General features: G+C 71.2%; 81 protein-coding genes, 3 pseudogenes and 1 riboswitch (1 of these 85 only partly in view). Of the genes and pseudogenes, 42 read left to right on the top strand and 42 right to left on the bottom strand.

Going from position 1 to position 98976, the window contains the following annotated elements; all coding sequences use genetic code 11:
- Positions 1 to 352: pseudogene (locus AC4IJH_RS07730) on the bottom strand (phage tail sheath family protein); the annotation flags it as partial.
- Between AC4IJH_RS07730 and AC4IJH_RS07725 the strand changes: the two are divergent.
- Positions 234 to 476 (top strand): hypothetical protein, encoded by a 243-nt coding sequence (locus AC4IJH_RS07725; protein WP_490850800.1) that lies wholly within the window; start codon positions 234 to 236, stop codon positions 474 to 476. The pseudogene AC4IJH_RS07730 and the gene AC4IJH_RS07725 sit on opposite strands and share 119 nt — an antisense overlap.
- Here AC4IJH_RS07725 and AC4IJH_RS07720 read toward each other — a convergent pair.
- The 3 genes from AC4IJH_RS07720 to AC4IJH_RS07710 all read right to left on the bottom strand — a co-directional run bounded on the left by AC4IJH_RS07720 (position 464) and on the right by AC4IJH_RS07710 (position 3880).
- Positions 464 to 1114, bottom strand: a complete 651-nt coding sequence (locus AC4IJH_RS07720) for an eCIS core domain-containing protein (RefSeq protein ID WP_490850789.1) — start codon at positions 1112 to 1114, stop codon at positions 464 to 466. The genes AC4IJH_RS07725 and AC4IJH_RS07720 overlap by 13 nt on opposite strands.
- Positions 1115 to 1253: 139 nt before the next feature.
- The gene (locus AC4IJH_RS07715; protein ID WP_490850788.1) at positions 1254 to 2360 is read right to left on the bottom strand and encodes a hypothetical protein; all 1107 of its coding nucleotides are present in this window, start codon (positions 2358 to 2360) and stop codon (positions 1254 to 1256) included.
- A 122-nt stretch (positions 2361 to 2482) separates the two neighbouring features.
- A complete protein-coding gene (locus AC4IJH_RS07710) occupies positions 2483 to 3880 on the bottom strand; it encodes a hypothetical protein (protein ID WP_490850787.1) in 1398 nt (465 codons plus the stop codon).
- A 203-nt stretch (positions 3881 to 4083) separates the two neighbouring features.
- On the opposite strand from AC4IJH_RS07710, the gene AC4IJH_RS07705 reads away from it, so the two are divergent.
- Together AC4IJH_RS07705 and AC4IJH_RS07700 are read left to right on the top strand one after the other, a co-directional pair.
- Positions 4084 to 7347, top strand: a complete 3264-nt coding sequence (locus AC4IJH_RS07705; protein ID WP_490850786.1) for an AfsR/SARP family transcriptional regulator — start codon at positions 4084 to 4086, stop codon at positions 7345 to 7347.
- A 249-nt stretch (positions 7348 to 7596) separates the two neighbouring features.
- The gene (locus AC4IJH_RS07700) at positions 7597 to 8991 is read left to right on the top strand and encodes an RICIN domain-containing protein (RefSeq protein ID WP_490850799.1); all 1395 of its coding nucleotides are present in this window, start codon (positions 7597 to 7599) and stop codon (positions 8989 to 8991) included.
- A 9-nt stretch (positions 8992 to 9000) separates the two neighbouring features.
- Here AC4IJH_RS07700 and AC4IJH_RS07695 read toward each other — a convergent pair.
- From AC4IJH_RS07695 to AC4IJH_RS07650, 10 genes and pseudogenes are all read right to left on the bottom strand, one after another.
- A pseudogene (locus AC4IJH_RS07695) lies at positions 9001 to 10451 on the bottom strand (NF041680 family putative transposase).
- On the bottom strand, positions 10448 to 10948 hold the full coding sequence (locus AC4IJH_RS07690) for a GNAT family N-acetyltransferase (protein ID WP_490850798.1): 501 nt from the start codon (positions 10946 to 10948) through the stop codon (positions 10448 to 10450). Before AC4IJH_RS07690 ends, AC4IJH_RS07695 begins: the two are co-directional and overlap by 4 nt.
- 216 nt (positions 10949 to 11164) lie before the next feature.
- Complete coding sequence (locus AC4IJH_RS07685) at positions 11165 to 13294, bottom strand: AAA family ATPase (RefSeq protein ID WP_490850785.1); 2130 nt, start codon at positions 13292 to 13294, stop codon at positions 11165 to 11167.
- Positions 13291 to 13932 carry a Pvc16 family protein gene (locus AC4IJH_RS07680; RefSeq protein WP_490850784.1) on the bottom strand — a complete coding sequence of 214 codons (642 nt, stop codon included), beginning with the start codon at positions 13930 to 13932 and terminating at the stop codon, positions 13291 to 13293. Before AC4IJH_RS07680 ends, AC4IJH_RS07685 begins: the two co-directional genes overlap by 4 nt.
- Before the next feature lie 46 nt (positions 13933 to 13978).
- Positions 13979 to 14668 carry a response regulator transcription factor gene (locus tag AC4IJH_RS07675; protein WP_490850783.1) on the bottom strand — a complete coding sequence of 230 codons (690 nt, stop codon included), beginning with the start codon at positions 14666 to 14668 and terminating at the stop codon, positions 13979 to 13981.
- A gap of 371 nt (positions 14669 to 15039) precedes the next feature.
- Positions 15040 to 16755, bottom strand: a complete 1716-nt coding sequence (metG, locus tag AC4IJH_RS07670) for a methionine--tRNA ligase (RefSeq protein ID WP_490850782.1) — start codon at positions 16753 to 16755, stop codon at positions 15040 to 15042.
- Between the two features lie 183 nt (positions 16756 to 16938).
- Positions 16939 to 17613: a sortase domain-containing protein gene (locus tag AC4IJH_RS07665; protein ID WP_490850781.1), complete on the bottom strand. Its 675-nt coding sequence runs from the start codon at positions 17611 to 17613 to the stop codon at positions 16939 to 16941.
- A complete protein-coding gene (locus AC4IJH_RS07660) occupies positions 17600 to 18634 on the bottom strand; it encodes a hypothetical protein (protein WP_490850780.1) in 1035 nt (344 codons plus the stop codon). The genes AC4IJH_RS07665 and AC4IJH_RS07660 overlap by 14 nt, the downstream gene beginning before the upstream one ends.
- 107 nt (positions 18635 to 18741) lie before the next feature.
- Positions 18742 to 20385 (bottom strand): hypothetical protein, encoded by a 1644-nt coding sequence (locus AC4IJH_RS07655; protein ID WP_490850779.1) that lies wholly within the window; start codon positions 20383 to 20385, stop codon positions 18742 to 18744.
- Positions 20386 to 20500: 115 nt separating this feature from the next.
- A complete protein-coding gene (locus tag AC4IJH_RS07650; RefSeq protein WP_490850778.1) occupies positions 20501 to 21601 on the bottom strand; it encodes a hypothetical protein in 1101 nt (366 codons plus the stop codon).
- A gap of 504 nt (positions 21602 to 22105) precedes the next feature.
- Between AC4IJH_RS07650 and AC4IJH_RS07645 the strand changes: the two genes are divergently transcribed.
- From AC4IJH_RS07645 to AC4IJH_RS07635, 3 genes are all read left to right on the top strand, one after another.
- Complete coding sequence (locus AC4IJH_RS07645) at positions 22106 to 23932, top strand: sigma-70 family RNA polymerase sigma factor (RefSeq protein ID WP_490850777.1); 1827 nt, start codon at positions 22106 to 22108, stop codon at positions 23930 to 23932.
- Between the two features lie 65 nt (positions 23933 to 23997).
- Complete coding sequence (locus tag AC4IJH_RS07640) at positions 23998 to 24813, top strand: helix-turn-helix domain-containing protein (protein WP_490850776.1); 816 nt, start codon at positions 23998 to 24000, stop codon at positions 24811 to 24813.
- On the top strand, positions 24810 to 25055 hold the full coding sequence (locus tag AC4IJH_RS07635) for a DUF397 domain-containing protein (RefSeq protein WP_490850775.1): 246 nt from the start codon (positions 24810 to 24812) through the stop codon (positions 25053 to 25055). Before AC4IJH_RS07640 ends, AC4IJH_RS07635 begins: the two co-directional genes overlap by 4 nt.
- On the opposite strand, the gene AC4IJH_RS07630 is transcribed toward AC4IJH_RS07635, so the two are convergent.
- Positions 25056 to 25715, bottom strand: coding sequence for a TetR/AcrR family transcriptional regulator C-terminal domain-containing protein (locus AC4IJH_RS07630; protein WP_490850797.1), 660 nt, complete (start codon positions 25713 to 25715; stop codon positions 25056 to 25058). It abuts the gene before it with no gap.
- Between the two features lie 121 nt (positions 25716 to 25836).
- Between AC4IJH_RS07630 and AC4IJH_RS07625 the strand changes: the two genes are divergently transcribed.
- Positions 25837 to 27594: a CocE/NonD family hydrolase gene (locus tag AC4IJH_RS07625; protein ID WP_490850774.1), complete on the top strand. Its 1758-nt coding sequence runs from the start codon at positions 25837 to 25839 to the stop codon at positions 27592 to 27594.
- A gap of 194 nt (positions 27595 to 27788) precedes the next feature.
- Here AC4IJH_RS07625 and AC4IJH_RS07620 read toward each other — a convergent pair whose 3' ends face one another.
- A complete protein-coding gene (locus AC4IJH_RS07620; protein ID WP_490850773.1) occupies positions 27789 to 28403 on the bottom strand; it encodes a TetR/AcrR family transcriptional regulator in 615 nt (204 codons plus the stop codon).
- A 131-nt stretch (positions 28404 to 28534) separates the two neighbouring features.
- On the opposite strand from AC4IJH_RS07620, the gene AC4IJH_RS07615 reads away from it, so the two are divergent.
- On the top strand, positions 28535 to 29029 hold the full coding sequence (locus AC4IJH_RS07615) for a cupin domain-containing protein (RefSeq protein WP_490850772.1): 495 nt from the start codon (positions 28535 to 28537) through the stop codon (positions 29027 to 29029).
- A gap of 57 nt (positions 29030 to 29086) precedes the next feature.
- The gene (locus AC4IJH_RS07610) at positions 29087 to 29632 is read left to right on the top strand and encodes a MepB family protein (RefSeq protein ID WP_490850796.1); all 546 of its coding nucleotides are present in this window, start codon (positions 29087 to 29089) and stop codon (positions 29630 to 29632) included.
- 41 nt (positions 29633 to 29673) lie between these two features.
- On the opposite strand, the gene AC4IJH_RS07605 is transcribed toward AC4IJH_RS07610, so the two are convergent.
- The 3 genes from AC4IJH_RS07605 to AC4IJH_RS07595 form a co-directional block, all read right to left on the bottom strand.
- Positions 29674 to 30012, bottom strand: coding sequence for a hypothetical protein (locus AC4IJH_RS07605; protein WP_490850771.1), 339 nt, complete (start codon positions 30010 to 30012; stop codon positions 29674 to 29676).
- A 9-nt stretch (positions 30013 to 30021) separates the two neighbouring features.
- Positions 30022 to 30489: a hypothetical protein gene (locus AC4IJH_RS07600; RefSeq protein ID WP_490850770.1), complete on the bottom strand. Its 468-nt coding sequence runs from the start codon at positions 30487 to 30489 to the stop codon at positions 30022 to 30024.
- 157 nt (positions 30490 to 30646) lie between these two features.
- The gene (locus AC4IJH_RS07595; protein ID WP_490850769.1) at positions 30647 to 31288 is read right to left on the bottom strand and encodes a GNAT family N-acetyltransferase; all 642 of its coding nucleotides are present in this window, start codon (positions 31286 to 31288) and stop codon (positions 30647 to 30649) included.
- A 347-nt stretch (positions 31289 to 31635) separates the two neighbouring features.
- On the opposite strand from AC4IJH_RS07595, the gene AC4IJH_RS07590 reads away from it, so the two are divergent.
- From AC4IJH_RS07590 to AC4IJH_RS07550, 9 genes are all read left to right on the top strand, one after another.
- Entirely contained in the window at positions 31636 to 32169 is a 534-nt protein-coding gene (locus AC4IJH_RS07590; protein ID WP_490850768.1) for a hypothetical protein, read from the top strand.
- 108 nt (positions 32170 to 32277) lie between these two features.
- Complete coding sequence (locus AC4IJH_RS07585) at positions 32278 to 33117, top strand: DUF4097 family beta strand repeat-containing protein (protein WP_490850767.1); 840 nt, start codon at positions 32278 to 32280, stop codon at positions 33115 to 33117.
- A gap of 410 nt (positions 33118 to 33527) precedes the next feature.
- Positions 33528 to 34532: an ATP-binding cassette domain-containing protein gene (locus AC4IJH_RS07580; protein ID WP_490850766.1), complete on the top strand. Its 1005-nt coding sequence runs from the start codon at positions 33528 to 33530 to the stop codon at positions 34530 to 34532.
- 77 nt (positions 34533 to 34609) lie between these two features.
- Positions 34610 to 35401 (top strand): ABC transporter permease, encoded by a 792-nt coding sequence (locus AC4IJH_RS07575; protein ID WP_490850765.1) that lies wholly within the window; start codon positions 34610 to 34612, stop codon positions 35399 to 35401.
- Between the two features lie 236 nt (positions 35402 to 35637).
- Positions 35638 to 36852, top strand: a complete 1215-nt coding sequence (locus tag AC4IJH_RS07570; RefSeq protein WP_490850764.1) for a cytochrome P450 — start codon at positions 35638 to 35640, stop codon at positions 36850 to 36852.
- A gap of 5 nt (positions 36853 to 36857) precedes the next feature.
- The gene (locus tag AC4IJH_RS07565) at positions 36858 to 37085 is read left to right on the top strand and encodes a ferredoxin (protein ID WP_490850763.1); all 228 of its coding nucleotides are present in this window, start codon (positions 36858 to 36860) and stop codon (positions 37083 to 37085) included.
- 227 nt (positions 37086 to 37312) lie between these two features.
- Positions 37313 to 38074: a hypothetical protein gene (locus AC4IJH_RS07560; protein WP_490850762.1), complete on the top strand. Its 762-nt coding sequence runs from the start codon at positions 37313 to 37315 to the stop codon at positions 38072 to 38074.
- Positions 38075 to 38382: 308 nt separating this feature from the next.
- Entirely contained in the window at positions 38383 to 39465 is a 1083-nt protein-coding gene (locus tag AC4IJH_RS07555) for a MarR family transcriptional regulator (RefSeq protein ID WP_490850761.1), read from the top strand.
- Between the two features lie 56 nt (positions 39466 to 39521).
- Positions 39522 to 40103, top strand: a complete 582-nt coding sequence (locus tag AC4IJH_RS07550; protein WP_490850760.1) for a Uma2 family endonuclease — start codon at positions 39522 to 39524, stop codon at positions 40101 to 40103.
- 12 nt (positions 40104 to 40115) lie between these two features.
- On the opposite strand, the gene AC4IJH_RS07545 is transcribed toward AC4IJH_RS07550, so the two are convergent.
- The 6 genes from AC4IJH_RS07545 to AC4IJH_RS07520 form a co-directional block, all read right to left on the bottom strand.
- A complete protein-coding gene (locus AC4IJH_RS07545; RefSeq protein ID WP_490850759.1) occupies positions 40116 to 40556 on the bottom strand; it encodes a hypothetical protein in 441 nt (146 codons plus the stop codon).
- Positions 40557 to 41183: 627 nt separating this feature from the next.
- On the bottom strand, positions 41184 to 41603 hold the full coding sequence (locus tag AC4IJH_RS07540; RefSeq protein WP_490850758.1) for a hypothetical protein: 420 nt from the start codon (positions 41601 to 41603) through the stop codon (positions 41184 to 41186).
- Positions 41600 to 46327 (bottom strand): putative T7SS-secreted protein, encoded by a 4728-nt coding sequence (locus tag AC4IJH_RS07535; protein ID WP_490850757.1) that lies wholly within the window; start codon positions 46325 to 46327, stop codon positions 41600 to 41602. Before AC4IJH_RS07535 ends, AC4IJH_RS07540 begins: the two co-directional genes overlap by 4 nt.
- Positions 46327 to 46944 (bottom strand): hypothetical protein, encoded by a 618-nt coding sequence (locus AC4IJH_RS07530; protein ID WP_490850756.1) that lies wholly within the window; start codon positions 46942 to 46944, stop codon positions 46327 to 46329. The genes AC4IJH_RS07535 and AC4IJH_RS07530 overlap by 1 nt, the downstream gene beginning before the upstream one ends.
- On the bottom strand, positions 46941 to 47366 hold the full coding sequence (locus tag AC4IJH_RS07525) for an SseB family protein (protein WP_490850755.1): 426 nt from the start codon (positions 47364 to 47366) through the stop codon (positions 46941 to 46943). The genes AC4IJH_RS07530 and AC4IJH_RS07525 overlap by 4 nt, the downstream gene beginning before the upstream one ends.
- 236 nt (positions 47367 to 47602) lie before the next feature.
- Positions 47603 to 48943: a vWA domain-containing protein gene (locus AC4IJH_RS07520; RefSeq protein ID WP_490850754.1), complete on the bottom strand. Its 1341-nt coding sequence runs from the start codon at positions 48941 to 48943 to the stop codon at positions 47603 to 47605.
- 319 nt (positions 48944 to 49262) lie between these two features.
- On the opposite strand from AC4IJH_RS07520, the gene AC4IJH_RS07515 reads away from it, so the two are divergent.
- The 6 genes from AC4IJH_RS07515 to AC4IJH_RS07490 all read left to right on the top strand — a co-directional run bounded on the left by AC4IJH_RS07515 (position 49263) and on the right by AC4IJH_RS07490 (position 55992).
- Entirely contained in the window at positions 49263 to 49871 is a 609-nt protein-coding gene (locus tag AC4IJH_RS07515) for a hypothetical protein (protein ID WP_490850753.1), read from the top strand.
- 608 nt (positions 49872 to 50479) lie between these two features.
- Positions 50480 to 52006 carry an LCP family protein gene (locus tag AC4IJH_RS07510; RefSeq protein WP_490850752.1) on the top strand — a complete coding sequence of 509 codons (1527 nt, stop codon included), beginning with the start codon at positions 50480 to 50482 and terminating at the stop codon, positions 52004 to 52006.
- A gap of 261 nt (positions 52007 to 52267) precedes the next feature.
- Complete coding sequence (locus AC4IJH_RS07505) at positions 52268 to 53479, top strand: alpha/beta hydrolase (protein ID WP_490850751.1); 1212 nt, start codon at positions 52268 to 52270, stop codon at positions 53477 to 53479.
- 214 nt (positions 53480 to 53693) lie between these two features.
- Positions 53694 to 54377: an ABC transporter permease gene (locus tag AC4IJH_RS07500; RefSeq protein WP_490850750.1), complete on the top strand. Its 684-nt coding sequence runs from the start codon at positions 53694 to 53696 to the stop codon at positions 54375 to 54377.
- Positions 54374 to 55060, top strand: a complete 687-nt coding sequence (locus AC4IJH_RS07495; protein ID WP_490850749.1) for an ABC transporter permease — start codon at positions 54374 to 54376, stop codon at positions 55058 to 55060. Before AC4IJH_RS07500 ends, AC4IJH_RS07495 begins: the two co-directional genes overlap by 4 nt.
- Positions 55057 to 55992 (top strand): ABC transporter substrate-binding protein, encoded by a 936-nt coding sequence (locus AC4IJH_RS07490; protein WP_490850748.1) that lies wholly within the window; start codon positions 55057 to 55059, stop codon positions 55990 to 55992. Before AC4IJH_RS07495 ends, AC4IJH_RS07490 begins: the two co-directional genes overlap by 4 nt.
- Before the next feature lie 33 nt (positions 55993 to 56025).
- On the opposite strand, the gene AC4IJH_RS07485 is transcribed toward AC4IJH_RS07490, so the two are convergent.
- Genes AC4IJH_RS07485 through AC4IJH_RS07475 form a run of 3 tightly spaced genes read right to left on the bottom strand, consistent with a single transcriptional unit; the run spans position 56026 to position 59117 of the window.
- Complete coding sequence (locus tag AC4IJH_RS07485; protein WP_490850747.1) at positions 56026 to 57183, bottom strand: ABC transporter ATP-binding protein; 1158 nt, start codon at positions 57181 to 57183, stop codon at positions 56026 to 56028.
- A gap of 36 nt (positions 57184 to 57219) precedes the next feature.
- A complete protein-coding gene (locus AC4IJH_RS07480; RefSeq protein ID WP_490850746.1) occupies positions 57220 to 58455 on the bottom strand; it encodes a sensor histidine kinase in 1236 nt (411 codons plus the stop codon).
- Entirely contained in the window at positions 58452 to 59117 is a 666-nt protein-coding gene (locus tag AC4IJH_RS07475) for a response regulator transcription factor (protein ID WP_490850745.1), read from the bottom strand. Before AC4IJH_RS07475 ends, AC4IJH_RS07480 begins: the two co-directional genes overlap by 4 nt.
- A gap of 122 nt (positions 59118 to 59239) precedes the next feature.
- On the opposite strand from AC4IJH_RS07475, the gene AC4IJH_RS07470 reads away from it, so the two are divergent.
- The 4 genes from AC4IJH_RS07470 to AC4IJH_RS07455 are packed head-to-tail and all read left to right on the top strand — an operon-like array spanning position 59240 to position 62868.
- Positions 59240 to 59737, top strand: a complete 498-nt coding sequence (locus tag AC4IJH_RS07470; protein WP_490850744.1) for a hypothetical protein — start codon at positions 59240 to 59242, stop codon at positions 59735 to 59737.
- On the top strand, positions 59727 to 60917 hold the full coding sequence (locus AC4IJH_RS07465) for an efflux RND transporter periplasmic adaptor subunit (protein WP_490850743.1): 1191 nt from the start codon (positions 59727 to 59729) through the stop codon (positions 60915 to 60917). Before AC4IJH_RS07470 ends, AC4IJH_RS07465 begins: the two co-directional genes overlap by 11 nt.
- Complete coding sequence (locus AC4IJH_RS07460) at positions 60914 to 61669, top strand: ABC transporter ATP-binding protein (protein WP_490850742.1); 756 nt, start codon at positions 60914 to 60916, stop codon at positions 61667 to 61669. Before AC4IJH_RS07465 ends, AC4IJH_RS07460 begins: the two co-directional genes overlap by 4 nt.
- A complete protein-coding gene (locus AC4IJH_RS07455; RefSeq protein WP_490850741.1) occupies positions 61666 to 62868 on the top strand; it encodes an ABC transporter permease in 1203 nt (400 codons plus the stop codon). The genes AC4IJH_RS07460 and AC4IJH_RS07455 overlap by 4 nt, the downstream gene beginning before the upstream one ends.
- 165 nt (positions 62869 to 63033) lie before the next feature.
- Here the strand turns inward: AC4IJH_RS07455 and ligD are convergent, their stop codons facing one another.
- Positions 63034 to 64026, bottom strand: coding sequence for a non-homologous end-joining DNA ligase (gene ligD, locus AC4IJH_RS07450; RefSeq protein WP_490850740.1), 993 nt, complete (start codon positions 64024 to 64026; stop codon positions 63034 to 63036).
- A 259-nt stretch (positions 64027 to 64285) separates the two neighbouring features.
- Here ligD and AC4IJH_RS07445 point away from each other — a divergent pair, with 259 nt between their 5' ends.
- Entirely contained in the window at positions 64286 to 65227 is a 942-nt protein-coding gene (locus AC4IJH_RS07445; RefSeq protein ID WP_490850739.1) for an NADP-dependent oxidoreductase, read from the top strand.
- Positions 65228 to 65633: 406 nt separating this feature from the next.
- Here AC4IJH_RS07445 and AC4IJH_RS07440 read toward each other — a convergent pair whose 3' ends face one another.
- From AC4IJH_RS07440 to AC4IJH_RS07430, 3 genes are all read right to left on the bottom strand, one after another.
- The gene (locus tag AC4IJH_RS07440; RefSeq protein WP_490850738.1) at positions 65634 to 66698 is read right to left on the bottom strand and encodes a hypothetical protein; all 1065 of its coding nucleotides are present in this window, start codon (positions 66696 to 66698) and stop codon (positions 65634 to 65636) included.
- 138 nt (positions 66699 to 66836) lie between these two features.
- Positions 66837 to 67580, bottom strand: a complete 744-nt coding sequence (locus AC4IJH_RS07435; RefSeq protein WP_490850737.1) for a hypothetical protein — start codon at positions 67578 to 67580, stop codon at positions 66837 to 66839.
- 179 nt (positions 67581 to 67759) lie between these two features.
- Positions 67760 to 68833: a cation diffusion facilitator family transporter gene (locus AC4IJH_RS07430; protein WP_490850736.1), complete on the bottom strand. Its 1074-nt coding sequence runs from the start codon at positions 68831 to 68833 to the stop codon at positions 67760 to 67762.
- Between the two features lie 317 nt (positions 68834 to 69150).
- Here AC4IJH_RS07430 and AC4IJH_RS07425 point away from each other — a divergent pair, with 317 nt between their 5' ends.
- A complete protein-coding gene (locus AC4IJH_RS07425) occupies positions 69151 to 69417 on the top strand; it encodes a GlsB/YeaQ/YmgE family stress response membrane protein (protein ID WP_490850735.1) in 267 nt (88 codons plus the stop codon).
- 457 nt (positions 69418 to 69874) lie between these two features.
- Here the strand turns inward: AC4IJH_RS07425 and AC4IJH_RS07420 are convergent, their stop codons facing one another.
- Complete coding sequence (locus tag AC4IJH_RS07420) at positions 69875 to 73102, bottom strand: AfsR/SARP family transcriptional regulator (protein ID WP_490850734.1); 3228 nt, start codon at positions 73100 to 73102, stop codon at positions 69875 to 69877.
- A gap of 259 nt (positions 73103 to 73361) precedes the next feature.
- Between AC4IJH_RS07420 and AC4IJH_RS07415 the strand changes: the two genes are divergently transcribed.
- Positions 73362 to 75488 carry a tetratricopeptide repeat protein gene (locus AC4IJH_RS07415; RefSeq protein ID WP_490850733.1) on the top strand — a complete coding sequence of 709 codons (2127 nt, stop codon included), beginning with the start codon at positions 73362 to 73364 and terminating at the stop codon, positions 75486 to 75488.
- 17 nt (positions 75489 to 75505) lie between these two features.
- Here AC4IJH_RS07415 and AC4IJH_RS07410 read toward each other — a convergent pair whose 3' ends face one another.
- The 3 genes from AC4IJH_RS07410 to AC4IJH_RS07400 all read right to left on the bottom strand — a co-directional run bounded on the left by AC4IJH_RS07410 (position 75506) and on the right by AC4IJH_RS07400 (position 78579).
- Positions 75506 to 76108 carry a hypothetical protein gene (locus AC4IJH_RS07410; protein WP_490850732.1) on the bottom strand — a complete coding sequence of 201 codons (603 nt, stop codon included), beginning with the start codon at positions 76106 to 76108 and terminating at the stop codon, positions 75506 to 75508.
- The gene (locus AC4IJH_RS07405; RefSeq protein ID WP_490850731.1) at positions 76063 to 77295 is read right to left on the bottom strand and encodes a hypothetical protein; all 1233 of its coding nucleotides are present in this window, start codon (positions 77293 to 77295) and stop codon (positions 76063 to 76065) included. Before AC4IJH_RS07405 ends, AC4IJH_RS07410 begins: the two co-directional genes overlap by 46 nt.
- Positions 77296 to 77469: 174 nt before the next feature.
- The gene (locus AC4IJH_RS07400) at positions 77470 to 78579 is read right to left on the bottom strand and encodes an MFS transporter (RefSeq protein ID WP_490850795.1); all 1110 of its coding nucleotides are present in this window, start codon (positions 78577 to 78579) and stop codon (positions 77470 to 77472) included.
- A 188-nt stretch (positions 78580 to 78767) separates the two neighbouring features.
- On the opposite strand from AC4IJH_RS07400, the gene AC4IJH_RS07395 reads away from it, so the two are divergent.
- Complete coding sequence (locus AC4IJH_RS07395; protein WP_490850730.1) at positions 78768 to 79562, top strand: DeoR/GlpR family DNA-binding transcription regulator; 795 nt, start codon at positions 78768 to 78770, stop codon at positions 79560 to 79562.
- A 128-nt stretch (positions 79563 to 79690) separates the two neighbouring features.
- Here the strand turns inward: AC4IJH_RS07395 and tsaD are convergent, their stop codons facing one another.
- Positions 79691 to 80761: a tRNA (adenosine(37)-N6)-threonylcarbamoyltransferase complex transferase subunit TsaD gene (gene tsaD / locus AC4IJH_RS07390; protein ID WP_490850729.1), complete on the bottom strand. Its 1071-nt coding sequence runs from the start codon at positions 80759 to 80761 to the stop codon at positions 79691 to 79693.
- Positions 80762 to 81061: 300 nt separating this feature from the next.
- Here tsaD and cbiE point away from each other — a divergent pair, with 300 nt between their 5' ends.
- Positions 81062 to 82306 carry a precorrin-6y C5,15-methyltransferase (decarboxylating) subunit CbiE gene (cbiE, locus tag AC4IJH_RS07385; protein WP_490850728.1) on the top strand — a complete coding sequence of 415 codons (1245 nt, stop codon included), beginning with the start codon at positions 81062 to 81064 and terminating at the stop codon, positions 82304 to 82306.
- On the top strand, positions 82303 to 83076 hold the full coding sequence (gene cobM / locus AC4IJH_RS07380; RefSeq protein ID WP_490850727.1) for a precorrin-4 C(11)-methyltransferase: 774 nt from the start codon (positions 82303 to 82305) through the stop codon (positions 83074 to 83076). The genes cbiE and cobM overlap by 4 nt, the downstream gene beginning before the upstream one ends.
- Positions 83077 to 83418: 342 nt before the next feature.
- Here the strand turns inward: cobM and AC4IJH_RS07375 are convergent, their stop codons facing one another.
- The gene (locus AC4IJH_RS07375; protein ID WP_490850726.1) at positions 83419 to 84585 is read right to left on the bottom strand and encodes a cobalt-precorrin-5B (C(1))-methyltransferase; all 1167 of its coding nucleotides are present in this window, start codon (positions 84583 to 84585) and stop codon (positions 83419 to 83421) included.
- Between the two features lie 20 nt (positions 84586 to 84605).
- Here AC4IJH_RS07375 and AC4IJH_RS07370 point away from each other — a divergent pair, with 20 nt between their 5' ends.
- Complete coding sequence (locus AC4IJH_RS07370; protein WP_490850725.1) at positions 84606 to 85400, top strand: cobalt-precorrin-6A reductase; 795 nt, start codon at positions 84606 to 84608, stop codon at positions 85398 to 85400.
- A 77-nt stretch (positions 85401 to 85477) separates the two neighbouring features.
- Here the strand turns inward: AC4IJH_RS07370 and AC4IJH_RS07365 are convergent, their stop codons facing one another.
- Genes AC4IJH_RS07365 through AC4IJH_RS07355 form a run of 3 tightly spaced genes read right to left on the bottom strand, consistent with a single transcriptional unit; the run spans position 85478 to position 89119 of the window.
- The gene (locus tag AC4IJH_RS07365; RefSeq protein ID WP_490850724.1) at positions 85478 to 86992 is read right to left on the bottom strand and encodes a precorrin-2 C(20)-methyltransferase; all 1515 of its coding nucleotides are present in this window, start codon (positions 86990 to 86992) and stop codon (positions 85478 to 85480) included.
- On the bottom strand, positions 86989 to 87615 hold the full coding sequence (locus AC4IJH_RS07360; protein ID WP_490850794.1) for a precorrin-8X methylmutase: 627 nt from the start codon (positions 87613 to 87615) through the stop codon (positions 86989 to 86991). Before AC4IJH_RS07360 ends, AC4IJH_RS07365 begins: the two co-directional genes overlap by 4 nt.
- Positions 87616 to 87634: 19 nt before the next feature.
- Positions 87635 to 89119: a ferredoxin-like domain-containing protein gene (locus AC4IJH_RS07355; RefSeq protein ID WP_490850723.1), complete on the bottom strand. Its 1485-nt coding sequence runs from the start codon at positions 89117 to 89119 to the stop codon at positions 87635 to 87637.
- Positions 89120 to 89268: 149 nt separating this feature from the next.
- Positions 89269 to 89347: riboswitch (cobalamin riboswitch) on the top strand.
- Between the two features lie 54 nt (positions 89348 to 89401).
- On the opposite strand from AC4IJH_RS07355, the gene cobN reads away from it, so the two are divergent.
- The 3 genes from cobN to AC4IJH_RS07340 all read left to right on the top strand — a co-directional run bounded on the left by cobN (position 89402) and on the right by AC4IJH_RS07340 (position 94745).
- Positions 89402 to 93022: a cobaltochelatase subunit CobN gene (cobN, locus tag AC4IJH_RS07350; protein ID WP_490850722.1), complete on the top strand. Its 3621-nt coding sequence runs from the start codon at positions 89402 to 89404 to the stop codon at positions 93020 to 93022.
- Between the two features lie 291 nt (positions 93023 to 93313).
- Positions 93314 to 93760: a hypothetical protein gene (locus AC4IJH_RS07345; RefSeq protein ID WP_490850721.1), complete on the top strand. Its 447-nt coding sequence runs from the start codon at positions 93314 to 93316 to the stop codon at positions 93758 to 93760.
- A 304-nt stretch (positions 93761 to 94064) separates the two neighbouring features.
- Positions 94065 to 94745, top strand: coding sequence for a response regulator transcription factor (locus AC4IJH_RS07340; RefSeq protein ID WP_490850720.1), 681 nt, complete (start codon positions 94065 to 94067; stop codon positions 94743 to 94745).
- 83 nt (positions 94746 to 94828) lie between these two features.
- On the opposite strand, the gene AC4IJH_RS07335 is transcribed toward AC4IJH_RS07340, so the two are convergent.
- The gene (locus tag AC4IJH_RS07335; protein ID WP_490850719.1) at positions 94829 to 95698 is read right to left on the bottom strand and encodes a hypothetical protein; all 870 of its coding nucleotides are present in this window, start codon (positions 95696 to 95698) and stop codon (positions 94829 to 94831) included.
- Positions 95699 to 96018: 320 nt separating this feature from the next.
- Here AC4IJH_RS07335 and AC4IJH_RS07330 point away from each other — a divergent pair, with 320 nt between their 5' ends.
- The 4 genes and pseudogenes from AC4IJH_RS07330 to AC4IJH_RS07315 form a co-directional block, all read left to right on the top strand.
- Positions 96019 to 97494 (top strand): FAD-dependent monooxygenase, encoded by a 1476-nt coding sequence (locus AC4IJH_RS07330; RefSeq protein WP_490850718.1) that lies wholly within the window; start codon positions 96019 to 96021, stop codon positions 97492 to 97494.
- A 28-nt stretch (positions 97495 to 97522) separates the two neighbouring features.
- Positions 97523 to 97846 (top strand): annotated as a pseudogene (locus AC4IJH_RS07325) (TcmI family type II polyketide cyclase); the annotation flags it as partial.
- A 39-nt stretch (positions 97847 to 97885) separates the two neighbouring features.
- Complete coding sequence (locus tag AC4IJH_RS07320) at positions 97886 to 98164, top strand: TcmI family type II polyketide cyclase (protein ID WP_490850793.1); 279 nt, start codon at positions 97886 to 97888, stop codon at positions 98162 to 98164.
- Positions 98161 to 98976, top strand: the 5' portion of a protein-coding gene (locus AC4IJH_RS07315; protein WP_490850717.1) for a beta-ketoacyl-[acyl-carrier-protein] synthase family protein. Its footprint extends 456 nt past the window's final position; 816 of the gene's 1272 nt are visible here — the first part of the coding sequence; it begins with the start codon at positions 98161 to 98163; the stop codon falls past the right edge of the window. Before AC4IJH_RS07320 ends, AC4IJH_RS07315 begins: the two co-directional genes overlap by 4 nt.

Below are 98976 nucleotides of genomic sequence, written 5' to 3'. Positions count from 1 at the left end.
CCCCCCCCCCCCCCCCCCCCCCCCCCCCCCCCCCCCCCCCCCCCCCCCCCCCCCCCCCCCCCCCCCCCCCCCCGCCGGGGGTCAGCGCCTTGGGCGCGCCGTTGGCCTGCGCGGCGGGCGCGGCCACCTGCTGCGGCTGCTCGCCGTCGGTGCCGCCCACGCGCACCACGTACGCCGCGGTGCCGCCGTTGTTGAAGAACCCGTAGACCGAGTGCGCCAGGTAATACCCGTCGGTGAACTCCCCGAAGGCGGCCACGTACTGGGACCAGTTCGTCACCAGCGTCGGCTCGTTCAGCGGCCCGGTGGGCGCGAGCCCCACGAACGCCGCGACGGATGTCCCGACCCCCTCGATGGGCCGGGAGCCGCTGGCGACCTCCTCGACGTATACGCCGGGAGACAGGTACGTGGGCATGAGCGTGCTCCTCGAAAGTGTGGGTCTGGCCGCGGAGGGGCGGCAGCCGAGTTACTGGTCGTGATCTTGGGACGCTGTCGCCGGGGCCGACATCACCCGCGAGGCCGTTGCCTCCGCCTCCCGCTCGAAGCGGTCCGAGGGGTCGCTGACCTGGGTGCCGTCACCCCGGTCCGTACCGGCGACCGGGCCGTTGCGCTGCTGGATGACGTGGGTCAGCTCGTGGGCGAGCATGTGGCGCCCGGCCGAGCTGGCGGTGTCGTAGCGGCCGCGCTGGAAGACGATGTGCGAACCGGAGGTGTACGCATGGGCGTCGACGGATTCCGCGGAGGCGTGCGCGGCCGAGTCCGTGTGGATGCGTACGTCGGAGAAGTCCGCGCCGAGCCGGCTCTCCATGTCGGTGCGTACGGAGTCCTCCAGCGGGCTTCCGGAGGTGCGCAGCACATCGTGGACGGCGGAGCGCTGGACCGGTTCGGCCGAGGACGCGGCGGGTCGCTCGCCGTGGCCGCAGCCCGGTCCGTGCCGGTGCTGTTCCTGTGCCGCGAGTGCCGCCGTGAAGGCCGCGTTGCCCGCCGTGCGCTGGAGGGCGGCCACGGTCTCGACCGGGGACAGCGCGGCGTCCGGGCGCGGCGCCCGCGCCGGACCCGGGCGGCCGCCCGCGGCTCTGTCCTGGCCGTTTCGGGCCTGCCGGTCGTGTGCACGCATGACGGCGGCTCCCCCTCGGCGTCGCATCTCGCGGTTCGTACGGTGTTGACGTTCCTACGCTGTCGACGATGGCGTACGGCACCGTCCCGGCGTAGAGACGGACGGACGTCGCCGAGGGCAGACGCCACTGCCCGTTCGGTCACGGCTGGCGCGTACGGCGCTTCTTCGCGGGCGGTCCGGCGGAGGCAGCGGCGGAGGCGCTGGCGGCCTCCTGCGTCTCCTTGGCCGCTTTGGCCGCCTGAGCGGCTTGCGCCGCCTGGGCCGCCCCTGGCGTCCCGTGCTGGTAGACCCCGATGGGCGTCACCGGGTCCTTGGCCTTGGCACGGGTCTTGACCAGGGCGTAGACGTCGCCCCCGTCCCCGGGATTGCCCGCGACGTCCTGCTTCATCTTCTGGTAGACCGCGGGCTCCAGCTGGTAGGCGTCCAGCAGCTCGAAGACGAAGCCCTCCCCGGGCCCCAGGCCGTTCTTGATGAGGACTTCCTGGGAGCTCTTGGCGGCGTTGTTGGCCGACCGCTTGTCGCCGCCGAAGACGGTGTCGAACTGCTTCGGGTCCGTGGTGTCGTAGTACGTGTCCTTCTCGAACGCCTTGTCCTGCGGGATCCGTACTTTGACGATGCGGTGCGCCTTCTCCTCGTTGGCCTGCGAGGCCCATGCCGCGGCCACCTTGAGGCTGCGGGTGAAGGACACCCAGGCCGACTTCACCTCCAGCTTGCTGCCGTCCTGGATGTGCTTGGCCGCGCTGACGCTGGCGTCGTGGACCGCGGGCGGCCGGATGCCCGTCAGGCTCGGCTCCTCCTCGGGCCGCAGCGACCGGTACAGGACGTTGGGGTCCTCGCTGTCGGACTCGCCCTCGGACTCCGGGTCCACCTCGCGGTAGCGGGGCATCGCCTTTCGCAGCGACGCCTCCGTGAGCTGCTCGGCAAGGTGGGGGTGATCGCGACGGAGAGCATCGAGGCTGCGCTTGTGCCGGAGCAACTGCTGTGCCAGCTTGATGATTTGCTCGTCCGACAGCGTCGTGGTGTCTACTTTGTCCCGCTGTCCTGGGGGAGCGATGCGCGCCCGCTGCACCGCGGCGTTGCCCGCACTGCGCTGCAGGGCCGCTACTGCCTCCGGTCCCAGCCGTCCCGCTCGCCCGGCCGCCAGAGCGCGGGCCGCCGCGGCGGGGAGAGGGGACGCCGTACGCGCGGGGCGCGCCGCCCCCAAGCGGTCGTGCCCGGATGCGGAGTGCCGGTCCTGTGCGCGCATGACGTCCCCTGGTACCGCTTCAGCCGTTCGTACGCTGTTGACCATGGCGTACGGGGACGCCGCGCTGTAGAGGCGGGCGGGCGTCTTCGAGGGCATCGGCGGTTGCCCGTCCGGTCACCCGCTCACTCGGCGTGCGGCCGCTCCGCGCCCCGTGCCAGGTTTTCCTCGCCGATGACGTGTGCGAAGGACTGGTCCGTGCCGGCGGCGCCGTACAGCGCGAAGTAGCCCAGGGACTTGCCCCACTGGGTGGCGGCGTAGGAGTCGGCGGCGGTTTCGTAGGACAGGGTGTCCGGGCCGTCGCGCAGGATCACGGCGGCGAAGTGGTTCTGCCAGGCGCCGCCCTGCTGGTCGCGCAGATTGACGTAGTGGTTCTCGCCGACGGCGGGCGCCTCGCGGACCGTGCCGAGCCCGCCCGGCGGCCGTCCGATCAGCTGTTGCGCGGTGCCCTGGCAGTCGTTGGGGATCGTGATCATCAGCGCGGCCACCTGCGCCTCCTGCTCCTGGACGGTCTCCAGCCCGTCCAGGTAGGACCTGGACAGCCGCTGCAGCAGCTCCTTGGCGCTCTCCAGCGTCTGGCCGCCGGGGAAGGTGCGGTCGCTGAACTGCGCCATCAGCCAGCCGCCGCCCATCATGGCGTTCGCCAGGCTGTTGGCCCGCCCGTACAGGCTGTTGACCTGGTCGGCGGCGCCTGCCTTCATGGCCTTTTGGATCTCTGCGGTGAGCAGCACGATGCGCTCCAACTCCTTTGCCCCGCTCAGGTGCTGGAGGTATGCGGAGCGCTTGTCCGCCCGCTGCTCGGTGCTGTCGCCGCGGACCGGCTCGTACGCGGCCTCCGCGCCGTCCCGCCCGGCGGTGGTGACGGCGGCCCTGGCCCGTTCCGCCGTCTTGTAGACGGGCAGCACCTGATGCAGGGTCCGCTCCCCGACCTTGACGCTCTCGCCCGCCTCCAGGGTGATGGACACCCGCTCCTGGCGGTCCAGGTCGGCGGCGGCCTGCCGGATCAGATCGGCGTCGGCGAAGGCCGCGCGCCGGTCCCGCAGCGCGATCCGGCCGCCCGCGGAGATCTTGGCGAAGCCGTGCTGCGGCTCCTGGGAATACCGCTGCACCGGGGCGGATTGTGTCAGAGCGCGGGTCACCGCGGAGTTGCCCGCGGTGCGCTGGAGGTGGGCGAGGACGGCGGCGGGGTGCTGCGGCCCGCCGTCGCGGGGACGGGCCGCGGGTGCGGGCGCCGGCGCCTGGTGCGGTGCCGTCCGCCGGTGGTCTTGCGCGTGCACGGTGCCTCCGTTGACTGCCTGCCGATGGACTGCGGTGACCTGCGGGCCGACGTCCGCGCGCACGTCAGCAGACGGATGCGTACGGATGCCCGGGTGCGTACGGTGCTCGTGTGCGCCGACGGGCAGGACGGCCCCGCCCGACCCTGCCCCCTGGTCACCGAGCGCGGCCAGGGCGAAACGGGCGGCACAGAGGCAGAGTTCGATGATCGCTCGGGCGGCGCCGGCGTAGGGGAGCGGAGGCGGCATGCGGGTCCGGCGGCCGGTGCGGGCCGGCCGGAGGCAGGGGTGTCACCTCTTGAGGATTAAACTTCCCAAGGGGTCGGGGGAGGTAACTGTGCAGGTCATCGGCTTCGTGCGAGGTGGCACCCCACCAGTATACCTTCGGTGTATAGAGTGGTGTCCGAAAGGGCAGCACCGCGGGAACCGCGGGGCAAGGGGGCGAACGGGCTGTGGGTGACGAGGGCGGCGGCCAGGCCGCTCATTCCTTGCGCTTTCAGGTGCTGGGACCGGTATGGGTCAGGCGCGGCGGACAGCCGCTGAGGACCGGATCGCCCCAGCAGTGCGCCACGCTCGCGGTCCTGCTGCTGCACGGCGGCCGCCCGGCCTCCATCCAGGACCTGGTCGACGCGCTGTGGGAGTCGGACCCGCCGGCCCGCGCGGTGGGCACCCTGCGTACGTACGTCTCCCGGCTGCGCACCCTGCTGGAGCCGGACCGTCAGTCCAGGGGGCGGGCCGCACTCCTGGTGTCGGCGGGCACCGGATACGCGCTGCGGCTGCCCGAAGGAGCCCTGGACGCAACGGAGTTCGAGGACCTGCTGGGTGCCGCCACCCGCCTGCGCGCCGCGGGCGACATGGAGGGTGCCCATGCGCGCCTGGAGCGGGCGCTGGCGCTGTGGGAGGGCGATACGCCGCTGGCCGGAGTGCCGGGCCCGTACGCGCACCGCCAGCGCGGGCGCCTGACCGAGCTGCGCGTCGGCGCCCAGGAGGAACTGTTCCGCTGCGCGCTGGCGCTGGAGCGGCACATGGACACGGTGGCCGAGCTGCGCGCCTTCGCCGCCGAACACCCGCTGCGCGAACGCACCCAGGCCCTCTTGATGCAGGCCCTGCACCGCAGCGGGCGCCGCGCGGAGGCCCTGGCGGCGTACGAGAAGACCCGCCGCACCCTGGACTCCGAGCTCGGCGTCACCCCCGGCCGCGAGCTGGCGGAGCTCCATCTGCGGCTGCTGCGCGCCGCCCCCGGGCCGGACACCGCGAAGGCGCCGCGCAGCGTCCCCGCACCCCGCGCCGCGCCCGAGCCCGCCCCCCGCTCCACGGCCGTGCCGCAGAGCGCAGCCGCCAGGAACGGAGCCCTCCTGGGAGCCGTACGCGACTTCGTGCTCCCCGCCCCCGCGTCCACCTCCCTGCCGCCCTTCCCCACCTCGCCCGTCCCCGCGCCCCGCCGCGCGCACCAAGGGGCCCCGCCCCCGCCGTACGCCCACCCCCTCGGCGTCCCCGCTCAACTCCCGCCCGACATATCCGACTTCACCGGCCGGGAGGCCGCCGTCGCCGAGCTGCGTGACGCGCTGTGCGCCACGGCCCGCGAGGGCGTGCTGCCGGTGGCGACCCTCACCGGGCTCGGCGGCGTCGGCAAGACGGCGCTGGCCGTGCATGTCGCACACGCCGTCCGCACCCGCTTCCCCGACGGCCAGCTCTACGTCGACCTGGGCGGCGGCGACGGGGCACCGATCGACACCAGCACCGTGCTCACCGGCTTTCTGCGCGCCCTGGGCTGCTCCGGCAGCGCCGTACCGGACGGCCTGGAACAGCAGGCCGCGCTGTACCGCTCGCTGCTCGCCGGGCGCCGGGTCCTGGTCCTGCTGGACAACGCGCGCGACACCGCGCAGGTGCGGCCGCTGCTCCCCGGCACCCCGGGCTGCGCGGTGCTGGTCACCAGCCGGTCGCGGACCATCGCGCTGCCCGGCGCGCGGCTCGTCGGCGTGGACGCGATGGCGCACGACGAAGCGCTCGGCCTGCTCGGCGCGGTCATCGGCCGCGGGCGGATCGCCGCCGAGCCGTACGCCGCCCGCGACCTGGTCGCCGCCTGCGGCGGGCTGCCGCTCGCCGTCCGTATAGCCGCCTCCCGCCTGGCCGCCCGCCCCCGCCGCGCCGTCGCCGACCTGGCGGACCGGCTGCGCGACGAGCAGCGGCGCCTGGACGAGCTGCGCGTCGGCGACCTGGGCGTGGACGCCACCTTCCAGCTCGGGTACGAGGCCCTCGACCCCGAACTGGCCCGCGCCTTCCGGCTCGTGGCCCTGTGCGAGATGCCGTCCTTCTGCCAGGGCGCGGCGGCCGCGATGCTCGGGTTGAGCGACGACGACGCGGACGCGGTGGTGGAGAGCCTGGTGGACGCGGGGCTCGTCGAGCTGCACGGCGTGGACCGCTACCGCTACCACGACCTGGTCCGCCTCTTCGCCCGCCGGCTCAGCGAACGCGAGGACACCGCGGCCGAGCGCGACACCGCCCGCCGCCGCTTCCTGGACTACGTCCTGGCCACTGTCATCACGGCCGTACGCCGCACCGAACCGCACAGCATCCTGCCCAACCTGCTGCACCGCCCCGCCTCCGAAGGCGTCCACCTGGCCGACGCCGAGGCGGCCCGCCAGTGGCTGGACGGCGCCCACTCCCGCCTGTACGTCTTCGCCGAACGCGCCCTGCAGTCCGAGCACTCCACCGCCCTCGCCGGCCCTGCTGCCCCCGCACCCACCGCCCTCGCGGGCTCCTCTGCCTCTGCCCCTGCCCCTGCCCCCGACGCCCGGCCCAGCAGCCTGCGCCTGACCGTCGACCTGCTCACCGCCTGGTCGCACCTGGTCATCGGCACCGCCCGCCACCGCGACCTGGAGCCCCTGGTCCGCCTCGCCCTGGAGAGCGCCCGGCGCCGCGGCGAGGACCTGGCGGCGGCCCGCGCCCTGCGGCTGCTCGGCGCCCCCAACTACGGCACCCAGACCTTCGCGCGCGCCGAGCGGGCGCTGCGCGAGGGGCTGCGGCTGGCCGAGGCGAGCGGCGATGTGCTCGTACGGGCCGAGGGCGCCCACGAGTTGGGCTTCGTGCTGCTGTCCATGGGCCGGGCCGAGGAGGCCCTGCCCCTGCTGGAACAGGCCTACGACCGCTTCGGCGAGCTGGGCGGCGACACCGACCGGATCCGCATCCTCTCCCACATGGCCCGCGCCCATGTCGCCCTCGGGCGCCCGGCGGACGCGGACACCGCGCTGGCCGAGGCGCTGCACCGCTCCCGGGAGCCGGGCCGCACCGACACCCTGGCCGAGGTGCTCTACCACGCGGGCTGCGCCCTGATGCGGGACCGCCGGGCGGGGGAGGCAGCGGCGCTGCTGCGCGAGGCCCAGCAGCACAACCGCGAGGCCCGCAACCCGCGTTGGGAGGCCTCCTCCTGGGCGCGCCTGGCGCACTGCGTCCTGGACCAGGGCAGGCCGCACGAGGCGCTGGACTGCGCGGACCAGGCGCTGTCCATCGCGGGCGACCTGGGCGACTCGCTGTGCCGCGCACTGGCCCAGGCCGCCCGCGGCCGCGCCCTGCTGGCCCTGGGCGATACCCAACGTGCCCGCCAGGAACTGACCGCCGCCCACCTGGTCATGTTCCACCGCGGCACCCACGAAGCCACCGAGGTAGCCGCCCTCCTCTCCGACCTGGACGCGGCCCCCTACGTCCCCGCTGTATAGCCCCGTAAGGGCCGTGGGGAACGGCGCATTCTTGAGGGGCGCGGGGAACTGCGCAAAGAGGGGCGCGGGGAACTGCGCATCTTTGAGGGGCGCGGGGAACTGCGCGACAAGCCCCCACGGCCCGCAGTGGAATAGCGCACCCCCCGCGAGGCGCGCGGCTACGGCCACAGGGGCAGCAATCGTGCACCCACTTCTGCCCGTAAGGCCGCTCCCCCCGCCTCCTCCGCCCGGTTGACTGCCCGGGTGAGCATGTGGACTTCACTGGAACCGGCCACGACCACCGTCGACCCGGGATCCGGCGCGAGCGTACGGCTGCGCGTACGCAACACCGGGGACACCGTCGAGGAGTACCGGCTGCAAGTGGTCGGTGCGGCAGCGGGCTGGTCGCGCGTGGAGCCGGATGTACTGCGGCTCTACCCGGGGGCGGAAGGCACGGCCCAGGTGGAGTTCGCCCCGCCGCGCACGCCGGACGCCCTCGCGGGCCCGACGCCCTTCGGCGTGCGCGTACAGCCGCGCGAGGCCCCGCAGACCACCGACGTGGTGGAGGGCCAGATCACCGTCGGCCCGTTCGCCGAACTGCGCACCGAGCTGGTGCCGCTGGTCGTACGGGGCCGCTGGAGCGCCAAGGGCGCGCTGGCCGTGGACAACCTCGGCAACCAGCCGCTGACCGCCTCCTTCTCCGGCCGTGAGAACGGCGAGGAGCTGGAGGTCGAGGCCGAGCCCGGCTCCGTCCAGGTCGCCCCCGGCCGCGCCGCCTTCGCCGACCTGCGCCTCAAGCCGGGCGCCGTCAGCTGGGTGGGCGGCACCAAGAAGCACCCCTTCACCGTCTCCGTACTGCGTCCGGGCGTCCCGGACCCCACCGAGCTGCGCGGTACGTACATCCAGCCCTCCGTGCTGCCGCGCTGGGCGATGGCGGTGCTCTCGCTGCTGGTCGCGCTGGTCGTGGCGGCCGTGGTGATCTGGTTCCAGCACAAGCCGCAGATGTCCTCGCAGGCCACCGAGAAGCCGGGCAAGCAGCAGCAGCTTCCCCAGGGCGGCATGTCCCCGGCGCCCAGCCCCACTCCGGCCGCTCCGAAGACGGAGCCCAGCGAGACCCCGGCCAAGAAGCCCCCGAAGGAGGAGCCGAAGCCGGACCCCAAGCCGGGGGGCGAGGAAAAGCCCAAGCCGCCGGCGCCCAAGCCGCAGATCGTGCGCGCCCACGCCAACAACTTCAGCCCCACGGACTCCATGTTCCTGGACGTCGCCAACGGGCAGAAGGAGACCGGCACGACGGTCACCACGCATACCTGGTCGGACGGGAAGGCCGGAAAGAACCAGTGGTGGACCGTGCACCGCTACGACGACAAGACCATCGCCCTGGAGCCGGGCAACGCCCCGGGCACGGTGCTGGACAAGAACATGGACAGCAACCTGGTCACGATCTGGGGACAGGACCCGGCGAAGATCGCGTCCGGTCAGCTCCCGGACAACCAGCGGTGGCGGCTGGAGGACGCGGGCGAGGGCTACTTCCTGATCGTCAATGTGGCAACGGGCACTTGCCTGATGGCCCCGGGCCACGACAAGCCGAACGAGGTGGCGGGCTGCTTCCAGAAGGGCGACGGCAACCGCGTCTTCCAGGAGTGGAAGATAGCCGACCGGCCGTAAGCTTGTCGTTTATCCAACGCGCCGTGGTTTGGTGCCCACCTTGTGATGGGTGGGACGGCTGTATGCCTGGCCGGTGGCGAGGACGCGTCCCACGTCATAGCGGGTGGCTGGCCGCCGGTTCTTCGAGCCAGGCGGGCGCCCGGGACCGGGCCGGGAGGGTTTCGGTGCACGCGCTGGCGACGGCGTTTTCGCGCGGAGGTTTCTGAACCCTCGCCGAACCCTTGCCGGGGTGAGCTTGTTCGGTGGCGTCGGCCTCTCCCAGGGTCTCCGGAGGTCAGCGGCCAGTGGGCGGGCAAGACGGAGCTGAGTGTGGGCGGCGATCACGAGCCAGGTCCAGCGGTCTGCCGCGGCGGAGTCGCGGAGGCGAGGCTTGGTCCATCCCAGGGTCTGCTTGAACAGGCGAAACGTGTGCTCGATGTCGAAGCGCCGTATGAAGGACTGCCAGCAGCGGTCGATGTCCTGAGCCGTGGCTGCGGTTCGCGACCACCAGAGCCAGACCGGCTTGTTGACTCCTCCCGAGGGCAGTTTCTCGACGGCCAAGCGGATGACGGTTCCCTCGATGATGGGCAGTGGCCCTTCGTGGTCGAGCCAGGCCGCACGGCGGGTGAGCCGGGGATGGAGCCGGTCCCAGGCTTGCGCGGTGGCTCGTCCGTAGAGCCGGGTGGCTGTGGTCGTCACGGCCTGCTCGGTGCCCCACGTAGAAGGGTCGCCGAAGACGAACTCGCCACCGTGCTTGGGCGGGCGCCCGCCTCTCGGGTCGTAGACGCGTGGTGGTGTCGGCCGTCGCATAACCCGGTCGGACCGGAGCCGCCCGAGGATCTGCACCGGCAGACCGGACAGGAGGTGAGCGATGCGAGGTGCGTCGTATCCGGAGTCCAGGACGACCAGGATCTCGGGGTCTCCTTCCCGCCACTGACCAGCGGCGATGAGCCGCTCGGTGACCTCACGGATCTGGGCGGTGGTTACGGCCGCGAGATCGGCGCCCGGCTCCAGCCGGATGGCATCCAGCACGGCGGTCCAGGAGGTGCGGCCGGCCTCCAGCGCGGCCAGGACCGAGTACGGCCAGCCAGGGATCATCCGGTGCTCGTTCTGGCCCCGGCCATAGGTATGGCAGAAGGAACGGTCCGGGCAGGTCGCGGCGCCCGGCCTCAGCCAGGGTGATACGTCAACGGCCAGGACTAGCCTGCCGTCCGCCGCTCTCGGCAACGGCAGGCCGGCCAGGGCCCGACGAAGCCGATCCGCCCCTGGTTGAGCCCGCCATACAGAGCTCCGTGACCCCGGCGGTGTTCTGGCGCGAGCGCGAGATCCACCAGCGTTTTGACCGGGCCCTCCGTGCAGAGGAGGGCCTCCGTCAGCTCGAACAACGCGTCCGAGCGTCCTGTGAGACACGCATAGAAGTCCGCCCGGAACTGCGACAACCTGGCCAGCGACTCACGCCGGCCACCGGTCAGAAGACTCACCCCGCGCGACCCTGCCTAACCTCGACCTGGAGCAGGCGCGGAGAGGCCTCGAACCCATGGCGGGAGTACGCCGAAACCGCCCGGTCGCTGGAGTGAACGGTCACCCGCTCAAGGCTGAGGTCCCTCGCCCACGCCAAGACCGCCTCGATCAGCTCGCCGCCCAGGCCGCGGTCGCGCTCCTCGGGCACGACGTACGTGCACTGCACGTCACCCGACATCCGCTCGAACGTGCGTGGATGCGGCACACGCTGCGTGATCGCCAGCCAGGCCATGCCGATCACCACGTCGTCACGGACCATCACCATGCACCGATGCGAGGACTCGGCCTCCCGGGCCCATGCCACGAACCGGGGGACGAACTCGTCCAGCATGGTGTCGGGGGTTCCATAGAGCTCCTGCACCCACCGCCAACGCAACTCAGCTACGGCGGCTAACTCATGGGGCTGGGCAGGGCGGCACGCGATGTCATCCACGGCTTCATCCTGGCGCAGAATCATCAGCACGACGGCCGCTTCCACCACTCCCGCACCAACAGAGCGGCGGCCCAGGGCCCCTCTTCGTTAAATGACAAGGTAAGCGCCTGTGTCTGAACGAAGGGGCGCGGCCGCCGGCCGCGCCCCACACAGGTCTTCGGATACCCCTGGTCCCGTATCAGGCCCAGGCCGACGCACCCTCGACGCGCCCCCCGGCACGCCACCGCTGCACCTCGCGGGTCACTGCTGCCAGGGCAGTGCCCCGCCCGGCACCAGCCGCCCCATCTTGCGGTACTCCCGCCGCGCCCCGGCCCGTACGTCCGCGCCGGACACCGCCTCGCCCCGGCCCGCCGCCAGATAGCCCGCGGTCACCGCGGCCGACCTGATGCCGCCGCCCGCGAGCTCGAACTCCTTGGCGCACCGGACCAGTTCGTCCTCCAGATCCGCCGCGCACGGCGTGTCCACCAGGCAGGAGCGCCACAGCGCGATCCGCTGCTCGACATCCGGGAACGGGAAGTCCACCACCAGGTCCAGCCGCCGGGTGAACGCCTCGTCGATGTTGGCCCGCAGATTGGTGGTCAGCACGGCGATCCCGTCGAAGGCCTCCAGCCGCTGGAGCAGGTACGCGCTCTCCAGGTTGGCGTACCGGTCGTGCGAGCTCTTGACCTCCGAGCGCTTGCCGAAGACCGCGTCGGCCTCGTCGAAGAGCAGCACCGCGTCGGTGCGGTCCGCCTCGGAGAAGATCCGCTCCAGGTTCTTCTCCGTCTCCCCGATGTACTTGTCCACCACCGCGGACAGCTCCACCACATAGAGATCCAGGCCGAGTTCACCGGCCACGACCTCGGCGGACAGCGTCTTTCCGGTGCCGGAGTCCCCGGCGAACAGCGCGACCACCCCGCGCCCGCGCCCGCCCCCGGTGCGCAGCCGCCACTCGCCCAGCACCCGGTCCCGCTGCCGGGCGCGCACCGTCAGCTCCCGCAGCATCTCCAGGGGCTCCGGCGGCAGTACGAGATCGCCGAAGCCGACCGCGGGCCGGATACGCCGCGCGTGCCGGTCCAGCAGCGGCGCGGACTGCCGTCGCGCGCTGTGCTGCAGGTGCGCGGCGGTCAGCGCCGTGCCCTCGAAGGCCGCCAGCGCGACGGCCGCCCTCGCGGCCCGCCGTATCTGCGCCCCACTGAGCCGGTACGGAGCCACCGCCTCCCCGAGGTCGAACCCGACGCCGGTCTCCAACGAGGGGTCGCAAGCGGCCAGTTCGGCCCGCCAGCTCTCCACCGGGCCGCGCCCGCCGCGCACCGCCCCCACCGCCCCAGCCAACCCCTCCGCATCATCCAGCGCGAGCAGCCCCGCATCAGGTGCCCACTGCGGGTCGTACGGATCGCCCCCCACGAACACCACCGGCACATCCCCCGTGGCCAGCGCCCGTACCAGTGGGCCGGGGCGCTCGGGCAGTGGTCCCGCCACGATCGCGGCCCGCCGCAGCCGCGCCTCGCGCAGCAGTGCCGCGCTCACGTCTTCGGGGTCCTCCGCGGCGGCGGGAGGGGCTGTCCGGCCCGCCTCCCGTTCCCCCGTGCGCTCCACCGCCTGCGCCGCCCCGTACCCGGGCCGATAGCGCAGTACGGGCACGCCGGCGGCCCGCAGCGCATCGGCCACCGGCCCGGCCGCCGCGCCCTCCGCCCGCTCCCGCAGGTACACCATCAGCGGCCGCTCGGCGGCGAGCGCCGCGATCCGTGCCGCCCGCCCCTCGCCCCGCTCCCCGCCCGGATCGGCGGCCAGCAACTCCACGCCGCTGCCCGCCAGTTCGGGATCGACGGCGTCGTCCCCGAGCAGATGGGCGACCACCCGTTCGGGCACGGTCAGCGCCCGTCCCGGCAGCGGCCGGTCCTCGTCCGCCAGCCCGAGCAGCCCGCCCGCGCGCAGCGGCGCCAGGGGGTGGAAGCGGCCCCGCGCCGCCGGGTCGTGGGGCCCGGTGCCCGCGAGGTCCAGGGCCAGCGCGACCGTGGCCCGCCGCCTCCCCACATCGTCGTTGAGGTACCCGTACAGCGGCTCGAAGCGCCGGTCCACATCGGGTGCGAGAGCCGACAGCAGAATGTGCACGTCCAGCGCCGACAGCCCGAAGTCCGCCGCCAACTGCCCCAGGGCGTCGGCGGTATCAGGGATTTCCTGCGCGACGCCGCCCGCCCCCGAAGGCGCGGCCGCGGGCGACACCGGCGCGGCGGCGACCAGCCGCCGCGCCGTCTCCTGCGTCACATACAGCCCCCGCAGCGGGTCCGCCGCCGTCGGGTCATCGGCACTGCGCCCCTCGACCAGCTCGGCCACCCGGGCCCGCAGCGCCTCCAACCGGTCCAGCAGCGAAGGGTTTTCCCCGCTCACGGGGCCACCTCCCCCTTGCCGCCGCCGTTCGTCCGCAGCATCCGCGGCCGGGACGGGTCCCGCTCCCCGTCGATGTCCCGTACGACCACGGCGGCCTCGGTGACCGGTGGCCCGACCGGGTACGTCGGCGACACCGGGAACGGCACCGTGATCACCACGTCCAGCGAGGGCTTGAGCTCCCCGCCCAGCGCGGACCAGATGTCGGCGAGCGAACGCGACTCGGCGGGCGGCACCGCGACCGTCAGCGGAATCGTGACCTTCAGCGCGGCCAGGGAGTCCGGCAGCGTGTCCGGCGGCAGCAGCTCGTGCATGAGCAGGGTGCCCAACGCGGCCGACAGCAGCCGGTGTTCGTCCTCGGGCCGCGTCGTCCACGCGGTCAGCAGGTACGACAGCCGGTACCAGCGCGGCGGCTGCCGCCTGCGCACCGCCGCCCCGCTGCTGTCCCGCTCCACGTACGCGCCCCGCTCGCGCCGGGCCAGGTCCTCGCGGATGTCGTAGAGGTAGGTGTTGAGCGTGGGCGCGTTGCGCCGGGCCGCCCAGTCGCGGGTGGGCGCCTCGAAGACGACCTCGCCGGTCCCCTCCGGCAGCGCCCCGCCGCGCAGCAGCCCCCGCAACGCCTCGTCGACCTCGTGGATCACGCCACCGCCCCCGGCCGCGCGCTGGCGTACACGTGCTTGATCCGCATTAGATGTATCCCTCTCGCAGCGCGTACGCCACGGCGTGCGCGCGGTTGTGCAACTGCAGCCGCGTCATCAGGGCGTGCAGAACGTTCTTGACCGTGCGCTCGGAGTAGGCCAGCTTCTCCGAGATCTGCCGGGTGTCCAGGCCCTCCGCGATCAGCCGCACCACGTCCACCTCGCGGGGCGCCATGCCCAGCGTCGGTACGAGTGCGCCGCTCGCGGCGGGCGAGGCGTCCAGCGCGGACCGGCGCAGCCGGCCCAGCTGCGCCATCAGCCGGTTGATCAGGTCCGGTGGCAGCTCCCCCTCGCCGCGCGCCGCACTGTGCACCGCGCGCAGCAGCTTCTGCGGCGTGGCCTGGTGCCGCCACAGGATGGCCCGTACGCCGTACTCGACGACCGCCATCAGCTCCGGCTCCCGCAGCTCGCCCGCGATCAGTACGACGCGCTGCTCACCGCCTCTGACCAGGCGGCGCAGCTCGGAGGCTGCCATGTCGTCCAAACGGTCGGCCAACATGACGGCGACCTGTTCCTGGCCCTCTTTGGGGCTGTCCACCAATTCGACGGTGGGTTCGTGCTGGAGATGGCTGATGACCCCGGCGCGACTGAGGGGGTCGGTGGCATGCACGGCCACCGAGATGCGTGTAATGACCACTGGTGATCCCTGTCTTCCCCCGTGTAGCGACAGGCACAGCATCACCGCGACCGATCAATAAACGATTGCCGAACTGTCAACAATGACCAGAAGGGCAAAACCAAGGCCTCAAAACGGGCCCCGTCAGGGGCGCGGGGAACTGCGCGAGCGGCCCCACTCAGCGGCACGGAGACCTGCACGCCCAGCCCCCCCCCACCAGGGGCGCGGGGAACGGCGCAAAAAGGGGCGCGGGGAACTGCGCAATCTTGAAGCGCACGACGACCCGCCCGCCCAGCCCCCACCATCAGGGGCGCGGGGAACTGCGCAAAGAGGGGCGCGGGGAACGGCGCGACCGGCCCCCACCGGTCCGCAGGTGCTCCCAACGCAGAGGGGGCCCGGGCCATCCGGCCCGAGCCCCCTCACAACAGCAAGCCCTACTCGGCGGAGCCGAACCGCTCCCGGTACGACTCCAAGTCATCCTCGGTGATCTTGGCGAAGAGCACCGGCGGCACCGTGAAGCCCGTGCCCGCCGGCACGAAGTCCAGCGCCTTGGCCTCCTCCGCCGACACCCAGACCGCCGTGTCATCGGCCAGCGCGAACGCCCCCCGCATCGCCTTCGCCGACGCCGGAATAAACGGCTCCGAGACGATCGCGTACAGATGGATCAGGTTCATCGCCGTACGCAGCGTCAGCGCCGCCGCCTCCGGGTCGGTCTTGATCTCCAGCCAGGGGGCCTTCTCCTCCAGGTAGGAGTTGCCCGCGCTCCACAGCGCCCGCAGCGAGGCCGCGGCCTTGCGGAACTGCAGGGCCTCCATGTGGCCCTCGTACTCGCCCAGCAGCTGCGCGATCTGCTCGCCCAGCTTCGCCTCGGCCTCGCCCGCCTGGGCGCCCGCCGGTACGTCGTCACCGAAGCGCTTGCGCGAGAAGGACAGCACGCGGTTGACGAAGTTGCCGAGCGTGTCCGCCAGGTCCTTGTTGACCGAGGCGGAGAACAGCTCCCAGGTGAAGGAGGTGTCGTCCGACTCCGGCGCGTTGGCCATCAGGAAGTAGCGCCAGTAGTCGGCGGGCAGGATCTCCAGCGCCGCGTCGGTGAAGATGCCGCGCTGCTGTGAGGTGGAGAACTTGCCGCCGTAGTAGTTCAGCCAGTTGAAGGCCTTGAGGAAGTCGACCTTCTTCCACGGCTCACGGGTGCCCAGCTGCGTCGCCGGGAACATCACGGAGTGGAACGGGACGTTGTCCTTGGCCATGAACTCCGTGTAGCGGACGGTCTCGTCGGCCTCGTACCACCACGACTTCCAGTCGCGGCTGCCGTCGGAAACGGCGTCGGCCCACTCCTTCGTCGCCCCGATGTACTCGATCGGCGCGTCGAACCACACGTAGAAGACCTTGCCCTCGGCCGCCAGCTCCGGCCACACATCGGCCGGCACCGGGACGCCCCACTCCAGGTCACGGGTGATCGCCCGGTCGTGCAGCCCCTCGGTCAGCCACTTGCGCGCGATGGAGGAGGCCAGGGTGGGCCACTCGTCACCGTTGGCGTCGATCCACGCCTCGACCTCGCCCTGCAGCTTGGACTGGAGCAGGAAGAGGTGCTTGGTCTCCCGCACCTCAAGATCACTGCTGCCGCTGATCGCCGAGCGCGCGTCGATCAGGTCGGTGGGGTCCAGGACGCGGGTGCAGTTCTCGCACTGGTCGCCGCGCGCCTTGTCGTAACCGCAGTGCGGGCACGTACCGACGATGTAGCGGTCCGGCAGGAAGCGCTCGTCCGCGTTCGAGTACACCTGGCGGATCGCCCGCTCCTCGATGAACCCGTTCTCGTGCAGCTTGCGCGCGAAGTGCTGGGTCAGCTCCACGTTCTGCGGCGAGGAGCTGCGCCCGAAGTAGTCGAAGGCGAGAGAGAAGCCGTCGTAGATCGCCTTCTGCGCCTCGTGCTGCTCGCCGCAGAAGGTGTCCACGGGCAGGCCCGCGTCCTTGGCGGCCAGCTCGGCGGGCGTGCCGTGCTCGTCGGTGGCGCAGATGTAGAGGACCTCGTGCCCGCGCTGGCGCAGGTAGCGGGCGTACACGTCGGCCGGGAGCATGGACCCCACCATGTTGCCCAGGTGCTTGATCCCGTTGATGTACGGAAGGGCGCTGGTGATGAGGTGTCGAGCCATTGCCGGCTGCTCCCAAGTCGCTACGGTGAGTGAGGATTTGTTCTACGGAACGTCAATATCGTACTTGACGGGGTGGGGGCCACCGCGCCCCCTTTTCCGCACCGCCCTCGGCCTCCGGCCCGGTCGTCGTCCGGGCCGGGGAGCGCGGACGCGGTCCCCCGGTGCGGGCCGCCCGTCGCCGCGTCAGCGGGCACCGACCAGGTCGGCGTAGACGAGCACGTTCTGGTCGTAGCCCTTGCCCCGTACGTACGACCCACCGCAGGTGACCAGCCGGAGTTCGGAGCGTTCCCGGGTGTCGCCGAGCACGTCCTGCCGGGTGAGCGACGCCTTGGGCACGGCCTTGCTGCCCCGTACGGCGAAGGTGACGTCCGAGCCGTCCGCCCGCTCGATCACGATCTTCTGCCCCGGCCTCAGCGCGCCGAGCCGGTAGAAGACCGAGGGGCCGGTCCGCGAGTCGAGGTGTCCCACGAGGGCCGCCGTGCCGGCCGCGCCCGGTGCCGACGACGCGGGATACCAGCCGACCTTCTCCTCGTCCCGCCCCTCGGGCACCGGGAGCATGCCCTTGTCCTCAGTGCCGCCGAGCCGGATGACCGGGGAGTCCACGCCGATGCCGGGGATACGGATGGCGCGCGGCGGCACCGCGGGCACCGGCGTGGCCGGACGGGACGGCGCGGCCGAGATCCCCGCACCGCTGCGGGCGTCGGGCCGGGGCGGCGGCGTCGGGCCCGAGGAGCCCTGGAGGCCGTGCCACACCAGTGCCGCACCGGCGAGGACCAGCACCGGCATCAGGGCCATGGCGGCCGACGAGGCCCGGCTGCGCGGAGTTCGGGCGGCGGCAGGGCCGTCAGCGCTTGGCACGGCGCCGCACCGCGTACGTGGTGCCGGCGCCGCCCAGGGCCGCCAGTGCCACGCCGCTGCCTATCCACAGGGCCGAGGTACCGGACTGCTCGGCGGCGCCGCCGTTGCCGGCCGCGATACCGAGCTTCGAGGAGCCGCCGGAGCCGCCGGAAACACCGTGGCCGCCGGTGCTGCCGGAGCCGCTGACGGTGGCCGAGGCACCGGTCCCGCCCGTACCGGTGGCGCCGCCGGACCCGGTGGAGCCACCGCCCCCGGTCAGCGAAGAGCCACCCGTGCCCCCGCTCTTGCCCCTGTCGCTGCCCTTGCCGTCCCCGCGGCCCTTGTCCTTGCCGTCCCCGCCGCTCTTGTCCTTGCCGTCCCCGCCGGTCCCCTTGTCCTTGTCACCGTCCTTGGCCTTGTCTCCATCCTTGCCCCCGTCCTTGCCCTTGTCCTTGTCCCCACCCGTCCCCTTGTCCCCGTCCGCGCCCTTCACCAGGTCCTCGACGGCCCGTACCGACCTGACCGCCGCCTCCCACTCGGCGCCGAACCTGTCCTCCTGGAGCCGGTGGCCCGTCAGCGGCGCGAACTTCTTCCTGGCGTCCGCGAGGAGATCCTCGCCCTTGGCCTTCGCGGCGGCGTCCTTGAGCTGCCGCACCTGCTGCTCCAGACCGGCCAGCCGCTTGCCGAGGGCGCCGATCCGGCCCTCGGCCTCCTTCGACTGCGCCTTGATCTGCGCGTCCAGCTCCTTGATCCGCTTGTCGAACTCCGGGTCCAGGTCCGGCAGTTCGCGCACCTGCTTCTTGAGCCCGGCGACCTTCTTGACGTACCCGGTGCCCCAGGCGAGGTCGGCTGCCGCCCAGCCCGACTCGTGGTCGGCGTTCTGTACGGCCACGGCGCCGGTGGCCGGCTGTGTCCCGGCCGCCATGGCCGGGGCGCCGCCGGACAGGAGCAGTGCCGCGCCCGTCAAGGTGGTCACGCCGACCCCGATGGCCATACGGCCTGCCACACGACAGCGTGCGGCGGCGAACGAATCGATGCTCATGGGACTTTCCTCCGTGCTTCGTGCCAGTGGAAGGGGTGGAGGCCGTACGGACCTCCACCCCTGGAAGATCGGGGCACCGGGCTCAACGGCCCGTTGCCAGGGGCCGTTTACTGCTCCGCGACGGCCCTCTTCGTGGCCTGGCGCAGCTCGATGATGAACTGCTTGGTCCTGTCGAAGTTCGCCTGGAACTGCCGGTCGTCCTTGATGAGTGCCTCGGTGACCTGCAGCTGGCTGTTGGACTTGTTGTAGAGGGAGTCCAGCTTGAAGGTGTCGCGCTGCTCGCCGGTGAGGACGACGACGGCCTTCTGCGACTGACGCAGCAACCGCACCAGTTCCTTGGTGGAGTTGAGGTTGTCCAGCGCCTTCTGGGTGTCCTTCAGCTCGTCCGTGAGGTCCTTCGCCTTCTGTCCCGCGTCCGGGGCGAGCGGGTCCAGGGCGTCCAGGTCCTTCTGGCGGTCCTTGGTGTCGTCCTGGAGGATGTCCTTGCCGCGGCTGTCGGGCTGCTGGGCGACCTTGTCCTTGAGGTCGTCGAGCTGCTTTTGCAGGTCGTCCTTGAGCACGGCGTTGCCGACCTTCCCGCTCAGCTCGTCCAGGGCCTTCTTGGCGTCGTCGTAGGACGGGATGAAGCCGGCGCCCCCGGCCTTGTTCGCGGCGTCGGTGACCTTTGCCCGGGCCTCGTCGAGCGCCTTGTTCAAGGCTTCCCTGCTCTTGGCGTCCTTGAGGCCGTCGATCTTCTTCTGCAGGTCGTCGGCGACCTTGTCGAGTGCGCCGGACAGCGCCTTCTCGGCCGCGGTGACCTCGGCTCCGGCCTTGTCGGCCCGCTCCTTGAAGCCGTCGGTGCCGATCGCCTGACGGGCCTTCTCGATGCCCGCACCGGCCGCGTCCGCCTTCGTACGGACCGGGCCCTGCTTGGCGTCGGGCAGGCCGGGAATCCGGTCCTTGACCTTCTTCAGACGGTCCTCCAGGTCCTGGACCTGGGCCTTGTCCTTGGTGTCGTCGGCGGCCTCGATCTCCTCGCCCAGCTTCTTGATCGCGTTGACCGCGGCCGTGTAGCGCTGGTCGAACTCCTCGGGCTGACCACGGTACTTGGCCAGCTGATCCGTGGAGACTTTCCGCTGCGCGTCCTCAAGTGCCGGGCGTAGCTTGTTCTGCTTCTCGGGGGAGAGGGCCCGGAACTGCTTCTCCATCTCCGTCACGCGCGTGGCGAGGCGGTCGGCGATACGGCCCGTCGCCTGCGCGTGCAGGTTCTTCACCTTGCTGTCGAAGTCGGCGATCTTCGTGTCGTAGTCCTTGTCGAGGACGTCGAGATCGTCGATCTGCTGCAGCAGGGCGCGCAGTTGGGCGACATAGCCGTCCTTCCACGCCAGCTCGTCCTTCTGGAACTTCTCCAGCTCGTCGATCTGCTCGCTGACCGTCTGCGACAGCGCGACCTTCACCGCGGTACGCGCCTGGGAGACGGCCTTGACCAGCTTTCCGCCGTCGTTCTCGGGGGCCGCCGAGGCGGTGCGCTTCGCCGCGTCGACCTTGGCCTGGGCCGGGGCCTGGAACTTCTCGGGAACCGACGTCAGCGCCTGCCCGGCCTGGCTGATCGCCGACTGCGCCTGCGCCTTGGACGTGACGGGGGCGCCGGGTGCTTCGGCGGCCTGGGCGATGCTCGCGCCGGCGGACAGGGCGGTGCTCACCGCGAGGGCGACGAGACCGGCCTGGGCGGCCCGACGGGCCTTGCGCTGGTCACGGGACTGCGTAGTCATGATGGGTAGACCTTTCGCATACGTGAATCGGCCGAACGGCCGTTGGGGGAGGTGTGTCGGCTGCTCCGGCGCATCACTGCGGACGCCGTGCCGGATGTCTTTCGCCCGCCTGACGTCAGGCCTGGAAAGCCTTCACGATGTCGCTGTACGCGGCGACGATCTTCGCCTCTGCGGCGTTGGCGAGGTTTCCGAATTCGGCGGTTTCCTTGGCAGAGTCGGCCTGCTTGTACGCCGACTGCGCCTGCTCGAATGCGGCCTGCACGCTGCTCTTCTGCTCGTCCGTCAGCTTGCTGCGGCTCTTCGCCAGCTGACGGAAATTCTGGGTCAGCTTCGTGGCCCGCTGGGCATTTGCGTCCTTGAAACGCCGGAGTTCGTCGGTCAGGTCCTTGATCTTCTTTTCGAGGTCCTTGTTGCCCGAACCGTCCGCCGTGGTCGGCTGCATCTGGACATGCGAGACCAGCATTCCGCTGTAGCCGTCGGGGTCGGCGGCCCGCTCGGGGTTCAGACCCGCCCGTCCCGGATTCGCGAGGCGCACCGTGACCTCGTCGACCCCGGCCGGCACCTGGAACTTCAGGCTGCGCTGGTGCCAGTCCGGATTGTTGATCTGTACGCCGTTGTTGGAGGGCCGGGCGATCTTGCCGGCGTAGTACTGGATGTAGTCCTCCTGCTTGAGGACCTTTCCCGAGTCGGCGACAGCGACCTCGCCCCGCACGTACGTCGGCCGTCCGACGTCGTGGCCGGCCCAGGTGTTGTAGCCGCTGAGGAAGGAGAAGTCGTACCACTTCCCCGGCTCCACCTTGATGTTCTGCTCGATGAAGCCGAGGGTGGCAAGGCCGTTGGTGTCGATGGCGTTGGCGTTCTTGGGGATGCCCTTCCCCGCGGGGAGAGGTGCGTCCCGGCCGCTGTAGAGGTCCACGGCGTCCTGGACCTCTGCCGGGCGTTCGGTGCGGCCGAAGCCGGTGTACTTGCCCCACTTCCAGGACCCCAGGCCCAGGAACTGTTCGCCGAGGCCGTGCCCCGCCAGCCATTCGGCGTTCCAGGTCGTACCCGCCCGGAACCGGTAGTCGGTGAAGTCCCCGTTCTTGATCATGTTGTCCGTAGGTGCCGGGGATTCATCGGCCGCTGCGGTGGCGACGGCGGTCCCGGACACCATCGCGGCAGCCACCGCCATAGCGGCCGCCCGGTGACGAAGGCGCGGCGAAATCGAGGCTTTCATTTATGGAGTCCTTATTCTCTGAAGCTTCGCATCCCGCGGGGCGTCAGCTTTGGGGGAGTGCCGGTGAGCAATCGCGAAATGAACGCGGCGCGGGAGGAGAAGCGAGCGGAACGGCCCACACACCGAGGTACACGCAGCGGTCCCCGGATCGTCACACCCGTTCTGATGTGATCTGGGTCACTGTGATCCGGTGGTGTGCATCCCGCCGTCACTGTGGTGGACGGAGACGCGATTGAGCGGAAACTTAGCTTCCGCAAAGGGGATTGCGTCAGGCCTTTGGTCCCGACCCGCGCGAGTCTTTCGGCCCTGTGCCGCGGGCTGTCGGCACGTAATGCTGACTGCGTTCCGGCTACACCTATTCACGCGTCGGTGCCGGTCGGCACCGGTGTGGGGGCGATTCCTCGCTCAGGCGCGTTCCCTGCGCCTCTCGACCGCGTTTGCTCCCAGCCGGCAAGGTCCCAATTCAGTCCGTTGTTCAACCAGTTGAATGGGCTTCCCTGAACCATGACCATGTCCTCGTCCTCCGCGACGCCCCGTGCGACGGCGCTGTCCGCGCTGAGCGACGGCGACCTCCTGGACCGGGTACGCCGCGCCAAGGACTTTGAGGCGTTCGCCGAGCTGTTCCGCCGCCACCGGGGCGCGGCACGCCGGATGGCCGGCCGCTGGGGGTCCGGCGAGGCCGAGGCGGAAGACCTTGTCGCCGAGGCGTTCACCCGCGTGCTCGCCCTTCTCTCGCGAGGCGGCGGCCCCACCGAGGGCTTCGAGCCCTATCTCGTACGTACGATCCGCAATCTCGCGATCAGCGGCGCACGGACCTCCGGCCGGGTGGTTGCCCAGGAGACCGTCGCGGACGTCCCCGCGCCCGACAGCACCGAGGCCAAGGCGCTGCAGTCCGTCGAACAGCGCCTGCTGGCCCAGGCGTTCAAGGCGCTTCCCGAGCGGCTGCGCATCGTCCTTTGGCACACCACCGTGTGCGGCGAGACGGCGCCGGAGGTGGCCAGGAAGCTCGATGTCACCCCCTCCAACGTCACCACGCTGGCCCATCGCGCCCGCGAGCGGCTGCGGCTGGCCTACCTCGATGCCCATATGGCGGCTGCCAAGGATGTACCCGAGGAATGCGCGAAGGCCCGCCGCGGGCTGGCTGCCTACATGCGGGGGACCACCGGCAAACCGTCCACCGACTCGGTGGCCGCCCACCTGGTGACGTGCGCGGACTGCCGCGACGTACACGACCAACTCCGCGCCGTGGCAAGCCGGATGCGCGCGGTGCTTCTCCCCGCGCTGCTGCTGTTCGGGGCGCGCGAGCTGCCCTCGCTCATCGCCATCGCCCCGGCCGCCGCCCCGGCCGCAGCTCCCGCTTCGGGCTCCGCGGCGACCGGTCTGGCGGGCCCGACGAAGGTGCTGATCGCCGTGGCCGCCCTGGTGTCGACCGGTGCCGCGGCCCTGATCATCGGCCCGTTGCTGAGTGGCGACGAGCCCGCCGCCCGCAACGGCGCGGTCGTCGACCGCCCCATCGAAGTGCGACAGCAGCCCCACGGGCCGGACCACCAACATCCGCCCCACCAGGGCGAGAAGACCACACTCGGTCACCTCTACCCGCACGCTCACTCTCACGCACACGGGTACTCACCTTCGACCTCGTTCGCGTACTCCCCGGTGCCCGTGCTGCTGGCCTTCCCTGTCCCGCGAAACGGGTACGACCGTCCGCAGGCGGGCCCCACGGACGACGCCCGCGTGACCGTCCCGGCACAGCCCAGGCCCAGGCGCCGCATCGAGAGCGTTCCCCTTCCCGAGCCCCTTCCCGAGCCCTTTCCTGAGCCGCTGCCCGAGTCGGGCCGTGAGCGGCCGGACGAGGCCGTGCCCCGGCATCGCGGCCAACCGAGGCCCGAGCCCGGCAAGCCGTCCGGCAACCCGGCCGGTGAGCTGGAGAAATTCGGCGAGGACGAGCTGGCCTGGAAGGACGGCTATGTCGCCGAGCTGCGGGCGCTGTTGAAGCGGATCGAGGACCTCGACGTACTCGACGAGGCCTTCGACACGAAGATCGCCGACTTCGACGGTCAGGTGAAGGCCCTGCACGCGAGGGCGACGTCCCATGTCGCCGAACGCCTCAAGGCGCGTGTCGCGGACCTGGAGAAGGAGTACGAGGCCCTGCCCGCCGAGGCGCGGGACAGCCTGCGCCTGGCCCTGGAAGCTGCCCAAAAGGCGGTGTCCGACGATCAGTTGACCAAATACCGGGGTCGGCCGGTGGAATTCGACAGGCGGTACACCGCAGCGGTGGCTGCCATCAGGGACCTGACCGAGGGAACATTTGCCGTTCACGAGCGCGGGTAACGCCCGGCGTCCTACGCTGCGTAATTACTGTGACGCGCACCGTGAGGACGGGGAGGCGAACGTTCGTGCCCGACAGCTCTGCTCAGCCGCCGGTTCCGTATCAGTACTTCGGGAACCAGTTCCAGATGTGGCGCCATGACGCGGATGTCAGCCGCGAGAAGATCGCCAAGGCGTCCAGTTACTCGGTCGCGACGATCCAGTCGATCGAGCAGGGGCGGCGGCCGGTGCCGCCGAAGCTGGCGGAGATCGCGGATGAATTGTTCGGTGCGCGGGGGAAGTTGAAGGCTGGGCTGAGCTTCCTTCGGCAGGAGAAGTTTCCTGAACGGTCGCGGGACTTCTTTGAGTTCGAGGGGGATGCGATCACGGTGTGGTCGTATCAACCGCTCCTGGTTCCCGGACTGTTGCAGACGGAAGAGTATGCCCGTGCCTTGATCGGCAACCATGCTCCGCCGTTGGATGACGAGACGGTCGAGAACCGGGTCGAGGCCCGGTTGGAACGTCAGAAGCTGCTTGCCCAAAAGACGCCGGTGGACTTCAGTGTCGTCATCCTTGAAGCCGTCCTACGCTGCCAGGTGGGCGATCTTGGCGTGCATAAGCGACAACTACTGCACCTGCTGGAGATGGCCCGGAAGCGACACATTTCGCTACAGGTCCTCCCGTTCGACCGCGTCACCCCCGCGGCCCTCAACGGATCTCTGGTGCTGCTGGAAACCAAGGACCATGCGCACTTCGGCCTGACAGAGGGGCAGTCGATGAGCAACTTGACCTCCGATCCAGCCGAGCTGCGTTTGCTCACCTCGCGCCATGGCATGATCCGCACTCAGGCCCTTAGCGTGGAGGAGTCGGCGCGTTTCATCGAACGAATGGTGGAAGGGCTATGAGCGACGGACTCATATGGTTCAAGTCGAGCTACAGCGACGGCGATGGCAGCGCCTGCGTCGAAGTCGCCCTCTCCTGGCGTAAGTCCACGTACAGCGACAGCGAAGGAAGTGAGTGCGTCGAGGTGGCCGCCTGCCCCGGCGCCGTCCACGTACGGGACTCAAAGAACCCCCGCGGCCCCCAACTCGCCTTCTCCGCCCCCGCCTGGGCGGCCTTCATCGACCACGCCGCCCCCCGCCCGTAATCACCTCACGTCGAGGCCGTCCACCATCCGATCCAACAATCGGGCGAACGTCGCATCGGGACTCGTAGACCCCGCAGGCGCCGCCAGTGCAGCGGCCAGCTCCGGGTGGTGGCCCTCGGCGACGACCGCCGAGAGATAGCGCGCTTCGGCCGCGGCGCGGTCCGGTGAGTCCGTGACCGCGGCCTGTGCGACCTCGTGGGCCACATGCCCGGCCACGAAACCCGTCAGCAGGCTGAAGATCTCCATCTTCGCGCCGCCGTCCAGCTCGGTCGGGCGCAGCGCGACCAGCACCCGTTCGATGAAGGCGAGCGTGCAAGGGCCCAGCGTACGGCGGGAGTTGAGTGCGCCGGGCAGCCACGGATGGCGCAGCATCAGCCCGCGCTGCGCATGCGCGACGGCCTTCAGGTCGGCGCGCCAGTCGCCGCTGGCCTCCGGCGGTTCCTGTTCTCCGTTGACCCGGTCGATCATCAGCTCCAGCAGCGTCTCCTTGTCGGGGACGTAGCTGTAGAGCGACATCGCGCCCGCGCCGATCTGTGCGGCCACCCGCCGCATCGTGACGGCGTCCAGCCCTTCCGCGTCCGCCAGCGCGACCGCCGCTGCCGTGATCGCCTCCCGGCTGAAGGCGGGCGGGCGGCCCCGCCGCGGCCGGGCCGGGCGCATCCACAGTTCCTGAGGGTCCACGCCCGCTGTCCCTTCCTCTCCTCGCTGCCCTTGCGCGTCCCATCCAAGCAGGCACTATTCTCGTACATCGTACGTGAATGGATCGGGGTTGGGGAGAGCTATGACACGACGCACGGCAACCAAGGAATCCAAGGCGCCCAAGGCGCCCAAGGCGGCGCGGCCGCCGCTGTCCGCGCGGCTGATGCGGGCGACCTTCCGCGGCCTGCCCGCCCGGCAGTACGAGATCGGCTGGGAGCCGGGGCTCGCCGTACCCGCCGCCGACGGCAGCCCGCTGATCACCGACCACTACTTCCCCCGCGCGGACGGCGACTTCCCCACCCTCCTGGTGCGCTCGCCTTACGGGCGCGGCTTCCCGTGGTCACCCATGTACGGCATCCTCTTCGCCGAGCAGGGCTTCCACGTGGTCATCCAGAGCACTCGCGGCACCGGCGGCTCGGGCGGCGAGTTCGCCCTCTTCCGCAACGATGCCGCCGACGGGCTCGCGGCCGTGGCGTGGCTGCGTGAACAGCCGTGGTTCAACGGCGTGTTGGGCACAACGGGCCCCAGCTACCTCGGCTACACCCAGTGGGCGCTGGCCCAGGACCCGCCCCCGGAGCTGCGGGCGATGGTCGTCCAGGTCGGCATGCACGACCCGCACGCCTACTTCCACCAGAACGGCACCTTGGCCCTGGAGAACTTCCTGATCTCCGGCCTCGGCATGGCCTACACCCACCTCGGCTTCGCGCCCTTCATGCGCGCGACGATGCGCCTGACCCGCCACATGAAGCAGGTCACCTCCACCCTGCCCCTCCGCAAGGCGTACGTCCCCGGCTTCGGGGGTGAAGTCCCGTGGCTGGAAGATGTGTTGACCCACCCGGACGCCGCCAGCCCGTTCTGGTACGGCGCGTCGATGAGCCACGTCGCCGACCGCCACACCGTACCGACCGCCCTGATCACCGGCTGGCACGACGTCCTGGCCGACCAGACCCTCGCCCAGTACGCCCGCCTGCGCGACTCCGGCTGCGAAACCTCCCTCCTCGTCGGCCCCTGGACCCACAACTCGGCCCTCCAGCAAGGCTGGCCCGAGGTCTTCACCGAAACCCTCGCCTGGCTCCGCGCCCACCTCTGCGACGACTTCTCCACCCTCCGCCCGACGAGGGTGCGCGTACACATGGGCGGCTCGAACGACTGGCACGACCTCGACGACTGGTCCCCGGCCGCCGCCGACCTTCAACCGGCCGCCGCCCACCTCCCGCCGCCCGCCGACCAGTGGTTCCTCGCACCGGACGGCCACCTCGTACCCGAGCAGCCCCCGGCCCCCACAACCCCAGTGGACTCCACCACTCCCACCCACACCCCCACTCCCGCCACCCCCCTCGCAACCTTCCGCTACGACCCCTCCGACCCCACCCCCTCCCTCGGCGGACGCTCGCTCTCCCGCACCGCCGGCGCCCGCGACAACACCCGGCTTGAGTCCCGCGACGACGTCCTGACCTTCACCACCCCACCGCTGACCGAGCCCCTCACCCTCCTCGGCCCGATCTCCCTTCGCGTACGCATCTCCACCGACACCGGCCACGCCGACCTCTTCGCCCGCCTCTGCGACGTGGACACCAAGGACCGCTCCACCAACATCTGCGACACCCTGATACGCCTCCACACCACCAGCGGCACCCCCACGGACACCACCATCCCCCTCCCCTCCACCGCCCACCACTTCCCCGCCGGCCACCGCCTCCGCCTCCAACTGAGCGGCGGCGCCCACCCCCGCTACGCCCGCAACACCGGCACCCCCGAACCCCTCGCCGACGCCACCACCCTCACCCCGACCCGCACCACCCTCCACACCCCCTCGGTGCTCCTCCTCCCGCTCCCCTGACCAACGCGCGACTCCCCGTACCGCGCGGGGGAGCGGTACGGGGAGCCGTGGCGGGGTAACTGCCGTCTGATCCCTACCTGTTGACCAGCTCGCGCAGGCCTTGACGCTGGAGCCCTTGAAGCGGGCGCACAGGGACCCGGCCATGAAGGGGTTGCCCTCCGGCCCCCACCGGCCTGCGGGGGTATACGGGCTGCTCAGTCGCCCATCGCCAGATGCTTCCCGGGATGCACGGCCTCCGGCAACGGCCGCGCCCCTTCCGGCCGCAGCCCGTGCAGGTAGACGGCCACATGCCGCGCCGCCAGCGCCCCGGCGGCGTCGCTCGGCAGATGCGGCATGGGCCGGCACACCATCGCCGCGGCGCCGATCAGGTCGAAGGGTGTGATGTCCGCCCGTACCTCTCCGGCTTCGCGCCCGGCGGCCAGCAGCCTCTCCAGCTCGGCGACGATCGCGTGCTGAAGCTCCTGCACGCGCGCGTCCCGTACCACCGGCCCTCCGATGAGCGGCATGACGAGCTGGTCCCGCTGCGCGACGATCCGCGCGAACAGCTCCTCCAGCGACTCCATCGGCCCGAGCCCGGCGGACCGCACCGCCTCGACCGCCGCCATCGCCGTAGCGAACCCCTCCACCGCGACGTCCCGGATCAATGCCTCGCGGTCCGGAAAGCGGCGGTACAGCGTCCCGATGCCCACCTCCGCCCGGCGCGCGATGTCGTCCAGTGCCACCGCCGTGCCCTGCTCCCGGAACAGCTCACGGGCGGCAGCCAGGATCTTCTCCCGGTTCCGCTGGGCATCGGCACGCAGTCCACTCATGCCGCGATGCTAGGCGACCCCTTCTCCGCCGCCTTCTCCATCTCCCCTAACTGGAGATTTTCCTCCACTTCTGTCGTATGGTGAAGGGGCACCAGCGACATACAGATCCCCACCACCAGAGGGAGACCTCCATGTCCATGACCCCGCCTGCCGCGGACCGGTTCTTCATCCTCCAGCCGGGCGAGACCCGCCGGACCCGCGTGCCGCTCCCGCCCGGCTTCGGTGTCAAGGTCGCCACCGACGACAGCGAGGGGCGCCTGGCCGTCCTGGAGAACCGCCTCGACATCGACGTCCCGCCGCACGTCCACGAATCCATGGACGAGTTCGTCTACGTCCTGGAAGGCGTGGTCGAGGTCGATTTCCAGGGCGAGACCCACCGCCTCACCGCCGGCATGTGCACCCTCCTCCCGCACGGCATTCCGCACGCCATGCGCAACGCCTCCCAGCCCCCGGCCCGCGCCCTCCAGATATCCACCCCCGGCGGCTGGGACCACTTCATGCAGGACGTCTTCGAGGCCGGCCCGGCCGTCCGTACGGAATCCGGCGCCATGGACCTGGAAAAGGTCAACGCCCTCGGCGCCAAATACGGCATGCGTTACACCCACGGCACCATGACCCTCGACTAGCCGAGCCGTAGTCCCGCGCCGCCATGACAGGGTGAACGAGTGACGACGAACCACAAGCTGTCAGCGAGCCCCCACCCCGCCCCGTGGTCGGACACGACCCCTTTCCACCGCGATCTCCTTGCGGCGAAAGAGCTCGTCTACGACCCCTGCGGATTCACCTGCTCGCAGCCGGTTCCCGAGGCCGAGAGCGCCGAGTACGCCGCCCACGCGTTCACCCTGGACGGCCGCGCCGTCCGATTCCGCGCGGCCAGGACGACCCCCACCAAGGTCGGCCAGTTCGTCACCGTATGGAAGAGGTCCCCGGGCGGTCCCATCCAGCCGTTCGACTCCACGGACCCCGTGGACCTCTTCGTCATCAGCAGCCGGAGCGACCAGGACCACTTCGGCCAGTTCGTCTTCCCCATGGACGCACTCCAGCGCCACGGCATCGTCTCGGCAAACGGCTCCGGCGGAAAACGGGCCTTCCGTATCTACCCGCCCTGGTCGGCCCCCACCAGCGCCCAAGCCACCAAAACCCAGACCTGGCAACTGAATTACTTCCTGCCCCTGAACCGGGACACCCCCACCGACACCACCCGCGCCACAGCGCTCTACCACCCATAGAACGGCACTGTCGCCTTGTGTCACCTGTGCCACTTGGGCCGTCAGCTCAGCCGACGGCCCATCCTCTGCGACCGGCGATTGTGCGCCTTGGTGTCCCACCACTCTTCCAGCAGCGCACGCACCAAGTGCACAAGCTGCCCGAGCCGTTCGGGATCAGGCGCCGACGACGTGAACACATCCACGAACGACGAGTCCTCCCACGGCAGACGGAATTCCCACCGCTCCTCCTCGTGACCTTGACGCACCACCCTCAGGCGGTACGTCAAGGTCACGCCGCGGTCCTGCTGATGCTCGACCGACAGCCCGTCGACATGGAAGCTGATCGCCCCGTCACCTGTGGTGTACGAGCGAGCCAGAGCATGCTCAGCCGGAGTCTGCATACCTGCTGTCTAGCACCTCACCGCGGCCGCAAGGCTGTTCACCTTGTACGCGGTGAGCAGATCGTTCCGCCCGGCAGGCGTACCGATAATGGTCCGGAACTTCTCCACACTCGGACACTGATTGGTATAGGTCGAGAACCCGCCCCGCCCATTGGGCCGCCCCGACCAAATAGCAGCCCGAATCTTCCGGTCCATCGTGCTGTTCCACCCGTGCCGCAACTTGATGTGCTTCCACCCCCACGTCCGTGTCCCACACCGCAACGTGTACCTGGCGGGCCCCCGGAAGTATTCCCGCACCACATAATTCCTGCTGTGCGACCGACACTTCGCATCAATGCTGTCAGCAGCCACCTCGACGACCGCCCCAGCCCTCTTCGGCTCAGCACTCGCCGACCCGGCCACCGGAATCGTCAGCACGGACACCGCCACGGCACCGGTGACCGCCGCCTTGACGACGCGGGATGCATTGAACTCCAAGATTTCCCCCTGATGTAACTCCCGTGCTTTCCACGGGTGTTGTCCGCCAGGACCCTCCCCTGACACTGTGCCGAGCACCCCACCACGCTTGTCCGCACACGGTCAAGAGGAACGTATAGTTCAGCGCTTGCCCTTTCTGTCCTCGCGCGTTCTGTCCTCACCTGCCGAACAGGGCGCGGCACGGCTCCAGGCCGTGCAGCTCGACCGGGACCGTGCGGTGGGTCTGCCAGGCCGTGCGGTGCAGGCGGAGGCGTTGGAGGGTGCGGGGGCGGCCCTGTACGGAGGCGGTTTTGAGGCCGTCGGGCTGGTAGCCGAGGCGGCGGGAGACGCCGAGGGAGCGGGGGTTGTCGGTCATGGCGGCCGAGGTGGCGGAGAGGGCGCCGAGGCCCTCGAAGGCCAAGTGGAGGGCGGCGGCGCGCATTTCGGTGCCGATGCCCTGGCCCTGGTGGGGCAGGCCCAGGTAGGAGCCGGTGTCGACCTCGCGGGTTACGGCGAAGTCGGTGGCGAAGAGGTCCTGGAGGCCGACGGTCGTGCCTTCGTGGCGTACGGCGAGGCTGAGTGTCCACTGCTCCGGGCGCCAGTTCGCGACCGTACCCAGTACGTACTGGAAGGCGGCGCGTCCGCGCTTCTCGGGGGAGGTGTCGGTCCACGGCACGGTGAAGGGCATCTCGGACGGGTCGTGCACGCCGTCCGCGGCGACCGCCGCCAGCTCGTCGAGCTGGTCCAGGCCGGGGAGCCGCAGCTCCAGCCGGGGGGTGGTGATGCGCAGCCCGTACAGGGGCCAGAAGCGTTCTCCCATGACGGGAGCCTGCCGGAGGGGGCACGGTTCGGCGAACGAATTACGAGGGTGCGGGTGGTGTGGCGCCAGGTGGTGCCATGTGGCGCCGTGTGGTGCCGTGTGGTGCCGCGATGTGCGTCGTGGGGCGGCTGGGAACTCCTTGGCGAGGAGGGGGTGTGGGGTGGTGCCAGCAGGGGGAGGTGTGGTGCCAGAGTGTCGGATCTGGCCTCTGACCTGCGGATATGTTGCGATGCGTGGTGTCGTCGAAGCCCGTGGTGGCGCCGCAATGACCCCTTGTGGCGCCATCGCGGTGCCATGTGATGTCGCCGCGGCTTGCGTTGGTGCCAGCGTGGTGCCATGATGGCGTCATGGACCTCACGCCGTACGTCGACAATCTCCGGCACGAGCTCGCGGTCGCCGCGGACGCCGGCGGAGACGAAGCCCGCGCTCTGGCCGAGCGCCTGACCGCACCCCTGGAATCGGCCGCCCGCCTCACGCTGCTGAACGCTCTGTCGGCGGCGATGGGCGAGGTGACCCGCGACCTTGCGCCGGGCTCCGTGGACGTACGGCTGCGCGGACTCGACCCCGAGTTCGTGGTGACCGTACCGCCGTCCCCCGAGCCGTACGAGACGGCCGAGCCGCAGGGCGGCGCGCCCAGTGCCGTACCGGCGCCGCCGCCGGTCCCCGCGGACGGCGACGAGGGCGGCACGGCGCGCATCAACTTCCGCCTCCCCGCCCACCTCAAGGCCCGGGTCGAGGACGCGGCGGGCCAGGAGGGGCAGTCGGTCAACGCCTGGCTCGTACGGGCGGTGGCCGCCGCCCTGGAACCGGGCGCGCAGGCCCGCCCGTCCGTCCGCGGCGTCCGCCGTGGCCAGCAGGGCTACACGGGCTGGGTGCGCTAGCGCCCGCGCCTGCCCGCCCGCGCCCCGTGAGGCCGTACCGCACCACTCTCCTTCTCCTGCTCGACCGGCGGGAGTGCAGCACTCCACAGTCATGAGAACGGGACAGCCATGCCTACTTTCGACACCCCCGAACCCCTCTCCGCCACCGTCGAGGTCGAGATCGGGACCCTGCGGATCATCGCGGGCAAGCGCACGGACACGGTCGTGGACGTACAGCCGGGTGACCCCACCGCCGACCTCGACGTACGGGCCGTACAGCAGACCAAGGTCACCTGCTCGGGCGGCAAGCTGGTGGTCAAGGGGCCCAAGACCCGCAACTTGTTCGCCAAGAAGGGGCCCCATCTCGATGTGACCATCGAGCTGCCGGCCGGGTCGGACGTGGACGTCAACTCGCCGATGGCGGACGTCACGTGCGAGGGCCCGCTGGGGGAGTGCACCCTCAAGACGTCGGCCGGTGACCTTCAGGTCGAGACCGCGACGACGGTGTACCTGAAGACCGGCTTCGGCGACATCCGCCTGGACCACGCATCGGGGGACGCGGAGATCCTGGGGATGGGACGGATCGACGTCGGCGAGATCGCGGGCCCGGCCACGGTCAAGAACGGCAACGGCGACATCACGATCGGCGAGATCACCGGAGAGCTGAGGACGAAAGCGGCCAACGGCCGTATCTCGGTCGGCGTCGCCCACGCCGGGGTCGACGCCAAGTCGGCCAACGGCGGCATCCGGGTCGGCGAGGTGGTACGCGGCCGGGTCACCCTGCAGACCGCCGCCGGTGACCTGGAGGTCGGCATCCGCGAGTCGACCGCGGCCTGGCTGGAGGTGAACACTTCGTTCGGCAAGGTGCAGAACTCCCTGGACGCGGCGGAAGGGCCCGGGAACTCCGGCGAGATGGTCGAGGTGCGGGCTCGTACCAGCATGGGCGACATTGTGATTCGGCGGGCGTAGCTCGTGGCTCGCCGCTCATAGCCCGCCGCTCGTAGCTCACCGCTGGTAGCGCAGCGACCGTACTCCTGCATAGACCGTACGTAGTTCGTACGTGGCCCGTACGCCGCCTCTAAGTACAGCGCCTGTGAAGCGCAGCCCGCCGTACCCGCCCGCCTGAACGGCGGCTCCCCGTACCGCACTTACTGCCCGTACCGCGAGCCGCCGCTCCCGGGCCTGCCCGCCGCGGCCCCGATCGATCGCGTACGACCTCGTACGGCCCCTCGCTGCCCCTGGCGACCACCCACGCAGCGATCCCATACGCAACGATCCACTCCCGCAGCGATCCACTCCCGCAGCGATCACTCACGACTTCGCACGACTTTCCAGATGTTCCAAGACGTTCCACGACGTCCCCGACACAGAACCGAGGCATGCCTGTCATGATCATGTCGACTTCGCCCACGATCACGCCCACGACCGCGCCCACGACCGCCCTCGCGCCGGCGATCACCGCCACCGGGCTGGCCAAGTCCTACGGCGAGAAGCGGGTGCTCAACGGCATCGACCTGAGCATCCCGCAGGGCTCGATCTTCGCGCTGCTCGGGCCGAACGGCGCGGGCAAGACCACCACCGTGCAGATCCTGTCCACCCTCATCTCCGCCGACTCCGGACAGGCCCACGTCGGCGGCCACGACCTGGTCCGCGAGGCCGGTGCCGTACGGGATGCCATCGGCGTCACCGGGCAGTTCGCGGCGGTGGACAACCTCCTCACCGCCGAGGAGAACCTGATGCTGATGGCGGACCTCCAGCACCTGCCGCGCCGCGAGGGCCGCCGCCGCTCCGCCGAACTGCTGCGCCGCTTCGAGCTGACCGAGGCGGCCAGGAAGCCGGTCTCCACCTTCTCCGGCGGTATGCGGCGCAAGCTCGACCTGGCGATGACCCTGGTCGGCAACCCGCGCATCATCTTCCTGGACGAGCCGACCACCGGCCTGGACCCGCGCAGCCGCCGCACCATGTGGGAGATCATCCAGAGCCTGGTCGCCGACGACGGCGTCACCATCTTCCTCACCACGCAGTACCTGGAGGAGGCCGACCAACTCGCGGACCGTATCGCCGTGTTGGATCACGGCAAGCTCGTCGCCGAGGGCACCGCCGAGGAGCTCAAGCGGCTGATCCCCGGCGGGCACATCCGCCTCCAGTTCGCGGACGTGAACGGTCTGGACTCGGCCGCCACCCTCTTCGGGAACGTCTCGCCCAACCCCGAGGCGCTCACGCTGACCATCCCCAGCGACGGCAGCATCCCCACCCTGCGGGCCGTACTGGACGTCCTGGACGGCGCCTCGGTCAAGGCCGAGAGCCTGACGGTGCACACGCCCGACCTCGACGACGTCTTCCTCACGCTCACGGGGCAGGCCAAGCCGGGCGCCAAGCCGTAGCTCTCGTAGCACGCCCCAGCCCTCGCAGCACCCCCGTCACCCACCGAACGTCCCAACTCCCAGATGGAGAAAGCCCGATGAGCGCCACGTCCTACGCCGCCAGGGATTCGATGACGATGCTGCGGCGCAATCTGAAGCACGCGCTGCGCTACCCGTCCGTGACCGTCTCGGTCGTCGCCATGCCCCTGGTGATGCTGCTGCTGTTCAACTACGTCTTCGGCGGCGCCCTGGGCACCGGCATCGGGGGCGCGTCCGGCGGCGACGGCGAGTACATCGACTACGTCGCGCCCGGCATCATCCTGATGGCCGCGACCTCCGGAGCCCTGTCCATCGCGATCAGCATCTGCCAGGACATGACCGAGGGCATCGTCAACCGTTTCCGTACGATGTCGATCTCCCGAGGCGCATTCCTGACCGGACATGTCGTCGGCAGCGTCATCCAGACGCTGTTCAGCATCGCCCTCGTCACCGGCGTCGCCCTGCTGATGGGCTTCCGCCCCAGCGCCACCGCCGTGGAGTGGATCGCGGCCATCGGCGTCCTGGCCCTGCTCACCCTGGCGCTGACCTGGCTCGCCGCCGCGATGGGCCTGATGGCCAAGAACGTCGAGACCGCCAGCAACCTGCCGATGCCGCTCACCTTCCTGCCCTTCCTCGGCAGCGCCATCGTCCCGCCGGAGTCGATGCCCACCGGGCTGCGCTGGTTCGCCGAGTACCAGCCCTTCACCCCCGTCATCGAGACCCTGCGCGGCCTGCTGATGGGCACCGAGATCGGCAACAGCGGCCTGATCGCCGTCGCCTGGTGCGTCGGCCTGACCGTGGTCGGCTTCCTGTGGGCCCGCGCGGCCTTCAACCGGGGCGTGAAGCGGTAATCCGCTTACGGTGGCGGCCAGTTGGTACGGCAAGATCGCCGCCTCGGGCCACTGAGACCACTTCGTTCTGCACCGCCCGTCACTCTGCTCCGCACTGATCGACGTACGGCCCCAGATGGGTCCGTACGGATCCGTACGGGACCGTACGCGCTCGCTGTGCACACGCGAACGGCACATGAGAACAGCGTCCGCACCCGCAACACGCGTACCGCACACACCCTGCACCGGAGGACACCATGCAACACGAACCGTCGAACCCCCAGCCGCTGCCCGCCCTCCCGAACGACCGCACCCAGGGCTGCCCCTTCGACCCGCCCGCCGAACTGACGGCGCTGCGCGAGGAGCAGCCGCTGCGGCGCCTGCGCTTCCCCGACGGCCACGAGGGCTGGCTGGTCACCGGTCACGCCGAGATCCGCGAGATCCTGGGCGACCCGCGCTTCAGCGCCCGCTACGAACTCCTGCACCACCCCCTCGTCGACTACGGCGGTGCGGCGCTGCCGCCGGCGCCCGCCGGTGACATGACGGGCATGGACGCGCCCCACCACACCCGCTACCGCAAGCTCCTCGCGGGCAAGTTCACCGTCCGCCGGATGCGTCAACTCACCGAGCGGGTCGAGCAGATCACCACCGAGCACCTCGACGCCATGGAGCGTCAGGGCCCCACGGTGGACCTGGTGGAGGCGTTCGCCCAGCCCGTCCCGACGCTGATGATCTGCGAACTGCTGGGCGTCCCGTACGCCGAGCGGGACCAGTTCGTGCACCACGTGGTGGCACTGTTCGACCAGAGCCTCCCCGACGAGGAGCGCGGCGCCGCCATGAACGCGATCGGGGAGTACGTACACCAGCTCGTCCTGGCCAAGCGCGCCGCCCCCACCGACGACATGCTGAGCGACCTGATCACGAGCGACCTCACCGACGAGGAGCTGACGGGCGTCGGCGGTCTGCTGCTCGCCGCCGGCATCGACACCACGGCCAACATGCTCGCGCTCGGAACCTTCGCTCTCCTGAGCAACCCGGATCAACTCGCCGCCCTGCGCGACGATCCGGAGATCGCCGACGGGGCCGTCGAGGAACTGATGCGCTATCTGACCGTCGCCGACGGGATCCTGCGCTCCGCACTGGAGGACGTCGAGATCGCGGGCCAGCTGGTCAAGGCCGGGGAAACGGTCTTCCTCTCCAACCAGACCGCCAACCGCGACCCGCGCAAGTTCTCGGACCCCGACACCCTCGACGTCCACCGCAAGGCCACCGGCCACCTGGGCTTCGGCCACGGCCCCCACCAGTGCCTCGGCCAGCAACTGGCCCGCGTCGAAATGCGCGTCGCCTTCCCCGCCCTGCTCAACCGCTTCCCCACTCTCCGCCTGGCCGTCCCGGCCGAGGAGATCCCCCTCCGTACGCAGGCCAACATCTACGGCGTCCGCAGCCTCCCCGTCACCTGGGACAGGGCGTAATGGCCATGGACCTGGAAATCTCCACCGACCGCGAACGCTGCGTGGGCGCCGGAATGTGCGCCCTCACCGCCCCCGCCGTCTTCGACCAGGACGACGACGAGGGCCTCGTCCTCCTCCTGACCCCCCACCCACCCCACCCACACCACCCTGCCACCCGCCTCGCCGCCGGCACCTGCCCCGCCTCGGCCATCACCCTCACCGAACGAGACGACACCGCCCCGGCCGCCTCGTAGGGACGGGACTCGAACAACAGACCCCAGGAGCCACAACCGGCTCCTGGGGCCGCTTCGTTGCTCGCTTCCCGCCGACCGAGCAGCAAACCCCAAGCTCCGATCCCCGAGCTCCGAGGCGTGTTTCCGTATCCCCCTCGCCGGTCGGTGGCGAGCAGACTGGCGCATGAGTCGACGTTGTTCGTTGGAGTTGTTCGTTGGAGCGGCAGGCACTCCCGGTGGAGGACAGCATGACGACGCAGGGCAGCCCGGCACAGGAGAGCACGACCGAGGACCGGCAGCTCGTCCGTGACTACGCCGCCGCGACCCGCGACCCTCATGTCACCCGTCTCCTGGGGGAGTTGACCGGCCACCTCGACCAGGCCACCTTCTCCCGTACGGCAGGCAGGTCCGGCGGCAACACCCGCAGGCACGCCCAGGGGCAGTACGCCATCTCCTACTCCCACTCGCCGGAGACGACCCGCACCGACCACCTCGCCGTCCTCGTCCACGAACTCACCCACGTGGCTCTCGGCGAGGCGTACGACTCCGACCTGCTCAACTACCGCGTACCCGCGCTCTCCGCCGCCGAGAACGACCAGGTGCGAAACGAAACCCCGGGCCGCGAGGAGGACGTCCAGAACGCCCGCCTGGCCAGGTCCGACGCCCAACACCGCAACGCCTTCGTCGACTTCGTCCTCGCCGGCGGCCAGCGCCTCCTGGACGAACTTCCCACCTCCGGCCTCACCGAGGAGCGGCAACGCGCCATGCGCGACAAGCTCGGCAACCACCTCCGAGCCCGCCCGTACCACGAATACGACGCCGTCCTCTCCCACCTCCTGGTCTGGGCCGACCTCGACGGCGCCGACCGCTCATCCGCCTTCTACCGGACCCTGACCACCCTGGTCGCCCAGACCGCGGACTGGCGCACCGCCGGCACCATCACCCTCCCCAGGCAGCGCCGCCGCTTCCAGGGTGTCCGCAACGTCCTCCGCCGCCTCTTCCGCCGCTGACACCCCGAGTTCCGAGCTCCGAGACGCGAGCTCCATTTACCTATGCGCGGGTAGGAGGGATGAATCCCGCCCTCCCACCCTTTCCACCTCCGCATGTACGTACGCACGTACGCGCGCGAACTCGCGCGTATACCAGGCGAGATGACATTCGGTGACCGGCTTGCGACAACCCGTCGGCGCCGTCTAGCGTGCGCAGCAATGAACGACCCCGGCTGGTGCGCCAACACCAGTACCGGGGTCTGACCGGCCGATCGATAAGCAGAAGCTCGATCCCGGCTACCGACGCATCGAAGAAAGAAGCTTCGACCGTGGCTTGCTACAACTCTATCCCTGTCCCCTCCGCGCCGTCCCACCCCCTGGCAAACCCGGGCTACGGCAAACGGACCGTCCCCCTCCAAACCGCCCCGTCCGCCGCCGATTTCGCACACCTACCCAAGCGTGAAGCCGAGATCGCGGCGTACATCGACCACCTCCCCGAGGGCGCCGCCATCGACATCAAGACCCTCGCCGCCCACATCCCGGGCTACGGCCAGGCCGCCTGCCGCACCGCCCTCAACCACCTCCACCAGGCCGGCCACCTGCGCCGCATCCGAGAACACCTGGTCACCCCCACCGCCGCCCGCTGGGTCTACCACACCTACTTCTCCCGCACGCCCCGCGCCGACACCTGGTGGGCAGCCTTCGTCAACGGCGCCCTGGATACCGATCCCTCCCACGAACAGCCCCTCCCACAGGCAAAGTTGACCCCCACGACCCCCCTCACCTCCCCCTCACAAGCCCCACCTGCAGCCACCCCACCTACAGCCACCCCGCCTGCAGCCGCCCCACCTGCAGCCACCCCGCCCGCATACGCCCTACCTGCAGACGCCCCACTCGCGCACGCCCCACCCGCCCCCGACCCACAGCAGCCAGCTGCACCGCACCAGCCCCACCCGCACAGCACCACCGCCCTCGGCCTCCTGGCCCGGCTCGTCCGCGTCGACCCCCGCATGGCCCTGTCCGCCACCGACTGCACCGCCCTCGCCCCACTTGTCGACCAATGGCTCACCCGCGGCGCCACCGAACCCCACATCACCCAGGCCCTCACCACCGGCCTCCCCGACCGCATCCACCACCCCGCCGCCCTCGCCCACCGCCGCCTCACCGACAAACTCCCCCCACCCGCACCCCCTGCCGCACCGTCCCAGCCAACGCGCCCACCCCTGCGCATCATGGAGTGCACGATCTGCCGAACCCCCGGCCGCCCAGAAGCCCTCCCCGGCGGCACCTGCCGCAACTGCCGCAACGACCCCCCACCCCGCCCCGCCACCCCCCTCACCCCCACCGAAGTCCACCACCGCGCCCAACAGATCCGCGCATCCACCCGCCGCCCCGAAAGACTCCGCCCATGACCTTGCAGGACACGCCCCCTCGCACCGGGGCACCATGGAGGGGAGGAGGCGACGCCATGACCCGCAGCACCGCTCACCAACCCCAGCAAATGACTGTCGAAGACTTCGAACAGCTCGCCCGCACGGCCCCCGAGACCGTGACGCTGGAATTCGTGAACGGAAAACTAGAGGTCAAGCCGGCGCCCGACGGCGATCACGGAGCCATCATCATGTGGCTCCTCAAACAGTGCATGCAGCAGCGGCCCGAGCTGGCGTTGTATCCCGAGCAGGGGCTGAAGACCGAGAGCTACCGCAGAGGCCGGTCCCGCCCGGACGGCGTTCTCGTCCCCGAGGACCACTTCGTAGGCCAAGGCGAATGGGCGTCCCCGGAGGGCGTCCTGATGGCCGTCGAAGTCACCTCACACGACCCCGACACCGACCGCCGCGACCGAGTAGAGAAGCGCGACGGCTATGCCGCCGCCGACATCCCGGTCTACCTCCTCATCGACCGCGACAACTGCACGGTCACTGTCTACACGGACCCGGAGCGCGGTACGTACCGCAGCCGCACCTCCTACCCGTACGGCAGCATCCTCGAAATCCCGGCCCCAGTAGCCATCACCCTCAACACCGAGAAACTCAAGGACTACACCCACTGACGCGCCGCCCCATCAACCGACCGGCACCCTCACCTCACTGCGCACCTTGGCCGCCTTCTCCGCAAACGCCGCCAAATCCACCGACTCCGGCGCCACATCAGGCTTATCACCGTCGGTCTCAGCTACATTCCCATTCGTGCTCGAATCGGCCCACACGCAGAACGGCACCGTAATCCGCTGCCCCATCTGCCGCTTGACGAGCACCCCACAGGTCAACGGACTCCCATCACCCCGCGGCGTGAACTCCTTCTCCTTCACCGCAACTTCGGCCCCATCGGCCCGCTTCATCCCATGGATCGTCTGCTCGATGGCCCGCTGCGGATCCGAGAAGGTGCCGTACAGCCCCATCATCACCATCGATTTGTTCCCAGAGCTGTACTGCCCACCCACAGTCCTCAAGTTCCGCCCGTACGACCCATTGTCCGGCACCTCGGCATCAGCCATCTTGCTCAAGTCCTGCTCCAACCGATACGTCCCCCCAAGCAACGAACTCGGCACACTAACCTTGAACTTGGGCCCCACTTCCTCCCCACCTTTTCCGCCCCCACCCCCACTGAACGCAACCGCCGAAGCAATCCCCCCAATAACCACCACCCCCACAACCGCCCCAACAATCCCCCACACCTTCCCAGCCCTCCGCCTGGGCGGTATCGGCGGCGGCCCCATAGGCGGCGGCCCACCCCAGCCTCCGTACCCCGGTTGCTGCGGTGCCCCGTACTGCCCTTGCGGTCCGAACCCGGGTGCAGATGGTCGCTGATTCGGATACCCGAACTGTGGTTCCTCGGATGGGATGGGTTGCGGGCCGTACGGTGATGGCCCTCCATAGTTGAAAGGCGGCTGCTGGTGGGACACTTTGAGGCGATCCTTAATAATCGTGCCTGCTGATTTTGGTGTCACTTCCGGCGCAGGAAACTCAGAGGAGCCCGCTACGGTCGCGATGAGGTAAATTCCGCGTTGAGATATTCCACGTGTTACCCCAACTCTCATACCTGATGCAACGGCCTACTCGCAGGCCGTCTTTTGAGTAGCGCGAGTATTGCGCAATCGACTGCCGTCTAATATCTCGGCGCCAGTGATGGTTCACGCTCCGCTTTGGCGATCTTGAATCCGGAAGAAATCGAAAATAGCTGAACGCTGTTCGGCTACAGTGGTCACCTCGTCGGCGCGAGCAGGGGAGAATATATCGACGACTTCATCGCTTATGCTGCGCGAAGATCTATTGAATGTGTATACGAACCTTCCACCAGTCATTTGGGCCTGCATCCCGGAGTTCGTTACGTCTGGCCGCGCCCCTTGGCAGCACAGCAGTAGACCTTCCGACTCCAGATCCATCCGGGCTCTGAGTAGGCAGGCAAAAAGATTGTCGCCGGAGTATTCTCTGCTCGGTCCTTCTGCCCTCGTCACGGTGATCCGATATGGGGGCGTGCTACTTGGCTCGATGTATACCGGTTCTGATGCGTTATTCTCTGCCACTGCTGTCAGCGAGATGCGTTCGCTCACGATGGGCCTCCGTAGTGAGGGTTGGGGGTCCACTTTCTGTTTTTATCCCAGGCGCCGACGATTGATGATGATTCGATTTTTCTCGGGAACGCAATTTCGCGTTCATGTGAGAGCGGGTTGTCTGGGATTCTCTTGTTGACGTTAATGCCGTCTTCGGCGTCCCGTATGAGGTATACGTGGCCGTCAGTGGTTTTCAGTCGAGAGAATGCGTGATTGGAGGATTCGGTTGTTGCTACGTACCCGGAGGGGGGTGTGTAGTCGCCGGAAATGCCGTAAACATGCTCTTCGAGACTCATGTTATCGCCCCTGGGCTCAAAACCGTCTCTGAATACCTCGTCCGGTCGACGCGTATCGGCCCGGAATCGGTCACAGGGCGTGAGGCCGAATGGGTCGGCCCAGGCATGAGGGTTGGGTACGTAGCCGACGGGGTTGGGGGCAGGCCAGAGGCCGAGAGGGTCGGGGCTGAGGTAGCGGCCGGTGGTGGGGTCATAGGTGCGGAAGTAGTTGTAGTGAAGCTGGGTCTCTGGGTCGAAGTATTGGCCCGGGAAGCGGAGAGGGGTGTAGGCGGTGGCGTTGCGGGGCCAGGTGGTGGTGCCCCAGAGGGTGGTGCGGGACTGCCAGGCGACGTCGCCGGTGGGGGAGACCAGTTCGGTGGGGGTGCCGATGAGGTCGGTGATGATGGTGAAGAAGCGTTCGTCGATGGTGGGTTGAGGGGCGTCGGACAGGACGCTGGTTTTGCGTTCGGTCTGGGTGAGGGGGGTTAGGCCCTGGTGGTCCCAGGTGAGGGTTATGGAGTCGGGGGCGGAGGGGGTGTGGGTGGTTTGTTCGGTGAGGGTGGGGCCGTCCCAGGTGAAGTGGGTGGATTCGAGGACGGTGGTGGCGTCGGGGGAGAGGCGTTGTTTGGTGGTGCGGCGGCCAAGGGGGTCGTAGAGGTAGCGCCAGAGGGTGCCGTCGGGGGTGGTGACGGAGGTGAGGTGGTCCTCCGTGTTCCAGGTGTAGCGCCAGGTGTCGGGTTTGCGGGAGAGGCGGGTCTTTTGGCGGAGGGTGGCTCGGCCGAGGGGATCGTGTTCGTAGCGGATGGAGCCGGCGGTGGTGATGAGGGTGCCGGTGTACGACCGATCCCCGCGGGCGGATGAATGGGGGTGTGTGGCGGGCCAGTTGGCGTGAGTTTGGTTGCCTGCCTCGTCGTACGCGTAGGACTCGGACCAATTGGCGGCGTGGACGGCGGTGACGCGGCCGGCGCGGTCCAGGTCGAAGGTGCGGCGGCCGGTGAGGGAGTCGTCGACGGAGGTCAGGTTGCCGTCGGGGCGGTAGGTGTAGGAGCGGTGCTGGAGGGGTTCGCGGTCGGATGACGCGAGGGACTGGGACAGGAGGCGGCCCGTGGGGTCCCAGGTGTGGGTGAGGGCGAGGGCGGCGTCCACGGTGCGGGTCAGTTCCTGGCCCGCGGCGTCATGGGTGAAGTCGAGGGTGTGGCCCGAGACCGTCATGGCGGAGCGGTTGCCGGCCGCGTCGTAGGTGTAGGTCGTGACGGCGCCGGTGGGGGTCCTGCGGGAGACGCGGCGGCCGAGGCTGTCGTAAGTGAAGCTCAGCGTACGGCCGTTGACGGATTCGGTCAGGACGCGGCCGACGGCGTCGCGGGTGTAGGTGAGGGTGGCGTCCGGGCCGGTGGCGGAGGCCAGGGCGCCCGTGGGGGTGTGGGTGTAGGTGGTGCGGCGCCCGGCGGCGTCCTTCGTGACGATGCGGCCGAGGGGATCGCGGGTGTAGGTCGTGACCTCGCCCAGGGCGTTGGTGCGGGAGGTGAGTTGGCCTGCCGGGTCGTGCGTGTACGTCAGCGGACGGTCGTCGAAGTCCGTCTCGGAGAGCAGGCGGCCGACCGGGTCGTACGCGTAATCCCACGTCAGGCCCTGGGGGTTGGTGACCTGGGTGAGGCGGAGTTCGGTGTCGTGGGTGAAGGTGTGGCGGACGCCGTCGGGGTCGGTGCGGGCGGCGAGGAGGTCGAAGTGGGTGTATTCGAAGGTGGTGGTCCGGCCGACGGCGTCGGTGTGGGAGGTGCAGTTTCCCTCGCCGTCGTACGTCCACTCCTCGATGCCGCCGTTGGGGTCGAGGCGGGCGGACAGCCGGCCCTCGACGGTCCAGAAGAGGTGGGTGGCGGCGCCCAGCGGATCCGTGACGGTGATGATCCGCCCGAAGGCGTCCCGGGTGTACGCCGTCACGGCGCCCAGCGGGTCGGTGACGGAGAGCGGGAGCCCCGCCTCGTTGCAGCGGAGGTGCGTGACTCCGCCCAGCGCGTCCGTCACGGAGGTGGGGTGGCCCCGGTGGTCGTATGTGTAGGCCGTCACCGCGCCGAGCGGATCGGTGGTGGAGGTGAGGTTGCCGAGGCCGGAGTAGGTGTGGCGCCAGGTGGCTCCGGAGGGGTCGGTGACCGTCACCGGCATGCCCAGGTCGTTCCGGGTGATCGTGGTGCGTGAGCCGTCGGGCCGGGTGACGGAGGTCAGGTGACCGTCCTCGGAGTACGTGTAGCGGTTCGTACGGCCCAGCGGGTCGGTGGTGGACAGGACCCGGTCGTAACGGTCGTACGTGGTGCGGGTGGTGGCACCCGTGGCGTCGGTCTCGGCGACGACCTGGAGGGCGTCGTCGACGAGGTATTGGGTGGTGTGGCCGAGGGAGTCGGTGCGCAGGGTGGTGCGCAGTCCCGTCTCCGGATCGCGCGGGAGGTAGGAGTAGTGGTTGCGGAGGTGGCCTTCCGCCCCGCCCTGGGACGTACACCGGTCCAGCTCGTCGTAGACGTACGCGTAGTGGCTGTCGTTGGTGTCGGTCCAGGAGGTGATACGGCCCAGGGGGTCGTACCCGAAGGTGGTGGGGCGGCCGGAGGAGTTGGTGACGGTGGTCAGGTTTCCGGCGCTGTCGTACCCGTACGTGAGCAGGAGCTGGTCCTCGCCGTCGGGGGTGGCGGCGGCCAGGTGCAGGGCGGTGATGCGGCGGTCCGCGGTGGTGAGCTTGAGCTGGTAGCCCGCGCTGTGCGTGATGGCCGCCGGGGCGCCGGTCTCGTCGTCGTAGTCGAAGGTGATGCGGTGGCCGTGCCGGTCGGAGATCTCGTCGAGGAGGGCGAGGTCCTCGTCGACGGTGGAGAAGTACCAGCGCTTGCCGGTGGCGGCGTCGGTGAGGAGGTAGTCGCCGCCGGGGAGCAGCTCCAGCGAGCGCCGTGACCCTTCGGCGGGGAGGGTGGGGACGCCGACCGCGGGGTGCGGGAAGGCGAGCAGCGAGCCCTCTTCGGTGACGAGGACGACGCCCTCGGCGTCGATCTCCAGCCGCTGGTCGGCGGTGCTGGCCCAGGTCGGGCCGAACCAGCCGCCCGCGCGGTAGGAGGACTCGAAGGTACGGGCGAAGGCGAGCGGCAGGCTGCCGGGCAGGGTGACGTCGGTCTGCGGGAGCGCCATCCGGCCGGTGGCCATGTCGATCGGGTCGCCGCCGAAGATCTTGCACTTCATGTCGCGGGCGAAGTTGCGGATGCCGTTGCCGCCCTTGCCGAGGGAGCCGCGGGCGGCGCCCTTGGCGCCCGCCCGCATACCGGCCCGGCCCGCCCCCTTGGCGGCGCCCTTGGCGAGGCCGCCCGCGCCCTTGCCGCCGAAGAGATTGCCGATCGCGGCGCCGAAGGCATCGGCCGGGTCGTTGCCCCAGCCCTCGCCGAGGATGGCTTTGGGGATCTGCTGCGGGTTGGCGGCCATGTTCGTCAGGCCGGCGAGCATGGTGGCCTGGTTGTTCACGAACTGCCAGGGGTGGCTGATGTTGTACGGGTCCAGAGGGTTGAGCGTGCGGGCGAACTTCACGGTTTCGGCACCGGCCCTGACCAGACCACCCGCCACATGCCCCAGCTGGATGCTGGCCGACGCGGAGGTCTGTATGAAGTCCAGGGTCATGAACTGCGTGAAGGTCGGCTTGTCCGGCGCGTGGGCCAGGGCTTTCTTGATGGCCCCCTGGGCCCGTTCGGCGGCTTCGTTGCGCTGGCGCCTGGCGTCCTTGAGGAGTTCCTCGGCCTCCTTGCGGCCCTTGTCGCCGGGGTCGGTGAACTTTCCCGGCTCCTGCGGCTTCTTGCCCGGCTCGTCACCGCGCTCCACGGCCGCGTTGTAGGTCTTGGCGGCGGAGTTGTACGCGTCGACCTTGGCGTTGTGCGCGTCCAGGGCCTTCTTGCTGGCGGCCTCGGCGGCCTTGTACTTCTCCAGTGCCGTACGGGCCTTGCGCTGGGCCCAGCCCACCGTGTCGGCGTAGGAGTCCAGCGCCTTGTACGCCTGCTCGCAGGCGTCCGCGGCGTGCATCCAGGTCTTGGGGTGGGCCTGGAACTTCTTGTGGAAGCTGTCGGCGGCCTTGCCCTTCCAGCCTCCGTTGTCCAGCTTGCGCATGCCCTGCGCCACGCTGTCGAAGGCGGCGTGGAAGTCCTTGAGGTGGCGGGCCGTCTCGTTGAGCGCCTCGGTGTCGCCGTGGACCAGCTGCTTGGGGTCGTCAGTCTCGCCCAGCTGTCGTTCGTCGACCTGGGCGCCCAGCCCGTCGGCCATGTCTTCACCGGCGGAGCGGACCGTTTTGGCCGCGCCGTCGGCACCGACCGCCTCCAGCCCGTCGGCCACCTTGTCGGCCCCGAACTCGATGGCCTCGCCCGCCCCGCGCTTGAAGCCGTCGACGCCCGCTTCGAGCGCTTCCCCGGCCTTGTTGATGAATCCGCCGAGGCCCATCAGCCCTTACCCCCGTCGTGCTGGGCGTTGTCCGTCGTCCCTGTGTCCGGCTTGCGCTCGGGAAGGTCCGCGCCGTAGCGGTTCAGTACTTCTCTGCCGTTCTCGTAAATGCTGTTGCCCGTCGCGTTCCACGCCTGGCGGGTGCGCTCGAAGGCCTCTCGCGACTCGGTGGAATTCGGGTTCCAGTCCAGGTCCCGGAACTGGGTGAAGGGGTTGTCCGAGCCGATCTGGCCCCAGGTCCTCTCCTTGATCTGGTCCGAGGTGAGGGTCGGGTCGCCCATGGCCGCATTGACGCCGATCTTCAGCAGGCCCGATGCGTACTGTTCCTGTTCGTGATACATGCCCGCGGACAGATCCAGGCGGCGGGCGATTTCGTTGGCTTCCAGGACGAGTTGGCGTACGGCGAAGTCCCAGCGTTCGCAGAACGAGGCGAAAGTCGACGTCAGTCCGGCGTGGCCGGTCTCCATTCCGGTCAGTTCGATGTCCGAAAATCCCTTGCCCACCTGGGCGTTGGCATCGATGCCGAGTTCTTTGAGCTCGGAGATCGTGGCGTTGATGCCCTTGGTGATCTGCTGGAGCGCTGCCGGGTCCAGCTCGTAGCCGTCGCCCGCGCTCATGCCGGGCCTCCCTGGCCGTCCTGTCCGGCAGGTGTGGCGGCGATGTCGATCGCTGCCGAGTCGGGGACGATTCCGGAGACCGGCGGGAAGGCCATGCCGCGTTCGCTGCCCGCGTCCAGGGCCACCCCCGCGGGGACCTGGAGGGCGGGAACGACCACGTCCAGGAGCCGGGCGCCGCGCACGGAGGCGTACTGCCAGTCGTCGACGCTGTCGGTGCTCACCATGTTCTGGGTGGCGGCGAAGCGGGCGAGGGCGTCCTCGTCGGAAAAGGCGTAGATCCAGCGGATTCCGCCCAACTCGGCGGTCAGCAAACCGTCGTTGATCAACGGCACCAATACCGGGGTGCGGCGGAATTCGCCGACGGCGGCATGTGGGTTGCCGTTCCCCTCGTACAGGTCGGCTATTTGATCATTCAATGGCATGAAGAGGCTCCCCCGGCCCTCTGGGTGCGTTTAGTTCGCTTCCGTCTCCGTGGTCACATTGCCACACGCTACTGACAGTGCCTTTGGTTCCTCGTATCGAGAAAACCGGCTGGCCTGTTCTTTTTGGAATTGGCGAGTTGAGGGCTTGTGGAGGGGGAATGGCGACGGCCGTGGGCGGGCCCCTGAGGTGGGGTCCGGCCACGGCCGGGGTGGGTGTTTGGGGAAGCGCCTTTAGGTCAGCGGTCCTTGAGGATTCCGTTGGTGCGGGCCTCGGTGAGCCATTCCGGGAATTCGACCATGAGCTGTTGGTAGAGCTCGGCGTTGGAGAGGGCGCGGGGGTCGCGGCCGGCGTGGAAGAAGCCGGCGTTGTCGATGACGCGCTTCTCGGGTACGGCGAGATCGTCGAGCTTGCGGAGGAAGTCGAAGCCCTTGGCGTCCGGGTCGCCGAAGCCGACGAACTGCCAGAAGATGGGCAGCTTCGCGGCCTCGCACAGGGCCTTTTCGGCGGCGGGCTTGGAAGTGGGGGCGCCGTCGGTCTGGAAGATGACGAAGGCGGGGGCGGTCGAGCCGGACTTCTTGGAGTGCTGCTTGTAGTGCTTGACGACCGCCTCGATGGCCCAGTGGTAGTTCGTACGGCCCATGTGGCCCAGGCCCGCGTGCAACTCCTCGATGCGGCCCTGGTAGTTGGCCAGGTCCAGGTCCGCGGTGCCGTCGATGTCGGTGGAGAAGAAGACGACCGGGACGGTGCCGTCGTCGTCGAGGTTGGCGGAGAGGCCGAGGGCCTGCTCGGCCAGGTGCTGGACGGTGCCGTCCTTGTAGTAGTTGCGCATCGAGCCGGAGCGGTCCAGGACGAGGTACACGGCGGCGCGCTGCGTACCCAGCCCGTGCTTTTCGAGCGAGACCCGCGCGGCCTTGTAGAGGCTGACCAGCCCCGGCGCCTGCTCCTCGACCTTGGCGAGGCTGACGGGGGCCGCCGGGGAGGGGGAGGGGGTTGCGGTGTCCGCGGCGACCGCGAGTCCGGCCTCCGCCTCGGCCTTCGGCGCGTCGGCGGCAGCAGGCTCGGGGGCGGACTTCGGCTCGGCCTCGGGTGCCGTCTCCAGTACGGGCTGGGCAGGCGCCTCCGGTGCGGGCTCGGCAGTTGTTTCCGGTACGGAGGCGGCCGGGGTGTCCAGGACGGGCTCGACCGCCGTCTCCGGGGCGGACGTCTCCGGTGTCTCCCGGACGGGATCGACCGCCGTCTCCGGTGCGGCGTCGGTGGCCGTCGCGGGTGCGGGAGTGGCGGCAGTCTCCGGTGCGGCGCTGGTGGTTGTCGCGGGCGCGGGCTCGGTGGCTGCTTCCGGTGCAGAGGCGGCCGGGGTGTCCAGGTCGGGTTCCGCCGAAGGCGTCCGGGCGGGCTCCGTCGAGGTCTTCAGGGTGGGCTGCGCCGACGTTTCCGCGGTGGGCTTCTCCGGCGTCTCGAGGACGGGTTCGGCCGGCGTGTCCGGCGTGTCCGGGGTGGGTTCGGCCAGTGCCTTCGGGGTGGGGTCCGCCGGCGTCTCCTGGACGGGATCGGTCAGCGTCTCAGGGGCGGGCTCCACCGGCGTCGCCGTTCCGGCCTCCGCGGCCGGTGCCGCAGACGGCTCGCTGTCCGCCGCGGGGGCCGGGTCAGGGGAGTGGTCCTGTGCCGGGGCAGGAGCGCGGTCCGGTGCCGGGGCCGAGGTACGTGCCTGCGCCGGGGCCGGGTTGTCGAAGGCCTGGCTTACGAGGTCGGAGGCGGAGGCGGTGGGTGTGGGCTCGGAGGTGGGGGTGGGCTCCGTGGTGGGGGTGGGGAGCGTGGGGGTGCGCGGGGCCGCGGAGTCGCGGGTGTCCGGGCGGGGGCGGTCGGCCGGGGTGCCCTGGGCCGGGAGGGAGGGCTCCGTGGTGGACGGGCCGGAGGAGCCGGAGGAAGACGTGGACTGGCCGGAGGAGCCGGAGGAAGCGGCGGACGGGCCGGACGAGGCGGAGTCGGGGGACCAACCGGACGCGGCGGGTCGGTCCGAGGAGTTCGGCCGTTCGGATGAGCTGGGCCAGTGCGAGGACGTGGATCGGTCCGAGGAGTTCGGCCGCTCGGATGAGCTGGGCCAGTCCGAGGACGCGGGTCGGTCCGACGAGCGCGTCCGCTCGGATGAGCTGGGCCAGTCCGACGACGTGGATCGGTCGGAGTCCGGGATGAGGGAGTCCGGGGCCGTCGGGGCGGTGCGGGCCGACGGGAGGTCGGGCGAGCCCGACGAGCGGTCCGTTGGGGAGGTCGAGCGTTCCGTTGCCGGACCCGGGGTGCGCGCCGTGGAGGGCGCGGATTCCTCGCGGGCCTCCGGGATGGTCGCCGCTTCCGGGGCGTCGGCGGCGTTCGGTGCCGCGCTCCGTTCCTCGCGGGCCGCCTTCGAGCGACCGAAAGCGTTGCGCAGCAGACTCCGAATGCCCATCGGCGAACCTCTCTTGCGTGGTGTGCGTGCGACGTATGTCCCGGTCGCGGGGACATGTCCCTGACCAGGGCGGACACGTAAGCGTAGCCGTCCGGAAGGGCCCTTTCGTGGGATCTGGCGCGGCGTGCGGCGGCCATGTAGGGGCGTGTGGGAGGGGGCGGGACGGCCCCACGTACGGGATGGGGTACGGAGGGGGTGCGCGGGTCGGCCGGGGTGCGGTCCCCGGCCCCGGCCCGCGTCCCAGGTCGGGCGCCCTGCCCGGGTGATGGGCCGAATTACGTATGGAGTGCCCGGACGGGCGGCCAGTCGGGCGGTTGGGACGGCCGCGTCGGCCCCCGGCGGCGGGGAAACCGGCGGGCGGCTGCCTAGCCTTCGGCAGCGGAGTCAGGCCGACAACCACCCCGCCCGCAGCAGTCGCAGCACTGCCCCAATAGCACCGTCCGAGCAGCACCGCCCGAGCAGCGCTGCCCCAGTAGCACCGCCCGAGCAGCGCTGCTCCAGTAGTACTGCCAAGCAGCACTGCCCCAGCAGCCTCGCCCCCGCCCGAAGCACCCCCGCCCGAAGCGCCCCCGCCCGAAGCGCCCCCACCCGAAGCGCCCCCCGCCCTGCCCGATCCACCGCCCCCCGAACCACCCCCAGTTCCCCCGCAGCAGCCCAGTGGAGGTATGTCCCATGCTGACCACGAACAGCAGCCCCGAGGGGCCCGGACCCCACCTGCCCTCGGTATCCCCCACATCCCCCGCATCCCCCACATCCCCCGCATCCCCCACGCCGCGCACGCCCCCGCGCCGCCCACACCCGCTGCGCCGCTACGTCATCACCGCCCTCGCCACCGCCCTCCTCATCTCCGGCGGTTCGGTATGGGCGATGAACCGGCCCGACGCCGACATCGGCGCCGCGGGTGTGCGCGGCGGTGACTCCGTGCCCGGGGCCGGGCGGCCCACCTCGCCCGGCGGCCGCAGCGGCGACGGCAACGGCAACGGCGGCGGCAACGGCACCAATCTCCTGATCGTCGGCATCGACCGCCGCTCCGACATGACGCGCAAGCAGATCAACCGGCTGCACGTCGGCGGCAGGGGCTGCGACTGCACCGACGTGATGATGCTGGTCCACCTCTCCCAGGACCTCCGGCGGGCCAGCGTCGTCTCCCTGCCGCGCGACTCCTACGTGCGGTACGCGCCGCACGACGACCACGCCGAGCGCAACACCACCCACTGGGGGAAGATCAACGGCGCCTTCGCGCACGGCGGCGGCGAGCTGGCCGTACGGACCGTGGAGCAGGCCACCGGGCTGCGCATCGACCACTATCTGGAGACCGGCTTCAACGGCTTCGCCCGCGCGGTCGACAAGATCGGCGGAGCGAAGGTGTGCTCGGACAAGCTGCTCTACGACAAGAACGCCGGGCTGCGCCTGCAACCCGGCACCCACCGCATCAACGGTTCCAAGGCACTGCGCTACTCCCGCGCCCGCCACCTCAACCCGCCCGGCGACCTCGGCCGGGTCCGCCGCCAGCAGCGCGTGCTGCTGAGCATCCTGGAGCGGATGCGCGAGCAGCGCGTCTTCCAGGACCCGGCGGCCATGGCGCGCACGGTCAAGGCGGTCAAGCGGTACGTACGCACCGACCCGCGCACCGACGCCGCCGCGCTCGTCCGGCTCGGGCTGTCGCTGGGCCAACTGACGCCCGACCGCATGGAGTTCATGACCGTACCCATCGATGAGTTCGACCACCGGGTGCCCAACTGGGGCTCCACACTGCTGTGGCACAAGGCGCGCGCGAAGGCGCTGTTCGCGGCGCTGCGCGAGGACCGCCCGCTGCTGACGGACGCGCGCATCGGGCCCAAGGGCCGGGTGCCGGTGGACATGCGGCCGCAGGCGCTGCAGGTACGGGTGGACGACGTGGACGTGGCGGAGGCGCTGCGCCGCGGTGGGTTCGACGCGCTGGACGTGGAGAGGTTCGCGGCGCGCGGCGCCGGCGCCCCGGCGGCACAGACGGTGATCACGTACGACCCGAACTGGGAGCGGTACGTGGCCACGCTCGCCGCCGCGCTGCCCGGCGCCAAGCTGTCCCCGGTGTCCGGTCACGGCCAGATCTTCCAGGTGGCGGTGGCCGACCGGGGGCAGCGGGTGCAGCGGGTGGCGTACGACCGCTCCAGCGTGGAGGGCGCACCGGTCAGCGGCGACAAGCTCCTGTGCCCGTAAGGGCGAGCGGCGACCGTGCGCGCACACCGGCAATCTCCCGTCCCCGTAAGGGCACTTGTGCCGCAAGGGCGGTACGGGCACTCGCGCCGCAAGGACAGTAAAGGCACGTGTGTCCGCACGGCCCCATCGCCCCGCCCCACCCGGTGACCATAGGCCCGGACCGTCAGTTGTCCCTCCTGGCGTATGCCCCTTCGGTGTACGCACCTCCTGGCGTACGGAGCCGAGAGAACCCGCGGACGGTTGACGGGAGTTGTGGGCCGCATGGGATTGACCAGCCAGTCGCTCGAATACACGGTGGGGGCGCTCGCGCTCGCCTGTGTCGTTCTCACGGTGTGGCTGTGGCCACGGCTGTCGCGGGGCGGGCTGGTCGCCGTACTGGGCAGACTCGCCACGGTCGTGGTCACCCAGGTGACGATCATGAGCACGATCCTGCTCGCGGTGAACTCCAGCTTCGAGTTCTTCGGGAGCTGGGACGAGCTGCTGGGCAACAACGACGAGGCGCCGGTCTCGGTCAGCCAGGGCGGGCCGTACGCCGCTTTTGGGGACATGAAGGGCGGCGGGCTGCCCGGCGGGCTGGTGCAGCCGGCCGGGCCGCAGGGCCTGGACCGGGTGACCGGGCTGCCGCAGGGCGCGCCCGACAAGGTCGGCCGGGTGGAGTCGGTGAAGATCCTCGGGCGGCGCAGCCGGGCGGTCAACCCCGGCTTCGTGTATCTGCCGCCGCAGTACTTCCAGCAGCAGTACCAGCGCCAGCGCTTTCCCGTCATGGTCGTCATCAGCGGCTATCCGGGCGGCATCATGAATCTGGCGCAGCATCTGCAGATCCCGCAGAAAGCGGGGAAGCTGATCGCCAAAGGGGAGATGCAGCCGACCGTGCTGGTGATGGTGCGGCCCACGATCGCGCCGCCGCGGGACACCGAGTGCGTGGATGTGCCCGGCGGGCCGCAGGCCGAGACGTTCTTCACCAAGGACATGCCGGACGCGCTGCACTCCGCCTACCGCATCGGCTACGACCCCAGCGCCTGGGGCGTGTTCGGCTACTCCTCCGGCGGCACCTGCGCGCTGCAGCTGGCCATGCGCAACCCGAAGGTCTACACCTCGGCGGTGGCGCTGTCGCCCGTCTTCGCCATCAAGAACGACCCCACCACCGGCAATCTCTTCGGCGACGGGCCGCAGGCGGCGCAGCGCGAGCGCGAGCACGATCTGTTCTGGCGGCTGAAGCATCTGCCCGTACCGCAGATCTCCGCGCTGGTGGCCAGCAGCCGCAAGGGGGAGCGGGACTACGGCGAGACCGTACGGTTCCTGAAGGCGGTCCGGCCGCCGATGACGGTCGGTTCGATCATCAACCCCAGAGGTGCCCATATGTTCAGCACCTGGCGGCCGGAGATCATCCCGGCGCTGAAGTGGCAGAGCCGGCAGCTGACCTTTCCGCAGGACGTGGAGCCGAAGCCGCAGCCGAGCGCCGCCACTCGCTGAGCGCTCCGCTGGATGTGCAGTGTGTCGTCCGCGGGCACGCCGTGGCCGGTCGCGCAGTTCCCCGCGCCCCTTCAGGGCACGGCCGCACCGTACCGGCCTTCGGCAAGGCCGCTCAGCCCGGTGACCCGCTCCCGGTGACCCGCCCCCGACAGCCCGCACCCGATCGGCCGCACCCAACGAGGCACCCCGCCCCGTGGCGCGATGGACTCGACAGGTGACCGCGCCCGCGCCCCCGGACGACTGTCTGGCCCGCAACGACTGGATCTGCGGCGAATATCTGAGCACCCGCCGCCAGATCCTCCTCGACGCGGTCCTCCAGCACCTCCAACTGACCGTGATCTCCGTGCTGCTGGGCCTGGCGATCGCGCTCCCGCTGGCGCTGCTGGCCCGGCGCAGGCGCTGGACGGTCGGCCCGGTGCTGGGGATCACCACCGTGCTCTACACGATCCCCTCGCTGGCGATGTTCTCGCTGCTGCTGCCGCTGTACGGGCTCTCGGCCACCCTGGTCGTCGTCGGCCTGGCCCTGTACTCCCTGACCCTGCTGGTCCGTAACATCCTGGCGGGCCTGGAGGGCGTGCCCAGGGAGGCCACGGAGGCGGCCCGCGGGATGGGGTACGGGCCGCTGCGGCAGCTGCTGGCCGTGGAGCTGCCGCTGGCGCTGCCCGCCGCGATGGCGGGGCTGCGCATCGCCACCGTCTCGGCCGTCGCCCTGACCACGGTCGGCGCGATCGTCGGCTACGGCGGGCTGGGCAATCTCATCTACTCCGGGATGAACTCCTTCTTCAAGGCGCAGGTGCTCACCGCCTCCGTCCTGTGCGTGCTCATCGCCATCGCCTTCGACCTGCTCCTGCTGGGCGCCGAGCGGTTGCTCACCCCGTGGCGGAGGGCGCGCGCATGAACACCCTCGCCGAGGTCTGGTCCTGGCTGACCACCGCCGCCAACTGGTCGGGGGAGAACGGCGTGTGGCACCGTCTGGGCGAGCACCTGATGCTGACCGTGGTGTGCCTGGTGATCAGCGCGCTGATCGCGCTGCCCGTCGCGCTGACCCTGGGCCACCTCGGCCGCGGCGGCGCGCTGGCCGTCAACCTCGCCAACGTCGGCCGCGCCATTCCCACCTTCGCCGTCCTGGTCCTGCTGCTGCTCACCCCGATCGGGAAGTACGGGGAGTGGCCGACCGTCATCGCGCTGGTGCTGTTCGCCGTTCCGCCGCTGCTGACCAACGCCTATGTCGGGATGCGGGAGGTGGACCGGGACGTGGTGCAGGCCGCGCGCGGCATGGGGATGACCGGGCTCCAGCTGGTGCTGCGGGTGGAGATCCCGCTCGCCTTCCCGCTGATCCTGACCGGCATCCGGATCGCGGCCGTCCAGCTGGTGGCGACCGCGACGCTGGCGGCGCTGGTGGGCGGCGGCGGGCTCGGCCGGATCATCACCGCGGGCTTCAACCTGGCCAGCACCCCGCAGGTGGTCGCGGGCGCGGTGATCGTGGCCGCCTTCGCCCTCCTGGTCGAGGCCGCCTTCGAGGCCTCGCAGAAGCTCGCCCCCGCCTGGGCGCGGCGCAGGATGCGGGGCGGGGACGGATGAGGGCGCGCACGTACGCGATCGCCGTACTCCTGGTCCTGACGGCCTGCACCGGCGGGCCCTCCCTGGAGAACCGCGGCGAGGTCACCGGTCCGCCCGGCGACAGCAAGAACCTGTCCATCGGCTCGGCCGGCTTCACCGAGAGCGAGCTGCTGGCGCACATGTACGCGGCGCTGCTGGACCGCGCGGGCTACGGCACCAAGATCCTGACCGTGGGCAACCGCGAGCTGTACGAACCGGCCCTGGAGAGCGGCCAGATCGACGTCGTACCGGAGTACGCGGCCACCTTCGCCGACTGGCTCAACGCCAAGAAGAACGGCCCCGGCGCACCGCCGGTCGCCTCGCCCGACCTGGACGCCACCATGGCGGCGCTGCGCAGGCTCGCGGCCCCGCGCGGCCTGAGCGTGCTGCCCCCGGGCAAGGCGGTGGACCAGAACGCCTTCGCGGTGGCCGAGTCCTACGCCGCGAAGCACGGCCTGAAGACCCTCAGCGACCTGGGCCGCGCCAAGCTCCCCGTACGGCTGGCGGCGGGCGACGAGTGCGTCCAACGGCCGTTCTGCAAGCCGGGGTTGGAGAAGACGTACGGGATCGACATCACGGCCGTCGACCCCAAGGGCGTGGGCACCACTCCGGCCAAGCAGTCCGTGCAGAGCGGGCAGAACCAGATGGTGCTGACCACCAGCACCGACGCCACCCTCGGCGCCTTCGGCCTGGTCGTGCTCGCCGACGACCGGCACCTGCAGAACGCGGACTACGTCGTGCCGGTGGTCAACCGCTCACGGGCGGGCAGCGAGCAGGTCGCCGCCGCGCTCGGCCGCCTCAACTCCGTACTGACCACCCAGGACCTGGCCGAACTCAACCTCCAGGTGGACAGCTGGCGCCGGCTCGCCTCGGACGTGGCCCGCAACTACCTGAAGTCCAAGGGCCTGCTCTGAGACTTGAAGTCCAAGGGCCTGCTCCGAGAGGGGCTACTCCGTGGGGACGGAGTCCACCTCGGCCATCGCGCGCGGCACGCCCTGCGTATCGGCGTCGACGGTGCGCCGCAGCGCCTCGTGCAGCGTGGTCGGGGTCAGTACGCCCAGGAAGCGGGCCCCGTCGACCACCGCGATCCAGCCCGCGTCGTGCTTGAGCATCTCGCTGAAGGCCTGTTTGAGGGTCCCGGTCACCGGCACCCACGCCTCCATACGGCGCGCGTGGTCGGCGACCGTGCCGCCGGCCGCGGCCATCTCCTGTGTGCCGACCCAGCCGTGCAGTTCGCCCTCGTCGTCCAGGACGACCGCCCAGCGCGCGCCCTCGCTCCGCAGCCGCGCGGCCGCGTGCGCGCTGTCCTCGCCGAGCCGGGCGAACGGCGGGCGCTCCAGGTCGGCGCGGTCGATGGGGGTGACCGAGAGCTGCTTGAGCGCCCGGTCGGTGCCGACGAACTCGGCGACGTAGGGGGAGGCGGGCGCGCCCAGGACGCTGGTGGGGGTGTCGTACTGCTCGATGCGGCCGTGCCCGTAGACGGCGATGCGGTCGCCGAGCCGGATGGCTTCCTCGATGTCGTGGGTGACCAGCAGCACCGTCTTGTGCATCGTCGCCTGGAGCCGCAGGAACTCCTTTTGGAGGTGGTCGCGCACGACGGGGTCGACGGCGCCGAAGGGCTCGTCCATGAGCAGCACGGGCGGGTCGGCGGCCAGGGCGCGGGCCACGCCCACGCGCTGGCGCTGGCCGCCGGAGAGCTGGTCGGGGTAGCGGCTGCCGTAGACGGCGGGGTCCAGGCCGACCAGGTCCAGGAGTTCGGCGGCGCGCTCGCGGGCCTTGCTCTTCTTCCAGCCGGTGAGGAAGGGGACGGTGGCGGTGTTGTCGAGGATGGTGCGGTGCGGGAAGAGGCCGGTCTGCTGGATGACGTAGCCGATACGGCGGCGCAGCCGCACCGGGTCCACGGAGGCGATGTCCTCGCCCTCGACGTGGATGGCGCCCTCGGTGGGGTCGATGAGCCGGTTGACCATCTTCATGGTGGTGGTCTTGCCGCAGCCGGACGGCCCGACCAGCGTCACCAGCTCGCCCTCGGCGACGTCGAAGGAGAGGTCGTCGACGGCGGTGGTCCCGTCCGGGTACCGCTTGGTGACGTGCTCGAAGCGGATCATTGATCCATTGAAACGCGGCCCGCTGTGGCCTGCGCTCTATGCGGGCAAGCGGGTGGGGAAGGCGATCCGCACGGTCAGTCCGCCGCCCGGGTTGGCCTCGGCGGTGGCGGCGGCGCCGTGGGCGCGGGCGATGGAGGCGACGATGGACAGGCCCAGGCCCGCCCCCTCGCCGGGGCCGGCCCGCCGCTCCTCCAGGCGCCGGAAGGGCTCGAAGAGGTAGGGGACGGACTGCGGCGGGACGACGGGGCCGGTGTTGGTGACCTCCAGGGTGCGGTCGTACACGCGCAGGGTGATCCGGCCGTTGTCGTGGTTGTGGCGTACGGCGTTGCCGACGAGATTGCGTACGAGGTGGGCCAGCAGCACCGGGTCGCCGTCCACGGTCAGCGCACAGGTGTCGGCGGCCACGGTCAGGCCGCGCTGCCAGGCCTCCTCGGCGTACTCGGCGGCCACCGACTCGGCCAGGTTGCCCAGCGCCACCGGCTCGCGGTGCTCCAGGCCCTGGTCGGAGACGGAGAGCAGCAGCAGGCCCTCGATCAGGTGCTGGCTGTCGTCGGCGACCTCGATGAGCTTGCGGCGGATGCGCTCGACGTTGTCCGGGTCCTTGTCGGCCAGGCCGATCTCGGCGGCGGCCCGCTGCACGGCCAGGGGGGTGCGCAGTTCGTGGGCGGCGTTGGCGGCGAACCGCTGCTGGGCGGAGACCAGGTGCTCGATGCGGTCCAGCATCCCGTCGAAGGTGTCGGCGAGCTGCTTGAGCTCGCCGGGCGGGCCGCTCAGCGCGATCCGCTCGTGCAGGTTGGCGGCGGACAGGCGGCGCGCGGTACGGGTGATCACGGAGACCGGGCGCAGTACGCGTCCCGACATCCACCAGGCCAGCGCGACGGAGACGACGGCGAAGACGGCCAGCGCGATCAGGGAGACGGTCAGCAGCCGGCTCAGGGCGGCCTCCTCGGCGGCGCCGGTGATGACGCGGGTGGCCTGCAGGAAGCGGATGTCGGGCACGCCGGGCGAGGCGGTGCCCGTGGGCGCGGGGGAGGCGGGCAGGGCGGAGGGGAGCGGGCTGGGGTAGGCGCTGCCCAGGGCCGGGGCGTACGGGCCGTGGGTGGCGGACCGGGAGGTGACGGCGGTGCTGATGGAGGAGTACAGGCCCTCGCGCACCAGCAGGTAGACCAGGGTGATGAGCAGGGCGCCGGAGAGCACCAGCAGCCCGCCGTACAGCGTGGTCAGCCGGGCCCGCTCGCCGCGCGGCAGGCGCAGCGCCGGGGCGCGCCTCACGCCGTCCCGCCGATGCGGTAGCCGGAGCCCGGCACGGTCTCGATGACCGCGGGATCGCCGAGCTTGGTGCGCAGCTTGCTGAGGGTGACGCGTACGGCGTTGGTGCGGTAGCTGGTGTGCTCCTCCCAGACCTGCTCGATCAGGTCCTCGCCGCTGACCACCGCGCCCTGCGCCCGCATCAGCACCTCCAGGACCGCGAACTCCTTGCGGGACAGCGGCAGATGGCGGCCCTCGCGGGAGGCCTGGCGGCGGGCGGTGTCCACCGTGATGCCCGCCCGCTCGATGACCGGGGGCAGCGCGGGGCGGGCGCGCCGTCCCAGGGCCAGCACCCGGGCCAGCAGTTCCTCGTACGCGAACGGCTTGGTGAGGTAGTCGTCGGCGCCGAGCCCCAGACCCTGGACCCGGTCGTGTACGGTGCCCGACGCGGTGAGCATCAACACCCGGGTCAGCAGGCCCTGTTGGACGACATGGCGGCAGATGTCGTCGCCGTGCACGCCGGGCAGATCGCGGTCCAGTACGAGGACGTCGTACTCGCCGAATTCCATCTTGCGAAGCGCCGCGCGGCCGTCGTGCGCGATATCGGCCGCGATCGCGTCACGGCGCAGCCCTTCGGCGATCATTTCCGCCAGGAATTCCTCGTCCTCCACGATCAGCACGCGCATGACGTCATGTGTACCCGAGCCCCACCTTTCGTCGGTGTAAACACTTCCGCTTAGAGAAGCGAAACACGGGCCGGTGCCAGCCTTCGGATCCTGCATTCCGGATCGTCTACGGAGGACATGTCATGGCACAGCGCAAGGTCTCGCTGGCGGTGTGGTCGCTGGTCACAGGGGTGGCGATGCTCGCCACGGCCTGTTCGGGCGCCGGGGGAGGGGCGAAGGACGGCGGTGGCTCGGACGCGGCGAACGGCAAGGGCAAGCAGGCGGACGCCGCGTACAAACAGCGGCAGTGCATGCGCGATCACGGGATCGATGTGCAGGAGCCGAAGCCGGGGCAGGACCCGCGCGGCATTGCCATCGGCGGCAAGAACACCTCCCAGGAGAAGATGGAGAAGGCGCTCAAGGAGTGCGGAAATGACGGCAAGGGCGGTAAGCGGGAGATATCGCAGGCCGACAAGGACAAGGCGCTGAAGTTCGCGCAGTGCATGCGCAAGAACGGCTTCGACATGCCCGACCCGAAGTTCGACGGCGGGATGCAGAAGGCCCTCCAGGTGCCCGAGGGGCCCCAGAAGGAGAAGTTCGACAAGGCCAACAAGGCGTGCGGTGGCGACCATGCCGGATGAGAACCGGTCCCCGGCGCCGGACGAGACCCGGCCCACGGCCCCCGATGAGACGCGGCTGCCGGTGCCTGATGAGACCCGGACCCGGGCCCGTCCCCGGCGCAAGGGTAGAAAGTACGCGGTGGCCGCGCTGGTCGTCGCGGTCGTGCTGGCCGGCGGCGGGGCCGCGGTCAGCGCCGTCACGGGCAAGGACACCTCCGGCCAGGAGCACCGCACCGACGGGCTGCCGCCGGACACCGACAGCGTGGAGCGCCAGGACCTGAGCAACAGCACCCAGGTCGACGGCACACTCGGCTACGCCCGCGAACGGAAGGTCAACGGCGGCTCCTCCGGCACCCTGACCTGGCTCCCGGACACCGGCGCCACCATCGGCCGGGACGAGGCGCTCTATGAGCTGGACGGGACCAAGGTCCGTCTGATGTTCGGCGCCAAGCCGATGTACCGCACCCTCAAGCAGGGCGACAAGGGCGATGACGTACGGCAGTTGAAGGAGAACCTCATCGCTCTCGGGTACGGAACGGGTCTCGCGGCCGACGGCGAGTTCACCTCCGGCACCGCCGACGCCGTCAAGCGCTGGCAGAAGGCGCACGGCCTCAAGCAGACCGGACAGGTCGGCCCGGACCGGATCGCGTTCGCGCCGGGCGCGGTGCGGGTGAAGAAGAAGGAGGCGGCCACCGGGGACCAGGCGGGCGCCGGACGCCCGGTGCTGACCGTCACCGGCTCCGACCGCGAGGTGCAGATCAAGCTGGACGTCTCCCAGGGCGACCTCGCCAAGCCCGGCACCGAGGTGCAGGTCAACCTGCCCGGCGGCACCACCGCCAAGGGCCGGATCTCCTCGGTCGACAAGAACGTCACCGAGGAGGGCTCCGACCCGCAGAACAAGACCCCGAAGATCACCGCCCGGGTGACGTTCTTTGACCCCGGCCGGGCCAAGGGCTTCGACCAGGCCCCGGTCACCGTCGACCTCGTCGGCGAGACGCGCAAGGGCGTACTGACCGTCCCCGTCTCCGCACTGCTGGCGCTGCCCGGCGGCGGCTTCGGCGTCCAGGTCGTGGAGGACACCGCCACCGGCAAGAAGGTGCGCGAAGTGCCCGTGAAACTGGGCATGTTCGGGCAGGGCCGGGTCGAGGTCAGCGGCGGCGGCCTGAAGGAAGGCATGAAGGTCGGGGTGCCCAAGAAATGAGCACCGTAGTGGAGCTGCGGCAGGTCACCAAGGAGTACCCGGGCGGCGTCACGGCGCTGCGCGGCGTGGACCTGCGCGTCGAGCGCGAGGAACTCCTGGCCATCGTCGGGCCCTCGGGGTCGGGCAAGTCGACCCTGCTGCACATCGTCGGCACCCTGGACCGGCCCAGCGCCGGATCGGTCACCATCGCGGGACACGACGTGGCCGCGCTCGGCGACCGCAGGCTCTCCGCGCTGCGCGCCCAGCACATCGGCTTCGTCTTCCAGTCCTTCCACCTGGTCGCCGGGGTCAGCGCCCAGGACAACGTGGCCGAGGGGCTGCTGTATTCGGGGCACTCCCGGGCCGAGCGCCGGCGGCGGGCCGCCCAGGCGCTGGAGCGGGTCGGGCTGGCGGACCGGATGACCCACCGCCCGCACGAGCTGTCCGGCGGCCAGAAGCAGCGGGTGGCCATCGCCCGCGCGGTGGTCGGCGAGCCCGACCTGCTGCTGGCCGACGAGCCCACCGGCGCGCTGGACTCCGCCTCCGGCGAGGCGGTCATGGCGCTGCTGCACGACCTGAACAAGGAGGGCGCCACCATCGCCGTGATCACCCACGACAGCGAGATCGCCGCACAGCTGCCACGGCAGGTGCGCATCCGGGACGGGCAGGTGGTCGCTGATGCGGTGACGGGCGGGGGCGTACGGGACCGGGGCGGCGCGGGCGGACCGGTCCCCGGCAGCGCGGACGTACGGGCCGGGGAGGGCCTGCGATGAGGCGCGCCGGCGGGCGGCTGACCCCCGCCAGGCTGCGCCCCCGCGACGTCTTCCACGTCGGCTCGGCGGGCCTGCGCACCCGCCCGATGCGGGTCGTGCTCTCCGCGCTCGGCATCGCCATCGGCATCGCCACGATGATCGCCGTGGTCGGCATCTCCGCCTCCAGCAAGGCCCAACTCATGCAGCAGCTGGACAAGTTGGGCACCAACATGCTGGTGGCCTCGCCCGGCCAGGGCCTGTTCGGCGAGAAGGTGAAGCTGCCGAAGGACGCGCCGGGCATGGTGGGCCGCATCGACGGCGTACAGAAGGTCGGTGCCACCGGCGACCTGGAGCAGTCCGTACGGCGCAGCGAGAAGATCCCCAAGGACGAGACCGGCGGCATCTCCGTGAAGGCCGCCACCGAAGGCCTGCTGGAGACCCTGCGCGGCAAGATGGCCTCCGGCAGCTGGCTCAACGCGGCCAACTCCCGCTATCCATCGGTGGTCCTGGGCAGCGTCGCCGCCGAACGCCTGGGGATCTCCGCGCCCGGACAGCAGGTCTACATCGGCGGCCGCTACTTCACCGTCATCGGCATCCTCGGCCCGCTGCCGCTGGCCCCCGAGATCGAGCGCTCCGCGCTGGTCGGCTGGGACGGCGCGGGTGAGCTGCTGGGCTTCGACGGACACCCCACCTCCGTCTACGAGCGCTCCACGGACGCGGCCGTGGGCTCCGTACGCGACAAGCTGGACCGCACCATCGACCCCGAGAACCCGCGCAACGTCCAGGTCACCGACCCCTCCTCGGCCCTGCAGGCCAAGGCCGCCACCGAGGGCGCCTTCACCAACCTGCTGCTGGGGCTGGGCGGGGTGGCGCTGCTGGTCGGCGGTGTCGGCGTGGCCAACACCATGATCATCTCGGTCCTGGAGCGCCGCCACGAGATCGGCCTGCGCCGCTCCATGGGCGCGACCCGGGGCCAGGTCCGCCTCCAGTTCGTCACGGAGTCCCTGCTCCTGTCCGGCCTCGGCGGCCTCGCGGGCATCGTGCTCGGCTCGGCGGCCACCTATGTCTTCGCCACCACCGGAGGCATGCCCTGGGTCGTCCCCCTCTGGGCGGTGACCGGCGGCTTCGCGGCCACCCTGGTCATCGGCACGGTCGCGGGCCTCTACCCGGCCGTACGCGCCGCCCGCCTGTCCCCGACACTGGCGCTTCAGGCGGTGTAGGCGGTGTAGGAGGTGTAAACGGGGTAGGCGGGGTTGGGCAGGGCGTGTGGGGCGCCTCGCACGCCCCGTCCTCGCGCATGACCGGCATACGGGCAATACCCGGAAACGGATGAACCCGCCAGGAAGGCGCCCCCAACACCCTTACAAACAAAGCGACGTGACCCGCTATCCGTCCCTCAGATCCGCCAGCCGCCCCCGCGCCGGCCCCAGCGAGCGCCCCCGCCAGTCCGTCCCCGCCCACGGGTCCGCGGCCTTGAGCCGCTCCCCGATCGTCGCCATCGTCCACCGGTCGGCGCGCAGATCCGGGTCCTCCAGCTCCTCGCGGCCGATCGGTACGGCCACCGGGGCGCCCGCCTTGGCCCGTACGCAATACGGCGCGACCGCGGTCTGGGCGTAGCCGTTGCGCTGGATGTCCAGATAGACCCGTCCCGCCCGCTTGTCCTTGCGCACCTCGGTGGTCAGCCGGTCCGGGTGCCGCGCCGCCAGCAGCTCGGCGGCCTCGCGCGCGAAGTCCCGTACGGAGTCGAAGTCCGCGCGCCCGTTGAGCGGGACGACGACGTGCAGGCCCCGGGAGCCGGTGGTCATCAGGCGCGCCGGGAGCCGGAGTCCGTCCAGAAGCCCGCAGAACTGCCCGGCCGCCCACCGTACGTCCTCGAAGTCCGCCCCCCGCGCGGGGTCGAGGTCGAAGATGAGCAGGTCGGGGCGGTCGGGCCGGTCGGCGCGGGAGAGCCAGCGGTGCTGGGTGACGGAAGCCTGGTCCGCGAGATAGACCAGGGTCGCGGCGTCGTCGCACACCACATGGGTGACCTTGCCGCCCTCCTTGGCCTGTACGGAGCGGCGCACCCAGTCGGGGAAGTACTCGGGGGCGTTCTTCTGCATCAGCGGGCGGCCGCCGATGCCGTCGGGGCAGCGCTCCATCATCAGCGGACGGCCGCGCAGATGCGGCAGCGCGCGGGGCGCCACCGCCGCGTAGTGCCGGGCCAGGTCCCACTTGGTCCACCCGGACGCGCCCGCGCCCGCGCCCCCGCCGTCGTCGGGGATGAGCACCTTGTCGGGGCGGCTGACCGCGACCTTCCGCCGCCCCGCCGTGATCTCCCGCGTGCCGCCGCTGCCGTCTTTGCCGCTGCTGCCGTCCTTGCTGCCGCTGCTGCCGCTCATATCGGGGACGGGTAACCGCCATCGCCGCCCACCAAACGCCGCTCGCCGTACGCGCCCCGCCCCCTCCTGCGACCGCCCGGCACCGGTTCGGCGGCGGGCCGTACGAGTTGCTTCCGTGGCAGAGCCCCAGGTCCTGCCGCCCGCCGCCCCGCCCGCGTGCTTACGATCCCCCCTGCTTCGGGTGCGCCCTCGTCGGCAGGGCGGGCCGATCTGGGGCGAAGCCCCGCTCTGGGCCAAAGGGCCGGAAGGGAAGGACGCCATGCGAGCCGTAGCGATTTCCGGGTTCGGCGAGGAGCCGCAGCTCATGGACCTGCCGCAGCCGGAACCCGGCCCCGGCGAGGTGCTGGTGCGGCTGTCGGCCGCCGGGCTCAACCCCGTGGACTGGCGCATCGCCGACGGCATGCTCAAGGACGCCGTGCCGCACTCCTTCCCCCTGGTCCTGGGGTCGGACGGGGCGGGCGAGGTGGTGGCGCTCGGCGCGGGCGTACGGCGCTTCACCATCGGCGACCCGGTCTTCGGGCAGTTCCAGCGGCCCGCGGCGGGCGGTGGCTCCTACGCGGACTTCGCGGTGGCCGACCAGATGTCGGTGGCCGGCGCGCCGCGCAGCGTCACCTACGCCACGTCAGCGGCCGTCCCCACCGCCGGGATGACCGCGTACAACCTGGTCGAGGAGACCCGCACGGGCGAGGGCAAGCGGGTGCTGATCGTCGGCGCGACGGGCGGCGTGGGCACCTTCGCCACCCAGCTCGCGGCGGGCCGCGGCGCGGAGGTGATCGCCACCGCCCGCTCCAGCCAGGACGAGCTGATGCGTACGCTCGGCGCCGCCTCGACCGTCGACCACACCAGGGGCTCGGTCGCCGAACAGGTCCTGGCGGCGCACCCGGAGGGCGTGGACATCCTGATCGACCTGGTCGGCGACCCGGTCGCGTTCGGCGAGATGACCCGGGTCGTACGGGCCGAGGGCACGGCCGTCTCCACCACCGGCTCCGCCGACCCCGACATGCTCACCGAACACGGCCTGCGCGGCTTCAACTTCCACAACCGCCCCTCCCCGCAACTCCTCACCATCCTCGCCGGCCTCCTCGACGCCGGCCGCCTCATCCCCCTCATCGGCCAGGAGATCGCCCTGGAGGACGCCCCCGACGCCCTCACCCTGAGCCGCACGGGCCGCGCCCGCGGCAAAACGGTCATCGCTTTCTGACCCCGTCACGGGGCCGCCTCGCACGGCGCCGGCCCCCTGCCACGCCGGTCCCTGCCGATCCGTCCCCTGCTGATTCGTCCCCTGCCGCGCCGGTCCCCGCCGATCCGTCCCCCTCCGCCCCGGTCCCTGTCGATCCGGTCTCCGTCGGCTCGACCTGGGGCGGACCAGCCCCGTCGGCAGCCTCGCGCCGCATCGGCTCCTACCTGCGACGGACCGACCTGCGTCGGCTGTTCCGTGCGGGACCGACCTGCGTCGGCGGTTCCGTGTCGGACCGACCTGCGTTGGCCGTCCCGTACGGAACCGGCCGCGTCGGCAGCCTCTCGCCACCCCGGCTCGACCTGCGTCGGCCATCCCGTGCTGGGCTGGTCCCGTCGGCCGTCCCGCGCCGGGCCGTCCGGGCCCCCGCCTACCGCCCGGTCGACCCGGCTCGCCCCACCCGTCCTGATCGCCCCATCCGCCCCGATCGTTCTGCCCGACCCATCCGCCCCACAGCCAGCGTCGTCACGGCTGTGAGGACGCCCGCGCCGAGGGCGATGCCTGTCCAGATGCGGGCGGGTTCGGTGAGGGCGTCGAGGTAGGCGCCGGCCGCTGGGCGGGAGGTCGCGGAGGACGCCGCGGGGAGGGTGTCCAGGGCCAGGGCGCGGGCGATGGCGAGGGCGGCGAAGAGGAGGGAGCAGGTGAGGGCGCAGCCCAGGCCGGTGCCGATCACGGCGCGGCGGCGGGGTGCGGGGGTGAGGAGCAGGCCCAGGGCCAGGCACACGGCCGCGGCCACGGGGAGCCAGAGCCCGGCCAGCCGTACGGCCGCGTACGCGTCGCGGGCCGCGGGCACATCGCGGGCCGGGAGCAGCACGACATCGGTGTCCGCCGCCGGAAGGCGCCCCGGCGGCTGAGCGCCGGGCCCCGACCCGACCCAGTTGCCCGTCAGCTGCGTCCTGACCCGCTCGGCGACGGGCGTGAGGTCCAGCGTCACGTCGGAGGTGACGGGCCCGCTCGCCGACAGGGCGGCCATCAGCGAGGAGTGGGCCGCGCGGTTGGCCGCCTCCCACAGGGGCGGGAAGGCGTCGCCGGTGACGACCTGGCGTACCTGCTGGTCCACGAACGTACGGATGCCGCTCGCGAACTGCTCGCGCAGCAGCGCGCGTTGGCCCTGCGGCACCGCGGACAACAGCGCGTCGAGGTCGATCTGGCGCATCACCGCGTCGTCGATGTCGGCGATGACGGACGCCTGCACGGCGGCGTCACCGGAGAGCGGGGCCACCGCGGCGACGTACCGCTCGGTGTCGGTGAGCTGGGCCCGCGCCCACCCCGCGGCCAGCGCCGCCGGCAGCAGTACGCAGCCCAGCACGAGCAGGACGACGGAGCACACCCACCTCCCGCGCCCGCCCGCTCGCGGCACCGCCCCCCGCTCCCCTTCCGTCTCCGCCTTCGCCTGCTGGTCCGCACCGACCCGTACGGGCGCGCTCGCTGCCATCTCTCCCGCTCCCCTGCCTCTCCTCGTCCGCCCTGCGCCTCTTACGGCCACGTATCAGGCAAGTGCGAGTGGCCGCGGGGCGCGACCGGGGCCGGTGCCAATGGGTGACCGCCGTCGGGGGCGGCCGGTGGCCGCTCGTCAGGGGGCCGGGCAGTCCGCGCCCTTGGCGGCGTTCCGGCGGCGCCGTACGAGGAGCGCGCCGCCGCCCGCCAGGGCCGCCACCCCCGCGGCGCCCAGCGCCCAGCGGCCGCGCACGCCGAGCCAGGGCGTCGCGGACGCGCCCGTGGGGGAGGCGGCGGACAGGTCGCTGCGGTCGTCGAGGTCGCTGTCGCAGACCGCGGGGGTGCGCTTGCCCTCGGGGTAGACGCAGACCGTGCTCGCCGCGCGCAGCGTGCCGGGGGCGGCGGTGCCGGGCCCCGGGTGCGGGCCGAGCACGGCGGAGGAGGTGAACACCTGGTCCCCGTACGCCGTCAGATCGGTGATCCACACGGCCTTGCCGCTCGTGACGACCGCCCCGCCGAACGCCTCCGCCGACGTCGTGGTCTCGGGCATCTGCTGCTCCACCCGCAGCCGCCGCACCGGCCTGCCGCCCTCGTTGCGGACGGTCACGATGTAAGCGAGCCGGTCCCCCGCGGCGGCCCGGCGGGTGTCGTCGGTGAGCGAGACGGAGAGGGCGGGCGGCGGGTCGTCGGGGGCGGCGAGGGCGTACGGGCGCGTGGCGTGCGGGTGGGCGGCGTGCGGGTGGGCGGCGTACGGGGACGTGGGTGCGGCGAGCGCGTACGAGGAGACGGGTGCCGCCGGGGCGTACGAGGACGCGGGCGCGTGCGGGGCGAGGAGGGTGGCGGGCGCGAGGAGCAGCGCGCTGACGACGGCGGTTCGCATACCGCCCATCGCAGCACCGCCCGCCCGCCGCGCCCGGCCCGCCGGACCGCCCGCGCACCGGAGTTCACCCGGGAGCGCCAGCGCTGACGCCGCCTCCGGCACCGTCAGCTGACCACCCGTGCTCCCCGCCCCGCCGTCAGCTGACCACCCTTGCTCCCCCCTTGCTCCCCGCCCCGCCGTCAGTGCTCGTGCGGCCCGGGCCGGTGGACGGGCCCGTGCTTGCCCTCGCAGTGGTCGGCCTCGGCGGTGTCCACGGCTTCCTGAGGCCCCGCTCCTATCCGCAGCACCTCGCCCTCCCGGTTCTGCTCGCCGACGTGGTCGACTTGGAGCGTGGCGTGCGTGATGCCGTACTGGTCGCGCAGCAGCTCCTGAAGGACCCTGCGGACCTTGTGGCAGTCGCCGCCGGGGGCGACCAGGATGTGCGCGGACAGCGCGGGTTCGCCCGAGGTGATCTCCCAGATGTGCAGGTCGTGGACCTCCACGACCTGCTCGCAGGCGGCCAGCTTGTCGCCCACCGCGTCCGGGTCCAGACCGCTGGGCGCGGCCTCCATGAAGATCCGGCCGGAGTCGCGCACCAGCCCCGTACCGGCGCGCACCATCAGCGCCACCACGACGAGCGTGGCGATCGCGTCGGCCCGTGCGAAACCGGTGAGCAGGACCACCAGACCGGAGACGGCGGTGGCGATGAAGCCGAACAGGTCGGTGAGGATGTGCTGGTAGGCGCCCTCGACGTTCAGGCTGGACCGGTTGGCCTTGGAGATGAACCAGGCCGCCAGGACATTGACCACGACACCCGCCAGCGCCGTGACGACCACCAGCCCGCCCTTGACCTCGGGCGGTGAGATCAGCCGGTCGACGGACTCGTACGCCAGCCAGGCGGACAGCAGCAGCAACGTCAGCCCGTTGGCCTGCGCGGAGAGGATCTCGGCGCGCTTGAGCCCGTACGTGTAGCCGCCGCGCGCGGGACGGGCGGCGAGCCGCATCGCCACCAGCGCCAGCACGATCGAGGCGGCGTCGGTGAGCATATGGGCGGCGTCCGAGATCAGCGCGAGGGACTGCGCGAGGACGCCGATGACGACCTCGACCGCCATATAGACGGTGATCAGAATCAGCGCGGCGCGCAGCCACCGCCGGTCGGCATCGGCCGACACCCCGTGCGCGTGCGAGTGCCCGTGCCCGTGCCCGCCGTGAGTGCCATGCGCGTGACCGCCGTGCGTGTGCCCGGAACTCCCCCCGTGGGCGTGCTCGTTCATGGCTCGCTCCTTCCTGGGCCGTCCTGGCTCGTCAGCAGTCCGGGAGGAAGCAAACCGCACTTCGACGAAAGATCCAAAGGCTGCAGCGGTGACCGTTGTCATTCCCATCGAGCGACACAAAGCCCCAGGTCACAGTGGCACCGACCGCATTCGCCGACCGCCCGCCCGCGCGTTCCGGAGTACGCGGCGCACCGAGAACTTCCGTCTGCGCACTGCCGGGCGCCCCTCGCGGCGGGTATACCGGAAGAACGGGAGAAAGCGCCTCTAGAGGGGCGTTCCTTCAGGGCGCCGCAGCAGGCGCCCGTTCGGGAGGGCACATGGAGATCTCGGGCATCATCAGCGCGATCGTCATCGGCATCGTCATCGGCGTCCTGGGCCGCCTCATCGTCCCGGGCCGTCAGCACATCGGCGTCCTGTGGACCATCCTCGTCGGCATCGTCGCGGCCTTCATCGGCACCGCCATCGCCATGGGCCTCGGCGTCGCCGACACCAAAGGCATCGACTGGATCGAACTCCTCATCCAAGTAGCCCTCGCCGCCGCCGGCGTAGCGGCCCTCGACCGCGCCAAATCCCGCAGCCACTGACCCCGACCCGCCCCAAGCCTCCCCGGCCCTGCGTACGCGCATCAACTGCGGCGCAGGGCCGGGTGGTTCATGGCGATGTGCCGGTCAGGCCAGGGCTCTCGGCTGTCGGACCGGTGAGGCCGACTTCTGGACGGTCGGGATGCAGATGGTCCCGCCGACCCCGGGGCGTTTGCCGGGCGCGCCCGCTGTGTGGAGCTCCTGTACGGAGGTCACAGCGCTGCCGGATGCGGATATCCTCTCCTCCGCTGTGGCGGTGGAGGCGTGGGTGATCTGGAGCAACATAAAGAAAACGGAGGCTACGATTCCTGTAGCCGCTTTGCGTGCAGTGTTCGTTTGCAATGTGCACCCATGCTGTCGGTGAAAGATTGGTCAGGCGGAATAGTTATCACGTGCCAGCCTGTCAGGTAAAGTGTCCAGCCGGTAATGATCGCAAAGCGGAAATTTGGGTCCCGGGGACTCAGGATCCGCCCGGCTGACCCTCGCTTCGCTGCCCCCGGAGGGCCTGTAGACCCTCGGCCTCGAGCCGGTCCGCGATTTTCCTTGCCTCAACTTTGTCGAGCAGGATAAAGATATCGAACGCCTGTCGCCATAAGGAGGCCGCGGCGTCGGTACGGCCTTCATGGAGCCGGACGCGGGCCAGGGCGTCTTTCGCCCTCGCCTCCTCCTCGGGGGCTTTGATGCGGCGGGCCACGGCGATGGCCGCATCGAGGTGTTCAGCTGCCGCGTCGAGGTCGTGCAGGGAGGTCTCCGCCTCTCCCAGGCAGCGCAACGCGTGTGCCTCCTCATGGGCGGCGCCGATGCTGCGCGCGAGTTCCAGCGCCCTGCCGTGGTGCTCGGTGGCTTCGGCGGGGCGGTCCAGATCGGCGTGAACCTTACCCAGGCCGATGAGGACATTGACCTCGTTCCGGCGGTCGCCCAGCCGTCGGAAGGTGAAGAGGCACTCCTGATAGATATCCAGTGCCGACGTTATTTCACTGGGGGTTCCAGAGGTAGCCAGAATTCCGGCGAGATTGGCCTGTACCGTGGCCTGGTCGGAAAGGCTCCCAATGGATTTAGCGATGAAGAGAGATTCCTCGAAGGACTGTCGGGCCAGATCGAGCTTGCCCATGTGCAGATGTAAATCTCCGAGATTGTTGATGCACTTTGCTGCGTTTCTCTGGTCGCCCGAAAGCTGGAAGTTGTCGATGGCGTGGAGAAAGTGGCCAAGGGCGCGTTCGTGCTCGCTCAGAAAGAGCAGGGAGATGGCGATGTTGTTCTGGCAGCGGGCGAGGTGCCAGGGGTTTCCCGAGCGCAGATGAATCCGCAGTGACTCCTCGTGAAAGCCGAGGGCCTCCTGGTTACGGCCGAGGTGCCAGTGAAGTACACCCAGTGCGCGCAGCGCCTCGCCTTCCGAGTCGCTGTCCCTGAGAGAGCGGGCCAGGTCCAGTGCGCCCTGGCCGGCGGTCAGGGCCTGGGGGTAGCGGCCGGTGTTGGCGTACGCGGTGCTCAGGTCGAGGAGCGCCAGGCACGCCGCGCGCCGGTTTCCGGCCTGCTGCCAGTGGTCAGCCGCGTGACGGTGCATGCGGACGGAGTCGTTCCAATGGCATTCGGCGTCCAGGAAGCCGGCCAGGACGTGGCTGAGCAGGGCCGCCTCGCCCGGTGCCCCGTAAGTGCGCGCATGGCGTTCGGCGGCGAGCAGGTTGGACCGCTCGATGGTGAACCACTCCTTTGCCTCGGTTGCATTCCGCAGTTGCGGTAACTCCATGTCAGGCGAAGGAAGTTGATCGAAGAGCTGCATGCGCCGGGGATACAGAAGCGAGCTGGCCAGGCCTGCCGCGTGCAGAGAGAAGCGGATCAGACGGCTCAGTGCGGCAGTCCGCTCCGCCTCGCTGTCCTCGGCGAAGGTGAGGGTGCGGGCAAACTCTCCCAGCAAGTCGTGGAAGCGGTAGCGGTTGGGTGCGGGCTCCTGGATCAAGTGGCAGTGGATCAATACCTCCAGCACTTGCTCGGTCTCCGCCACGGGAAGATCTATCAGGGCCGCCGCTCCGTGGGGGCCGAACTCCGTACCCAGATGCAGCGCCAGACGACGGAATACGGACCTCTGTGTGCACGTCAGTGTCTGATAGGACATTTCGAAGGCGCGAGCGACTTCCGAGTAGCCGTCCCGGAATTCCCCGAGTCGCCCGGGTCCGCGGGAGAGCCGTTCACGCAGGGTGGTGAGTGTCCATGAAGGGCGGGCGTTGAAGCGGTTGGCGGCGATCTCGATCGCCAGCGGCAAGTATCCGCAGAGAGCGACGATTTGGGAGATCTCCATCTCGTCCTGGGGGCGGGTCTCACCGGCGAATTTCCTGAACAGTGCGATCGCGTCCGTCGCGGGCAGAACGTCCAGGGCCAGGAAGCGTGCGCCGGGGAGTCCTGCGAGATGGCGACGGCTGGTGACGATGATCAGGGAGGGGGAGGCGTCGGGCAGCAGCGGCCGCACTTGGTCGGCGTCCACCGCGTCGTCCAGGACGATGACGATCTGCTGGCGTGCCAGCACGGTGTGCCACAGGGCGGTGCGCTCCTCGTCCCCAGAGGGAATGGTGCTCGCCGGAACTCCCAGGAGACGCAGCAGAGTTGCCAGCGCGGCCCCCACGTCGAGGGGGTCCTGCGCGCGGTCGTGGGCGCGCAGATTGATGTACAGCTGGCCGTCGGGAAACCGCTCACCCAGTTCGCGTGCGACATTGACGGCCACGGCGGTCTTTCCCACCCCGGCCATCCCCGAGATCGCCTCCAGGGCGACAACGGGAGTCACGCCGGAGGACGCGGTCACGGCCTGCTGCAGCCAGCGCATCTCCGGCAGCCGCCCGACGAGGGAAGGGTGGCGGGGAAGATTTCGCGGCGGGGTCGTGGGCAGGGGCTCCGGGACCTTTGCGGCAGGTGCGCTGCGACCCTCCGGCGGGGGGTGCAGCAGATCATGAACGGGGGCGCGGCGCAGGATGCGCTCATGGAGAAGGTTGAGGTGCTCGCCCGGGTCGGTGCCGAACTGTTCCCGGAGCCTGCGCCGCGCCTCCCGGTGAACGCGTAAGGCGTCGGTGTGGCGCCCGCAGCCGTAACAGGCCACCATGAGATTCCCCAACAGCCTCTCATCGTCGGGGTATTGAGCCACAAGGGCGGACAGTTCGCCGACGAGTTCACCGAAGCGGCCCAGCCTGAGCTCCATCTCGATACGCGACAGCGTGACGGCGAGCCGCTGTTCCGCCAGGCTTCGGCGCATCTGCTCAGGCCACAGCCCGGGCAGTCCGGCCAGGGCCTCGCCGCGCCACAGTGCTTCTGCCTGATGGAGCAGGGCCACCGCGCGCTCGACCTTCCCGCTGTCGGCGAGCGATCGGGACTGTGCGGCGAGCCGCCGGAAGCGGTGCCAGTCGATATGGTCCGGCGACGTCTCCAGCGTGTAGGTGTGCGCATGGTGGGTGATGGCAGGAACGCCCGCTCCGTTGCCTGCGGTACGTACAGCCTTGCGGATGCGTGAGACGTAGCTGTGTATCGATTCCCGTGCCTTGCCCGGGGGGTCGTCCCAGAGGCGGTCGACGAGGGTGTCCAGTGCGATGGGCCGACCCACCGACAGCGCCAGCGAGGCGAGAATGCATCGCTCCTTGTCCGAGCCGAGGCCGACCCGGAGTTCTTGCGAACCGAGGCTTATGGGGCCGAGGACGTGGATGTCCACCAGCGCCTCCCTTCGCCGGCGCAGCTCGTCAATGCGGTGAGCATGACAGCGGATGCGGGCAGTGGCCAGGGGGTATTGGGGAAGGAAGTCGCATCCCGAACGGTTGGCCGATTCTGGGCCGTGTTCCCGGACGCACGTCTCTGCCCGGCCACGGATGGGTAGTGGTGACTTGATCCATCTCTGTACGCACGACGTATCTGTGACGTATCGCTACGGGTCCGGTGGCCGACCCGTACAGGGTGATGGGACGGGGCGGCGGATGCATCGGGATGTCAACGCCATCGGTGGTTCTGCCCGGATCAATGGGCCCGCCATCCAGGCGCAAGAGGTCTCCGGCGGCATCCACATCCGTACCGGGGAGGGCATACCGCTGCCCGTTCCACGTCAACTCCTGCCTGTTCACCCTTACTTCACCGACCGTGCCGCGGATCTGTCGGCTCTGCGGGGCCTCTTCGCGCAGCGCCCCGAAGACTCCGCTCCGGTGATCGTCGTCAGCGGCTCCGCAGGCATCGGCAAGACGGCACTGGTGTCCCGGTGGCTGGGCGCCATGGAAAGCTCCTTTCCGGATGGCCAGTTGTACGCAGACCTTCGCGCGCATGCTCCGGAGGGCCCTGCCGCACCGGGAGAGATACTCGGCCAATTTCTGCGGGCGCTGGGCGTCACGTCGGTGCCCGACGAATTGGCGGAGCAGGCGGCGCTGTGGCGTTCGCTCACCGCCGGACGGCGCGTGGCCGTCATGCTCGACAACGCCTTCTCGGCAGCTCAGACCCGTCCGTTGGTGCCGGGAGGCCCGCACAGCCTTGTGGTTGCCACCAGCCGGTACCGGCTCACCGGTCTGCACACCGACGGCGCGCTCTACCATCAGCTCGGCCTGCTGGAGCCGTCCGCAGCCGAAGAGCTCCTCTCCCGGGGGGTGGGAACGGACCGGGTCCGCAGCGAGGCCACCGCCGCACGGGAGGTGGTCACACTCTGCGCGGGACTCCCGCTGGCGGTGTGTCTCGCCTCGGCGCGGCTGGCCTCGCGTCCCCGGCAGCCTGTGCAGGTGATGGCTGATGCGCTGGCGCGGGAGCAGCGGCGGCTGGCGGTCCTGTCGATAGAGGGGGAAGCGGCGGTGCGCAACGTACTCGACGAGTCCTATGCAGTGCTGTCCGAGGGCGCCGCCCGGTTGTACCGGCGCCTGGGCCTGCTGCCGGTCCGCGTCTTCGAGGCCCGGATCGCGGCCGTGGCGTGCGAGGTCCCGCTGGAGGAGGCCGAACAGCTCGTGGACGCGCTGGTCGAAGCCAACCTGATTGAGGACATCGGCCCGGATGCGTACCGCTTCCACGATCTCGTACGGCTCCATGCACGGGAGCGAGGTGGCGAAGGGGAGGACACAGTGGGCCGCAGAGAAACGCTTCAGGGCTTTTGCACATGGTCCCTGGCCACGGCAGCAGAGGCACAACGACTTCTGTCACCCCTACAGTTCACGCTGCCCAAACCCCATGGCCTCCCTCCCGGAATCCCGCGTACGTTCCACGGCGAGACGGACGCCCTCGACTGGCTGGACGGGCACCGTTCGGACCTGATGTCCGCAGTGCGCATCGCCCACGAGAACCAGTGGAACGACACTGCCTGGCAGCTCGTGGACGCCCTCTGGCCGTTGTTCCACCGGCTGCGCTACTACGAGCTGTGGATCGAGGCGCATGAGCTGGGCCTGGAAGCAGCACAGCGGGCCGGGAACGCAACGGCGGAACGCCAGATGCTCAACTCCGGCGCCATCGGGCTGAGTGCCGCCGGGCGCAGCGACGATGCCATCGACTGGTACACCGCATCGCTGAGGGCCGCACGGGCGGCAGGGGACACCCGAGACGAGGGGCAGGCACTGCACGGTATCGGCCTGGCGCACCGTGAGGCAGGCCGTTTCCAGCACGCCAAACCCTTGCTGCACGAGGCCATCGAGGTCTGGAAGCGGGCCGCATATCGCCGGGGTACCGCCCTGTCGCGGATCATTCTGGGGGAGATCGCTCTGGCGGAAGGAGACCAGACTCAGGCCGTGGAACAGCTCTCCCTTGCCCATGAGACGCTCACCGCCGTCGACGATTCCTACGACGCTGCGCGGGCCCTGTCCTTCCTCGGCCGGGCCCACGCAGCAGCAGGCGACCCGGCGAGGGGCACGGACCAGCTCCGCACCGCGCTCACCGTGTTCGAGTCCGCTGGTGCCACCCACTGGCAGGCCCGAACCTGGGAAATGCTGGCGGAGTGTGCCCGGGACGCCGGGGACACGGCCTCTGCACGTGACGGCTATCAGCGCTCCCGGAGCCTGTACGCACTCCAGAGCCCGCGCGATGCGCGGCGGTTGGGGGATCTGCTCGACAGGTTGGACGACCGGGCAGATCCCCAGGCGTAGCGGCAGCACCCGCGGACTCACAGGAAGCTGATCGCCCACAGATCCCGTACGGCGTGCCCCGCCGCGAGCAGACCGTACAGACACGAGGCCGTCAGCGAGCACTCGAACCGCGTCAGCGCTCTGGCCTCCAGGCCATGCCGGGGAACGCTGTACAGATCGCACCGTCCCGCGGTGCGCTCCGCCACGACCCAGCGGCCGTCGTCGGCCGGCAGGGCGACGAGCCTGCTGCCGCTGTGCCGGGCGAGCACTCCCTCCACCCAGTCACACGCCTCCTGGTACGGCGACCTATTGCTGCCGTGCAGCACATCCGCGCACGTCAGCCAGCGCTCCTCGGCACAGAGCTGGGCGTCCACGGCGAAATGCTCGCCGCCCGACGGGACCACGGCCTGCTGTGTCAGCCCCGCGGCGGACACCACGGCGTACCGACCCTCCAGGCCATCGGCGAGCAGGGTGAGGGACGGCGCCGATCCGGATGGCTGAGATGACAGGCCGCAGGACGGCCACGCCTCCGCAGGCCCCGGGCGCGGGATCACCCACACGCTGCGCATGCCCTGACGCATCCAGCGCGGCGTCGTCACGCCGATGCCCCCGCGCTCGCGTCCCAGCTTGCCCGGGCCCACGACCGCAGCGGAGGCGGCACCGGAAGCTGCCGGGTGACGGCCGGGTGCGCGGGCTGCCCCAGCCCCAGGGTGCGGTAGAGCAGCCGCCGCATGTTCCGACTGAACCGTCCGGGCTCGGAGGTGATGCGCGCGGCGATGGCGGCGTACTCCTCGCCCCGGTACTCGGCGGCTGCGTACCGCAGCTGGTTCATGAGCGGGTGCGTGGGGGACAGCGCGGGCGCCGTGACCGCGAGAGCGGCGGCCGGCGAGGCGGGGTTGATCTCCTGCTCCGGCGACGCCGCCAAGAGGATCGGCGCCTTGGTCAGCGTTCCGTACAAGGTGACCGAGCCGTGATCGCCGATGATCCAGTCGGCCGCGACCAGTACGGGCCGCCAGTCTGCCTCCGGAGGAACCACCGCGATGTCGTGCTGCGCGCACTGCGCCAGCCAGGACCGTATCTGCCACGCGCCGTGCCCCGACCACACATTGGGGTGGACCAGCACGGCGATGCGGTGGTTCGGGTCCGGCACTTCGCTCAGCAGCCGCGGCAGCAGCGCCTCGATGGACCCGAAGGAGGATCGGGGGCCCCAGGTCGACACGACGGCTAGGAGTTTCTGTCCCCTGCGGAGTCCCAGGGCACGCCGATAGCTGTTGCGCAGGGGCAGGCTGGCCGCCATCCGGTCGTGCACAGGATCGCCCACAACAGTTGCCATGGGCAGGGCTTCTGGGCACGACCGCGCCAGATCGGCGAGGTTGTCGCGGTGCGGAAGGACGACGGCGGCGGGCAGCCTACGGCCGCCGGGCACGATGTCCTGGCGGGCCAGTCCCGCCACCCGCAGGCCGCCCGGCCCGGCCACCAGCTTGAGGTAGTTGGCACCGTGCGGCAGCGTGATAACCGGAGCGTCGATCTCCCCCATGCCCCGCGGCCCCGCGGCCAGCGCCAGATCGAACTTCATGCGCGCTGCGACGTCCCACGGCAGTGTGATGCTGCCCAGCTCGCGCAGTTGCTGAGTTACGCCGTCGCCCAGCTCATGGGGCGGCGCGGTGAAGACGACCTGCACCCGCAGGTCCGACTCCAGCAGTGAGAACACCTCGCGCAGCCGCTTCCCGTAGGTCACGGTGTGCACGACGACCAGCACCTTTTTGCGCCCGGTGAGTGTCAGCCACTCGCGTAAGTGGTCCTGCCGGTGTCCTTCGAACGCGCTCAATGTCGCCATTGCATCCCCCAGGTCTGTTTGGTCCTGTCCGCGACCGCCGGTCGTGGGAGTCGGCTACGGGACACCTGCGGCCCGGCGGTCGCGCAAGGGAAGTGATGCTCCCGCGACTGGACGAAAGGCTTGACCCACCCTTGGAGAATCCTTGCGACGCACTTGGGGAAGCGCCTATGCGCTTGAAGTCGCCGACGGGGCAGGGGACTTGGCGGGGTGTGGGCGCAGGGTGTGTGCTGTGCAGGCTGCGGCGGTGCAGAGGGCTATGGGGAGGAAGAAGGTGAGGTTGAGGGGGAGGGTGTGGGTGAGGGGGCCGATGGCGGCGGGGCCGGCGAGCATGCCGAGGTAGCCGAGGCCGGCCACGCGTGAGACGTAGGTGCCGGAGGAGTCCTGGGCGGCGTGGCCGGCGGCGCTGAAGAACTGGGGGACGCAGCCGGAGAGGCCGATGCCGAAGAGAGTCCAGCCGGCGAGGGCCAGCGGGATCCAGGGGGAGAGGGCGGTGGCCGTCAGGCCGAGGGCGGCCAGTGCGGTGCCGTAGCGGACCAGGCGGACGGGGCCCACGCGGGCGACGACGCGGTCGGTGGCCAGGCGGCCCACCGTCATGGCCGTGGAGAACGCGCCGTAGGCCAGCGCCGCGGTGGCGGCCGGGGCGTCCAGGACGTCGCGCAGGTGCAGCGCGCTCCAGTCGTTCGCCACGCCCTCGCACAGCATCAGGGCGCAGGCGAGGGCGGCAAGTGCCCATATTCGGGAGGGAGTTCGGCGGGAGGGTGAGGGTTGAGTGGTGGGCGGGGGAGGGGTGGGGCGGCGGAGCAGGGGGCGGGTGGCGAGGAGGGTTGTCAGTACGCCGAGTGCGGCCACGCAGGTGAGGGTGAAGGGGACGCTCCAGCCCCAGCTCAGGGTGCGGGCGCCGGCCAGCGCCGCCAGGACGCCGCCGGCGGAGAAGACGGCGTGGAAGGCGGACATGACCGGGCGGCCGTAGCGGTGCTCGACCTGTACGGCGTGGGTGTTCATGGCCACGTCCAGACAGCCGTTGCCGAAGCCCAGCACCAGCAGCGCGCCCGCCAGCGTCCAGGGCCCGTCGGTCAGCGCGGGCAGGACGACGGCGGCGCTGCACAGCACCGCCCCCGCCGGGACGACCCGCCGCGCCCCGAGCCGGTCGGTCAGCGGCCCGCACAGCTGCATGCCGGCGAACGCGCCGCCGCCGAGGAGGAGCAGCAGCCAGCCGAGCACCGCGTGGCTGACGTCGGCCCGCTGCTCGACGGCGGGGATGTGCACGATCCACATCCCCATGACGAATCCGTTGAGGGCGAAGAAGGCGAAGGTGGCGAGGCGGGCGGCGCGCGGGGGAGGGGCGGGAGGGGCGGGAGGGGGAACGGGGTGCGAGGGGTGAGTGGTCACGGGGGAGGAGGTTAGTGAACATGAATGGTGTTCGCTAGATTGATTTTCGAACGTTGGGCGTGTTCGATGTGGGTATGTCGATGAAGCCGATGAAGCCGATGAAGCCGATGAAGGTGAACGCGGACCGCTTCGCGGTGATCACTGACGCGCTCCGGGAGAGCGAGCGGCTGAGCGTGGCGGAGCTGGCCGCGCTCACCGGCGCCTCGGAGATGACGATCCGGCGCGACCTGGAGCAGCTGGCCGGGCAGGGCGTGCTGGAGCGCTACCGCGGCGGCGCGCGCAGCCTCGTACTGCGGGGCGAGGAGCCGCCGTTCGGGCTGCGGGTGCGCGAGGGCGTACGCGCCAAGGAGCGGATCGCGGCCGAGGTCGCCGCCCTGATCGCGGACGGCGAATCGGTCGTCGTCGACGGCGGTACGACCTGCCTGGAGGTCGCCAAGGCGCTCAGGGAACGGCAGTTGACCGTCATGCCGCTGTCCCTGCACGCCGCCAACGCGCTGGTCGGCGGGCCCTCGCTGAAGCTGCTGCTGCCCGGCGGTGAGCCCCGGCCCGGCGAGCTGTCCGTCACCGGCCCGCTCGCCGAGGCCTCGCTGGGCGCCCTGCGCTTCGACACCGCGGTGATCGGCTGCTGCGGGCTGGTCCCCGAACAGGGCCTGACCGCCTACGACTTGGCGGACGCGGCGATCAAGAGGGCGGCGATGGCGGTGTCCCGGCGGGTGATCGCGGTGGCGGACGCGGCGAAGTTCGACCGTGCGGCGCTGGCCTTCGTCGCGCCGGTCACCGCGCTGGACGTGGTGGTGACGGACGAGTCCGCGCCCGACACCGCTCTTGAGGCCCTGGACGCGGCCGGGGTGCCGGTGCGCCGGGCCTGAGCCGACCTCGGATGGGGACGGCATGACCGAGCTCCGCGGTGACCGGGCCCGTCCGCATCGTCGCGGTGCGGTCCCGGACCGCGACGCCCTACGCCGCTGCCGTACGTCCTACGCCGCTGCCGTACGCACTACGCCGCCGCCGTACACCCTGCGGCCGCCACCGGATGCAGGCTCGCGTACTTCAGTGGCGCGGACGGGTCGATCGACACCTCCAGCGGCGCGGGCTCGGCGCCCGCGCGTACCAGCAGGTCGCCCACTGCCGCGATCATCGCCCCGTTGTCCGTGCACAGCCGCAGCGGCGGCACCCGCAGCTCGATCCCGGCGGCCGCGCACCGCTCCTGCGCCAGCGCCCGCACCCGCGAGTTGGCGGCCACCCCGCCCACCACGACCAGCGTCCGCACCCCGTGTTCCCGGCACGCCGCGACGGCCTTGCGGGTCAGTACGTCGGCCACCGCCTCCTGGAGCGAGGCCGCGCCGTCGGCGAGCGGCAGCGGCGTACCGGCCTGGCGGTGCTTCTCCGCCCACCGCGCCGCCGCCGTCTTCAGGCCCGAGAAGGAGAAGGAGTACGCGTGCGGGCCGCCGCTGAGCGGGCGCGGGAAGGGCACCGCGCGCGGATCCCCCTCGCGCGCCGTGCGGTCGATGGCGGGTCCGCCCGGATACGGCAGCCCGAAGACCCGGGCGACCTTGTCGAAGCACTCGCCCGCCGCGTCGTCCAGGGTGTCGCCGAGGTGGACGATCGGGTCCCGGGCCAGGTCGCGTACGAGCAGCAGGGAGGTGTGGCCGCCGGAGACGATGAGCACCACGCAGGGGTCGGGCAGCGGGCCGTGCTCCAGGGTGTCGGCCGCGACGTGCCCGGCGAGGTGGTGGACCCCGTACAGCGGTACGCCCAGCGCGTACGCCAGGCCCTTCGCGCCCGCCAGCCCCACCTGGAGCGCGCCCGACAGGCCGGGCCCGGTCGTCACCGCGACCGCGCCGATGTCGCGCATGCCGAGGTCCGCGTCCTGAAGTGCCCGCCGGACCACGGGCGCGAGCGCATGCACATGGGCGCGGGCCGCGATCTCGGGCACCACGCCGCCGAAGCGCGCGTGCTCGTCCATGCTCGACGCCAGCGCCTGGCCGAGCAGCCGGCCGTCCTGGACCAGCGCCGCGCCCGTCTCGTCGCAGGACGACTCGATCCCCAGCACCACCGGTGATCCCACCGCCGCACCGACCTTTCCGCTCAGTTCCGCCGATTCGCCGATTGGCCGATTCCGCCAGTTCCGCCGGCTCCGGCGAGTCTTTCTGCCTAGCTTCTGCAATTGCAATCTATATGCAATAAGGGGGGGGGTGGGGTTCCCGCCCGCCGGTGCCCCGGCGCCGGAAAGTAGAGTGCGGCGACCACCCGATCGACTTCGCAGCACCCACCCCACCGCACCGATCCGCAGCTCCGACCCCGCCCGATTCACAGCTCCGACCCCGCCCCGATCCGCAGCTCCGACCCCGCACCGAGGTACCCGGCAGTGACCCCCGCCCCGCCCGCCGCCATCAGCGTTGTCGGCATCGGAGCCGACGGCTGGCCCGGACTGCCCGCCGCCTCCCAGGAAGCGCTGCGCCGCGCCGCCGTCCTGATCGGCGGCCCGCGCCAGCTCGCGCTGCTGCCCGCCGAGTGCACGGGCGAGCGCGTGCCGTGGCCCAGCCCGCTGCGCCCCGCGGTGCCCGGCCTGCTCGCCGCGCACGCCGGGCGCGAGATCGCCGTACTGGCCAGCGGGGACCCCATGTTCTACGGGATCGGGCGCACCCTGACCGAGACCCTCGGCGGACCCGGGGCGCTGCGCGTGCTGCCGCACCCCTCCTCCGTCTCCTACGCCTGCGCCCGCCTGGGCTGGCCGCTGGAGGACACCGAGGTCATCACCCTCGTCGGCCGCCCGACCGCGGGCCTGGCCGCGGCCCTGCACCACGGCCGCCGCCTGCTGGTGCTCTCCGCCGGGGCCGCCACCCCCGCCGAGGCCGCCGCCCTGCTGCGCGAGCGAGGTTTCGGCCCGAGCCGGCTGCGCGTACTGGAACAGCTCGGCGGCGAGCAGGAGCGCACCCTTGAGGGCACCGCCGACCACTGGCCGCACCCGCCCGGCGACGCGCTCAACGTCATCGCCGTCGAGTGCGCCCGCGAGCCCGGCGCGCTGCGGCTGTCCGCCGTACCGGGGCTGCCGGATGCCGCGTATGAGCACGACGGCCAGCTCACCAAGCGGCACATCCGCGCCGCCACGCTGGGCGCGCTGGCGCCCGCGCCCGGCGAACTGCTGTGGGACATCGGCGGCGGCTCGGGCTCGATCGCCATCGAGTGGATGCGTACGCACCGCACCTGCCGCGCCGTCACCGTCGAGCGCGATCCGGTACGCGCCGAGCGCATCGCCCGCAACGCGGCGGCGCTGGGCGTCCCCGCACTGCGCGTGGTCACCGGCCCCGCACCGGCGTCGCTGGACCGACTGCCCACCCCCGACGCGGTGTTCATCGGCGGCGGCCTGACCGCGCCCGGCCTGCTGGACGCCTGCTGGGCGGCGCTGCCGGAGGGCGGGCGGCTGGTCGCCAACACGGTGACCCTGGAGTCCGAGGCGCTGCTGGCCGACCACTACCGCAGGTACGGCGGCGAACTGGTGAAGCTGGCCGTGGCCCACGCCGTGCCGGTGGGGGGCTTCACGGGGTGGCGCCAGGCGATGCCCGTCACCCAGTGGTCCGTGGTGAAGTCCAAGACAGGAGAAGCGAGTTGACCGTCTACTTCATCGGTGCCGGGCCCGGCGCCGCCGACCTGATCACGCTGCGGGGCGCGCGCCGGCTCGCCGCGTGCGGGGTCTGTCTGTACGCGGGCAGCCTCGTGCCGCGCGAACTGCTCGCCGAGTGCCCGCCGGACGCCCGCCTGATCGACACCGCGGACCTGAACCTCGACCAGATCACCGCGGAGCTCGTGCGGGCGCACGAGGACGGCCAGGACGTGGCCCGCCTGCACTCCGGCGACCCGTCCGTCTTCAGCGCCGTCGCCGAGCAGATGCGGCGCCTGGACGCGGCGGGCGTGCCGTACGAGATCGTCCCCGGCGTGCCCGCCTTCGCCGCTGCGGCGGCCGCCCTCAAGCGCGAACTGACCGTGCCGACGGTCGGCCAGACCGTCATCCTCACCCGCATCGCGCAGCAGGCCACCCCCATGCCGCCGGGCGAGGACCTGGCCACGCTCGGCCGCAGCGGTGCCCTGCTGGTCCTGCACCTCGCCGCGCGCTACGCGGACCGCGTCGTGGCCGAACTGACCCCCCACTACGGCGCGGACTGCCCCGCCGCCGTCGTCGCCATGGCCAGCCGCCCCGACGAACTCGTCCTGCGCGGCACCCTCGCCGACATCGCGGACCGGATGAAGGAAGCCGCCATCACCCGCACCGCCGTCATCATCGTCGGCCGCACTCTGACCGCCTCCCAGTTCCGCGACAGCCACCTGTACTCCACCGACCGCGCACGCCCGCACGACCCGTGCGACGCAAACCCCACCACCTGACGGACACCGGGCCCCACAAGGCGCGCGGGGCGCCGCCGCTGTACGGTGCCTCCCCGCGCGGACGCGACCGGCCCTCGTCGGCCTGGGGTTTTCTGACCGCGTGGGCATGGCAAGCCCTTCGTCGGCCTGCGGCTTCCCGACCGCGTTTCCGGTTCGCCGCGTAGGCGCGACCGGTCCCACTGGTCTGGGGTTTCCCGACCGCGTTGCCAGTCCGCCGCGTAGGCGCGACCGGTCCCACCGGCCTGGGGTTTCCTGACCGCGTTTGCCGCCCGCCGCGTGGGTACGGCCAGCTCCCCACCGGCCTGCGGCTTCCCGGTCACGCCTCCAGCCCGCCGGCGGAAGTCACCGGTGGGCGGTACGGGAAGGCGGCCGCGGCCCGTACCGTCCCACCACCGTCCCCGCGCGGTCGATGCAGACGATGTCGACCGCGACCGGTGCGCCGCGCAGGACGGACAGCGCCTCTTCGCAGGCCGCCGCCGCGACCAGGTCGCCCAGCGGCACCCCCGCCGCCGCGCACAACTGCAGTGCTGCCAGGCCCGTGTTGGCCTCCGCCACCTGCGCCGCCAGTTGCTCCGACGCGCCGCCCCGCCGCGCCAGTTCGGCCAGGAAACCCTTGTCCACCTGGGAGCGGGCGGAGTGCAGATCCAGATGCCCGGCCGCCAGCTTGGACAGCTTGGCGAAGCCGCCGCAGATGGTGAGCCGGTCCACGGGGTGGCGGCGGATGTACTTCAGTACGGCCCCGGCGAAGTCGCCCATGTCCAGCAGGGCGTCTTCGGGCAGGCCGTGCACGGCGACCGCCACCTTCTCCGAGGTCGAGCCCGTGCACCCGGCCACATGCCGGCGGCCCGCCGCCCGCGCCACGTCCACCCCGCGCCGGATGGAGTCGATCCAGGCCGAGCAGGAGTAGGGGACCACGATGCCGGTGGTGCCCAGGATGGACAGGCCGCCCAGGATGCCCAGGCGTGGGTTCCACGTGCTGCGGGCGATCTCCTCGCCGTGGTCGACGGAGAGGGTGATCTCCACATCCCCGCTGCCGCCGTGCCGGGCCGCGACCTCGGCGATGTGGTCGCGCATCATCTGGCGCGGTACGGGATTGACGGCCGGCTCGCCCACCTCCAGCGGCAGCCCGGGCCGGGTGACCGTGCCCACGCCGGGGCCCGCCCGGAAGACGACGCCACGGCCCGGCGGCAACCGCCGTACCGTCGAGCGGATCAGCGCGCCGTGCGTGACGTCCGGATCGTCCCCCGCGTCCTTGACGACCCCCGCCATCGCGGAGGCGCCGCCCCCGGCATCGGCGGTCAGTTCCTCGGCCGCCAGCGCGAACGACGGCGTCTGGCCCTTGGGCAGCGTGATCGTCACCGGGTCCGGGAACTCGCCGGTCAGCAGCGCGGCGTACGCGGCCGTGGTGGCCGCCGTCGCACACGCCCCGGTCGTCCACCCCGGCCGCAGCCCGGTGTGCTGCAGCTGCGCGCCACGGGCGCCGGTAATCTTCGTCTTCGCGTCAGCCATGGACCGGACCGGGAGAGTCGATGAACACCGCACGCCGGGTGCCGCATGTGCTGATCCTGGGCGGCACGACCGAGGCCCGCCGCCTCGCGGAGTCCCTGTACGGCCAGGAGAGCGACGGGGACGAGGGGCGCGGGATACGCGTCACCAGTTCTCTGGCCGGACGCGTCGCGGGTCCCAGGCTGCCGCCCGGCGAGAGCCGCATCGGGGGTTTCGGCGGGCCCGAGGGCCTCGCCCACTGGCTCCGCGAGCACGCGGTGGACGCGCTCATCGACGCCACCCATCCTTTCGCCGGCACGATCAGTTTCAACGCGGCGCAGGCCGCCGCCATGGCCCATGTTCCCCTGCTCGCGCTGCGCCGGCCCGGCTGGGTGGCCACGGAGGGGGACAACTGGCACCCGGTCGGCTCCCTGGAGGAGGCCGCCGCGGCCCTCCCGTCCCTGGGCCACCGCGTCTTCCTCACCACCGGCCGCATGGGCCTGGCCGCCTTCGCCGGCCCCGACCTGGCCGACCTCTGGTTCCTCGTCCGCTCCGTCGACGCCCCCGAGCCCCCGCACCCCTCCCGCATGCAGGTCCTTCTGGACCGCGGCCCCTTCACCCTCACCGCCGAGCGCGACCTCCTGCGCCACCACCGCATCGACGTCCTGGTCACCAAGGACAGCGGCGGCGCGGCCACCGCCCCCAAACTGGCCGCGGCCCGCGAACAGGGCCTCCCGGTCGTGGTCGTACGACGGCCCGCGGTCCCCACCGGCATCCCCCTCGCGCCCGACGTACCCTCGGCGGTCGGCTGGCTGCACGACACCCTCGGCCGCGGCTGACGAACGGGATAAGGGGGCGACTCCCTTTGCCCCTACCGGAATCCGGCAGGGGCAGAGGGGGCGGCATGCGACCGGGCTCAGCCCTCCGGGTAGCGGCGCGGCGTCCACACCGCAGTGGTGCCGCCGCCGCGCTGCGTCGTCTCGGTCTGCGAGGAGCCGACCAGCAGGATCGTGCGCATGTCGACCTCGGCGGGGTCCAGGTCCGCGAGCCGTACGGTGCGTACGGACTCCTGCGGGCCGCCCACGTCGCGGGCGAGGACGACCGGGGTGTCGGGGGAGCGGTGTTCCAGGAGGAGTTCGCGGGCCTTGGCCACCTGCCAAGTGCGGGTGCGGGAGCCGGGGTTGTACAGGGCCAGGGCCAGGTCGGCCGAGGCCGCGGCGCGCAGGCGGGTGGCGATGACTTCCCAGGGCTTGAGGCGGTCGGACAGGGAGATGGTGGCGTAGTCGTGGCCGAGGGGGGCGCCGGCGCGGGCGGCGGCGGCGTTGGCGGCCGTCACTCCGGGCAGCACGCGGACCGGGATGTCCCGGTAGGTGTCCTGGCTCGCGACTTCGAGGACGGCGGTGGCCATGGCGAAGATGCCCGGGTCGCCGCCGGAGACGACGGCCACCCGGCGGCCGCGGCGCGCCAGGTCCAGGGCGAACTCGGCGCGTTCGGACTCGACCTTGTTGTCGGAGGAGTGGCGGCGCTGGCCGGGGCGTACGGGGACGCGGTCCACGTAGGTGGCGTAGCCGACCAGGTCGTCGGCGCAGGCGAGGGCGCCGCGGGACTCGGGGGTGAGCCAGAGCGGGCCCGCCGGGCCGGTGCCGACCACCACCACCTCGCCGTGGGCGGGCGCGGGCGGCGGGGTCGCGATCCGGCTGGGGAGCACGGCCACCGCGAAGTACGGCACCGACTCCGGTTCCACATCGGCGAGTTGGCCGGTGCGCTCGCCCGCCATCGTGGCGCGCTCCACGTAGCGGGCCTCCGCCAGGCGCCCGGAGCGCTCCATGGCCCGGCGCACCGTGGGGAAGGTACGGCCGAGCTTCATGACGACGGCCGCGTCGGTGGCGGCCAGCCGCGCGGTCAGCTCCTCCTCGGGGAGGGTGCCGGGCAGGATGGTGAGCACCTCGTCGGCCTCGACCAGCGGCTTGCCGAGCCGGGCCGCCGCGGCGCTCACCGAGGTGACGCCGGGGACCACCTCGGTCGGGTAGCGGTCGGCCAGCCGCTGGTGCATGTGCTGGTAGGAGCCGTAGAAGAGGGGGTCGCCCTCGGAGAGGACGGCGACGGTGCGCCCGGCATCCAGGTGCGCGGCCAGCCGGGCGGCCGCCTCCTCGTAGAAGTCGTCGATGGCGCCGCGGTAGCCGCCGGGGTGGTCGGTGGTCTCTGTGGTGACCGGGTAGACCAGCGCCTCTTCGATGTGGTCGGCGCGGATGTGCTTCTCGGCGATGGAGCGCGCGATGGAGCGCTTGTGCCGGGCGCTGTGGTACGCGATGACATCGGCCTCGGCGATGATCTCGACGGCGCGCAGCGTCATCAGGGAGGGGTCGCCGGGGCCGAGGCCCACGCCGTACAGCCGCCCGGTGTTCTGCTGGTCGTCCCGCTGCTCGCTCATTCCGTCTCGCTCGCGATCGCGTTGATCGCGGCGGCGGCCATCGCGCTGCCGCCGCGCCGCCCGCGGACCACCAAGTGGTCCAGGCCGAGCGGGTGTTGGGCCAGTGCGTCCTTGGACTCCGCGGCGCCGATGAAGCCGACCGGTACGCCGATGACGGCGGCCGGGCGGGGTGCCCCCTCCTCGATCATCTCCAGGAGGCGGAAGAGGGCGGTGGGCGCGTTGCCGACGGCTATGACGGCGCCGTCCATGCGCTCCCGCCACAGTTCGAGGGCGGCGGCGCTGCGGGTGGTGCCCATCTCGGCGGCCAGGCCCGGCACCGAGGGGTCGCTCAGCGTGCAGAGCACGTCGTTGTCGGCGGGCAGCCGCTTGCGGGTGACGCCGCTGGCGACCATCTGCGCGTCGCACAGGATGGGGGCGCCGGCCCGCAGCGCCTTGCGGGCGCGGGCGACGACCTCCGGGGTGTAGCCGAGGTCGCGTACGAGATCGACCATGCCGCAGGCGTGGATCATGCGGACCGCGACCTGGCTGACGTCGGCGGGCAGCCCCGCCAGATCCGCCTCGGCGCGGATGGTGGCAAAGGACTGGCGGTAGATCTCCGCCCCGTCCTTCTCGTAGTCGAACACGGTGCTCTCGCTCATCTCGTCACTGTTGCTGCGCGGTTGTCGCTGTTGTCGCTGTTGTCGCGGCTGTCGCCGCTGTCGTGTGGTGCACGGGTACGGTGCGGGCCGCCGCCACGGCGTCGGTGAGACCGTCCCCGGGCGGGGTCCCGGCGCCCTGGAGTACGTCGGTGGAGGCGGATCCGGTGCGTACGCGGATGTCGTACCCGTCATCCGTCGCGAGCACATCGACCCACTCGCCGCGCGGATGGCCGCAGCGCCGCTCGCAGCCGGAGAAGTAGACCGGGCGTACGCCCCGCGGGCCGCCGGCGGGTGCCGGGCCGCCGGCGGGTGCAGGACCACTGGCGGGTGCAGGACCGCTGGCGGTCCCCACCCCACCGGCCCCCGCGACGACCGCCGCCGCGTCGGCCCGTACGTCGGAGCGGGACTTGGCGCAGCCGGGCCGCCCGGTGCACGCGCCGATCCCGTACCAGGGGGAGGACGGGTCGGTGACCAGCCCGGCGGCCGCCAGTTCCCGCAGCCGGGCGTCGGCCGACTGCGCGGGCAATTCGGGCAGGACCACCCCGCGCCACGGCGTGACGCGCACCTCGCCCGACCCGTCCCGCTCGGCGATGTCCGCCAGCAGCCGCAGCTGGCCGGCGCTCAGCCGCCCGAGCGGCGCCAGTGCGTACAGGGAGCGGCGGCCGTCGGTTCCCTGTACGGCGCCGGGCGCGGGCGCCGGACCGGAGGGAGCGGGCATCGCGGGGACGAGCTCGGCACGGATACCGGTACGGGCCAGGTGTACGGCGACCCCGTGCGCGTCCAGCGCCCGGTCGGCCGGCAGCTCGCGCACCCGCCAGGCCCCCGTACCGCACTCCCGCGCCGCATCGAGAAAGGCCAAAGCCGCCTCCAGAGCGGCCCGCGGCGCCTGCTCACCGGCCACCCGCAGCGCCGCGTGCCCGGCGCCGACGTACACAAGGGCGGCACCCTTCTCCGCCTTCTCTGGCTTCTCCGCATCTGCGACCAAGGTCACATCCGCCCCCAGCGCCGCCACGTCCCCGCGCCCGTCGTCCAGCGCGAACAGGAAGCGCCCGGACAGTCCGGCCGCCTCGGCGCGGGCGCACAGCAGCGCGTCCAGCTCAGCGGCCCATGCCCGTACGGGGGTTGGTGCGCGCCCGTCCAGCCCGGCCAGCGGCGAGGCGAGAATGTTGCGCACCCGCTCGTGCCGCTCGGAGGGCAGCAGCCCGTCCGCGCGCAGGAGTTCCGCCAGCTCGCCGCCGCAGCTCTCGCGCAGCCCGCGCAGCTCGGCGTTGCCCCGCGAGGTCACCGACAGCCGCCCGTCCCCGAGCCGCTCGGCCGCCGCCACCAGCGCCCGTACCTGACGCACTGTCAATTGTCCGGCGGGGAGCCGGAGTCGAGCCAGGTAGCCGTCATCGGCCGAGTGCAGCCGCAGCGCACCGGGGCAGGCGTCACCGCGGTCCCGTATGACGGGTACATCCCGTTTCGGGGATATCGAGGGGGTGGGCGGCATGGCGGCGAGCATACCCACGAAGCCACCCGCCGTCCGTTCCCCGGACACCGTCCACCCGTCTCCCACCATCGGCGCAGCACTTACTATGCAGGTCGGTGGGTCAGCAGACCCGCCGACGCCACGACGGCGCAGGGCCCCAGGGCCCGAGGGAGGAAGCCCGGTGAGAATCCGGCGCGGTCCCGCCACTGTGAGCCCGGCAGCGCACGCCGCCGGGTGAGTCAGGAACTCCCGCCGTCCACACGACCACCCGGGGCGCGGACACCCCGAGGAAGGCCTGCGCACGTGATTCTGTTGCTGTCGACCTCCGACACCGATCTGCTCAGCGCCCGTGCGTCCGGCGGCCCGGTGCCGTACCGGCTCGCCAACCCCGCCCGCCTCGAACTCGACGAGCTGCCGGCGCTCCTGGACGGCACCGACCTGGTCGTGGTCCGTCTGCTGGGCGGCATCCGCGCCTGGCAGGAGGGCCTGGACCTGCTGCTCGCCGAGGACCAGCACCGCCCGGTGGTCGTGCTGACCGGCGAACAGGCCCCCGACGCCCAGCTCATGGAGCAGTCCACGGTCCCCGTCGGCCTCGCCGCCGAGGCGCACGCCTACCTGGCGCACGGCGGCCCCGCCAACCTGGAGCAGCTGGCCCGCTTCCTGTCCGACACGGTCCTGCTCACCGGCCACGGCTTCGAGCCGCCCGCGCCCGCCCCCACCTGGGGACACCTCCAGCGCACGGCCCGCAACGACGTGAGCGGCCCCACCGTCGCCGTGCTCTACTACCGCGCCCACCACATGAGCGGCAACACCGGCTTCGTGGACGCCCTGTGCGGGCAGATCGAGGAAGCGGGCGGGCGGCCCCTGCCGCTGTTCGTCGCCTCGCTGCGCGCGCCCGAGCCCGAGCTGATCGACGAGCTGCGGGCCGCCGACGCGATCGTGACCACCGTGCTGGCCGCGGGCGGCACCAAGCCCGCCGAGGCGAGCGCCGGCGGCGACGACGAGTCCTGGGACGCGGGCGCGCTGGCCGCCCTCGACGTCCCCGTCCTCCAGGCACTGTGCCTGACCGGGCCGCGCAGCGCCTGGGAGGAGAACGACGAGGGCCTCTCCCCGCTGGACGCCGCCAGCCAGGTCGCCGTGCCCGAGTTCGACGGCCGCCTGATCACCGTCCCGTTCTCCTTCAAGGAGGTCGACGAGGACGGCCTGCCGGTGTACGTCGCCGACCCCGAGCGCGCCGCCCGGGTCGCCGGAATCGCCGTACGCCACGCCCGCCTGCGCCACATCCCGGCCGCCGACAAGCGGCTCGCGCTGGTGCTGTCCGCGTACCCCACCAAGCACTCCCGCATCGGCAACGCGGTCGGCCTGGACACCCCGGCCTCCGCCGTCGAACTGCTGCGCCGCCTCCAAGCCGAGGGCTACGACTTCGGCGACGAGCCCGTCCCCGGCCTGGAGTCCGGCGACGGCGACGAGCTGATCTACGCGCTGATCGAGGCCGGCGGCCACGACCAGGAGTGGCTCACCGAGGAGCAGCTGGCCCGCAACCCGGTCCGCATCCCGGCCGCCGACTACAAGCGCTGGTACGCCACCCTCCCCGCCGAGCTGCGCGAGCAGGTCGAGGAGCACTGGGGCCCCGCGCCCGGCGAGATGTTCCTCGACCGCAGCCGCACTGCCGAAGGCGACCCTGACGGCGACATCGTCCTGGCGGCCCTGCGCCGCGGCAACCTCCTCATCCTCATCCAGCCGCCGCGCGGCTTCGGCGAGAACCCGATCGCGATCTACCACGACCCCGATCTGCCGCCCTCGCACCACTACTTGGCGGCCTACCGCTGGATCGCCGCCTCCGCGGAGGACGGCGGCTTCGGCGCGGACGCCATGGTCCACCTGGGCAAGCACGGCAACCTGGAATGGCTGCCCGGCAAGAACGCCGGGCTCTCCGCCGCCTGCGGCCCGGACGCCGCCCTCGGCGACCTCCCCCTGATCTACCCCTTCCTGGTCAACGACCCCGGCGAGGGCACCCAGGCCAAGCGCCGGGTGCACGCCACGCTCGTCGACCACCTCGTCCCGCCGATGGCCCGCGCCGATTCGTACGGCGACATCGCGCGCCTGGAGCAGCTGCTGGACGAGTACGCGGCCATCTCCTCCATGGACCCGGCCAAGCTGCCCGCCATCCGCGCGCAGATCTGGACCCTGATCCAGGCCGCCAAGCTCGACCACGACCTCGGCCTCGAAGACCGCCCGGACGACGACGGGTTCGACGACTTCCTCCTGCACGTCGACGGCTGGCTGTGCGAGGTCAAGGACGCCCAGATCCGCGACGGTCTGCACGTGCTCGGCGGCGCGCCGACCGGCGAGGCCCGGGTCAACCTGGTGCTGTCCATCCTGCGCGCCCGCCAGATCTGGGGCGGCACCTCCGCCCTGCCCGGCCTGCGCGAGGCACTCGGCCTGGACGAGTCCGCCGCCACCCGCACCACCGCCGACGAGGCCGAGGCCACGGCCCGCGCCCTGGTCCAGGCGATGGAGGACGCCGACTGGTCCGTGGAGGCCGTACCCACCGACCACGGCCCGCAGGTCGCGGACATCCTCCGCTTCGCCGCCGAGCAGGTCGTACCGCGCCTGGCCGCCACCACCGACGAACTCGACCACGCCGTCCACGCGTTGAACGGCGGCTTCGTCCCCGCGGGCCCCTCCGGCTCCCCGCTCCGCGGCCTGGTCAACGTCCTGCCGACCGGCCGCAACTTCTACTCCGTCGACCCCAAGGCCGTCCCCTCCCGCCTGGCCTGGGAGACCGGCCAGGCCCTCGCCGACTCCCTGCTGACGCGCTACCGCACCGACAACGGCGACTGGCCGCGGTCGGTGGGCCTGTCGCTGTGGGGTACGAGCGCGATGCGCACCAGCGGCGACGATGTCGCCGAGGCGCTCGCCCTCCTGGGAATCCGCCCCGTCTGGGACGACGCCTCCCGCCGCGTCAACGGCCTGGAGCCCATCGGGCTCGCCGAGCTGGGCCGCCCCCGCATCGACGTCACGCTGCGCATCTCCGGCTTCTTCCGCGACGCCTTCCCGCACGTCATCGGCCTGCTGGACGACGCGGTGCGGCTCGCCGCCTCCCTGGACGAGCCCGCCGAGGACAACTTCGTCCGCGCCCACGCCCAGGCCGACCTCGCCGAGCACGGCGACGAACGCCGCGCCACCACCCGCATCTTCGGCTCCCGCCCGGGGACGTACGGCGCGGGCCTGCTCCAGCTCATCGACTCCCGCGACTGGCGCACCGACGCCGACCTCGCCGAGGTCTACACGGTCTGGGGCGGCTACGCCTACGGCCGCGGCCTCGAAGGGCGCCCGGCCCGCGGCGAGATGGAGACCGCGTACAAGCGCATCGCGGTCGCCGCCAAGAACACCGACACCCGCGAGCACGACATCGCGGACTCCGACGACTACTTCCAGTACCACGGCGGCATGGTGGCCACCGTCAAGGCGCTCAAGGGCAAGGCCCCCGAGGCGTACATCGGCGACTCCACCCGCCCCGAGACGGTCCGCACCCGCACCCTGGTCGAGGAGACCTCCCGGGTCTTCCGCGCCCGGGTCGTCAACCCCCGCTGGATCGAGGCGATGCGCCGCCACGGCTACAAGGGCGCCTTCGAACTCGCCGCCACCGTGGACTACTTGTTCGGCTACGACGCCACCACCGGCGTGGTCGCCGACTGGATGTACGACAAGCTCGCGCAGACCTACGTGCTGGACCCGGAGAACCGCGCCTTCCTCCAGGAGGCCAACCCCTGGGCCCTGCACGGCATCGCCGAGCGCCTCCTGGAGGCCGAGTCCCGCGGCATGTGGGAGAAGCCGGACGCCGAGACCCTGGCGGCCCTGCGCCAGGCCTTCCTGGAGACCGAGGGAGACCTCGAAGGCGGCGCGGACGGCGAGAGCTGAGCGGGCGGCGGGCGGCCGGTGTACCCGTTGCGCCGGCCGCCCGTCGACATGACTCCCGGCCACCGGCCGGAAGGGCCGAACGGTCCGCCTCGAAGGCACCCCTTCAGGCCCGTTCCGCACCCCGCGCACCAGAGGTCATGAAGTGCGCAAGTGGGGCCGAGCGATCCGCGCCGTAGTGGCTGTGGCGGCATGTGGTGGTGTGGGCGGCCGGGCGGCGCCCTGATGGTGGAACAGCGCCTTCAGGCGCCCCGTCAGCAGCGCTGGCCCACCGCATGAGAGGAAGCCTCACCCATGGCTCTCGTCCCGGTACGTCCCGGCATCTACAAGATCCACGCCCACATCATCGGCCCGTCCACCCTGGTGACCGCGACCGAGCATGCCCTCAAGCACGGCGCCCCCGTCATCACCGACCGGATGAACCCGCTGCCCATCGAGCAGGACTGGATCATCGAGCCCACCGAGAACGTCCCCGGTGCGCCGTACGTGATCCGCCTCGCCCACCACGAGGCAGCGGGCATCGTGCTCCACGAGGACAAGCTCTATGTGAACTCCCTACCGCGCACCGAGTGGGCGAAGTTCACCTTCGAGCGGGTCCTCGGCGGCGTCAAGATCCTGTCGGACAAGGGCCTCGCCTGGCGTTCCGGCCACCGCGGCGCGCAGATCGTCGTCGTCCCGCCGAAGCCGGAGTTCCAGGAGACCTTCACCCTGGAGTTCGTCAGCCCCCTCAACGAGGAGTAACACGGGCACGCCTCACCACGGCGGCCGATACGCCGCCCCCCCCAGCCCCAGGGCCGGTACACCGGCGCTGGGGCTTCTCTTGTTCCCGCCGGCCGCGTGAGTTGGATCACTCCATTCCGTCTTGAATGCTTGTGGGCGTGTGAATAGCATTCGAAACGGGAAGGTAAAGTCGGCGCAAAGCGGGCGTGGGGGTGCAACGGTGGGTCGGGGGTGACCTGCCGTTCTTTCGATGCCCCTATTATTCGGCCGTACCGCTCCTGGACTTCGCCTGCCTGCCGACCGCACGTGAAAGCTGGGGGAAGTTGTGCATGTTCTGGTGGCGGAGGCCGACGAGGGAGAGAGTCGTGGCCTGGCGCAGCGGCTGCAGCGCAATGGATATACCGTTCTCGAAGCGGCTACCGGAAGCCGGGCCCTGGAGGTCTACGGCAATGTCGATCTGATACTGCTGGACCTGGAATTGCCCGATATTGACGGCCTGGAGGTCTGCCGTACCATTCGGTCCGTCTGTGACACTCCCTTGATTGCGCTGACCGAGGGACGTTCGGAAATCGACAGGGTCCTGGGTCTGCAGGCAGGTGCGGACGACTGCCTGGACAAGCCGTACGGATTCCGGGAACTGCTCGCCCGCATGGACGCGGTGCTGCGGCGTGTGAAACCGCGCCGGGAAGAAGCCGTGCCGCACCTCATTTCGCTGGGCCCGCTGCGAATCGACGCGGTCTCCCGCGAGGTCCGGCTGCGCGGCGAATTGATCGAAATGACCCGCAAGGAATTCGACCTGCTTTATCACCTGGCCAGTCATCCCGGCGAGATCACCTCGCGCGAGCAGCTGATGGCCGAGGTCTGGGACGTGCCGGAGGCGCACAACCTCGACATGCGGGCGAGCCGCACGATCGACACCCATGTCAGCGCGCTGCGCAGCAAACTGGGCGCCGGAAGCTGGATCACCACCATTCGCGGCGTCGGCTTCCGCTTCTGCCTCACCTGACCGTTCCGCTTGAGGGCTGTGGGCCCGCCGCTCACCGGCCGGGGCACAGCCCTGTGCTGTTCGCGGGGCAGTTGCGGCGCGGGTCAGAACCGGTGGGTCCGCCGCTCGCTCAGGGACCGCGAGACATCGGCCTCGTGGTAGTAGGTGCGGCCCGCGTGGCTGCGCCGCCGCCAGGTCTGCTCGCTGGCCAGCCGGTAGACGCTGCCCGGGGCGATACCCCACAGCCGGGAGATGTCCGCCGCCGACAGCCAGGTCGGCGCGGCCGTCCCCGTGGCGGCACTGATCTTGCCACGCACCCGCTGGCCCAGGCGTACCCACTCGTAGCCGGTCCACCGGTGGGCCGGCTGGGCGTCGCACCGGATGTCGGAGTCGCCGGCCGAGGCCTCGGAGCGCATCAGGGCGTGCAGGGTGCCGGCGCAGCCCGCCTCGGGGCAGGAACCGACGGTGATCCGCCGGTGGCCGGCCGGCTCGGTGATCCGCCGGGCCGCGCGCACCAGCCGTGCCAGCTCCACCGAGGCGTCGTCGGCGGCGATGTGCCGGCTCAGCCAGTGCACATGCCGGTACAGGAAGGCGGCCATGTCGCGGGCGGTACGGGCGGGCGGCGACACGCTCCGGGCCTGGGCCACCAGGCCCGCCCAGGAGCCCAGCACCTTCAGGACGGTGCCGCGGGCGTCGGCGGCCGAGGAGTTGAAGGGCATCCCCGGCAGGGGGCCTCCGGAAGTGCGCTGCCAGGGCCCGTCCGCCGTTCTGCCGCCGCCCAGTACCTCACCGCAGGCGTCGTACAGGCCGGGCAGCCGCCGGAGGTCCTCGGCCAGCTGTCGCTGGCAGCGCGGGCAGAGCTGCAGGCCCGGGGGCAGCGGCTGTTCGGGCTGCCCGGCCTCGTTCCGTCGCAGACAGCCAGCGCCCTTGCAGAGCAAGGGACGCGCCTGGGTGGAAACCCGTTCCTGCGTCATGCCTCGTGTACCCCCATCGAGTCGCGCGTACTTCTGTTCCGTCGGCAATCGGCCAATGGTGAGCAGCGCCGTTCGAAGGTAACAGACCTGCGTTTCCCCTCCGTTTTAAAATTCTCTGACGTTCCTCTGTAGTTCCCTTTAAAGAGCGGACTTGACTTTTACTCGGCTTCCGAAGAAGCTCTTCGGTAGCTTCAGCAGAACTGTCTCGGTCGATTGCAGCTTCCCGGACGGTTTGATCCTGCTGGCGACTCCTCCGCTTTCCCCGGCCGTTCTTCCGGGTGTGAAGGCGCTATTTCTTGCTAGCCGCTCGGGAGAATCGCGTGGATGCTTCAGTGGTTATTGTCGGTGCGGGTCCTGCCGGACTCATGCTGGCCGGAGAATTGCGGCTCTCGGGCGTTGACGTCACCGTTATCGATCGTCTTCCCGAGCGCACCGGGGAATCTCGGGGGCTGGGGTTTACGGCACGTACCATGGAGGTTTTCGACCAGCGCGGACTGATGTCGCGGTTCGGTGACATAGAAACGAGTAACCAGGGGCACTTCGGCGGTCTGCCACTGGACTTCGATGTGCTCGACGGGGCCCGCGCCGCCAAAATGATTCCGCAGTCCGGTACCGAATCCGTACTGGAGGGCTGGGCCCGCGATCTCGGGGCGGACATCCGGCGCGGTGTCGAGCTCGTCTCGCTGCGCGACGAGGGCACGGAAGGGGACGGCGTCGAGATCGAGGTGCGGGGCCCCCAGGGGCAGGAGACGCTGCGGACCTCCTACCTGGTGGGATGTGACGGCGGCCGGAGCGCTGTGCGCAAGGCCGCCGGATTCGACTTCCCCGGCACCGCGGCGACCATGGAGATGTACCTCGCCGACATCCGCGGGGTCGATCTCGAGCCCCGCATGATCGGCCAGACCGTGCCCGGAGGCATGGTGATGGTCGGGAAGATGGGCGACGGCATCACCCGCATCATCGTCTGCGAGCGCGGCACCCCGCGCCGCCGCCGCACCGGTCCGCCACCCTTCCGCGAGGTCGCGGCGGCCTGGCAGCGGCTGACCGGCATCGACATCGCGCACGCCGAACCGGTGTGGGTCAGCGCCTTCGGGGACGCCACCCGGCAGGTGACCGAGTACCGGCGCGGCCGGGTGCTGCTGGCCGGCGACGCGGCGCACATCCATCTGCCGGCCGGCGGCCAGGGCATGAACACCAGCATCCAGGACTCGGTGAACCTCGGCTGGAAGCTGGCGGCCGTGGTCCGTGGCACCGTCGGCGAGGCGCTGCTGGACACCTACCACGACGAGCGCCACCCGGTCGGTCAGCGGCTGCTGACCAACACCCGTGCGCAGGGCCTGCTCTTCCTCAGCGGCGAGGAGGTCCAGCCGCTGCGCGACGTGCTGAGCGAGCTGCTGGTGTACCCGGAGGTCGCCCGTCATCTGGTCGGCATGGTCTCGGGGCTGGAGATCCGCTACGACGTCGGAGGCGGCAGCCACCCGCTGCTCGGCCTGCGCATGCCGCGCCTGGAACTGGTCGCCCAGGACCGAAAGACCAGCACCACCGAACTGCTGCACAGCGGCCGGGGTCTGCTGCTCGACCTCGAGGACAACGCCCACCTGCGGCGCAGGGCCTCCGGCTGGCTCGACCGGATCGACCTCGTCACCGCCGCCCCGCACGGAGCCGGCGCGGACGGCCCGTTGGCGGGTACGGCCGCCGTGCTCGTACGTCCCGACGGCCACGTCGCCTGGGCGGCACCCGGCAGCCTTCACGACCTTCCCATGGCCATGCACCGCTGGTTCGGCCCCGCCCGCTAGGGCGCCCCGGCGGACGAAAGGGGGAAAGATGCACAGCACGCTGATCATTGCCCGGATCGGGTCCGGAGCCGAGCGCGAAGTGGCGCGGATCTTCGGCGAGTTCGACTCCACGGAGATGCCGCACCTGATGGGCACCCGAAGGCGCGAGCTCTTCGTGCACCACGACCTGTACTTCCATCTGCAGCACTTCGACTCCGCCGACGGCGGCGAGCGCATCGAGCGGGCGCGCACGGACGACCGGTTCATCGCCGTCAGCGCCGATCTCAAGCCCTACATCGAGGCGTACGACCCGGCCACCTGGCGCTCGCCCGCCGACGCGATGGGGCGCAGCTTCCACCGCTGGGACGGCGGGGCGCCGGGCCCGGTGCACAGCGTGCTCGACGCATACCGGATGGTGCCCGGTGCCGAGGACGAAGTGAGCGCGCTGCACGAGAAGGTGGAACGCGCCGTACCCACGGGACACACCGGCGTCAGACGCAGGGAGCTGTTCGCCTTCCACGACCTGTGCGTCCGGATCCAGCACATCGACGCGCAAGCCGCCGAAGCCGGTGCCGCCGCGCCGACGAACGACGACGCGGGCATCGACGCCCTGACCCCCTACCGGCCGGCCGACGGGCGGCCGGCGGCCGGCGCACGGGCCCGTCGCTTCTACCACTGGAGCGCCAAGTGACCGCACGACGCGTAGCGATCACCGGCATCGGGGTCACCGCGCCGGGCGGCGTGGGCGCCAAGGCCTTCTGGCAGCAGCTCACCGACGGCCGTACGGCCACCCGTCGCATCTCCCTGTTCGACCCCTCCCCGTTCCGCTCACAGATCGCCGCCGAGGTCGACTTCGACGCCGAACTGCTCGGGCTGGGCCCGCAGGAGACGCGGCGGATGGACCGGGCCGCGCAGTTCGCGGTGGTCACCGCCCGCGAGGCGGTGGCCGACAGCGGGATCGACTGCGCCGCGCTGGACCCGCACCGCATCGCGGTGACGATCGGTACGGCGGTCGGCGCGTCGATGGGGCTGGACCGCGAGTACCGCACGGTCAGCGACGGCGGCTGCCTCGACCTGGTCGACCACACCTACGCGGTACCGCACCTGTACGACTACTTCGTGCCCTCGTCCTTCGCGGCCGAGGTCGCCTGGGCGGTGGGCGCCGAGGGCCCCACGTCGGTGATCTCCACGGGCTGCACCTCGGGCCTGGACTCGATCGGCCAGGCCGTCGACCTGATCAGGGAGAACTCCGCCGATGTCGTGATCGCCGGTGCCACCGACGCCCCGATCACCCCGATCACCGTGGCCTGCTTCGACGCGATCAAGGCGACCTCGCCGCGCAACGACGACGCCGAGCACGCCTCGCGCCCCTTCGACGCCACCCGCAACGGGTTCGTGCTGGGCGAGGGGTCGGCGGTGCTCGTACTGGAGGAGCTGGGCGCGGCGCGCCGCCGCGGTGCCCACGTCTACGCGGAGATCTCCGGCTACGCCACGCGCTGCAAC

Source organism: Streptomyces sp. UF-297, assembly GCF_058245575.1.
This window is presented reverse-complemented; position numbering and strand designations above follow the sequence as displayed.

What these genes read in the sequence shown, in the direction of transcription:
- AC4IJH_RS07425 (WP_490850735.1), top strand. Translation starts at nt 69,151, where the DNA reads ATGGAGATCTCGGGCATCATCAGCGCGATCGTCATCGGCATCGTCATC.
- AC4IJH_RS07650 (WP_490850778.1), bottom strand. Translation starts at nt 21,601, where the DNA reads ATGAAAGCCTCGATTTCGCCGCGCCTTCGTCACCGGGCGGCCGCTATG.
- AC4IJH_RS07475 (WP_490850745.1), bottom strand. Translation starts at nt 59,117, where the DNA reads ATGCGCGTGCTGATCGTGGAGGACGAGGAATTCCTGGCGGAAATGATC.
- AC4IJH_RS07535 (WP_490850757.1), bottom strand. Translation starts at nt 46,327, where the DNA reads ATGGGCCTCGGCGGATTCATCAACAAGGCCGGGGAAGCGCTCGAAGCG.
- AC4IJH_RS07530 (WP_490850756.1), bottom strand. Translation starts at nt 46,944, where the DNA reads ATGAGCGCGGGCGACGGCTACGAGCTGGACCCGGCAGCGCTCCAGCAG.
- AC4IJH_RS07465 (WP_490850743.1), top strand. Translation starts at nt 59,727, where the DNA reads ATGCCGGATGAGAACCGGTCCCCGGCGCCGGACGAGACCCGGCCCACG.
- AC4IJH_RS07595 (WP_490850769.1), bottom strand. Translation starts at nt 31,288, where the DNA reads ATGGGAGAACGCTTCTGGCCCCTGTACGGGCTGCGCATCACCACCCCC.
- AC4IJH_RS07660 (WP_490850780.1), bottom strand. Translation starts at nt 18,634, where the DNA reads ATGAGCATCGATTCGTTCGCCGCCGCACGCTGTCGTGTGGCAGGCCGT.
- AC4IJH_RS07510 (WP_490850752.1), top strand. Translation starts at nt 50,480, where the DNA reads ATGCTGACCACGAACAGCAGCCCCGAGGGGCCCGGACCCCACCTGCCC.
- AC4IJH_RS07355 (WP_490850723.1), bottom strand. Translation starts at nt 89,119, where the DNA reads ATGCCGCCCACCCCCTCGATATCCCCGAAACGGGATGTACCCGTCATA.
- AC4IJH_RS07400 (WP_490850795.1), bottom strand. Translation starts at nt 78,579, where the DNA reads ATGTGGATCGTGCACATCCCCGCCGTCGAGCAGCGGGCCGACGTCAGC.
- AC4IJH_RS07445 (WP_490850739.1), top strand. Translation starts at nt 64,286, where the DNA reads ATGCGAGCCGTAGCGATTTCCGGGTTCGGCGAGGAGCCGCAGCTCATG.
- AC4IJH_RS07470 (WP_490850744.1), top strand. Translation starts at nt 59,240, where the DNA reads ATGGCACAGCGCAAGGTCTCGCTGGCGGTGTGGTCGCTGGTCACAGGG.
- AC4IJH_RS07415 (WP_490850733.1), top strand. Translation starts at nt 73,362, where the DNA reads ATGCATCGGGATGTCAACGCCATCGGTGGTTCTGCCCGGATCAATGGG.
- AC4IJH_RS07505 (WP_490850751.1), top strand. Translation starts at nt 52,268, where the DNA reads ATGGGATTGACCAGCCAGTCGCTCGAATACACGGTGGGGGCGCTCGCG.
- AC4IJH_RS07570 (WP_490850764.1), top strand. Translation starts at nt 35,638, where the DNA reads ATGCAACACGAACCGTCGAACCCCCAGCCGCTGCCCGCCCTCCCGAAC.
- AC4IJH_RS07565 (WP_490850763.1), top strand. Translation starts at nt 36,858, where the DNA reads ATGGACCTGGAAATCTCCACCGACCGCGAACGCTGCGTGGGCGCCGGA.
- AC4IJH_RS07710 (WP_490850787.1), bottom strand. Translation starts at nt 3,880, where the DNA reads ATGCCGCCTCCGCTCCCCTACGCCGGCGCCGCCCGAGCGATCATCGAA.
- AC4IJH_RS07320 (WP_490850793.1), top strand. Translation starts at nt 97,886, where the DNA reads ATGGTGCCCGGTGCCGAGGACGAAGTGAGCGCGCTGCACGAGAAGGTG.
- AC4IJH_RS07645 (WP_490850777.1), top strand. Translation starts at nt 22,106, where the DNA reads ATGACCATGTCCTCGTCCTCCGCGACGCCCCGTGCGACGGCGCTGTCC.
- AC4IJH_RS07625 (WP_490850774.1), top strand. Translation starts at nt 25,837, where the DNA reads ATGACACGACGCACGGCAACCAAGGAATCCAAGGCGCCCAAGGCGCCC.
- AC4IJH_RS07620 (WP_490850773.1), bottom strand. Translation starts at nt 28,403, where the DNA reads ATGAGTGGACTGCGTGCCGATGCCCAGCGGAACCGGGAGAAGATCCTG.
- AC4IJH_RS07585 (WP_490850767.1), top strand. Translation starts at nt 32,278, where the DNA reads ATGCCTACTTTCGACACCCCCGAACCCCTCTCCGCCACCGTCGAGGTC.
- metG (WP_490850782.1), bottom strand. Translation starts at nt 16,755, where the DNA reads ATGGCTCGACACCTCATCACCAGCGCCCTTCCGTACATCAACGGGATC.
- AC4IJH_RS07525 (WP_490850755.1), bottom strand. Translation starts at nt 47,366, where the DNA reads ATGCCATTGAATGATCAAATAGCCGACCTGTACGAGGGGAACGGCAAC.
- AC4IJH_RS07365 (WP_490850724.1), bottom strand. Translation starts at nt 86,992, where the DNA reads ATGAGCGAGCAGCGGGACGACCAGCAGAACACCGGGCGGCTGTACGGC.
- AC4IJH_RS07435 (WP_490850737.1), bottom strand. Translation starts at nt 67,580, where the DNA reads ATGCGAACCGCCGTCGTCAGCGCGCTGCTCCTCGCGCCCGCCACCCTC.
- AC4IJH_RS07690 (WP_490850798.1), bottom strand. Translation starts at nt 10,948, where the DNA reads ATGATTCTGCGCCAGGATGAAGCCGTGGATGACATCGCGTGCCGCCCT.
- AC4IJH_RS07440 (WP_490850738.1), bottom strand. Translation starts at nt 66,698, where the DNA reads ATGGCAGCGAGCGCGCCCGTACGGGTCGGTGCGGACCAGCAGGCGAAG.
- AC4IJH_RS07715 (WP_490850788.1), bottom strand. Translation starts at nt 2,360, where the DNA reads ATGCGCGCACAGGACCGGCACTCCGCATCCGGGCACGACCGCTTGGGG.
- AC4IJH_RS07495 (WP_490850749.1), top strand. Translation starts at nt 54,374, where the DNA reads ATGAACACCCTCGCCGAGGTCTGGTCCTGGCTGACCACCGCCGCCAAC.
- AC4IJH_RS07675 (WP_490850783.1), bottom strand. Translation starts at nt 14,668, where the DNA reads ATGCTGTGCCTGTCGCTACACGGGGGAAGACAGGGATCACCAGTGGTC.
- AC4IJH_RS07720 (WP_490850789.1), bottom strand. Translation starts at nt 1,114, where the DNA reads ATGCGTGCACACGACCGGCAGGCCCGAAACGGCCAGGACAGAGCCGCG.
- ligD (WP_490850740.1), bottom strand. Translation starts at nt 64,026, where the DNA reads ATGAGCGGCAGCAGCGGCAGCAAGGACGGCAGCAGCGGCAAAGACGGC.
- AC4IJH_RS07460 (WP_490850742.1), top strand. Translation starts at nt 60,914, where the DNA reads ATGAGCACCGTAGTGGAGCTGCGGCAGGTCACCAAGGAGTACCCGGGC.
- AC4IJH_RS07490 (WP_490850748.1), top strand. Translation starts at nt 55,057, where the DNA reads ATGAGGGCGCGCACGTACGCGATCGCCGTACTCCTGGTCCTGACGGCC.
- AC4IJH_RS07560 (WP_490850762.1), top strand. Translation starts at nt 37,313, where the DNA reads ATGACGACGCAGGGCAGCCCGGCACAGGAGAGCACGACCGAGGACCGG.
- AC4IJH_RS07455 (WP_490850741.1), top strand. Translation starts at nt 61,666, where the DNA reads ATGAGGCGCGCCGGCGGGCGGCTGACCCCCGCCAGGCTGCGCCCCCGC.
- AC4IJH_RS07375 (WP_490850726.1), bottom strand. Translation starts at nt 84,585, where the DNA reads ATGGCTGACGCGAAGACGAAGATTACCGGCGCCCGTGGCGCGCAGCTG.
- AC4IJH_RS07395 (WP_490850730.1), top strand. Translation starts at nt 78,768, where the DNA reads ATGTCGATGAAGCCGATGAAGCCGATGAAGCCGATGAAGGTGAACGCG.
- AC4IJH_RS07700 (WP_490850799.1), top strand. Translation starts at nt 7,597, where the DNA reads ATGTGGACTTCACTGGAACCGGCCACGACCACCGTCGACCCGGGATCC.
- AC4IJH_RS07635 (WP_490850775.1), top strand. Translation starts at nt 24,810, where the DNA reads ATGAGCGACGGACTCATATGGTTCAAGTCGAGCTACAGCGACGGCGAT.
- AC4IJH_RS07605 (WP_490850771.1), bottom strand. Translation starts at nt 30,012, where the DNA reads ATGCAGACTCCGGCTGAGCATGCTCTGGCTCGCTCGTACACCACAGGT.
- AC4IJH_RS07370 (WP_490850725.1), top strand. Translation starts at nt 84,606, where the DNA reads ATGAACACCGCACGCCGGGTGCCGCATGTGCTGATCCTGGGCGGCACG.
- AC4IJH_RS07590 (WP_490850768.1), top strand. Translation starts at nt 31,636, where the DNA reads ATGGACCTCACGCCGTACGTCGACAATCTCCGGCACGAGCTCGCGGTC.
- AC4IJH_RS07630 (WP_490850797.1), bottom strand. Translation starts at nt 25,715, where the DNA reads ATGCGCCCGGCCCGGCCGCGGCGGGGCCGCCCGCCCGCCTTCAGCCGG.
- AC4IJH_RS07580 (WP_490850766.1), top strand. Translation starts at nt 33,528, where the DNA reads ATGCCTGTCATGATCATGTCGACTTCGCCCACGATCACGCCCACGACC.
- AC4IJH_RS07655 (WP_490850779.1), bottom strand. Translation starts at nt 20,385, where the DNA reads ATGACTACGCAGTCCCGTGACCAGCGCAAGGCCCGTCGGGCCGCCCAG.
- AC4IJH_RS07345 (WP_490850721.1), top strand. Translation starts at nt 93,314, where the DNA reads ATGGCTCTCGTCCCGGTACGTCCCGGCATCTACAAGATCCACGCCCAC.
- AC4IJH_RS07485 (WP_490850747.1), bottom strand. Translation starts at nt 57,183, where the DNA reads ATGATCCGCTTCGAGCACGTCACCAAGCGGTACCCGGACGGGACCACC.
- AC4IJH_RS07550 (WP_490850760.1), top strand. Translation starts at nt 39,522, where the DNA reads ATGACCCGCAGCACCGCTCACCAACCCCAGCAAATGACTGTCGAAGAC.
- AC4IJH_RS07615 (WP_490850772.1), top strand. Translation starts at nt 28,535, where the DNA reads ATGTCCATGACCCCGCCTGCCGCGGACCGGTTCTTCATCCTCCAGCCG.
- AC4IJH_RS07335 (WP_490850719.1), bottom strand. Translation starts at nt 95,698, where the DNA reads ATGACGCAGGAACGGGTTTCCACCCAGGCGCGTCCCTTGCTCTGCAAG.
- AC4IJH_RS07430 (WP_490850736.1), bottom strand. Translation starts at nt 68,833, where the DNA reads ATGAACGAGCACGCCCACGGGGGGAGTTCCGGGCACACGCACGGCGGT.
- AC4IJH_RS07575 (WP_490850765.1), top strand. Translation starts at nt 34,610, where the DNA reads ATGAGCGCCACGTCCTACGCCGCCAGGGATTCGATGACGATGCTGCGG.